This window comes from Ruegeria sp. HKCCD7559 (genome assembly GCF_013110575.1).
In the GTDB taxonomy this organism is placed as follows: domain Bacteria; phylum Pseudomonadota; class Alphaproteobacteria; order Rhodobacterales; family Rhodobacteraceae; genus Ruegeria.
Window position 1 is genome coordinate 339,486 of the sequence record NZ_WVQU01000001.1, and the last position, 113,009, is coordinate 452,494.

Genomic DNA, 113,009 nt, shown 5'->3' on the forward strand with positions numbered 1-113,009 from the left:
ATCCTGTCGCCTGTTTTTGCGCGCCCCAGGGCGTGGCAGGTGCTGGACGCAGGGATTGGCGTGGTCATGTTGGGTATCGCGTTGAAACTTGTTACCATGTGAAGGGTTGTTCCCGGCCGGGTTTCGGTGTTCAACCTTGAACATGACTTCATCCACCGTATCGTCCCGTCCGCTTGCCGGCATGTTCTGGATGTTCGCCGCCGGCTTGTCCTTTGTTGTGATGACCGCGCTGGTGAAGTCGCTGGGCACATCGATGAATTCCATCCAGGCCGCCTTTCTGCGATATGTGCTGGGGTTGGTGTTTCTGTTGCCGGCCATGCGGTCGATCATGGCGACGCATCTGACCCCCCGCCTGCTGACGCTGTTCGGTCTGCGAGGCGTCGTGCATGCGGTTGCGGTCATGCTCTGGTTCTTTGCGATGACACAGATCCCACTGGCCGAAGTTACAGCCATGAATTACATGACTCCGGTTTACGTCACACTGGGGGCGGCCCTGTTTTTGGGCGAAAAGCTGGCCTTTCGCCGGATTGCTGCGATTTTGGTCGCTCTGGTTGGCGTCCTGATCATCCTGCGGCCCGGGTTTCGCGAAGTGTCATCAGGCCATCTGGCCATGCTGGGAACGGCCCTGACCCTTGGGGGGTCGTATTTATTGGCCAAGATTCTGGTGCGAGACGTACCGCCTGCCGTCGTTGTGGCACATCTGTCGATCTGGGTGACCATTGCCTTGATACCCTTTGCGATCGCCGTTTGGACGCAGCCAAGCCTGCGGGATATCGGGGTTCTTTTTCTGGTGGCCAGCTTTGCGACCGCCGGGCACTATTTCATGACCCTGGCGCTTCAGGCGGCGCCAGTGGCCGTCACGCAGCCGGTGACGTTTCTTCAGCTGATATGGGCCACGATCCTGGGCGCCGCGGTTTTCCATGAAAGCGTTGACGTGTGGGTTGTCGCGGGCGGCACGCTGATCCTTGCCGCCGTGAGCTTTATATCGTGGCGCGAATTCGTGTTGAACCGCAAGGACTTGACGCCTCCGAGTATTGCGCCGAAGCTGTAACGACATCGCTCTCTGATTTTTCATTAATTGACGAGTCAATAAAAACCCCCTAGCGTGGTCCCGTGACGCCTGCTCAAGGGGAGAACGATGCCAAAAGTCGGAATGGAGCCAATCCGCCGGGATGCGATTGTTCGCGCGACAATCGCTGAGCTGGGCGTGAAGAAATCCCTTGATGTAACCGTCAGTCAGATTGCCAAACGTGCGGGCATGTCCAGCGCGCTTGCGCATCACTATTTCGGCGGCAAGGATCAGATCTTTCTGGCCGCCATGCGCCGGATCCTGTCGGACTTCGGCGAAGAAGCAAGGGGCGAGCTGAAAGCGGCTACGCCGGACCAAAGGGCGCAGGCGATCGTCAGGGCGTGTTTTGCGCCTTCTTGTTTCACACCCGATGTGATCGCGGCATGGATGACCTTCTATGTGCTGGCTCAGACAAATGATGATGCCCTGCGCCTGTGGCAGATCTATCAGGCCCGCATCAAATCCAATCTGACCCACGCCCTGCGGCACAAGTTGGCTGACCCGCAGGAGGCGGCCGAGAACATGGTTGCCCTGATTGACGGTCTGTACATCCGCGCCGCACTCAGCGCCCCTGAAGAACCGCAACTGGCCGTGAACCACGCGATGCGTGTGCTCAACACTCTGCTCGAGGCTGAAAAATGACAAAACCGAACATTCTGATCCTGATGGTGGATCAGCTCAACGGGACTCTCTTTCCAGACGGTCCCGCTGATTGGCTTCACGCTCCGAACCTGAAGAAACTGGCAGAACGGTCAACCCGGTTTGCCAACGCTTACACGGCGTCGCCCTTGTGCGCGCCCGGGCGGGCCAGCTTCATGTCCGGTCAATTGCCGTCGCGCACCGGCGTCTATGACAACGCGGCCGAGTTTCGCAGCGATATCCCCACATACGCACATCACCTGCGCCGCGCGGGCTATTACACCTGCCTGTCGGGCAAGATGCATTTCGTCGGCCCCGATCAGCTGCACGGGTTCGAAGACCGCTTGACCACCGACATCTACCCGGCCGATTTCGGCTGGACCCCGGATTACCGCAAGCCGGGTGAACGCATCGACTGGTGGTATCACAACATGGGGTCCGTCACCGGCGCGGGTATTGCCGAGATTTCCAACCAGATGGAATATGATGACGAGGTCGCCTACAACGCCAAGGCCAAGCTTTATGATCTGGCACGCGGCAAGGATGATCGCCCGTGGTGCGTAACCGTCAGCTTCACCCATCCGCATGATCCCTATGTCGCCCGGCGCAAATACTGGGACCTTTACGAGGATTGCGCGCATCTGCTGCCCGAAATCGCTGATATCGGCTATGACAACCAGGATCCTCACGCCAAGCGGATCTTCGATGCCAACGACTGGCGTAGCTTCGACATCACCGAGGAAGACATTCGCAAGTCGCGCCGCGCCTATTTCGCCAATATTTCCTATCTGGACGACAAGATAGGCGAAATCCTCGAAGTGCTGGAAACCACCCGGCAAGAGGCGATCATCCTTTTCGTTTCGGATCACGGGGACATGTTGGGTGAACGCGGGCTGTGGTTCAAGATGAACTTCTACGAAGGTTCGGCGCGAGTGCCGCTTATGATCGCGTCGCCTGATCTGCCCGCCGGCCGGATTGATGCTCCGGTGTCAACAATTGACGTAACGCCGACCCTAGGGGCGCTGGCCGGCGTAGACATGGCCGAGATTGCCCCCTGGACCGATGGCGAAAACCTCGTGCCGTTGGCACTGGGCGAGGAACGAACCACACCGGTAGCCATGGAATACGCGGCCGAGGCATCCTACGCGCCGCTGGTCTCGTTGCGATATGGCAAGTGGAAATACAACCGCTGTGCGCTGGACCCTGATCAGTTGTTTGATCTTGAGGCCGACCCGCACGAACTGAACAATCTGGCAGACAGCCCCGAACACGCAGGTACGCTGCAAACACTGCGTGCCAAATCCGAGGCCCGTTGGGATCTGGATCGCTTCGACGCCGAAGTCCGTGCCAGCCAGGCGCGGCGTTGGGTTGTGTACGAAGCGCTGCGGCAGGGCGGATACTACCCGTGGGACTATCAGCCGCTGCAAAAAGCGTCGGAACGCTACATGCGCAATCACATGGATCTGAACATCGTCGAGGAAAACGCCCGGTTCCCACGCGGCGAATAACCTCTTCATCTTTTCGAAAATACTCCCGCCGGAGGCATCCAACCTTCTCGGCGGGGCAGGAGTTGTGGAAATGGAAGCAGATTTTGTCATCGTCGGCGCAGGGTCCGCAGGCTGCGCAATGGCATATCGTCTGAGCGAGGCCGGGGCCTCGGTTCTGGTGATCGAACACGGCGGCACCGATATGGGGCCGTTCATTCAGATGCCGGCGGCGCTGAGCTATCCGATGAACATGTCGCGCTATGACTGGGGCTATCAGTCCGAGCCCGAGCCGCACCTGAACAACCGCCGCCTGGCCTGTCCGCGCGGCAAGGTGATCGGCGGGTCGTCCTCGATCAATGGCATGGTCTATGTTCGCGGCCACGCGCGCGATTTCGATACCTGGGCCGAGATGGGGGCTGACGGTTGGTCTTACGCGGATGTTTTGCCTTATTACAAACGGATGGAAACCTGGCACGACGGCGGCCACGGGGGCGATCCGGCATGGCGCGGCACTGACGGTCCGCTGCACGTGTCGCGCGGCCCGCGCGAGAACCCGTTGTTTCAGGCCTTTGTGGATGCCGGTCAGCAGGCCGGTTACGAAGTCACGGGCGACTACAACGGTGAAAAGCAGGAAGGCTTTGGCCCGATGGAGCAGACCGTCTGGAAAGGGCGGCGCTGGTCTGCGGCGAATGCCTATCTGAAACCTGCGCTCAAGCGCGACAATTGCGATATCGTGCGCGGTCTTGCGTCTCGGGTTGTCATGGAAAACGGCCGCGCCACTGGGGTCGAACTGATCCGTGGCGGCAGGAAAGAGGTCATCAAGGCCCGGCGCGAAGTTGTTCTGGCGGCATCGTCGATCAATTCGCCCAAGCTGCTGATGTTGTCCGGTATCGGCCCAGCGGCGCATCTGGCCGAGCATGGGATCGACGTCGTGGCGGATCGCCCGGGGGTTGGTGCTAACCTACAGGACCATCTAGAGCTGTATATCCAACAGGCGTCGCTGCAACCGATCACGCTCTACAAGCACTGGAACCTGTTCAGCAAGGGCCTGATCGGGGCGCAATGGCTGTTTACCAAAACGGGACTGGGCGCATCGAACCAGTTCGAAAGCGCTGCGTTCATCCGGTCGAAGCCGGGCGTGGAATACCCCGACATTCAATACCACTTCCTGCCGATAGCGGTGCGCTATGATGGGCAGGCCGCTGCCGAGGGGCACGGGTTCCAGGCGCATGTCGGCCCGATGCGGTCCCCGTCACGCGGGGCGGTCACATTGCGCTCTGCCCAAGCCGCAGATGCGCCGGTGATCAAGTTCAACTACATGAGCCATGAAAAGGATTGGGAGGATTTCCGCACCTGTATCCGGCTGACCCGCGAAATCTTTGGGCAAGCCGCCTTCAAGCCCTTTGCGGGCAAGGAAATTCAGCCCGGTTCCGCTGTCAAAACGGATGAAGAGCTGAACGCCTTTATCGCGGAGCATGCGGAAAGCGCCTATCACCCCTGCGGTACGTGTCGGATGGGGCGCGCGGATGACAAGAATGCGGTAGTCGACCCCCAAGGCCGTGTCATCGGCGTGGACGGGTTGCGCGTTGCGGACAGTTCAATCTTTCCGCAGATCACCAACGGCAACCTCAATGCGCCGTCTATCATGGTGGGTGAAAAAGTGTCGGATTCGCTATTGGGCAAAGATCCGTTGCCGAAGGCCAATGATCGTCCGTGGATTCACCCCAACTGGGCAACCGCTCAACGTTAACCTTTCCAAACGGCCCCCGGTTGAATGCGCGTGAAATACCGCGCATATCGGGGGCATGTTAAGGATTTGTTTAACCTTTGTTCTTCTGCTGCCAGGTCTGACCCATGCCGCAGAGCACCTTGCGGGTCGGGTTCACGTAATCGATGCGGACACCTGGAATGTCGGTGGTGTTCGGGTGCGGCTGCACGGTATCGATGCGCCCGAACTGGATCAGACCTGTCAGGATTCCGACGGATCAAGCTGGCCGTGCGGGGCGTGGGCCACTCATATGGTTCAGAAGCAGTTTCAGGGACGGATGACCACATGTGTCCCGGTGGATCGGGATCGCTACGGTCGCATCGTTGCTCGGTGCAGCGTGGAGCGCGAAGACGTCGCCACCCAGATTGTAGAGCAGGGCTTGGCCTTTGCGTACCGCAAGTATTCGGACACGTATGCAGGCGCCGAGCGGGTTGCGAAGACTGGAAGCAGGGGATTGCACAAAACTCAGATTCAGGTGCCTTGGGTGCACAGGGCGCGCAAGAAACCGAAATCCTCTGATGTATGCATTATTAAAGGAAATGTTTCGTCAAAGGGCGAAAGGATCTTTCACGAACCGGGCCAGAGGTACTATTCCAAGACCCGGATCAGCGCAGCCAAGGGCGAGCGATGGTTTTGCTCTGCTGCCGAAGCACGTGCAGCGGGTTGGCGTGCTGCGCGACGCTGAATTCTGAATTTTTACTGTATGAAATTGATCCGCGTCAAAGTGGGCGGCGCGTCACGCTTCTACCACTGATATGCAACGACATATTAAGGAGCGAACAGACATGTCCCACACCCCGCATGAACTGGCCGAAGAGTTTCCGGACAAGGTTGAACTGATGAGCCAGCTCAAGCAAACGGACGCGCATTTTGCCCGTCTGGCTGATGAGTATCACGAGGTCAATCGCGTTGTGCATCGGGCTGAAACCAACGTCGAACCCATGGAAGACCTGGCCGAAGTTGATTTGCGCAAGAAGCGGGCAGCGCTGAAAGACGAAATCTGGGCGATTTTGTCCAAGGCCTGAACATTATGGCCGGGGGATACTGTCCCTGTCCTTTCCCGGCCCCGGTCGGGGCTCCCCCGGTTAATTTCTGGCCATACGAACTCAGGTGACTTCGTATGGCAGGGTGCCGCGCGTATGGGTGTCGATGCTGAGCCGACGTTCCAGCGGCGGGACCGAGCGCTGATGGCAGTTTTGCCGCTCGCAGATGCGGCAGGAAATGCCGATGGGCTCGTAAGCGCTGGCGTTGTTTATGTCGAGGTTGTCGGCATACACGAGCGCCGGGGCGTGGCGTACCTCGCACCCCAGCGCAATTGCGTACCGCCTGACCGGTGCGCCGAATGAACCACCTGATTTCGACACATCCCGAGCCAGCGAGATATAACGCACACCATCCGGCGTTTCTGCCAGTTGCCGAAGGAAATGGCCCGGCGTTTCAAAGGCCCGATGCACGTTCCAAAGGGGGCAAGCGCCACCAAACCGTGCAAATTGCAGACGCGTGGCCGAGTGCCGTTTCGTGATTGTTCCGGCCTGATCCACGCGGACAAAAAAGAACGGGATACCTTTTGCACCGGGGCGTTGCAGCGTCGACAGTCTATGCGCAACCTGCTCAATCGATGCGCCGAACCGGTTGCTGAGCAGCTCCAGATCGTGGCGCTCTTCCTGAGCGGCGGTCAGGAATGCGGAATAGGGCATCAAGGAAGCGCCGGCGAAATAATTGGCGAGGCCGATCTTGGCGATGGACCGTGCCTCTTCGCTTTGGAACTTGGCAAAATCCAGTGTCGCTTCCAGCAGCTTGTCCTGACTGATCAATGCGACCTGCAACAGCAGTTGAAACACTTGCGTTTGCGGAGTCGAGCGGGAGGAAAGGCGCAGGATTTTGCTTTCAGCGTCATAGGTGCGCAAAGGGGCGATGTCAGAGAACATCACTTGAATGCCGCGCTCAGTCAGGCTGTTCAAAGCCGCCTGCCGGATACTGCCCGGGTTTTCCGCGCGATTGGCGAACAGCTCTGCCGCCCGGTCCACGGCGTCGATATAGTTGTCGCAATAGTGGAAGAAGTCCCGCACCTCTTCCCAAGGGCTGGCCTGCATTCGGGCGTCTTCCCGCCCCAAAGCTTCGTCCAGTGACGCGAGGCGTTCATGCGTTTGCCGGTAGGTTTTGTGCAGCTCGATAAATGCGCGGGCCAATGCCGGGGCGTTTGATGCCGTCAGGCGTAAATCGGCAAGTGGCGGCAGAATATCCGCAAAAACCGGGTCGGCCAAAGCTTCGCGCATGTCCGACACCAGTCGCTCGCTGTCGCCGGTGCTGAGCTCGGTGACATCCATGCCGAATTCTTGTGCCAGAGCCAACACAACCGTGGTAGAGATCGGCCGGTTGTTGTTCTCCATCTGGTTCAGATATGGGAGTGAAACACCCAGTTTCGCCGCGAATTCGCGTTGTGTCAGGGCCAGTCGCGTGCGCATTTCACGCAGTTTCGCGCCGGCATAGAGCTTTTGGGTGGCCATGAGGTACCTTTGCAAGTTTTCTATTTTGGAAGACTAACTTTGCAAAGTTTTCGGGGCAAGTGGTCACAGCCCCAATTGACGCTCTCGCCGAATGACGGATCCAATTGCGAAAATCGCCAGAACTGCGGAGGTGAGCATCAGCCAGAGCAACGGCATGGCTCCGGTTTCCCGGGTCAGCAGGGTGCCTGCCAGCGCGCTCAGGCCCGCGCCGCCCCCCAGCATGATTGCGCCGCTCAGCCCCGAGGCGGTTGCGGCCAGATGCGGACGAACAGACAATGCGCCGGAAGTGGCATTGGGAATGGCCATGCCGTTTCCGACGCCCACAAAGGTCATCAAGCTGAAAAAGCTGAGTGCGGTGCCCAGACCTGTGAGGAACAAGGATGCTGAAAGCGCGACACCCAAAGCGTTCAGCAGGCTGCCCCACAGCACCATCCGGTTGATGCCAATCTGCATGGAAAAACGACCGCTCAGAAAGTTGCCAACAAAATAACCGACTGCCGGTGCACCGAAATATATGCCGACCTGTGCCGCGCTTAGTCCGAACAGTTCGGTTCCAATAAAGGGCGCGCCACCGAGATAGGCAAAGAAGGTGCCCGAAGACAACGCGCAGGACAGTGAATAGCCCCAGAACCGTGGCGAGGTCAGAAGTTCAGGGTATTCCTTGAACTGCTGAACAAGGGTCTTGCCGCTTTTCGCTGACGTTTCGCCAAAATCCGCAAAGGTCAAGGCAAGCGTCAATCCACCCAGGGCGAAAGGCAGCCAGAAATTCGCTTTCCAGCCAAAGCTTTCCTCCAGCAGCCCGCCGATCGCCGGGCCGATCATCGGGACCACGGCCATACCCATTGTCACATATCCGATCATCGATGCCGCCTGATCCTGATCGTACATATCCCTTACCGCGGCCCGGCTGAGAACCATGCCGACAACCACGACCGCCTGGCACATTCTGAACGCCAGAAAGATTTCAACGTTGGGGGCATAGATGCATCCAAGCGTGGCCAGCAGGAACAAGCCGATCCCCCACAGCAGAACTGGCCTGCGACCTGCCTTGTCGGCGAGCGGCCCAATCAGGATTTGCAGAACGGCATTGACCAGAAGATACAGCGCGATCGACAGCTGCATGACCTTGTAATCGGCGCCAAAATACGCGGCCATGTTCGGCAGGCTCGGCAGAAACAGGTTCATGCTCAGCGCAGACAAGCCCGCGAGCAATACCAGTGTCGCCAATGTGGGTGGTGTGCGGCGAACCGCGCGAGAGCTGAACTGCATGGTTCACATGTATAGTCATGGAATTTGGGATTGCCAGCAATCCAGCGATCTCAATAAGAGACTTTGCAAGTTTACAGTTATCCAGATTGTTGTTGCTGAATATTTGCAAATTTGCCGAAAAGGGCTTTGGATGAGAGGCGCAAAGGGGTAGGGTCCCGGCAAATTTTACAGGGGATAATCGTCATGAAAGACATCCTTTCCGAGTTGGAAAACCGCCGCAACGACGCACGACTGGGCGGCGGGCAGAGGCGGATTGATGCCCAGCATGCGCGCGGAAAACTGACGGCGCGAGAGCGGATCGAGTTGTTGCTGGATGAGGGCAGCTTTGAAGAATTCGACATGTTCGTCAGTCATCGATGCACCGAATTCGGAATGGAAAAACAAAAACCTGCAGGTGATGGCGTTGTCACCGGCTGGGGTACCATCAACGGCCGCATGGTCTATGTGTTCAGCCAGGACTTTACGGTCTTTGGTGGGTCGCTGTCCGAGACGCATGCCCAGAAGATCTGCAAGATCATGGATATGGCGGTGCAAAACGGAGCACCAATTGTCGGAATCAACGATTCGGGCGGTGCGCGAATCCAGGAAGGCGTGGCTTCGCTGGCCGGGTATGCCGAAGTGTTTCAGCGCAACATCACGGCCTCGGGTGTGGTTCCGCAGATCAGCGTAATCATGGGCCCATGTGCCGGCGGTGCGGTTTACAGCCCCGCGATGACTGACTTCATTTTTATGGTCAAGGACTCGTCTTACATGTTCGTGACGGGCCCCGACGTGGTCAAAACTGTTACCAACGAGGTTGTAACGGCTGAAGAACTGGGTGGCGCCTCGACCCACACCAAGAAGTCCTCGGTCGCCGACGCCGCGTTCGAAAACGATGTGGAAGCATTGGCAGAAGTGCGCCGTCTGGTGGATTTCCTGCCGCTCAACAACCGCGAAAAACCTCCGGTGCGCCCGTTCTTTGATGACCCTCACCGGATCGAGGATTCGCTGGACACTCTGGTTCCGGACAATCCGAACACGCCCTACGACATGAAGGAACTCATCACCAAAATAGCCGATGAAGGCGATTTCTACGAAATTCAGGAAGATTTCGCCAAGAACATCATCACCGGCTTTATCCGGCTGGAAGGTCAGACCGTAGGTGTGGTGGCGAACCAGCCGATGGTTTTGGCGGGATGTCTGGATATCGACAGTTCGCGCAAGGCGGCGCGGTTCGTGCGGTTCTGCGACTGTTTCGAAATTCCGATCCTGACGCTTGTCGATGTTCCGGGCTTTCTGCCGGGCACACAGCAGGAATATAGCGGCGTGATCAAGCACGGCGCAAAGCTGCTTTATGCATATGGCGAGGCGACCGTGCCCAAGGTCACGGTGATCACGCGCAAGGCGTATGGCGGTGCCTATGTGGTTATGGCGTCCAAACACCTGCGCGGCGATTTCAACTATGCTTGGCCGACTGCCGAAATCGCGGTGATGGGTGCCAAGGGTGCAACCGAGATCATTCACCGGGCAGATCTGCATGATGCGGAAAAGACCGCACAGCATGTCGCCGATTATGAAGATCGGTTTGCAAACCCCTTTGTCGCCGCCGAACGCGGGTTCGTCGACGAAGTCATCATGCCGCATTCGACCCGCCGGCGCGTGTCCAGAGCCTTTGCCAGTTTGCGCGGCAAACAGCTTAAGAACCCATGGAAAAAGCACGACAATATTCCGCTTTGACCCATTCGGGGCGGCGTTGTCCGCCCCGGTTGTTGGCACCGGTAGTCCGATTCTGAGCAGGAAATGCTCAAAATTGCGGCGGAATTGACAAAAAGCGACAAATAGTTGAATGATCCGACCCGTCAGACATAGAACCGCGCAGGCCAAAAGCACTGCGCGCGCGATCCCGGAAGGAGGAGCCTGCCTTCGGTGGGTCCGGGATCGTGCCATATGTCTGGTATTGTGCGCGCTAGGCGCTCCTATTTTTGCCCAGACAGACAGTTCGTTGCCGGTACCGTCCGGTCAGCCCGTGCATCTGAGCGATGTCCTGCTGGACAACAACCCCGGTGAGCTTTGGGTGCGCTTTCGATTTGTCGCCCCGAAGATCGGAGCATCAGTGGGACGGATCGGCTATGATGTGGCGTCCAGGGATATGGAGCATCTGTGCCAGGTTCTTGCCGTTCCTTATGTGGCTCTGCACGAATTGCAGCCATCCAGAGTTGTCATTTCCCTGTCTGATCGCCCGGTGGAATTCGGCGACACCGCTCCGGACGCGACACAGTATTTTGAAGCCTACCGGCTGGAGCAGTCCCGGTGTATCTGGGAAGGGCTTTGACCATGAACTCACGCTGTCATGACGTCAAAGCTTCTCAGACCAACGGTGCGGCTTTGGAGGTGCGCAACATGATCCCATCCAAGTTCGGGTTCGAACTATTTTTGACTGCAAAACAAAGCTGTGGAGTGTCGCCATGCTGAAACATCGCGGGTTTCCAGGGCGTCTTTCAGGCACCGATTTTCAGTTCACTATTCGCCGCGCCAATCCCAAGGGTGTGACGCCGCTGACGCGGCGGGAACGGTTCCGGGATCGCAAACCGGCGGACAAACGTGCCGATGCCGCCTTCATGGAGGCCCTTTGGGCGCATTTCGGCGATCAGCCGTTCGAGAGGGGCAACCTGGATGCCGGACGTCTCAGCTGGCTTTTTGGGCGCGAAGTCATCCCGGCGGAAGATCCTTTTGATCCGGCCAGCTATGACGCGATGCTGGTGATCGATGTGGACGCCGCCCGTGCGTCCTTTCCCGACGTAATCGACGGGACAGGCTGATCGTGATCCAGGCCGCCGCATATCAGCCCTTCAAGACCGGTTTCGGGATGACCCTGCCCGAAACCGGGCAGGATCCGTGTGCGGCGTCAGAAGTTCAACTGAGCGGCCAGCTGAACGCGGCTTCCGTCAAAGGTTCTGCCGGTCGGCGCGTCGTTCCGTTCGCCATAGATGTACTCGGCGCTGAGTGTCAGATCCTCGGTTGCCTTGTAAAATGCGTTGACGTGGATCGTTTCCAGTTCGGTAAACGACAGGGTTCCGGTCGAGGTCGGCAGGTCATAGTCTTCTTTGCCGTATGCAATGCCAACATTCCATTTCGGGCTCAGATCCTGCCGGAATTCGATGGTGTATCCATCCACGTCATTGGCCTGGCCGTTCACGATGGGATCACCAAGGCCGATCAGGTACGGGCCGAGTGCCTCGCCGTTCACATAGTTGACCTGGAACAGACCGCCCTGCCATGGGCGAACCGAGCCGGATATCGTGAACCCGGTCTGATCAACTTCGACATTGCCGGATTCCGCCTTGCCATAAAGGCCGGACACACGTGCGACATAAGTCCCGTCATTGTATTCGGCGGATGCGGTCAAAACCGGATCGTCCGAGTTCGAACCGCCGACATTCTCTTCGATCGAAACGGCGAAGGACGTGTTCGTTCCGAAAGAGTTGGTATAGCGAACCTGCGGTACCCGTGCGAAAGGGATACCAACGGGGCCGTTGAATTCCACCGAGGTCGGGTAGGTGTCCAGCGGCATGAAGTTGGTCCAGGTCTGTCCGATCAGCCAGTTGTCACCGATGGTGATATTGGCGTGCCGTATACGCAATTCGGCCGTTCCGCCGGAACCGAACAGATCCAGTTCCAATTGTCCGCCGATATCGCCGATACCGCTTGGGGTGGTGGTGCGCAGACCGATCCGCGATTGGCGGACGGTGGCACCAAATGTACCATCGGTCGCGGCCGACGGTTCCCCGATGACATTCACGAACGCCGTGTCGCCCTGATCGAACTCGAAATCGTAGAAGAAGTCGGCCTTTACATAGCCATAAACGTCCAGAACGGTGTTACCGATGCGGAAGTCACCGTTGGCAGGGCTGGCACTGGCGGATTCCAGCGCCTCGACCCGGGCGCGCAAGGCGTCAAGTTCGGCTTGGGTTTGGGCATCCTGAGCAAAGGCAAGCGTGCTGGTCACACAAAGCGCAGAGGCAGCAAGCAGGAGTGCCTTTTTTCTAGTCTTCGTCATGTGGGTGTTCCTTTGAGTGCGAGTGTGCACAAGGACCGTTTCACGAGGTGCAAACCTTGGGAAATCACGAGAATGGGAAGTGAAGGCTTTGATTTTTCAAGTAAATGTGTGTTTTTTACTGCGCTGAAACACGACGTCTTGAGCCGCTTGGATAACGCATTGGCGCAAGGCGGTTCTGTATGTCCAACGCTGACCGAGAGTCGTGATGCTGCAACCGCGAAACGCGCGGGAAGCGGCTTGATCTGTCACGAAACTGTGACGGTAAAGCGGCCTCAAACGCCCGAGCAGTATCGAACCGGAATAGGCGCGAAGTTGCGCGGCATTTCCGGGTGTGGGCAGATTCCAGCCGAAATCCCGATTGGAAACAATACTGTGTTTGCCGGCAATATTGTGCTGTGCAAACTGGATGAGCCGTGCGGCTCTATTTTGCCTGCGCCGCACATGCACCTACTATTCCGTACCCCTTCCTTGCGCGGGCAGGCTTGTGTTCCCCACATAGTCCTGTCCGCGTTTTTCTTTTTGCCTGTCACGGACAAAAAGAGGCAAAATCCCGCACAAAAATCGCCGGCGCGTCCGTTGATATTGAATAACAGGGTGTGTTTCGCGCATCTGACCCGAAAAGGACCAAGAAACCAAAAAGGGCAGATACTATGCGATTCTCACGCTTCATCCTTGTTGCGACGACCTGCGCGGGTCTGGCCGCCTGCGGAGACACCACGGGCGAACAGGCAATCCTCGGCGGAGGTGCCGGGGCAGTGGGGGCGGCCGTCCTCAACGCGGACCCGTTGTTTGGCGCAGCAGTCGGCGCGGCGGGCAACGTGCTGTACTGCAAGACACAGAACACCTGTAACTAACGCATATTTTGCGGGGCGCATGTCGTCCCGCCCGTCATCGCGCATCACGCCGTCGTGGGGATTGTTCCCTGCGGCGGCGTTTTGCGTTTCCAGAACACCAAGCCAAAGGACGTTCCATGTTCAATAAGATCCTGATCGCCAACCGGGGCGAGATCGCCTGCCGGGTTATCAAGACCGCCCGCAAGATGGGTATCGGCACCGTCGCCATTTTCTCAGACGCGGACAAGAACGCGCTGCATGTGTCGATGGCGGACGAAGCCATCCATATCGGCCCGCCACCTGCAAACCAGTCCTATATCGTTATCGACAAGGTGATGGACGCCATCCGCCAGAGCGGCGCGCAGGCGGTCCATCCCGGTTATGGTTTCCTGTCCGAAAACGCCAAGTTTGCCGAGGCGCTGGAAGCCGAAGGTGTGGGTTTCGTCGGTCCTCCGAAAGGCGCGATCGAGGCGATGGGCGACAAGATCACCTCGAAGAAAATCGCGCAGGACGCGAATGTGTCGACGGTTCCCGGATATATGGGGCTGATCGAAGACGCGGAAGAGGCGGTCAAAATCTCGAACGAGATCGGCTATCCTGTCATGATCAAGGCCAGCGCCGGCGGCGGCGGCAAGGGCATGCGGATCGCGTGGAATGACGACGAGGCGCGCGAGGGCTTTCAGTCGTCAAAGAACGAAGCCGCAAGCTCGTTCGGGGATGATCGGATCTTCATCGAGAAATTCGTGACCCAACCGCGCCACATCGAAATTCAGGTTCTGTGCGACAGTCATGGAAACGGCATCTACCTTGGCGAGCGCGAATGCTCGATCCAGCGCCGGAACCAGAAAGTCGTGGAAGAGGCGCCGTCGCCGTTTCTGGACGAAGCGACGCGCAAAGCCATGGGGGAACAGGCGGTGGCCCTGGCCAAGGCCGTGGGCTATTCCAGCGCGGGAACGGTAGAGTTCATCGTTGACGGTGAAAAGAACTTCTATTTCCTGGAAATGAACACGCGTTTGCAGGTTGAACACCCTGTCACCGAACTGATCACCGGCGTTGATCTGGTCGAACAGATGATCCGCGTAGCAGCGGGTGAAAAGCTGTCGATCACGCAGGACGACGTGACACTGACCGGATGGGCGATCGAAAACCGCCTGTACGCCGAGGATCCGTATCGCGGCTTCCTGCCCTCGATTGGCCGTCTGACCCGGTATCGCCCGCCGCAGGAGACGGCAGCCGGACCGATGCTGGCCAACGGCAAATGGCAGGGGGATGCGCCCGAAGGCGATGTTGCTGTTCGAAATGACACCGGCGTCTATGAGGGCGGTGAGATCAGCATGTATTACGACCCGATGATTGCCAAACTGTGTACCTGGGCTCCGACCCGTGATCAGGCGATCGAGGCGATGCGCGTGGCGCTGGACAGTTTCGAGGTTGAAGGCATTGGCCACAACCTGCCGTTCCTGTCCGCCGTGATGGATCATCCGAAATTCATCAGCGGCGATATGACCACGGCCTTCATCGCCGAGGAATACCCCGACGGGTTCGAGGGCGTCGAACTGGCCGAGGCAGACCTGCGCCGGATTGCAGCGTCCTGTGCAGCCATGCATCGCGTCGCAGAAATTCGCCGGACCCGCGTGTCGGGCCGGATGGATAATCACGAACGCAAGGTCGGCACCGATTGGGTTGTTTCCTTCGGGCGCGAGATCCAGTGGCCCGTCAAGGTTAACGCGGATCAGGACGGGGCCACGATTAGGTTTGACGACGGTCAGGAAATGCGGGTGACGGGTGATTGGACACCGGGTGATCAACTTGCCGTCATGACGGTCGATGAAGCGCCGCTGGTCATGAAGGTGGGCAAGATCTCGGGCGGGTTCCGCATCCGTAACCGCGGCGCGGATCTCAAGGTGCAGATACGAACCCCGCGTCAGGCCGAACTGGCGCGGCTGATGCCTGAAAAACTGCCGCCGGACACTTCGAAAATGCTGCTGTGCCCGATGCCCGGCCTGGTCGTGAAGATCGACGTCGAAGTGGGGCAGGAGGTGCAGGAAGGTCAAGCGCTGTGCACCATCGAGGCGATGAAGATGGAAAACATCCTGCGCGCCGAGAAGAAGGGCATCGTTGCCAAGATCAATGCAGGCCCCGGCGACAGTCTCGCCGTGGACGAAGTGATCATCGAGTTCGAGTGATCATGACCGCGCTTTTGCCATACCCGTCAAAGCCTCCGGCATTCTGTGCCGGGGCCTTTCGGGGTGGCGAAAGCGGTCAGCCGCCTTCGCGCCGATCGCGGATTTCGCGTTCGCGCAGGGGGGTCTTGTCGATGGATCGGCCAATCTCGCGCACGCTCCACGGAGAAGGTTTGCGCAGTTTGACCACGCCGTCCTTGTCGACGAATACCATCTGGAACCCGCGCGGGCGCAGCTGTGACCGGATCGGAGACCGCGCCGATGGGTCGGTGTCGGTCAGAACCACCACGTCACGCTCACGCATTGCGGCTTCGCCCTCGACCAGCATGTCGATCTGTTGCTGGAACCGCGGGTCCGCCGGCGTGTCGGCAAAGACTACGATAGGTCGGTTGACCCAAAGAAACTCGCTGAGTTCGCTGTCACCCACCGGGCGGACAAAACTGTCATCCGTCGTCGCCGTGCCATCCGCCGCCCAGACAGACATCGGGATTAGTGCCAAGAAAACAAAGGCAAGCGTGCGTGTCATGTGGCCTCCTGTTCCTTCGAATATAGCCTCTGTGACACCGATTGCGACCGACGATTTGTACCAAACACTCAAAATGTCGCGCTTGCGGCTGAATGAAACGGCCAAGCGCAAGACCTCAATGCGGAAGCTTTCGACTGCCGCCATCCGAATTGACAAGAGGAAACCGAAATGACCGACACCAAGGATTGGAAAGCGCTGGCCGAGAAAGAGCTGCGCGGGCGTCCGCTGGACGATCTGACCAAAGAGACGCTGGAAGGCATTGCGGTCAAACCGCTCTATACGCAGGAAGACACCGCTGGTTTGCCGCATATGGGTTCGCTGCCGGGCTTTGGTCCGTTTACACGCGGTGTGAAAGCCACGATGTATGCCGGCCGTCCGTGGACGATCCGTCAATATGCGGGCTTTTCGACCGCCGAAGAATCCAACGCCTTCTATCGCCGCAATCTGGCGGCGGGCCAGCAGGGTGTTTCGGTTGCCTTCGATCTGGCCACCCACCGCGGCTATGACAGCGACCACCCGCGTGTCGTCGGTGACGTGGGCAAGGCCGGTGTGGCCATCGACAGTGTCGAGGACATGAAAATCCTGTTCGACGGCATTCCGTTGGATCAGGTCTCGGTCTCGATGACCATGAACGGCGCGGTGATCCCGATTCTGGCGAACTTCATCGTGGCAGGAGAGGAACAGGGGCACGACAAATCGGTTCTGTCCGGCACCATTCAGAACGACATTCTGAAGGAATTCATGGTGCGCAACACCTATATCTATCCGCCCGAGCCCTCGATGCGGATCATCTCGGACATCATCGAGTATACCTCGAACGAGATGCCCAAGTTCAACTCGATCTCGATCTCGGGCTATCACATGCAAGAGGCCGGCGCGAATCTGGTGCAGGAGCTGGCCTATACCCTGGCCGACGGGCGCGAATATGTCCGTGCAGCAACACAGGCCGGGATGGACGTGGACAAGTTCGCAGGCCGGCTGTCGTTCTTCTTTGCCATCGGCATGAACTTTTTCATGGAGATCGCCAAACTGCGCGCCGCGCGCACGCTGTGGCACCGGGTCATGACCGAGTTCGGCGCGAAATCTGAACGGTCAAAAATGCTGCGCACCCACTGCCAGACGTCAGGTGTTTCGTTGCAGGAACAGGATCCTTACAACAACGTGATCCGCACCGCCTATGAGGCGATGAGCGCGGTTCTGGGCGGGACTCAATCGTTGCACACCAACGCATTGGACGAGGCGATTGCGCTGCCCACCGACTTTTCGGCGCGTATCGCCCGGAACACGCAGCTGGTGTTGCAGGAAGAGACCGGCGTGACCGATGTGGTCGACCCGCTGGCGGGGTCTTATTACGTCGAAAGCCTGACCAATGAGCTGATCGAGAAAGCCTGGGCCCTGATGGAAGAGGTCGAGGAAATGGGCGGCATGACCAAGGCCGTGGCCAGTGGTATGCCCAAGCTGCGCATCGAGGAAAGCGCCGCGCGCCGCCAGGCGATGATCGACCGTGGCGAAGAGGTGATCGTCGGGGTCAACAAATATCGCAAGGAACAGGAAGATCCGATCGACATTCTGGACGTCGACAACGTGGCGGTTCGCGAAGCGCAGGTCGCGCGTTTGGAACGTATCCGTGCGACCCGTGACGAAGCCGCTTGCCAACAGGCGCTGGACGCTTTGACCAAGGCTGCCCAAGAGGGCGGAAACCTGCTGGCCGCCGCCGTCGAGGCCGCCCGTGCCCGCGCATCCGTAGGAGAGATCAGCATGGCAATGGAAAAGGAATTCGGCCGCCACCGCGCCGAAGTGAAAACCCTGGCCGGCGTTTATGGCGCGGCCTATGAGGGCGACGAAGGCTTTGCCGCGATCCAGAAATCCATCGAGGAGTTTGCCGAGGCCGAAGGCCGCCGCCCGCGTCTGCTGGTGGTCAAGATGGGGCAGGACGGCCATGACCGTGGGGCCAAGGTGATTGCAACTGCCTTTGCCGATATCGGGTTTGACGTGGACGTTGGCCCCTTGTTCCAGACCCCGGCCGAGGCCGCGCAGGACGCGGTGGACAATGACGTGCATGTGGTCGGCATTTCCTCGCAGGCGGCAGGGCACAAGACACTGGCTCCGCAACTGGTGGAAGAGCTGAAAAAGGCCGGGGCCGAGGACATCATCGTGATCTGCGGAGGGGTGATCCCACAACAGGATTACCAGTTCCTTTATGATCATGGGGTCAAGGCCATCTTTGGCCCGGGCACCAACATTCCCGAGGCCGCTCAGGACATCCTGCGCCTGATCAGCGAAGCGCGCGGCTGAAGAAGGTCGGGTTTTTCGTCAGATCATCTTGTGATCGTGCCTCTTTGGCGAAAACATACGGCCAGATCCGCAAGGGTCTGGCCATTAACTTGCAGGAGGTGGCACATGTTACTGGATCATCTGGCCGTCGCGGGCGAAACGCTTGAAGAAGCGTCTGCGCATATCGAACAGGCGCTTGGCGTTGCGCTGCAACCCGGTGGGAAACACGAAAAATTCGGGACACATAACAGGCTGCTGGGTCTTAGGGATGGGCTCTATCTGGAAGCGATTTCCATCGATCCGCAGGCGCACCCTCCGGGCAGGCCGCGATGGTTCGATCTGGACAGTTTTCAGGGCGGCCCGCGTTTGACGAACTGGATATGCCGGGTCGAGGATATCGAGGCCACACTGTCGATCTTCCCCGATGGCACCGGAGAGCCGATCGACCTGACCCGGGGCGCGCTGCGGTGGCGCATGGCGGTTCCATCAACCGGGCGCTTGCCGTTCGACAACCAGTTTCCCGCCCTTATCGAATGGCAGGGCGATCTTCACCCGGCCGACATGCTGCAAAACAGCGGCTGTCGGCTGCGGCGTTTGGTTGTGTACCACCCGGATGCGTTGACGCTGGCCAGACATCTTGGTGTATTGGATCAGGTGGTGTTCGACACCGGCCCGGCCGCGCTCAGGGCGGAGTTCGAGACGCCTCATGGGGTCCGGGTGCTGGAATGATCATTCGCCCGGCCATGGCGGCGGATGCGCCCGAAATCGCCAGGATTACCAATGCGATCATTCGTGAGTCCTTGATCACCTTCACGACCGATGAGCGCAGCACAACGCAAATCACCGAGGATATTACGAAGCGGGGCACTGGATTCCTAGTCGCCGAACATGATGAGCAAGTTGTTGGTTTTGCCACCTATGCCCCGTTTCGCGCGGGCCCCGGATACGCGCAAACGCGCGAACATTCGATCCAGTTGTCACCGGACGCGCGCGGAAAAGGCGTTGGGCGTGCTTTGATGCAGGCGCTTGAGGCGGCCGCAAGAACCGACGGGGTGCATGTGCTGGTCGCAGGCATTTCCTCGGCCAATCCGGGCGCCGTGGCGTTTCACGCGGCGCTGGGCTTTTCACAGGTTGGTCGCATGCCCGAAGTTGGGTTCAAATGGGGTCAATGGCTGGATCTTGTGCTGATGCAGAAAATTCTTTCACCTGAATGATCTGTCGCACCTGACAGTCCCGAATTGTGACGCTAGTGTACGCCCATGTCGATCTGGACCCGCATATCCGATGCGCTCAGCGCGCTGGCCCAAGGCGAAAGCCTAGCCGCAGTTTTTGAAAAGCTGCGAACACCTCCGGAACGATCGGTGGCGTTCACGATTGCGGTGATTGCCCTGGGCGCAAAAATGGCCAAGGCAGACGGCCAGGTGACACGAGATGAAGTCACTGCCTTCCGCGATGTGTTCCAGATCGCGCGCGAAGACGAAGAAGATGCTGCGCGGGTCTTCAACATGGCGCGCACGGATGTGGCGGGGTATCAGGACTATGCCCGCAAGATCGCCCGGATGTTCGCCGAAGACAGCACCACGCTTTGCGATCTGATGGAGGGGCTGTTTCACATCGCCATGGCCGATGGGTTCTACCACCCCAATGAGAACGCGTTCTTGGAGGAAGTGAGCAAGATATTCGGGCAGTCCGACGCTCAATTCAAAGCATTGCGGGCACGGTTCGTGCCGGATGCGCCAAAGGATCCTTACACGGTTCTGGGTGTGCCGCAGGACATGCCTTTGCCCGATATCCGCAAAGTCTGGCGAAGGCTGGTCCGCGAAACGCACCCGGACGCCATGATGGCGCGCGGTGTCCCGGAAGAGGCGATCAGACTAGCCGAGAAAAAGATGATCGACATCAACCGCGCCTGGGATGAGATCAACGGCGCGCGGGCCTGACAGGATGCGGCTGGCGACCTACAATATCGAATGGTTTGCCAATCTTTTTGATCAAAACGACCATCTGATTGTCGATGACACCTGGTCCGGTCGGCATAATGTCACCAAGGCGCAACAGGTCGAGGCGATCGCAAAAGTGCTGACCGCGATTGACGCGGATGCGGTATTGATTGTCGAGGCTCCGAACACCGGCAAACGCCAGAATACGGTGCGGGCCCTGCAAACCTTTGCCGAGGCGTTCGATCTGCGCATCTCTGACGCTGTGATGGGGTTTGCCAACGACACCCATCAAGAGCTGGCGCTGCTCTACGACAGGACCATTCTTACCGTGCGTCATGATCCCAAGGGTGACATCGACGACCCCTTGGCCCCCCGGTTCGATGGTGCGTTCAGAATCGATCTGGATATTGATGCGACCGAGGATGTGGTGCGGTTTTCCAAACCACCGATGGAACTGGCGGTGACGACGCAATCGGGCCACGACGTCCGGCTGATCGGAGCTCATTTGAAATCCAAGGCTCCGCATGGGGCCGGGTCGCGGGACGAGGCGATCCGGATCTCGATTGCCAACCGCCGCAAGCAACTGGCGCAGGCGGTCTGGCTTGCCAGGCGGGTCGAGATGCACGTTGCCAGCCAGGAACCCGCCATTCTGCTGGGAGACCTGAACGACGGTCCCGGGCTGGATGAGTTCGAGCATCTGTTCGGCCGCTCTTCGGTCGAGATTTTGCTGGAGGCAGGGTTGTTCGACCCGCACGCGGTGACGGCTCATGGTTTTCGGCCGGGATCGATACCCTCCACGGCGCGCTTTGCCCGCCCGGAAGAAGGCAGGTTTCTCGAGGCTCTTCTGGATTACATAATGATTACACAGGATCTGCGTGCATACCGCCCGGCCTGGCGCATTTGGCATCCGTTTCGCGACGCGGCCTGTTGGTCCGCACCGGACCTGCGACAGGCGCTGCTGACGGCGTCGGATCACTTCCCAGTCACACTGGACATCGACCTGTGACCTTTCACGCCTGCGGCTGGGGCGCTATATACTAGGTATGAAACACGTTTTGCTGATCAGCATAATCACTGCCGGCATCGCCGCGCCCGCCCTTTCGCAGGAAGACAACAGCAAATCCCTGATGGAGCAGGGGGCCGAGCTGTTTTTCGAAGGTCTGCGCAAGGAGATGGAACCGGCGCTGGATGATCTGCTGGGCCTTGCGGATGAGTTTGGCCCGGCAATGCAGTCGTTCTTGCGGGAAATGGGCCCCGCACTGGCCGAGCTGGGGGCCGAGATCAAAGATTGGAGCGCTTATGAAGCGCCCAAGATCTTGCCCAATGGCGATATCATCATCCGAAGGAAACAGGCCGAGGATCCGCCAGAGCCTGAAAATGAAAGTGAAGAATTGCCCGAAGGGGCAACTGATATCTGATCGGATCGATGGTCAGCCCTTGATGATCACGCGCGTATCGGATTTCAGGGCGTTCGCCAGTGAATTCAGGCGCGCTTCGGCAACTTCGCTGAACAGGGGGGCTGCTGCTTCGGGCAGGTATAGCTCCAACTCCCGCTTTTTAGGATAGAATTTCAGGCGCCCCATATTGGCGTCCTTGTGCATCCACAGCATCGCGCCAAAGCGCATGGCCTTGCCCAGAATTTCGGCCTGTTTCTGGCTTTTCTCATCCAGCAATTCGTAAAGCCGAGAGAACCGGTTGCCTTCCCGTTTGTTGCGATAGCGGTGTTGCAGTGCCAATCCGATGAAAACACGCTCGGAGTGCTTCAGGCCCCCCAGATTGGCGCGCGTGACGTTGTCGAAACACACCTCGGCCCGATAATCGGGATGTGCGCGCCAGCTTACATCGTGCAGCAGGCAGGCCGCCTTGATCAGGCGCACCCTGCTGGGCGGTGCGGATCTGAACAGCGGGATGACAAAATCATAGAGATTGCTGCCAAATCCTGGCAGGCGCGCGTCCTTGGCTTCCGAGAACCGGCTGGCTTCGATCAGCGGGTCGCGGTCGCGCACTTCCTGCGGCATCTGCTCATACAGCAACCCCTCGCGGATACCATAGCTCGAGATGGCGATATCTTTGGGTTTGAACGTGCGGATCAGCCGCGCCAGAACATCCATCGCATAAGGGATAAGCGCCATGCGCGAACTGGACACGCCGGCCTGAGTACGCAGCTTTTCATGATCGTGTTTCTCGATGTATTTGATCGTCTCGCGCACCTGCTTGGTGGTCATGCGGTATTCATGCAGAACGTTCAGCGGATAGCCTCGCCGCAGCATGTCCAGCCGCGCAAAGGCACGCCAGCTGCCGCCGACCAAAAACAAACGATCCCGCTGCTGGCCCATCTGATTGCGCAGATCCTCCATCGTTTCCTTGATATGCGCTTTTCGCGCGCGCCGCCCGCCTTTGATGTCACGCAGTTTCAGCGGCCCAAGCGGCGAGGTCACGCGGCGGCCGACCTGACCACCGCCGATTTCGGCCAATTCCATCGACGATCCGCCAATATCGCAGATCAGCCCATAAGCTCCGGGCCATCCCAACAGGACACCCTGTGCCGACAGGCGGGCTTCTTCGTCACCGTCAATGATGGCCACTTGCAAACCTGTTTCAGCCTGCACCTGATCGCAGAACTCGGGCCCATCCGAGGCTTCGCGCACAGCAGCGGTGGCGACAACATGCAAACCGGGCAAATCCAGATCCATTGCCAGGTGCTGGAAGCGCCGCAATGCCGCCAGGGCACGTTTGCGGCCTCGCGGGTTCAGCCGTCCGGTTTCGGATAGGCCCGCCCCCAGTTCGCACATGACCTTTTCATTGTAGAAATAAGCCGGTGATCGGGCCGCCCCGTCGAAAATGACCATCCGGACCGAGTTCGACCCGACATCGACAACCCCGACGCGCGACAGCGCCCGTGCGTCCGGTTTGTCAAACAGAGGCTTTCCGATTGTTCCCCAATCCGGGATATCGGTTTCGACGGTCTGATCCATGTGCCTTCCAGATTGTTCTGTTTGAGGATGCGAAATTGACGTCAGCGGGTCAATCATTGGTCTCGATCTCGTCCGGGCTCATGTTCAGAACCCGCACGGCCAGGGAACGGGTGATGTCGCGCTTTTCCATAAGGGCCAATTGATCCAGCTGCGCCACTACGTCGGCCGCAGTTTCAAATCGACGATCCATGTGTTTGACCAGATAGGCGATTACCTCGGGGCCGGGGTTCAGCTGCCGATCTACGAACAGTTTGGCCAGAACCGCACCCAGCAACGCGTCGTCGGGCGGATCCAGCGCCACGTGATGGGCGCCTTCGACCCGGCTTTGCAGGTCGGCCAGTGGCAATTCCCAGAACTTCGGGGCCAGCCGACCCGTCATCAGCAGGGCGTTCCCCTCGGCCAGAACCAGATTGTGCAGGTGAAACAGCGTTTTCTGCTGGTCGGCATCGTCGGCGATCATGGGCACGTCTTCGACGGCAATCGGCCTGCGTGCCAGATCCGGCACGTCGTCATACCGCAAATCGGCGGCCTGAATGATGCGCCCGCCGGTTTCCGCGGCCCAGACATGTGCCAGATGGGTTTTACCCGCGCCAGCCGGACCGGTCAGAACAAGCTTGTTTCCCGGCCAGGATGTGGCCGAGATCATCGCCACGGCCAAGGCATTGGCAGGCGACACAAAAAAGTCCTCTCGCCCGAGCGCAGTTTTGGCGGGCAGATCAAAGCTGAGTTGTCGGGCCATTTACTCGGTTTCCTGATCCTGACGTTCAAGACCGGTATAAAGTCGGCTGTCCAGGTACAGCGATGTGGCAAATCGGGCCAGCACGCCCAATGCTGCGGCCACGGGCACGGCGATCAGCATGCCGACAAAGCCAAACAAGGCCCCAAAGACCGACAGCGCCAGCAGCAGCCAGACCGGGTGCAGCCCGACAGAGCTGCCTACCAGTTTGGGTGTCAGGAAATTCCCCTCGGTGACCTGTCCGATGGCAAAGATCCCCGCGATCAGTCCGACATGTGCCCAATCTCCCCAAAACTGAAACAGCGCCAGCCCGATGGCCAATGAGCCTCCGATCAGGGCGCCCAGATAGGGGATGAACGTGACCAGCCCCGCGATGAACCCCACGATCAGGCCGAATTGCAGACCGGCAAGCATCAGCGCGACGGCATAGTAGGTACCTAGGATCAGGCAGACCGTTCCCATCCCGCGCACGAAAGAGGCCAGCACGGCGTCAATCTCACCGGCCAGCCGCCTGATGGTGGGGGCATGATCACGCGGCAGGAGCTCTCCGATGCGAGCGACCATGCGATCCCAGTCCAGCAGCAGGTAAACGGCCACAACGGGCACGATCACCAGAAGGACAACAATGTTTATCGCAGACCCAAGTGAGGCAAGAACCGTTTGCAGAACATCACCGGTCTTGGATTTCAGCATGTCGCCGAAGGACACCAGCATCTGATGAGTGTTTGATTCCCGATCCAGCAGCGACGGGAATTGTTTTTCAATGAACCCGCGCAATTGCTTGAACAGGTCTGGCAGAACGTCGATCAGATCCAGCAACTGGGTAATCAGGGCGGGCACGACCATCAGGATCGCCAATATAAACCCCAAAATCCCGATGACGGTGATGACGGCTGTGGCTGCGATGCGCGACAGGCCCAACCGCTCCAGCCGATCCGCAACGGGATCAAGGAAATACGCAATTGCTCCGCCTATGACGAAGGGCAGCAGGACATCCCCCAAAGCCCAGAGGATCAAAACAAAAACCGCCGCGGCGACGCCCCAGTATCTCAGCTGATCCTTTACCGGCAAAGCCATCGTGATCCCCTTGTTCAGGCACTTGCAGGCGTTCTTGGCGCATCAAAGCCCATGATGCAAGCGCTTCATGGGCAGGGGCTTTGCCCGCTTCAATCGTGCAACGTCCCCAGTTCAGGGGTGTCTTCTTCTGCGGCTTCATCGGGCCAGTTGGTGCGCCAGATTTCTGCCGACCAGTGGCCGCAATGAACCGCCGGACGGTCGAAACCGGGCAGGGCGGGCAACAATGGTTCAACAATGACGTCATGGCGGGGTACGGCGAAATAAGGGAAAGAATACCGTTCCTTGCCCGACCGGTTGACCACCCGATGTGGCGTGGATTTCAATCGCCCGCCTGACCAAAGTTCCAGCATGTCGCCGATATTCACCACGAAACCACCGAGTGGGCAGTCTGGTGAAATCCACTTGCCGCTGCGGGTCTGCACCTCGAGCCCGCCCACCGGATCGGGCGCGATGATGGTCAGTGCGTCCGTATCCTTGTGCGGATGGATGCCATAGCCCGCTTCTTCCGCGGCCTGCGGGGGATAGTGCAGCAATGTCATATTGGTCATCGGATTGCGGAACGCGTCGCGCAAAATGCCAGAGGTCAAGTTCAGGCCGGATTCCAACGCGCCCAACAACACATCAGTGACCTGATCCAATTGACGCCAATAATCCAGGATGACCTCTTTGGCGCTGGGAACTTCGGCGGGCCACAGGTTTGGGCCGTACAGGGCACATTCAGAGCGCACAGGGTCGGTGGCGGCAACCTCGTGGTGCAGCTTGTAACCCTCGTATTTGTCGGCCTTGCCGGATCCGTCATTCGGTGTGAATAAACCCATCGGGATATAACCGCGATAATTCTTGCGCGTGATGGCCTGATCCCATTTGCGGGATTCATTGATGGCAAAGATCTCTCTTGTGGTTTGACGGACGTGATTCACTGTCTGCTGGGACACACCTGTCCCGGTGATGGACAGAAACCCGATTCCTGTGCAGGCCTCAATTATGCCTTGTACCGTTGCGGCAAAGGCTGCGCTGCCGGGATCGGACAGCGGGGAGATGTCTATGGTCGGAATTCTGTCCATCAGTGAATCCTGACCCCCTGACGTTGCAGTTCCGCGTGAACAGGTGCCAGATTCAGCTGGTCCAGCTCCTGATTGCTTTTCAATGATACCGCTGCGGCGATTCCCGCGCCCTGGCCCATGACGGCGCAGCAGGCCATGTTGCGCGTGGCGGCATGGGCCACCCGGTCCGCGCCATGCGACCGCCCGGCGACCAGCAGGCCCTTGACGCCCCTGGGCAGCATCGAGCGGTAGGGGACCTGCATGTACCGCCCCGTGGTCGGCAGGATCAGAATGCCATAGCCGTCGATGAATTCGGGATAGATGCCGATCGTGTCCTCGAACCGGCCCTGATGGCGGGCGTCGTTTTCGGTCATGTTGTAGACCGCATCGATCTTGCGGGTGTCGCGGATACCGATGGTCATCCCGAAATTCCGAAGCCGCGCGTTTTCGCATCCCGGCATGAACCGGCGCAGCGCCTCGATGGCCAGCATGGTCTGACGGCGGCCTTCGATCTCGCCACGTGTCAGGCTGTCGGGGTCGGTCCCATCAATCTCGGCCAGATGGATGAGGTTCATGTAGGTCAGCTCGCCCGTGTCATGCATCGCGCCCCAGGTGCCGGCAATGGTATTCAGATGCGGCGGGATCAGCCCCTGATCGATGGCCTGCTGGAAGGGCTTGTGCACGAAGGGCGAGAACATGTCGTCCTCTTTGCCGCTGGTTTCGATGTTCCACTCACCACCGCCGCCCCAGTCCTTGTAGGTCTGCGGGTCGGCCTTGACGCCCTCGATAAAGGCGCGCTTGTCCACCCCGGCCAGATGGAACATGACAGACGCCGCCATCATGTCCTCCCGAGCGGTTTTGTGCGTCGGGGCCCCCGCCCGATGGGCCACATCGGCGTCACCGGTGGCATCGATTACCACCTTGGCCAGTATCGCCTCGCGCCCGGCCTTGGATTCGGTGATGATGCCAGTGATCCGGTCCCCTTCCATGATGGGGGCGACGAATTGCCGGTGCAGCATCGGGTGAACACCCGCCTCTTCGACCAACTTGTCCGCCACCAGCTTGAACCCTTCGCTGTCCAGTTCATAACTGAGCGACTGGCTTTCGGGCACCGCCGCGCCCATTTCTTTGGCGCGGGTTTCGAACTCCATCCCGATGCCGCCGGCCTCGACGGTTTGCTCGTGCCGGTACCAGGCGAATCCTTCGACGCCGACGGCAGTGATGTTGCCGCCCATACAGCCGAACCGGTCAACCAGCGACACGTCTGCGCCTGCACGGGCCGCTGCCAGCGCTGCTGCCAACCCGGCCGGGCCAGAGCCCACGACCAGAATATCGGTCTGGTGGATGACAGGTATCTGCCGGGCGGGTTCCTGAATTGTCTGCAACAGTGCCTCCTGGGGTTGGTGTTCCCGTCACAATTGAAATTCCCAATTGGCGGGTCAATCAAAAACCCGACTGACCTCGGGTCGCAAACGCGCCATTGCCGGGCGTCGCATTCACAGCCCGCCAGCGCAGAGAGCCGACGTACCGGGCCGAAACGTGCTATACTGACGCCCTGCCTTGGGGGACGAAGCAGTGCCCGACATCTATCAGAGCCTGGATCAACAGGGGGAAGACACGGTTCGCGTCGTTGCGGACCGTCTGGAATTTCGCGGCGAAATGCCGGATTTCATAAAAATGCGCGAACGCTATTTCGACCGGCTCGACTGGGCCTCGTGCCGCCGCATCGTCGATCTGGGCTGTGGCACGGGCGTCGTGACGCGGGCGCTGGCCGACCGGGTCGGCCCGGAGTGCGAGATTGTCGGGTCGGATCTGGCGGCGGAACTGATCAAGGTCGCAATGGAAAAGACGGACGCTGCGGGGTTGGCGGGGCGCATACGGTACGAGGTTGCGGATTCCCGGAACACCGGTGACGGCGAAGGTAGCTTTGATATCGTCATCGCGCATACGGTGATCAGCCATGTGGTGGACCCGGCGGCGATGCTGGAGGAAGCCGCGCGACTGACGCGGCCCGGCGGCACGATCGCCATTTTCGATGGCGACTATGCGTCGTTGACGATCGGCGCTGGCGACCCTGACGCCAACGCGATGGCGGTGAACGCGATCTTGCAGACGGTGGTCGGCAATCCGTTCGTTCTGCGGCATCTTCCGTTCCTGGCCCGGCAGACGGGGCTGGAAGTTTCCGGTTTCATCCCGGAATTGCTGGCCGAGGCTGGCCAGACCTCGTTTTTCGGAAACATGATCGACGCCTATGTCGGCCCCTGCATTCAGGCAGGCGCAATCGACGCCGAGACCGCCTTGAAATGGGCCGAAGGTCAGAAAACAGCCGCGTGGGAAGGCACGTTCTTTGGTTCGTGCAACTATTACACTTATTTGCTGCGCAAGCCTGAATGATGCGGCGCCTTGCCTAGCCTTTGTGGATCGCGTAGAGCATTCGGGCTTTCGCTAGACAAATAGGATCGTTCATGCGCCTCAGCCGTTACTTTCTGCCCGTTCTCAAGGAAAACCCGTCCGAGGCCCAGATCGTTAGCCACCGGCTGATGCTGCGTGCCGGGATGATCAAGCAGGCTTCTGCGGGGATTTATTCCTGGCTGCCGCTGGGCTTCAAAGTGCTGCGCAAGCTGGAAAACATCGTCCACGAGGAACAGGCCCGGGCTGGTCACATCGCGATCCAGATGCCCATCATCCAATCGGCGGATCTGTGGCGCGAATCCGGCCGCTATGACGATTACGGGCAGGAAATGCTGCGCATGAAGGACCGGCATGACCGGGACATGCTTTTCACGCCCACGGCCGAAGAACTGGTGACCGATATTTTCCGCGGTCACGTGAACAGCTACAAAGACCTTCCGCTGACCCTCTATCAGATCCAGTGGAAGTTCCGCGACGAAATCCGCCCGCGTTTCGGTGTGATGCGAGGGCGCGAGTTCTATATGAAGGACGGCTACAACTTCGACCTCACCAAGGAAGATGCGCTGCACGCCTATAACCGCCATCTTGTCAGCTATCTGCGCACCTACGAGCGTATGGGCCTTCAGGCGATCCCGATGCGCGCGGATTCGGGGCCCATCGGCGGCGATGACACCCATGAGTTCCTGGTGTTGGCTGACACTGGTGAATCCGAGGTCTTCTATGACAGCGCCGTCACCGATCTGACCTTTGGTGATCGTGAGATTGACTATGACAGCCGCGAACAGTGTCAGGCGATCCTGGAAGAGTTCACCTCGAAATACGCGCGCACGGATGAAACGCATGACGAGGCGCTGTTCAATCAGATCCCCGAAGAACGCCGCCGCGTGGCGCGTGGTATCGAAGTTGGGCAGATCTTCTATTTCGGCACGAAGTATTCCGAGCCGCTGGGCGCCACCGTGCAGGGCCCGGATGGAAAACCGGTTCCGGTGCATATGGGCAGCCACGGGATCGGCGTCAGCCGTCTGGTCGGCGCAATCATCGAGGCCAGCCATGACGACAAAGGCATTATCTGGCCCGAGGGCGTGACCCCGTTCCATTGCGGCATCGTGAACCTGAAGCAGGGCGATGAAGAAGCGGATGCGGCCTGTGACAAAATCTACAATGCTCTGACTGCCTTGGGGCTGGAGCCGCTTTATGATGACCGCAATGAACGGGCAGGGGGCAAGTTTGCGACCATGGATCTGATTGGTCTGCCCTGGCGGATCACGGTCGGGCCGCGTGGCCTGAAGAATGGTGTCGTTGAACTGACTTGCCGCCGGACCGGTGAAAGCGAGGAACTGAGCCCCGAGGCGGCCGTTACCAAAGTTGCTGAAATCTACCAGCAGATTGCCTGAGCACCGTCACCGGTGACGGGTCTTGCTGTCACGCAACACAGATCCATTTCGCGAAGGTGGCCATGCGATTGGCTTGGCCACCAAATGTGAACTGACCAATTTGATTGGTTCAGACGTCAGTCTTGGTCTGCCGTCGGGCGCGTTGCAAGGATGTCGCCGTTGGCGCCATCGCCGCGTGCGACCACGATCGGACGGCCCAGCCGGTTGACCAGGTCGCGAAACTCAAGACCCAGAAATCGCAACCCGCAAACCCGCGCGTCCGTAGTGCGATCCGTGATACACAGACGTCCTTGCCGGAAAACCAGACGGTACCCTTTGTCTTTCAGGATATCAGTCAAGTTGCCCCAGCTTGCCGCGCTGGCAAAGATCGGCCGAATGGCCGCACGCAGCAGCGCCGCTGTTTCACAATCCAGTTCTTTTGATGCTTGGCGAGACGGAATAACCCCCGCACCGTTGGTTGAAATTTGAAAATTCATTGAGCGACCCCCGCTCCTTAAATGTGTTCCCCCACATACAGGGTGACAAAGTTTCTGAAAATAATCAAAAAGAGTAATAAAATTTCGCGCCCATTGTTGCCTTTTCGATTCAGGAGCTCACAAAGCGCGACGATTAACTTCATATATGAAACAATACCAGTTTGTCTGTGATGCGCTTCACAACTCATGGTGTAGCGCCAGAATTCCAAGTCATCCGTTTGGCCCAGCCACAGTGCTGGGCAACCGGATTGATTCGGCTCGTTCAGGCTGAGGAACGGGTTCGGAATGACAACCGGCTTGACCATCGGGTGAAATGTCGAAACTGTCCCCGCGAACATGAACACCCCGGAGCAGGCATGGCCAAGACACCCCCGCCCTTTGCCCCTTTTGAATGGAAAATCGCATGGCGTTATCTGCGGGCCCGCAGGGCCGAGGGCGGCGTCAGTGTGATGACCTGGATTTCTCTGATCGGGATCACATTGGCAGTGTTTGCCCTGATCGCGACATTGGCGGTCCGGTCCGGCTTCCGTTCGGAATTTGTTGGCACCATTCTGGGCGCCAACGCGCATGTGACGGTCTATTCGTCAGGCGAGATTGATGCGCAGGGGCGGGTGGATCGCACAATCGCCGACTTTGAGGAACGCGCGGCCCGGGTCGCGCAAGTGCCCGGTGTTCAACGCGCGGCTCCCTTGGTAAAGGGGCAGGTACTGATCACCAACCGCGACCGCAGCAGCGGGGTCGAGGTGTTTGGAATCCGACCCGACGATCTGCGTGATCTGCCCGGAATTGCCCAGGCAGAGCAGGCTGTGGGGGACTTGTCTGAATTCCAGGCGGGTGAGGATGTGATCGCAATTGGTTCAGGCGTGGCGCGCAGCATCGGGGCAACGGTCGGGGATGTCGTCAAGTTGACGTCGCCCAACGGCGTCAAAACCGCCTTTGGTACGTCGCCCCGCGTGAATGCCTATCGCGTTGTCTATGTGTTCTCGGCCGGGCGCTATGACATCGACCGCACCCGCGTCTACATGCCGTTTTCGCAGGCGCAGGGCTTTTTCAATCGCGAAGGTGTGGCCGATGAAATCGAAGTGATGGTGGACAACCCCGAAGACCTGGGCCCGATCCTGATTTCGATTCTCGAAGCATCGGGCGAGCGCAGCCAGATCTGGACCTGGCAGGATGCATCCGGTGGGTTCCTGCGGGCATTGGAAGTTGAAGACAACGTGATGTTCATCATCCTTTCAATCCTCGTTCTGATCGCCGCGATGAATATCGTTTCGGGCCTTATCATGCTGGTCAAAAATAAGGGGCGCGACATCGGCATCCTGCGTACCATTGGCCTGAGCGAAGGGTCGGTTCTGCGTGTTTTTTTCATCTGCGGCGCTTTTACCGGCCTGATCGGAACGGCAATGGGGGTCATCCTGGGATGCCTTTTTGCGATCTATATCGATCCGATCTTTTCCTTCGTGAATTACGTGATGGGCGGCGGCGTCTGGGATCCGTCGATCCGGGGCATCTATGCCTTGCCCGCCGAGCTGCATCTGAGCGACGTGCTCAAGGCGATCGGCCTGTCGCTTGGCCTGTCCTTTGTCGTCACCTATTTCCCTGCCCGTCGAGCGGCGCGGCTGAACCCGGTCGAGGCGTTGCGCTATGAATGATGTCACATTGCGTCTGAAAGGTCTGACCAAGACCTATCTGAAAGGCAAACCGGGCGAGGTGCGGGTTCTGCGCGGAGTTGATCTGGATCTGCGCGCGGGTGAGGCCGTAGCGATGGTTGCGCCCTCTGGGGCAGGTAAATCAACGCTTCTGCATATTGCTGGTCTGCTGGACATGCCCGACGAAGGAACCGTTGAAATCGGCGGGCAGAACGTATCGGGCAAGGGCGACCGGACCAGAACCGCACTGCGTCGGCAGGATATCGGGTTCGTGTATCAATTCCACCACTTGCTGCCGGAATTCACGGCCTTAGAAAACATCACCCTGCCGCAACTGGCCAATGGTGTACCGGACAAGGCCGCACAGGCCCGAGCGCTGGATCTGCTGGACCGTGTCGGCGTGGCCGCACGCGCCAGCCATCGCCCCGCCGCACTCTCTGGTGGGGAACAGCAGCGGGTGGCGTTTTGCCGGGCCTTGGCGAATGCGCCGCGTGTTTTGTTGGCGGATGAACCGACGGGTAATCTGGACCCCGAAACCTCGGATCAGGTCTTTGAAACACTGATGAAGCTGGTGCGGGACGAAGGGTTGTCGGCGTTGATAGCAACGCACAATCTTGACCTGGCAGCGCGCATGGACCGGATGGTCCGGCTTGAGGGCGGGGTGCTCAGGCCAGTTGAGTGATCGCAACGCCAATGGCCATGACGGCGATCCCGCCCATCCGCATAAGCGTAAGCGGTTCGACCTGTGCGCCGAACAGGCCGAAATGGTCGATGGCCGCAGCGCTGATCAATTGCCCGAGCAGCACAAAGAACACTGCATTGCCCACCCCGAAATGTGGTGCGACATGGGTGATCGACAGGACATAGAAAGCAATCAGGACACCTGCAAGCAACAGGTGTTTCGGCGCATTGGCAACCTTGGACAGGGCCGCAAATCCGGGAAACAGCGCCATGACCAAGGCGGAGGCGGCGAAGGCAATGGCAAACAGCACAACAGCTGCCGCAGTTGGCGACCCGATGACTTTTCCCAGCGCCGCGTTGAGCGCGGCCAGGATCGGAATTCCAAATCCGGCGGCCAGCATGATGGCGGCGTATTGTGTCATTGCCCGAAACCTCTGTACCTTTTTCGTTGATCTGGATCATTGCGCCAAGACGGTCATCGGGCAACCCTGCAAATGCCAATCCAGGCAGGAGGATACGATGTTCAAGGCAACAATCAGTGTAATGGTTCTTGGGGTTTCGGCTGCTGCCTCGCAGGCCGCCTGGGCTCAGGACGCGAAGACCGGAGAGGAACTCTATATGCACCATTGCGCGACCTGCCACGGAATCGATGCGATGGGTCAGGGTCCGATGGCAGCCGTGCTGGTGGTTCAACCAAGTGATCTGACCGCTTTGTCCAACGAAGAGGGCGTGTTCCCGACTGCCCGCGTTGTCGCCCGCATTGATGGTCGGGATCCGCTGGTCAGCCATGGTAGCCCTATGCCGGTTTATGGTCCTTATTTTGACGGGCAGGACACATCCATGAAAACGCCGCAGGGTCAGCCAATTCTGACGAGCCAGCCCATCGTGGATCTGGTGGCCTATCTGGAAACACTTCAGAAGATATAGGTTCCGCTGCAAATCCCGTCGATCTCGGCCTCGCTCCAGGGAAGCAAGATCGCGCGCTCACGCCCTTTTTGCGGAAGCGGGGACAGATCAAAATGCGCACTCAGCATCCTGTGCAGCCGTTTGGTTCGGGTGGCCTGAGGGTCCAGCGCACGGCAGCAAACGTATTCCTCAACGATGGCGCCCTGCTGTTCAAACCCGTAGGACAGGAAGTCCGGCGAGGTTTCGAGGTCAAAAAGATACGGGTCGCTGCGCCCACCATGTTCCGCCGCTGCTCGCAACGGGTGGTAACCGGTGGTCCGGCGATTCTGCCACTGCCAGACATGCGTCAGTTCATGGGCCAGCAGCATCGCGGCCACCAGGTTCATCTGATCCGGAAAATCGGACATGTAGTCTTCCAGATACCAGTCGCGCGCAAAATAGACCTTGTTGAACAGGGCCACGGCGGCTGGCCTGCCGGTCACCGGCCCGGGTTCTACCGGAGGAAGGATGCGCTCGCGGCAGGCCAGACGTGGCCGCTCTTCGCGGAAATACGTCACATTGGTAACCGGCGCGCCTTGGACCAATCGCACGCTGTCCAGATTCAGGGTCTCGCCCTGAATGGCATCCGCAAAGTCGCGCTCTTGCTTTGTCAACGGACGGCCGCAAGAGGACAGCAATAAAAGAGCACACAGGAATACGCGCAGAACCATGAGGTGAATCCTAGTCCTCTGCTTGCGATCCGCAAACGGTTTTCACAGGCTCATGGCCAGAACCCGGCTGATTTCCGTCAAAGACCGCCCGGATTGATCCATCCAGGAATTGAAGGCCCGTTGTACCGCCGCCATGGCTTTTTTCGACGTAGCGGGCTTGTCGATCACGCCCTCGGCGATCAGACGGGCGGTGACGTCTCGCGACAGGATGAAACTGTCGCGGCCCGCAAAACGCATCGCATATTGCGCCGAAGCCCCGCCAAGACGAGACCCGCGTTTGGACAGCATGGCAAGAAGGTTGACATAGTCATCAGAGGGCCAGCCCCCCAGAACCTGGCCCGCGCCGCCTTCGTTGCGCAGTTCCAAAAGGAACGCCGCGTTGTCCCGCACTGCTGCGATCTTGGTTCCATTGCGGACAATGCGTGTGTCTTGCAGCAGGGAATCGAACTTTTCATCATCCATGAACGCACACCGGCCCACATCGAAGCCGTCAAAGGCGGCCTCGAATCCATCCCATTTGTTTTCGATGACCTTCCAGTTGAAACCGGCCTGAAAGACGCATTTCGTGATGATCGATAGCCACCGGTCGTCGGGCATCGCCGCCAGTTCTTCGTGGCTTTTGGGCTTGTTCAGCTGTGCTTCAAAGGCTTCGATCCCACCGTGGCGAGAGGCGGCAATATCAAAGATCTCGTCAAATGAACGCATGAACCCAACCTCAAAGCTGTCTTAGGAAGAGTGTTTTGTTTTGCCTTCCTTTTGCAATGGGAATTTTCGGTGTTCGAAAGCCACTTGACCGGAAATGAAACTCGGCCCGAACAAGAAAAACACTGAACTGTCAAAGAAATGCTCGACAAACGGGTTTAAAACGGTTTGTGATTGACTCGTCAGTCAACATTCCGTGCCCCGGGGCGGGGGATAATGGCGGGTTGGGCTGGGGTCCTTGCGGCGCCTGCGGGAAAAAATCAACGCTTCAGCGGCAAGAAAGCCGCGCTGTTACAAACTGATCACTTTCCTTTTCCGACCAAATTTGTGCATGTTGCGGCATGGTATTGTCATCAGACAAAGACACCGGCGGGAAACCCCTGCCGGGGTGGGCAAAACAAATAAGACAGGGAGAAAATCCATGAAAAAACTGAGTGTAAGCCTTATGGCCCTGACCGTTGCCGGTGCGGCGCATGCGGCGGATATGGGGGCCGTGGACGAGCCGATCAAACTGGCGATCAACGAATGGACCGGTCAGCACGTAACCACGCATGTGGCGGGTGAGATGCTCAAGGCCGCCGGTTATAACGTGGAATATGTGACCGCAGGCATGATGAACCAGTTCCAGGCGCTGGCCGATGGAGACATCGACGCGACGCTTGAAATCTGGTCGTCCAATGTTTCGGATGAATATGCAAAGAAGATCGAGGAAGGCACGGTTGTCGAAATCGGCGATCTTGGCCTGGATGCCAAGGAAGGTATCGCATACCCGGCGCATGTCGCTGATCTGTGCCCCGGCTTGCCTGCGTGGGAAGCGCTGAAAGACTGCGCGCAGGTGTTCGCCACGGCGGAAACTCTGCCCGGTGGCCGTCTGGTCGACTATCCGGCCGACTGGGGCACGCCTGGTGCGGATCGCATGACTGGCCTTGAGCTGCCGTTCAAGGCTGTCCCCGCCGGTTCCGAAGGTGCCCTGATCGCTGAACTTCGCGCATCGACCGAGCGTAAATCGCCGCTGCTGATCACATTCTGGCAGCCGCACTGGGCGATGTCTGCCTATGACGTGCAGTTCGTTGAATTGCCCGCAGGTGAAGAGGCATGTTTTAACGATCCGGCGTGGGGTCCGAACCCGAACGCGGTAAACGATTGCGACTTTTCGCCATCGCGCATCTTCAAAGCCGGCTGGAGCGGCCTGGAAGAAAAGTGGCCGGCCGCCTATGAGATCCTGTCCAACTATCAACTGGCGGTCGAAGACCAGCAGCCGATGATGGGCGCGATCGATGTCGACGGCGGTCAGGTCGAAGAAGTTGTCGCCGCATGGATGGCCGAGAACGAAGACAAATGGCGTCCTGTTGTCGACGCGGCGACCAAGTGAGCCACTTAGGTGACTGACACGACTGTGCCAGCCATTGCCTGCCGGAATCTCTGGCAGGTGTTTGGCCCGGGCGCTGACAAAGCCCTGACCGACGCGCTGTCTCGGTCAGGGAATGACGCCGACAAGGCTGCCGTCGCCCTTCGCGAACAGGGGCTGATCCCCGCCGTTCAGGATGCCAATTTCGAAGTTCAGGAAGGTGAACTTTTCGTCATCATGGGCCTGTCGGGCTCGGGCAAATCCACGCTGATCCGCTGCATTTCGCAGCTGCTGCCCGGCACAGGCGGTGAGATTCGGGTGGACGGCGAAAATGTCATCGGCGCCTCAAAAAAGGCCCTGACCGAGCTGCGCCGGAAAAAACTGGGCATGGTGTTCCAGCATTTCGGCCTGTTCCCCCACATGACCGTTGCTGAAAACGTCGCATATCCTCTGCGCGTTCAGGGCGTGGGCAAAAAGGAACGGCTGGACCGCGCGCAGGAAGTGATTTCGCTGGTCGGTCTGGAAGGGCGCGAAGACAGCTTCCCGCGACAACTTTCCGGCGGGCAGCGGCAGCGGGTGGGTATCGCCCGCAGTCTTGCCGTAAACCCTGACATCTGGTTTCTGGACGAACCGTTCTCGGCGCTTGATCCACTGATCCGTCGCCAGTTGCAGGATGAATTCCTGCGCATTCAAGCGACGTTGAAGAAGTCGATCGTCTTCATCACCCACGATATTCAGGAAGCGCTTAAGCTGGCTGACCGTATTGCCATCATGCGGGACGGCAAGATCGTGCAGATCGGCACGCCCACGGATATCGTCCTGCGACCCGTCGATGACTATGTGCGCGAATTCTCGAAGGACGTCGCCAAGGGGCAGCATGCCAAGGTCGCCTCGGTCATGCGAAACGAGGCAGAGTGCGGCCCGGACGATCCCGGCCTGACCACATCGATGACACTGGACGCGGCCCTGGCCCATTGCATGGAACTTTATGAACCCGTGCCGGTGCGGGATGCCGATGGCAATGTCGTTGGCACGGTGCACCCTTCCGATCTGGCTGCCGCGCTTCAGGTGGACGAAACATGACTGCCGTAACTGAGGTTCCGACGCAGCACGGCGCGCGGCTGACGGCAGGCGCCAAGGCCGCCCTGATCACGGTTGTCGTCGGTGCGGTTTGCCTTGCACTCGAGGGCATCGCCCCATGGCTGGTCAAATGGCCCGCCGCGTGGGAACTGCCTGCAACCCAATGGGTGGGCACGTTTCTGGACTGGTTTCTGAACCTGATCAAACCGGCGATGCGGTTGTTCTCGGATTTGATGACCTATCCGATGAACTGGGCGAATTTCGTTCTTGGTAACACACCATGGCCCATTCTGATCGGGATCGTGACCGCGCTGGGCTGGTATCTGGGCGGTTTGCCCATGGCCGCGCTGGGCTTTCTGGGCCTCAGCTTTGTTCTGGCGTCGGGTTACTGGGCTGAAAGCATGAACACTCTGGCCTTGGTCGCAGTATCCGTTCCGGTGGCGTTGATGCTGGGTGGTGGCATCGGCATCCTCGCCAACGAGGTGCCGCGGGTGAAATCCTTCGTTCAGGCGGTTCTGGATGTCATGCAGACGGTGCCGACCTTCGCATATCTGACACCACTGTTGCTGCTCTTTGGCTTTGGCCCGGTTGTCGGTCTGATCGCCTCGGCCATCTATGCTGCGCCGCCCATGGCGCGCAACGTGATGCTGGGGCTGGAACGGGTGGAGCCCGAGATCAAAGAGGCCGCCATCATGTCCGGTGGCACGCGTTTTCAGCAACTGTTTCAGGTCGAAATTCCCGCCGCCACGACGCAGATCATGGTCGGTGTGAACCAGTGTCTGATGGCGGCCTTGTCCATGGTCATCATTGCCGCCGTCATCGGTGGGTTCAACGATATCGGCTGGGAGGTTCTGCTGACCATGCGCAAGGCGCAGTTCGGGGAATCTCTGATGGCGGGTCTGGTCATCGTGGTCTTTGCCGTCGTCATAGATCGCATGAGCGGCACCTTGGCGACCGAGCGCAAACGTTATGACAGCCGGGTTGTCTGGGCGATGTTGGGTTTCGCCGTGGTCTTCACCGCCGCCTTCTGGGCGTGGTTGCCGAACCCATCCGAACTGACCTTGCTGGATCCGATGGCCGAGGCCGTGGACAGCGGCCTGACCGCGTTCACTCAGGCCAATGGCCCATGGTTGGATGCGCTCAAGAACAACTCACTTTTCTATGTGCTGCTGCCTTTGCGGATCGGTCTGGATCAGGCGGTGCTGCCCTTCACCTGGGGCTTCCAGTGGACGGCGGGCATGAGCTTTGGCCTGTTTGCCGCAGGTGCCGGGATCGCGCTGTTGATGGCATGGCGTGGGCGGCTGACGGGTGGTCTGATCGTCACGATCCTGATTGGAATGCTGGAAACCGGCATTGCCAACCTGCCGTGGCCCTTTGTCCTGACCGGCGCCGCTGCTCTGGGCTGGGTCGCGGGGGGCTGGCGTCTGGCGGCGCTGTGCGTGGGGCTGCTTTGCACCATCCTCGTTTCGGGCCTGTGGGAGAGAGCGCTCTTGTCGCTTTACCTCAGCGGTGCGGCGGTGTTTTCCTGTGCCGTGGTCGGCGGCCTGATCGGCCTTGCCAGCGCGGTCTGGGAACCGGTGTGGAAAGTGGTCCGTCCGATCTGCGACATGTTGCAGACAATCCCTCTGTTCGTGTTCCTGATCCCGGTTCTCATGGTGTTCCAGATCGGCGAGTTCTCGGCCTTTCTGGCAATCTGCGCCTATGCGATCGTGCCCATGATCCGCTACACGCGGCACGGGTTGGTCAACACGCCGGACGAGATGATGGAGGCCGCGATCTCAAGCGGTGCGACCGAGTGGCAGATCATGCGCGACGTGCGCGCGCCCTATGCCGCGCCCACGATCCTGCTGGGGTTGAACCAGACCATCCTCTATGCCTTTGCGATGCTGGTGATCGCCGCCCTCATTGGCACCACGGGTCTGGGGCAGTCGATCTATCTGGCGCTGGGTCAGGCAGATGTGGGGCTTGGCATTTCGGCCGGGGCCGCGATGGCGATTCTGGCGCTGATTGCCGACCGCATCGTGCAGGGGTTTGCCGAAGAACGCCGCGCGGCGCTTGGATTGTAAACAGGGCAGGGGCGATGCACCGCCCCTGCGCCGAACTTGATTTTGGACAAGGATACCAGTGCCGTCCTGATCTAGACCGATCCCAATAACGCGGAGATCACCATGACCGGTTGGGTCCTATTCCTTGCAGCGCTCGTCACATTCCTTCTCAGCCACGCGATTCCGGTGCGACCCGCCATACGCGGACGGCTGATCGATACACTCGGACGCCGGGGGTATTTTACGGCCTATTCGGTTCTGTCGCTGGCCGTCCTGGCGTGGTTGATCATCGCCGCTGCCAACGCTCCTTATGTCGAGGTCATTCCGCCATTTGCGGTTTTGCGCTGGGCGCCGGTTCTGATCATGCCGGTGGTCTGCTGGCTGGCTGTTGCGGGGCTGATCATTCAGAACCCGTTCTCATTCGGAGGGCTGGGCAATCGGCCCTTTGACCCAGAACAGCCCGGTATCCTGCGCACCACCCGACACCCGATCCTTGCCGCGCTGATGCTGTGGGCGGTGGCACATCTTCTTGCCAATGGCAGCCTGTCACATGTGATTCTGTTCGGCCTGTTTGCCGGTTTTGCAGCCATGGGCATGGCCCTTGTCGACCGGCGCAAGTCGCGGGAAATGGGCTTTGAATGGGTCCGCTTGTCCCGCAACACGGCGCGGTTCTCACTGCGCGCACCGCGTCCCTGGCCGCGTCCCGGGGTGTGGCTGGCCGCGCTGGCCGCCTATGCGGTTCTGCTTCACCTGCACGCTCCCGTGATTGGCCTGTCCCCGCTTCCGTGAACGAGGGAGTGGCCGGGCGGTGTCATGCGTGCTATTTGAAACGTCACAAACGAATTACAAGAGGTCCAAGATGCATCTGGCCTATGTCACCACCACCGATCGCGGCGCGACGGACCGCCTGCTGAGCGCCGTTGCGGACCGCCTGCTGGCCTCCGGAGCAAAACTGGCCGGTGTCGTGCAAACAAACACGGAATGCGCCGACAGCAGCAAATGCGATATGGACTTGCGCGTGCTTCCCGACGGTGAAACCATCCGCATTTCGCAGTCGCTGGGCACCCAGTCGCGCGGCTGCCGTCTGGACCCGGCAGCGCTGGAACAGGCGGTGGGATATGTGACTGCCTCGCTGGAGGGCGCGCCCCAATTGCTGATCATCAACAAATTCGGCAAGCATGAATCCGATGGGCGTGGATTCCGCCCTGTGATCGGCGAAGCCCTGGCGATGGATATCCCGGTGCTGGTCGGCGTGAACGGTTTGAACGAAGAGAAATTCCAGACTTTCGCGGATGGCGCAGCGGAAGCCCTTCCGGCGGATCTGGATGCAATCGAGGCGTGGTTCAACAAGGTCTCGGAACTGCGCCCGGCGGCAGAATAGAACCTTCCAAACCCTTGGTTAAGAAACAAAAAACGGCGCTGACCAACAATCAGCGCCGTTTTTTTGATGTTGGGTGCAACTAGGTTGTCTTAAGCCTGCGGTACCCGAACAGGCCCAGAACGGCCCCGATCAAAAGCAGCCCGCTTGCGGGCAGGGGGACCGGTGCAACCTGCAGGTTATCCACGTTGAATTCGCCACACCATTGGTCGCACCAAACGGTGTTTGACCCAAGGCCAAAGGGGAATTTGACTGCGTTGGGGACGTTCAGCGTGATCAAAAGTTGATCAATGGCCGTGAACCCACTTGAAAAACTAAAAGTGTTCAAAGCCGAAGGTCCGAACGTCTGCGTCGCAACTGTGGCACCGTTCAGAAGCCCCGAAAATGTCAGGGTTGGAACTGTTGCAGTACCCGCCTTGAGCCACTGGTTGTAGGCCTGCGTTCCAAGTGCGGGTGCAGGGCCGGATCCAGTCTTGAACACACGTGACAACCCCCAAAGATCGACGGACTGCACAGTGAATTTCGTCCCGTTTACGGCCTGCACGACGGTTGACAGCACACCGTTGTCATCATGGAAATTAATCTGATTTCCAAAATTGTAGACCGCACCATAGTCAAAGGTGAAACCTTGGCTGGTTCCCTGATATGTTGTCAGGCCGCTTTGGGGATCATTTGGAAAATTATTATCAAACGTAATCGTCAGCGCATTCGCCGCGCCTGCGACACACACGGCAATAGCCGCCAGTATCAATCTCATAACAAATCCCTCGCAAATACGTGAACAGACTAGCGGGCCGTGCCCTGTTTCGCAACTTTTACGAGTCTTTGCAGCCATCATTGCGCATAAGCATGCACATAAGCTCGCGCGGGCAATGCGTTCTAGCCATCTTTGAATTCTACGGGAAAGATGGTGGGCGACCCTGGAATCGAACCAGGCGTGCGTCTCCGCGAGGGAGTTACAGTCCCCTGCCACACCTTGCGGCCTGTCGCCCACTGTCAGGCGTTGCACCTGACGTGGAGGCGTGATTACTAGCGCACCAAAGGAGCGTCAACAGGAAAATTTCGCTTTGGCGCAGGAAACCGAATTCCCGGCCCGGAGGCCTGAAAAATGAAGAAACCCAAATGGGTCGTTGAAAAGGAGCAGGCGCGCAAGGCCGCGGCTGCTGAAACCGTTTGGCTGTTCGGTCTGCATGCAGTTCGCGACGCTTTGATGAACCCCAATCGGCAGAAATTGCGCCTTATCGTAACGCGCAATGCGCGGGACAAACTGGCGGAAGCGATTGAATTCGCTGGTATCGAGCCCGAGATGGCCGATCCGCGCAAGTTTACGGCGCCCATCGATGCAGGCTCGGTACACCAGGGTGCCGCGCTGGAGGTAAAGCCGTTGGATTGGGGCGGACTGGCCGAAAATTGCATCGGTCGGGAAAATCCACGCGTTATCCTTCTGGACCGCGTTACGGACCCGCACAATGTCGGGGCGATTCTGCGCTCGGCCGAAGTTCTGGGTGCCAGTGCCGTCATAGGCACCCGCCACCATTCCGCGCCCGAGACCGGGGCCCTGGCAAAAACCGCCAGCGGCGCGCTGGAGCGTCAACCCTATCTGCGGATGCGCAACTTGGCCGACACAATTGTTGAACTACAGAATATGGGATTTCTGGTCCTTGGGTTGGATGGTGAAGCAGAGGTAACGATCGAAGGCGCGCTGAGCGACGGTCGGGACCGCCCCGTCGCACTTGTTCTGGGGGCGGAAGGCCCGGGATTGCGCCAAAAGACGAAGGAAACCGTGGATCAATTGGTGAAAATTGACGCAGCCGGGGGATTCGGATCGCTGAATGTCTCAAATGCGGCGGCAATCGCCTTATATGCATCCCGGCCCTGACAAAAAAAGGAGAGCGCTATTTCCGGTCCATCCAAAATTGCGACCTGCTGCTATTGCGGGACCCGGGCTGCGCTGGTCCTGAGGGGCAAAGAACGGCACGAGCTGAGCTGTTCCAGTTGTGGCGCACCTTTGCACGATCTGAAGATGCTGCCCAAGCGGAAGGCCGCGCCTGCCAAAACAGTGCGATCTGCGGTTTCTCATGCCCCTCCGCGGAAGGCCAAGCGAAAAAAGAAGAAAAAGAGCATGTTCTCGCGCGTGTTCGATGAAGCCTGGGATGTGATCGAAGACATTTTCGATTGAACGTTTTTGGGTGAAGATCGTTCACATCCACGTCAACAGGGGTTCCGCATGCAGCAAAAAATTGCATCTTGATACCCCAGTGATTTCAGATTCTGACATGGCAATGCTGACCCGACGTTCCACACTTGGCGCGCTGTGCGCTTTTTTTCTGGCGCCTGCCACGTATGCGCAGGAAAGGCCCGTTTACTACGCCACCGAAGGGGTGGCGTTGGCCGGGTATGACGCCGTGTCCTATTTCGACGGTTCTACGCCGATCATGGGCATGCCCGAGAATTCCGTGATGTGGAAAGGGGCGCGGTGGCATTTCACCTCGCAGGAGAACCGCGAGCTGTTCGAAAGCAATCCCCGTGCTTTCGCGCCGCAGTTCGGCGGGTATTGTTCATATGCTATGGCGATGGGCGTTCTGAAGAGCTCGGACCCCAAGGCCTGGAAAGTCGTGGATGGTCGTCTGTACCTGACACACTCGATCGAGATCGAAGAAATCTGGAAGCAGGATCAGGCAGAATACATTGAGTTGGCTGAAGAAAACTGGCCGGCAATCCTCTATCACGAATGAGCGGGAATCAGCTAATTGTGAAGAGTCATCACAAAAATGCGCCGCCCCTCTTTTTTTTAACAAATATATGCCTAAATGTCACAGTGACCGCGGAATGGAACTGCCGCGGGTCATTTCACTGTCCCTCGTTCCAACAACTGGCGCCCAAGGTTTCTTGGGCGCTTTTTTCTTTTTGGAACCCTGCTAAGGATAGGGTATGCCAGACTATTCCGATCAGCACCTGAGAACCATTCTGCAACGCACCAAGTCCGTTGCCGTTGTCGGCGTGTCCATGAACCCGGTGCGGCCCAGCTACTACGTCGCCCGCTACCTGTCGTTGAAAGGGTTCAACGTGATCCCGGTCAATCCGGGCCATGCCGGGAACGACCTGTTTGGCCAGACGGTACGCGGCAGCCTTTCGGAGATATCCGAACCCGTGGACATGGTAGACATCTTCCGACGGTCCGAATCCGTGCCGCCCATTGTGGACGAAGCGTTGGAGGGGTTCCCGTCCCTCGGAACGATCTGGATGCAGATCGGGGTTGAACACCCTGAAGCGGCAGCCAAGGCCGAGGCCCGCGGTGTGGACGTCGTGATGAACCGCTGTCCGAAGATCGAGTATCAGCGCCTGTTTGGCGAGCTGCGCATGGGTGGGTTTTCCACCGGGATCATCTCGTCCAAGCTTTAGGGCGTTGCTGGCTGATAGGGTTTCAGGCGGGCAACCTGTTCCTGTCGTCGTTTTTCCAGCACCACGTCCCGAGGGACCCAATCATATCGGGCATCCTCGACCAGAGGTGACCAGAACAAAACCCCGCCATAGCGCCACGGATCCAGCACGACGCCCTCATACAGCGATTCACCCTTGCGACTGATAATCGCGGTGCTGTGGTCGATCCTCAACGGATTGTCGGCGTTGGCGATGGCGCGGTGCAATTCCAGCGTCTGGAAGTTTTCCTGTTTCAGACGACGCTCGATATCCTCGGCCCAATGCCAGCACAGACCACGCGGGCGCAATCCCTTGTTGACCTTCGCATTGTGGATCAGCGGCGGGTCGGTGATCTGGTATTCGTCCACCAGCTGCGCGGTATAGGAATAGGCGACTTGCGCCGCCCGGCGGGCTTCTTCCGGATCGATATCCGGGCCAAGACGCTGAATCTCGGCTGTCAGGCGTTGCACCTCATCCCCGGTCGAAGGGGGAGGCGCCGCACATGCCGCAACGATGGCAAGCGTTGCCACAAGCATCAAAATTCGGATCATGTCGCGCCCTCTGCCTGTCATTCTGACGCCCGAGTATAGCGGGCGTTGCGGCGGCGCGGAACCCGGCCGTTACCCTTTGGGGCGGGCGGCTTTTTCGGCAATGCCGCTGATGCCCTGACGGCGCGCAAGTTCGGCCAGAACATCCTCCAGCGCCACATCCCGGGCGGCCAGCATGACCAGCAGGTGATACAGCACGTCTGCGGCTTCGGCGGTCAGCTTGGCCTGATCGCCCTTTGTGGCTTCGATGATGGCTTCGATGGCTTCTTCACCAAATTTCTCGGCGCATTTCTCGGGACCCTTTGCAAGCAGCTTGGCTGTCCAGCTTGAATCGGGATCAGCCCCTTTACGCGCCTTAATCGTGGCAGCAAGGTCGTGCAGAATGCTCATGTCAGCCTCATCGGAATGCCTGCGGCGGCCATATGCTCTTTGGCTTCGCGGATCGTGTATTCTCCGAAATGGAAGATCGAGGCTGCAAGCACCGCACTTGCGCCACCTTGGGTGACGCCTTCGACCAGATGGTCCAGTTTACCGACACCGCCGCTTGCGATCACGGGCACATCCACGGAATCGGAAATCGCGCGGGTCAGGGGCAGGTTGAAGCCAGCCTTGGTGCCGTCGCGGTCCATCGAGGTCAGCAGAATTTCCCCGGCGCCTTTGGCGACAACAGTTTTTGCGAACTCGACCGCATCAATGCCCGTTGGCTTGCGGCCGCCATGCGTGAAAATCTCCCACTTTCCGGGGCTGACCGTCTTGGCGTCGATGGCGCAGACGATGCACTGGCTGCCGAATTGATCTGCTGATTCCGCGATCACGTCGGGATTGGCGACGGCTGCCGAGTTGAAGCTGACCTTGTCTGCCCCCGCCAGCAACAGGGCGCGGACATCATCCTTGGTGCGAACTCCGCCGCCGACTGTCAGAGGTACAAAGCACTGCTCGGCGGTGCGCTGTACCACATCGAACATGGTGCCGCGGTTTTCGTGGGTTGCGTGGATATCAAGAAAACAGATTTCGTCCGCGCCTGCGGCGTCATACGCCTTGGCCGATTCCACGGGATCGCCCGCATCGCGCAGACCGACGAAATTCACGCCTTTGACCACGCGGCCATCGGCAACATCAAGGCAGGGAATGATCCGGGTCTTCAGCATCTGATCGTCCTTCGTTGCCGGACCTTTAGCGACAAAGCGCCGCCGATGCCACAGACGTTTTGCCGCCCATGGCCCTGGTAGCACGGGCCATGGGCGGAGCGGGGGGCTTAGTGATCCCGGTTCTTCAGCAGTTTCAGTGCCGAAAGCAGGTTTGCCTTACCATCGGTCCATGGCAGCGCTCCGTCGGTTTCGACGATTTGCCAGTTTCCATCCTGCGCAAAACTCTCAATTCGGGATTTGTCGGGGCTCAGGATCACAACGCTGCTGGTGGCGGCTCCGGTTTCAACCTGCTCTTTAACTACGGCCAGCTGCTGATGCGCAGCGGTCAGGTTCAGGCTGTCGGCAATTCGGGCCAAAGGCTGGACCAGATCGTAGAACCGGTTTGTGATGTGGAACACCAAAACCCCATCATCGGCCAGGCGGCTGGTGTACATCTCTACCGCCTCGCGTGTGATCAGGTGAAGCGGAATCGCGTCCGAGCTGTACGCATCCAAAACCAGGATATCGAAGGCAAAAGGCTTTTGCTTCAGAACGATCCGGGCGTCACTCAGGTGGGTCTCGGAATCGGGCGTGCATTCCGACAGATAGGTGAACAGCGAAGGGTCGCGTGCGATCTGGTCAACGGTCGCGTCGATCTCGAAGAAGTCCCAGTTTTGAGCAGGCTGCCGATAGCAGGCCAGTGCACCTGTTCCAAGACCGACAATTCCGATGCTGTTGGATTGCTTGCCGAAGTCCGACGTGATGACCTGCGCCATCGGTCCTTCGGGGTGATAATAGGACAGCGGTGTGGGTCGAGTGCCATATTCGGATTCGCGTTGCCAGCCATGCACCGTGGTGCCGTTCTTGTAAAGACGGTAGCCCTTGCTTGAATACACGGAATGCACGCCGAAAAAGCTGCGATCTTCGAACACCGGATTGTTCTTTACCGCAAATGCGGGAAGCAGAACGACGGTAAGAACCACAGGGATACGCATGGCCTGCGCCCGGAACAGGTACAGCACTGCGAATATCAGCACGAACAGCGCGCCTGCTCGCGGGATATCCGCGCTCAGCGCCGCGACGCCGCGTGTCGCACCTGCGATGACGAGGATGAAAACACTTGCCGCGATGCCCATGATGACATGGCGAAGGGCAAATCCCGGGGCGCGGACAAGAAACAAGCCTCCGGCCAGAATCATGGTGATTGGCGCCTCCAACTCACGTGTGAAGGCAATCGGCGCAACGATCGAGTTGAACAGCCCGCCAATTGCTCCGCCCATGGAAAGGGCGATGTAGAACACGGTCAATTGCTCGGCGGATGGGCGCATGTCGTACAGCAGGCGGTGCGCAAAAAGGGCGATGATGAACAACACCGGGACATAGAGCAGAATAACCACCGGCGCGTCATGCTCGCTGACCACCTTGGACACCAGTAAGACACCCGCCGCCAGCGCCGCCAGCATGGGCAGGTTCAAGGCGTCAAGCGTCAGGTGTTTCCATTTGGCAAACGCGATGATGAAGGACAGGATATAGACCGCCAGCGGAACAACCCAGATCAACGGGAGAGCACCCAGATCCGTGCTAACCCGCGTTGTGAAGGACAGCATCAAGGAAGAGGGGATGAAGGCGACGAACACCCAGACAGCGATCTGCCGCAGGGTCGGGAAACTGGCCTTGAGCGCCGTTTGAACCGACGGCTTCGTGTGCCGTGATCCCCGCAAGGCGATCATGCCACTGCCAAGCAAAAGCGCGCCGAGCAGCACGAAGCCGACCAGCCAGGCACGGCTGATCTCGGCTGCGCCAAAAAAAGGATCCGCAACCAGGGGGAAGGCCAACAACGCCAGCAAGGATCCGACATTGCTGGCGCTGTAGAGGAAATACGGATCATCCGCCGAAGGCCCGCCCGACCTGGCGTACCAGGCCTGCAACAGGGGCGCATTTGCCGACAATACCGCAAAAGGTACACCCACACCTACGGCGAACAGGCCAAGCGTTTGCAGCGCGGTCGAGGTCGAGGCGTCATAGCTCCAGCTTTCGCTGGTGGACAGCGGTAGGAAAGTCAGCGCCGCCACCCAAAAGGCAAAATGGGCGATGATCTGCCAGCGCAAGGGCAGAAACTTGGTCAACAGGTGCGCGTAAACATACCCGAGTATCAGCACCACTTGGAAAAACAGCATTGCGGTCGTCCAGACCGCCGGGGCACCGCCGATCTTGGGAAGAACCAGTTTGGCAAAAAGCGGCTGGACAAAGAACAGAAGACTGGCGCTCGTGAAAATCGCCGCACAGAAGATCGCAATGGTTGCCGATCCGAATCTGGACGTTTTGGGAACGTCTAGGTTGGAAACACTCACGTTTGCCACCCGGGTTGTTGTGTTTGACGAAGGAGTGAAGCGGGGATTCCGCCCGAATTATGGCTCAACCCAGTGAAATGTTTGGCTTCTGGTCGGATTGTTCTCCAAAGCCAGGATAAAATGGGCGTCATCAATTCTGGCAAAGCTTTGCTGATGCCAGACTTGTGATTGTCAGATTTCCAAAACCTGTGAGAATTGGAGTGAATATTACAGAAGGAATACCGACATGCGTAGCTTGATACTTGCTTCAATTTTTTCGCTCGGAGGGGCTTTGGCCGCCATGGCTGACGACATCATCAAAGTTCAAACGAACAAATCCGTAGCCGAGGCGCTGGATGCGCTGGAAGCAGCGGTTGGCAACGCAGGGGCCACTGTCTTCGCCCGTATCGACCACGCGGCCGGGGCGGAAAAGGTCGGTACGCCCATTCCGGCCAATCAAGTGCTGATTTTCGGCAATCCTGCGCTGGGCACGCCGGCCATGCAGATCGATCCGCGTGCAGGATTGTTCCTGCCGCTCAAGGTGCAGGCGTATGAGGATGGGAACGGTCAGGTCTGGTTGGCCTATGAAGACCCCAAGGAAACGATGGACGAGCTGGATGACGTCGAAAAGTCACCTGTAGTCGAGAAGATGCGCGGTGCGCTCGCCAAGTTGACCGCTGCGGCCGCGGGTTAGACCTTTTGGGTCATGTGCTTGCGCTTTTCAAACGCGCAAGCGCGTTTCGCGCGATCAGGATGTGAAATGGCAGGATCGCAGCCAGGTACAGGCGCCCGCCAAGGTTATGGCGTCGGACCCATGTGGCCAGCGAGATGCGGCCGTTTTCCGACAGGACGGACACCCGGAAATCTAGGTGGCGATCGTTGAATCCTGCGATCACCTCGGTCCTGCCATCATGTTCGACCGGGAAGATCCCCAGCTTGTCGTCAGCATCCGGGCCTGTCGTGCTGAGGCCAAAGGGTGTCACCAACAGGCCGCGCAGCCGAACCAATGCCAGCACCCATCCGGGGAACGCGGTGATGATTTCCGCGGCCCGGCGCGGCGGAAGATTGGATTCAACACTGAAGCAGTCCAGAAAGTCGCCGGTTTTGAACCGTTCGTTCAGCAGGCTGTGCGCGGACAGTTCGGAACGCTTTACCGGCGAATGAAACATAAAGCTATCCTCTGAGCGTGGTCAGAGCCTCTTTCAGATCAATCGCTCCATCATAAAGCGCGCGGCCGGAAATGGCACCGTTCAAAGCTGCGCCACAATCGCGCAGGGCGATCAGATCGGCGATCGAGGACACGCCGCCAGATGCGATGACCGGAATATCGACCGAATTGGCAAGCTCTGCGGTGGCCTCGACATTGGGGCCCTGCATCGCGCCGTCCCGGTTGATGTCGGTGTATATGATCGCAGCGACGCCCGCGTCTTCGAAGCTGCGGGCCAGATCGGTTACCTGAACGTCGGTTTCTTCGGCCCAACCCTTGGTGGCAACCAGACCGTTGCGCGCGTCGATGCCCACGGCGACCTTGCCGGGAAAGGCTTTGGCCGCTTCGCGCACCAGATCGGGGTTCTCGACCGCGACCGTGCCCAGAATCACGCGGGCCAGGCCTTTGTCGATCCAGGTCTCGATGGTGGCCATGTCGCGGATGCCGCCTCCCAATTGCGCGGGCACGTCGCAGGCTTTCAGAATCGCTTCGACCGGGGCGGCGTTGACCGGCTCACCTGCAAAAGCGCCGTTCAGATCGACCAGGTGCAGCCACTCGCACCCGGCCTCGACAAAGGCGCGGGCCTGCGCGGCGGGGTCTTCGTTGAACACGGTGGCCTTGTCCATTTCACCACGCAGCAGGCGCACGGCATTGCCGTCTTTGAGGTCGATGGCGGGGTAGAGGATCATGTCGGGCGGCCCTATATCTGTGTTGCACGCGCGGGATATCGCACAGGCGGGGCAGGGGATGCAACGCGACGCTGGGTCATTCTTGCCCGCAGCTGGTTGCCGGGTCAGACTGCCATCAAAACAGGGAGACAATCATGAAGAAATTTACGTTTGCAGCGGGTTTGATGTTTCTTGCGACCAGCGCGATGGCTGCGGATCCCGTCGACGGTCTGTGGAAGACTGCACCCGGTGATACCGGCGGCTATCTGCATGTGACGATTTCCGGATGCGGCAGTGCGATCTGCGGAACCATCGACAGCGCCTTTGATGCGGATGGCAACGAGCAGCTGGAATATGAAAACCTGGGCAAACAGATCATCTGGGACATGGTGCCCGATGGCGGCGGAAGCTATGATAGCGGCAAGATCTGGGCACCGGACCGGAACAAAACCTACAATTCAAAAATGTCACTGGACGGCCAGAACAAACTGACCGTCAAGGGATGTGTGGCGGGCGGTCTGATCTGCCGCGGTCAAACCTGGACGCGTGTTCAGTAAGCCTCAGGGTTTCCAGGTCAGGAAGTTGCCCAGCATGCGCAGGCCAACGTCCTGGCTTTTCTCGGGGTGAAACTGCATTCCAACCATCGTGTCGCGGCCAATGACGGCCGTGACCTCCTGCCCGTAATTCACATAGGCCAATCGCTGTGCCGGGTCGGATACCCGGAAGTGGTACGAGTGGACGAAATATGTGTGATCGCCGGATTTCACCCCGTTGAACACCGGGTGATCGCTGTCCAGAACAAGATCGTTCCAGCCCATATGCGGCACTTTCAGCGATGTGTCTGACGGCTCGATCCTGACGACATCGCCGGCAATCCAGTCCAGACCATCCGTTTCGCTGTATTCATGGCCTTTGGTTGCCATCAACTGCATCCCCACACAGATGCCCAGAAACGGGCGGCCTTTCTGTTCGACCGCCTCGACCATCGCGTCATAGATGCCCTTGTGCCCACGCAATTCGGCAGCGCATGCCGGAAACGCCCCGTCGCCAGGTAGAACCAAGCGATCCGCGCGTGCCACAACATCCGCGTCCGAGGTGACGACAACCTCACCGGCGCCGACCTCTTGCGCCATGCGCTGAAACGCTTTTTCCGCCGAGTGCAGGTTGCCGCTTTCGTAGTCGATAATGGCGGTCAGCATTTACAACGCGCCTTTGGTCGACGGAATCGCATCTGCCTTGCGCGGATCGGTTTCAACGGCGTCGCGCAGCGCGCGCGCGACGGCCTTGAACGCGGCCTCGGCGATGTGGTGGCTGTTGAAGCCGTGCAACTGGTCGATATGCAGCGTGATGCCGCCATGGGTGCTGAGCGCCTGAAAGAACTCGCGCACAAGTTCTGTGTCGAATGCACCGATTTTCTGCGTCGGCAGATCCACATTCCAGATCAAATAGGGGCGGCCGGACAGGTCCAGCGCACAGCGCACCTGAGCATCATCCATCGGTAGGTGGCATTCTCCGTACCGCCGGATACCCTTTTTGTCGCCCAGGGCCTGCGTCAAAGCCTGCCCCAGCGCGATGCCGGTATCTTCGACCGTGTGGTGATCATCAATGTGGTAATCGCCCTTGGCGCGGATCGTCATGTCGATCAGCGAATGGCGCGCCAGTTGATCCAGCATGTGATCAAAAAATCCAACTCCGGTCTGATTTTCATACATGCCGGTGCCATCCAGATTGATCTCGACCGAAACTTCGGTTTCGGCAGTCTGGCGGCTGATCTTTGCGCTGCGCATGGGCGAATTCCTTTTGCTACAGGCGCGCTTATAGACGGGGAAGGTCGGGGTTTTCCAGACCGCGCGTTGCGAACGCTGCAAACTGTTGCAGGGGATTGCGCCCGGCTTGGCCCCGTGTCAGCTTGTCAACAATACGAACCGATAGGGTCAAACCATGTCCACCTGCGTTTTCATCCAGATCCGTTGCAAGCCCGGAACCACCTACAAGGTCGCCGAGGAAATCGCCCTGCGCGAAATCCATTCTGAACTGTATTCCACCAGCGGTGAATATGATCTGCTGCTCAAGCTATATATCCCCGAGACCGAGGATGTGGGCCATTTCATCAACGAACACCTGCTGGTGATTCCCAATATCGAACGCTCGCTGACCACAATGACGTTCAAGGCTTTTTAACCCAGTTCGAATGAGGTGACGCCAAAGACACGGCTCAGATCGATATCCGGCTCGTGGCCGGAATACATCCGGGCCGTTTCAAACACCTTTTCAAGACCCAGCGCATCCGCCAGCGCAAAGGCGGCGGCGTTGGGCCGCGGCATGTCGATGAACACGTCATGCGTGGCGTGATCGTCGGGGATGGCTTCCAATACCGAGGCCAACAGGGCTTGGGCAATCTCGGCGTCGTCCGCGAACAACGGCCCGATCTTGTATCCGCTTTGACAGGGCCGCAGGGTCGCATAGCCCCGGATCACCCCGTTCTCGGCAATCACGCGCGAGGCGTGGCTGGGCGCGCTCAGCCAATCGCGAAGGAAGATGTCGCGCGGGGCAGGGAACATCTGCCGGTCATAGGCGGCTAGATCGTCCGAGAGGCTGTTCAGCTCCTCAGCCCGCGCAGCTGGTTGCGCCCCGAGCGCGGCCAGAATCCCGCGTTTTGTCCCGCCAAAGCGGTAGTTGTTATAGGCAAAGGAAAAACCGGACTTGCGGTAGTTATCCTGCTGCTCGACGACCCCATCCAGGCCGATATTGCCCGCATTGCAGTTTTCCAAGGCGTGCTGCCAGATTTTCAGCCCGTGGCCCGATCCGCGAAACTCGGGCCGGACGATGTAGAACCCAAGGAACGCAAAGGCGTCATCATACTGAACGACCGAGATGGAAGCGATCATCTCGCCATCCAGGAACCCGCCGAGAAACCCGCGGGTATCCGTGCCGTGGAAGCAACGAGCATCGTGATACCCCGGGTTCCACCCTTCGCGCCGGGCCCAATCGACGGCCTTTTGCACCTCGTCAACGGTAAGAGGGCGGATGACGTAATCAGACATGGGTGAATCCTGCGTTGGGCAATGCAACCAGAATGACGCAATGTCTTGTGAAGAGCCAGCATGTATGGAGAGTTTTGTATCTGGAGCGGGCGAGGCGATTCGAACGCCCGACCCTAACCTTGGCAAGGTTATGCTCTACCCCTGAGCTACGCCCGCATCAGATACATATGTGGTCCGAAGACCTCTCAATGGAGCGGGCGAGGCGATTCGAACGCCCGACCCTAACCTTGGCAAGGTTATGCTCTACCCCTGAGCTACGCCCGCGCCGTTGAGTGAGGAGGGATTTATAAATTCCCACGCGGGGCTGCAAGCGGAAAAACACAAAAAAGAGGAAAAATATTTCGACGGAACCTGGCATCCGGCCCGTTCAATCTCGAACACGGATCAAAAAAGGACACAGGCAGAGGGGCTTTCATGATTTCTGTTGCAGACATGAAGATAATGGCGCTGGCCGCAATGATCTTGCTGGTCACCGCGATGCCGAAATCGGACGATCACGAACACAACCGGATCACGCCCGTTTTGTTGAAAGCGCCCCTTGTGATGACGACGGATCTGACCGGATAACACCCGCCAGCCGACCTACAGCGCCAGAATCAGGTTGGCGATGGCCGCAACCAGAATGGCCAGGAACGTCAGGCTCATGCCAGCCTGCCGCAGGATGACGATCTGGGGCGTGCGCCCGAATCCGTACGCGTGCAGCAGACGCCCGGCCAGCAACATCAAGCCCAGTATATGCAAAAGCAATCCGCCCGCTCCCTGCAATTCCACCATGGCGATCAGCAAAAGGGCGATAGGGGCGTATTCGGCGCAATTGGAATGTGTCCGTATCGCCTTGATCATCAATTTGCTGCCCCCATCCCCGACTGAGATTTTGTCGCTGCGGCGCTGAAGGATCACTTTGAGGCTGAGTGCCACGTAAAGAATAGCGATCAGGGCCGCATAGATCGGGGTGATGGCAAGCATGGTGGGTCTCCGTTCCAGCATGAAAAAAGGGCCGCGCGGTTTCTCGCGCGGCCCTTTGAACTGTAACCGGTTCGGCAGGTTATTCCAGCTCGACCAGAAGGTCCTTTGCGTCAATCTGGCCACCGGGCTGCACATGAACGGCCTTGACGGTCGCATCGCGCTCGGCGTGGATGCCGGTTTCCATCTTCATCGCCTCGATGGTCAGCAACATGTCGCCTTCCTTGACCTGCTGGCCCGCTGTTACGGCGACGGTGGCAACAACACCGGGCATCGGCGCACCGACATGATCCGGGTTGCCGACCTCGGCCTTGGGCCGCGCCTGCGTGGTCGAGGTGACCAACCGGTTCGGAACCCGGATCACGCGCGGTTGGCCGTTGAGTTCAAAAAACACTTTGACCTCTCCGTTTTCATCCGTTTCGCCAATGGCCTGACACCGGATTTCCAGCGTCTTACCGGGGTCGATTTCCGCGGTGATCTCCTCGCCCGGCTCCATGCCGTAGAAGAAGGTGCGCGTTGGCAGGGTACGAACCGGGCCGTAGATCCGGTGGCGACCCATGTAGTCCAGGAACACCTTGGGATACATCAGATATCCGTTCAGATCCTCGTCATCGACCTCTTTGCCTTCCAGCTGCTTGGACAGCTCGGCGCGGGTGGCTTCAAGATCGACCGGGGGCACGTCCTTGCCGGGTCGCTGCGTGTTGGGAACCTCGTCTTTCAGCACCTTCTTGATGATGGTCTCGGGGAACCCGCCCGGAGGCTGACCCAGATTGCCGCGCATCATGTCCACGACCGAGTCGGGGAAGGCCACGTCGGTATTCGGGTCCTCGACCTGTTCACGTGTCATGTTCTGGCTGACCATCATCAGCGCCATGTCACCAACGACCTTGGAAGACGGCGTGACCTTCACGATGTCACCGAACATCTGGTTCACGTCAGCATACATCTGGGCGACTTCGTGCCAGCGTTCTTCCAGACCCAGGCTGCGTGCCTGCGCCTTGAGGTTGGTGAACTGACCGCCCGGCATCTCGTGCAGATAGACCTCGGACGCGGGGGCCTGAAGGCTGGATTCAAAGGCCGCATACTGGCCACGCACAGCCTCGAAGTAATCGCTGATTTCACGAATGGCCTTGATGTCCAGCCCGGTGTCGCGGTCGGTATGGCGCAGGGCCTCTACCACCGTACCCAGCGTCGCCTGGCTGGTGTTGCCCGAGAAGCTGTCCATCGCGCAGTCAACTGCATCGACGCCCGCCTCGGACGCGGCCAGAATGGTCGCGCTGGCAATGCCGGCGGTGTCATGGGTGTGGAAGTGTATCGGCAGCCCGACCTCTTCCTTCAGCGCCCGGATCAGGATTTTGGCAGAGGCCGGTTTCAGCAGGCCCGCCATGTCCTTGAGGCCCAGAATATGCGCGCCGGCGTCGCGCAGTTCTTTCGCCATGCCGACATAATATTTCAGATCGTACTTGGCGCGATCCGGGTCAAGAATATCGCCAGTGTAACAGACGGTACCTTCGCAAATCTTGCCGCTATCGACGACCGCATCCATCGCCACGCGCATGTTTTCGACCCAGTTCAGCGAGTCGAAGACACGGAACACGTCAATTCCTGTCGCCGCCTGACGCACGAACTCCTGCACTACGTTGTCAGGATAGTTCGTATAGCCCACGCCGTTTGCGCCGCGCAGCAGCATCTGGGTCATCAGGTTCGGCATCGCCTCACGCAGGTCCCGCAGGCGCTGCCACGGGCATTCCTGCAAGAACCGATACGCCACATCGAAAGTCGCGCCGCCCCAGCATTCGACCGAGAACAGCTGTGGCAGGTTCGCCGCATAGGAGGGAGCCACCTTGATCATGTCGATCGAGCGCATCCGGGTCGCCAGCAGAGACTGGTGCCCGTCGCGCATGGTGGTGTCGGTGATCAGCAGTTGGCGCTGCGCCTTCATCCAGTCGGCCACCGCCTGCGGGCCCTTCTGCTCCAGCAGGTTGCGCGTACCCATCTGCGGTTCGGCCTTCAGCGCCGGAGGCCTGGCCTCCTTCAGGTCGGCGCGCGGGCGCGGGCGGTCCTTGGTTTCGGGATGCCCGTTCACGGTGATGTCCGCGATATAGGTCAGAACCTTGGTGCCGCGGTCGCGCCGCTTCTTGAAGGTGAACAGTTCGGGCGTCGTGTCGATGAACTTGGTGGTGTATTCGTTCGACAAGAAGGTCGGATGCTTGAGCAGGTTGATGACGAAGTCGATATTCGTCGAAACCCCGCGGATGCGGAACTCGCGCAGGGCGCGGTCCATCCGAGAGATCGCCTTTTCGGGCGTGGGGGCCCAGGCCGTAACCTTGGTCAGCAGCGAGTCGTAATAGCGCGTAATCACCCCGCCCGCATAGGCCGTGCCGCCATCCAGACGGATGCCCATACCGGTGGCCGAGCGATAGGCGGTGATCCGGCCATAGTCGGGGATGAAGTTGTTCTGTGGGTCCTCGGTGGTGATCCGTGTCTGCAACGCGTGCCCGTTGAGCTGGATATCCTTTTGGCTGGCCATGCCGGTCGCCTCGGCCAGCGTCTTGCCCTCGGCGATCAGGATCTGCGCCTGCACGATGTCGATACCGGTGACTTCTTCGGTCACGGTGTGTTCGACCTGAACGCGCGGATTGACTTCGATGAAATAGAACTTGCCGGTGTCCATATCCATCAGGAACTCGACCGTGCCGGCACATTCGTAATTCACATGCGCACAGATCCTGCGGCCAAGCTCGCAGATCTCTGCGCGCTGTTCGTCGCTCAGATACGGGGCTGGGGCGCGTTCCACGACCTTCTGGTTCCGGCGCTGGACCGAGCAGTCGCGTTCATACAGGTGATAGATGTCACCGTGCTTGTCGCCCAGGATCTGCACCTCGACGTGGCGCGCACGAATGATCATCTTTTCCAGATAACCCTCGCCATTGCCAAATGCGGCTTCGGCCTCGCGACGGCCTTCCAGCACTTTCTCTTCCAACTCTTCTTCCGACTGGATCGGGCGCATGCCGCGCCCGCCGCCGCCCCAGGACGCCTTGAGCATCAGCGGATAGCCGATTTCGGCGGCCTCCTTGCGGATCGCGTCCATGTCATCGCCCAGAACTTCGGTGGCAGGAATGACCGGAACGCCTGCTTCGATGGCTACGCGTCGCGCGCTTGCCTTGTCGCCAAGCGCGCGCATGGTTTCCGCCTTGGGGCCGATGAAGGTGATGCCGTTCTTGACGCAGGCATCGACGAAATCCGGGTTCTCGGACAGCAGACCATAGCCCGGATGAATCGCGTCGGCGCCACATTGCTTGGCAACACGGATGATCTCGTCGATCGAAAGATAGGCGGCAACCGGCCCCATGCCTTCACCGATCTGATACGCCTCGTCAGCCTTGAACCGGTGCAGGCCCAGTTTGTCTTCTTCAGCGTAGACGGCGACGGTTCGTTTTCCCATCTCGTTTGCTGCGCGCATGACGCGGATGGCAATCTCGCCGCGGTTGGCGATCAGGATCTTGTTGAAGTCTGTCATGATAGGTCCCGGTCTTTTGTGTATGGGCGTCTTATTGGGCGGAGAATACGCGCAGGTATATCCGTTCTTCTGGGTAGAACCGGCATGTTATCGCTCGCAAACGCCCTATGATCGCAGCGCCCTTATACTTTTGCTGCGCCGCAGCATCAAATGTTTAACGTTAACTCTCAATCTGACACAGGCTTTCCAGGCCCATCTGGCCCATATTTGCATGCAGGTCTTGCCTGAGAATCTCGATGACATGTGCAGGCCCCCGCGCGCCAAGTGCCGCAAGACCATATAAAAAAGCCCGCCCGAGCATCACGAAGTCTGCGCCCAGCGACATGGCACGCAAAATATCCAGACCGCCTTCGACACCACTGTCGAAGATCAGGGGCAGGCGGGTTGCATCCCGGACAGAGGGCAGAACCTCGATGCTGGCCGGGGCCGCGTCAAATTGCCGACCGCCATGATTCGACACCCACAAAGCATCGACACCGACCTGTTCCAGCCTGCTCGTATCCTCTGGTCGCAGGACACCCTTCAGGACAAGCGGACCGTCCCAATGGTCGCGCAGCCATTTGACATAGTCCAGATCCGGCGAGGTTCGAAGCAGGTAACCGATATGAGCCGTGGGCGGAAGATTCCCGGGGTTTTCGATATATTTGTCCAGCGTTCGCATATGCGGCACACCGTTGCGCAGCATGCCCATCGCCCAGGCGGGTCTTTGGGAGATCTGCGCCAGAATGCGCGGGGTCAGCTTTGGCGGTTGCCGCAGGCCCGATCGTGTCTGCCTTTCCCTGCGCGATGCAACGGGAACATCCGCGGTGAGGACCAGGGTTTTGAACCCGGCCTTGCGGACCCGGTTCAGCAGGTCTTTTCGAATATCCGGATCCCGGGGCGGGTAAAGCTGGAACCAGGCATTGTCCCCAAGATGCGGTGCCATGTCTTCAGGGCTTTGGCTGGCTACGGTCGACAGGGTATAGGGAATACCCGCCTCTGCGGCCGCGCTGGCAAGCAGTTGCTCGGCGCGGGGCCAGACCAGCCCGGACATTCCGATCGGCGCGATTCCGAACGGCAGCGGATACGAAGCGTCGAGAAACGACTTTGACGTATCAAAGTCCAGCTCGCCATGCAGGATCGAGGGGCAGAGGCGCACGTCATCCAGCGCCTTGCGGTTCCGGTGCAGCGTCGTTTCAATCCCGGTTCCACTGTCGATATACTCCCACACGAAATGCGGCAGACGACGGCGCGCACGGTGTTTCAGATCCGGTATACCGGGATAGGTGCTGTGCAAGTCCATGCAGATTGATCCGACCTGCCATGCGATTCGGCAAGTTTTTTAAGCTGCATCCTTGGGTGGTTGCCGGTTTTCAGGCGACGCATTTTCGGTCTTGTTCCTGGTGCCGCTTGCAACATGCACCTGGTTGCGCCCCTTGTCCTTGGCGACATAAAGCGCATCGTCAGCCGCGCGCATCAGGTCCTGCGGCATGGTGCCGTGGGCCGGGTAATGTGCAACCCCGACCGATATCGTAATGCGCGGCAATACCTTCTCGCCATATCGGACGGTTACGGCTTCAACCGCCTGGCGCAGTTGTTCGGCGCGGGTCATGGCATCTTCGGGGCTGTTGTCAGGCAGGATCAGCATGAACTCTTCCCCCCCGATTCGGCAGGCGACTTCGTCCCGGTCGCACCCCTGTTCCAGGGCGGCGCCGACGGCGCGCAATACCATGTCGCCCGCATCATGCCCATGAGTATCGTTGAACTTCTTGAAGTGATCCACGTCCACGGCGATCAGGCTTAGCGCGGCGCCCGTCTGCTGGCTGCGGCTGATGGACTTGCGCAGCGTCTCGGTCATATGGCGGCGATTGAACAGCCCGGTCAGGGGGTCTCGTACCGATTGGTCGTGAAGCTGATCCCGCATGCGGACGTTGGCGATCGCCATACTGATCTGTTCGGCGCATAATTGGGCCAGCTTGCGGCTCTTGTTGAAGCAGTCTTCGCGCCCCTCAAGTGCCCGCAAATGCAAAAGACCAACGGTTTCGCCATGGGCCAGAATGGGAAAGCAGAAATAGGGCCGCCCGTCATGCGGTTCGGCGTGCTCGCAGACAAAGTCAATCTCGGATGCGCCGAACTCGTAAGTCCGGCCGCGCCGCAAACCCCAGCAACCTTCGGGGTGAATGTGGGATTTATGAGTTCCACCGTTCCAGCTGGCGCAGCCATCCAGCACATCGCGTGAGTTTGAGTAGACATACACGCTGCCTTCGGCCTCTGGCAGGATGTGGGTCATGAAGCGAGACACCATGTCGAACAGTTCATCCAGCGACCGGCTTGATTGCAGCCATTCGTTCAACTCACCCAACAGACGGACCTCTCGGGCCAGGCGCAGCTGCTCGTCCATCAGCTCCCTCTCTTTCTGGGCCCGTTTGCGCAGGTCGCGAACCTGACGACGGTTGGTGCGATGGACAATCAGGATGACAGTCGTCAGCGCCAGCAGGGCGACCCCGCTCAGCAGCGCCAGAGACAGGCGAACGCGCGTGATGAACAGGTTCCGCAGGTCGGTTATGTCGGAATAGAACTCGATCGCGCCCATGAACGTCGCATCCTTGATGATCGGCGTATAGACCTCGGCCACATGGCGGCTGCTCAGTTCCGTATCCCGGGAATTGTCGAAAACAAAGGAATCAACTTCGGTAACCGGCTTCTCTTCGTGTTTGTAAAAAAGGCCCCCAGCGGCGACGATCGACTGGAAATAGGGTTTCGTATTCACGAACCCGACGTCGCTGGCTCGGGTCGACCAGAACACCTGCCCCGAAGCATCAAACAGCTTGAAGCGGTAAATGTCCGTGGTTTCGGGCAGTAGCTCCAGAAACTCCTGGTCATGATCGGTCAATGCGTGAAAACGGAATGTCTGTTCAAGATCGTTTAGATGGCTTTCGACCTGGCGGCTCATCCGCATCGCGTTCTTTCGCAGGTCTGCTTCCAGCATGCGATCAACCACTGGCGCAGGGGCGGCATAGATCCCCCAGCCCGCCGCTGCCGTCAGCGCGAGCAGCATCAGGGCCACGCCTATCATTTTAAGCCTCGAGGACTGACCCGTCAGTTCCGCCTGTTTCATTTGTCCGCTCCAACTACACTCTGCCAAACATCCCAGTCAGGATTTGACAGAGAGTTAACCGGGTGCAGGACGGTGGCGTGTTTGTTTAGAATTGAATGTAAAAAGAAGTGCGAAAAGTCTGTGAACAAGCCGTGAACAAACCCTTTCCCTTCGCGCTTATCCGGCGTAGTTTGGGGCCATGAGCAGTTTTGACGAAATGGACGCCTTCGAGGGCGCATCGCTGTCGGCGCGGGCCATGGCCGTGCGCCCTTCGCCCTATCTGGATGAGCTTAACCCGGCACAACGGGACGCGGTCGAGCGTCTGGATGGCCCGGTTCTGATGCTGGCAGGTGCCGGAACGGGCAAGACCAAGGCTCTGACCGCCCGGATCGCACATCTTCTCAACACCGCGCGCGCACGTCCGAATGAGATTCTGTCGGTAACCTTCACCAACAAGGCCGCGCGCGAGATGAAGGAACGGGTGGGCCGCCTGTTGGGGCAGCCTGCTGAGGGGATGCCATGGCTGGGTACCTTTCATTCGATCTGCGTCAAACTGCTGCGCCGCCATGCGGAACTGGTCGATTTGAAATCGAACTTCACCATTCTGGATACCGACGACCAGTTGCGCCTGCTCAAGCAGTTGGTGCAGGCCGCAAATATCGACGACAAACGCTGGCCTGCGCGGATGTTGCTGGGAATCATCGACGATTGGAAGAACCGAGCGCTGACACCCGACAAGGTGCCAGCCGCCGATGCCGGGGCTTATGACAACAAGGGCATTGAGCTATATGCCCAATATCAGACCCGCCTGCGCGAATTGAATGCGGTGGATTTCGGCGATCTGCTTCTGCACATGGTTACGATCTTCCAGACCCATCAGGATGTTCTGGAGCAATACCAGCGCTGGTTCCGCTATATCCTGGTGGACGAGTATCAGGACACCAACATCGCCCAATATCTGTGGCTGCGGCTGCTTGCGGCCGGGCACAAGAACATCTGCTGCGTCGGCGATGACGATCAGTCGATCTATGGCTGGCGCGGGGCCGAGGTGGGCAACATCCTACGGTTCGAAAAGGACTTTCCCGGCGCGTATGTGGTGCGGCTGGAACAGAACTACCGCTCGACCCCGCATATTCTGGCGGCTGCGTCGAACGTCATTCGCGGCAATGAAAACCGTCTGGGCAAAGAGCTGTGGACCGAAGCCGAGGAAGGCCACAAGGTCAATCTGATCGGCCATTGGGACGGCGAGGAAGAGGCCCGCTGGATCGGCGAGGAAATCGACGCGATGCAGGGCGGTACGCGCGGTATTCGCCCGATGAACCTTGATGAGATCGCTATCCTCGTCCGCGCCAGCCACCAGATGCGCGCCTTCGAAGACAGGTTTCTGACCATCGGTCTGCCCTACAAGGTGATCGGCGGCCCGCGATTCTACGAGCGGATGGAGATTCGCGATGCCATGGCCTATTTCCGGCTGGTGGTCAGCCCCGAGGATGATCTTGCGTTTGAGAGAATCGTAAACACGCCGAAACGCGGCCTTGGCGACAAGGCGCAGCAAACCATCCAGATGACCGCGCGCGGAAATGGGGTGTCACTGGTCGAAGGTGCTCGGATTGCGGTCGATAACGGGTTGATCAAGGGCAAGGGAGGCAAGGCGCTGCGCGAACTGATCGACGGTCTGGCGCGTTGGAATGCGATGACACGTGGGCCGCGGATCGAGGTGGACGACGATTCGGTGATCGATGACGGTTCGCCCATGCGGTTCGGCGCACCCGAGCATACGCATATCGAACTTGCGCAGATCATTCTCGACGAATCCGGCTATACCGCCCACTGGCAGAACGACAAGACGCCCGAAGCGCCGGGGCGCCTTGAAAACCTCAAGGAACTGGTGAACCAGCTGGACAATTTCGAGAACCTGCAAGGGTTTCTGGAACATGTCAGTCTGGTCATGGACAACGAACAGGACAGCGACGGGGCCAAGGTTTCGATCATGACCCTTCACGCGGCCAAGGGGCTGGAGTTTCCCGCCGTCTTCCTGCCGGGCTGGGAAGACGGGCTGTTCCCCTCGCAGCGGTCAATGGACGAATCCGGGCTCAAGGGGCTCGAGGAAGAACGGCGCCTGGCCTATGTCGGCATCACCCGCGCCGAAGAAGTGTGTACCATTTCTTTTGCCGCCAACCGGCGGGTGTTCGGGCAGTGGCAGAACTCCATGCCGTCCCGGTTCATCGACGAATTGCCGGAAGATCACGTTGAGGTCCTTACGCCTCCGGGTCTCTATGGTGGCGGCCAGCCCGCTGCGGGCATTGAAACCCGCGCGGCCGAAGCGAATGTCTACAACTCGCCGGGCTGGAGGCGGATGCAGGCGCGGCAGGGGCAATACGGCATGTCGCAGCCGCGCGAATCCCGCAACACGGTGATCGACGCGACCGCCGTGGCCAGTTTCACGCTGGGGGAACGGGTGTTCCACCAGAAATTCGGCTATGGCGCGGTTGTCGGGATCGAGGGCGACAAGGTCGAAGTCGAATTCGACAAGGCAGGCACAAAGAAAGTGGTCTCGCGTTTTCTGACCAACAAGGATGACGTCCCGTTCTGAGGCGTCATATCCCTTCGACCAGAACCAGATTGGTCGAGGCGGTAGCTTGCCGGATCTTCGCCAGCTCGATGTAATCAGGGTCGTCTTTCCAGGCTTTCGCCGCGGCAAGGTCCGGAAACTCCATCAGCACAATGCCACCTTCGGGCCAATCGCCTTCGATCCGTTCAACCGGTTTCGATGAGACCGTGAGCAGGCGGCCTTTGTGGCGGTCGAAGATCGGCATGAAACCCGCCAGATAATCCTGATACCCATCCGGGTCGTGGATGTCGATCTGCGCGATGAAATAGGCGGCCATTGTTTCCTCCGGATCAGAAATCAGAGGGCCTTCTTACACCTATGTCAGAAAAACAAAAAAACGGCGGTTCCCAGGGAGGAGGAAGGGGAACCGCCGTCTTGTCAACATCAGAGCAGGGAGGAGGAGAGCCCCGATGTATTCGAACCCGGGTTTGAGCCCGGTATGGAGAAGACGCGGCGACGTCAGGGAGGAGGAAGGCGTCGCCGCGCGCTTTCAACATCAAGGCAGGGAGGAGGAGAGCCTCGATGTATCAGGATCCGGCGGGTTGAGGCCGGTATATGGTGCGGCAACGTCAGGGAGGAGGAGAGACGTTGCCGCTGATAACAGACCCTAAGGGAGGAGGAAGGGCCTGATCTCGATATTCGTGGCGCGCTTATTGCGCGATGTGATCGTTGGCGGCCTGCATGGCCACCCGACGGATCATGGAACGATGCAGGCCCAGATCGGCCAGTTCACGGTCCGACAGTCCTGCCAGCTCATTGACGGTCTGGCGATACATACGATAGCGGGCAAAACGCGCCTTTGCGTTTTCGATCAAAGTTGCGATTCCGAACGCCGGTGTGCTCTTCGATGCTGTATGTGTGCTTGCGACTGCCATGCTCATCATCCGTATTTATTTGCTTTGCCGATTACGCTCGGCCCTTGCTTGAGGTTGAAAATAGGCAAATGCTGCGATTGCACAATAGGTCGCGTCGTCAATGCTGCTATGCAGCAAGCGCATAGATTGGTTCAGTTTTTTCCTTCAACTCGAAATGCACCTTGAAACATTGGGCCTTCCCTTGGGTCACGGGTGACAGCGGAAACATGGCCTTCTTATGGCTTGCCTTTTAATTGAGCGGTGTTGGCTGGAATATGTGCGCAATAAAACCATTCAAGACGTGCGTGTGACCGAAGCGCCAGGCAAGGCGTGGCGGTTCAGCTATTCCCTGATGCACGATTTGCCAGTTTAGCACGTCGCAGAGCAAACTGCCCGAATGCCACGGGATTTCATGGGCCAATGTGGTTGTCGAGGGGAAGTCCCGCCGAAATTGCGCTCAAAGTGCAAATGATTCTGCGAGATCGCTGCCCAAAGATGCCGGGTTTTTCCACCCTGAATGGCAATTCTTTAGATATTACGGGAAATCGTGGGAAAAAAATTCCAACTTCGAATTGTCTATATCTGGGGTGCTGTGCGGAAAAACCTCCTACAATTGGTGTCATTGTGCTCAGATTTCATGATGGTATTGTTGTTGGAGCGTGATTCATGGAACACGGTTCGCAAAATTCCTATTGATTTCCATGAATTCCCATGGCATCCCTAATACATCCGATGAGGACGAGGCAGCAGGGGCACCAAACGACCCCGACCAAAAATAATCAGGTTTCATACAGGCATCTCGCTTTCATCAATCAAGAGATCCGGCGCGCGGGCGAGCAGACATCCCCCCAGGTGGCGCGTGCAGCTGGACATCCCGCACAGCGGGTCAATGCGGCGGGTTGATCAGTGGCAGCAGATCAACCCGCCGTTTTTCATCCGGGGGGAACGCGAATTTCAAGTGGGGCGCAAGCGAAAGGGACAGTCGTCTTGGCGCGCAGGTTCAGAGGTGAAAGCCACCATAAGGTGGATGCGAAAGGCAGGGTGTCGATCCCGGCCTCGTTTCGCCGCGTGCTTGAAGCCTCCGATCCCAACTGGCAGCCCGGCGACAATCCAGAGCTTGTGATTGTCTACGGGGATCATCGCCGCAAATACCTGGAATGCTACACGATGGAGGCGATCGACGAGGTCGATGCCAAGATCGATGCGCTGCCACGTGGCGCGATGAAGCGCAAGATGTTGCAGCGCCTGTTCCATGGGCAGTCCTTCCCGACCAATGTCGATGAAACCGGGCGGCTGGTTCTGCCGGCAAAGCTGCGCAAGAAAATCGGTCTTGAGGGCGAGGCGTTTTTTATCGCCGCCGGGGATACTTTTCAGATCTGGAAGCCCGAGACCTACGAATCCGAGGAACTGGCGGCGACCGAGGAATGGCTGGACGGCCTTGGCGACGATGTTGATCCGCTGGAATTCCTCGATGAAGTCGAGGGCGGGTGACGGCATGGCGGCCGCGGATCATCCACAACCGGACGCGCCTCACATCCCTGTCTTGCTGCGCCCGCTCTTGGCGGCGGTGGCGCCGGTCACGGGCGTCTGGCTGGACGGAACCTTCGGCGCAGGCGGGTACACCCGCGGATTGCTGGAGGCCGGGGCCGACAAGGTGATCGGCGTGGATCGCGATCCCTTCGCTTTTGAGATGGCGTCAGACTGGGTGGGCGCCTATGGTGATCGGCTGGTGATGCAACCCGGCGTGTTCTCTCGTATGGATGAATATGCGCAGAACCTGGACGGCGTTGTTCTGGACCTTGGCGTTTCCTCGATGCAGCTGGACCAGGCCGACCGCGGGTTTTCCTTCATGAAGGATGGTCCTTTGGACATGCGCATGAGCCAGGATGGCGAAAGCGCCGCCGATCTGGTCAATACCGCGACCGAGGCGCAACTGGCCGACATCCTGTTCCACTATGGTGAAGAACGCGCCAGCCGCCGGATCGCCAAGGCGATCGTCAAAGCGCGCACGGAAGAGCCGATCACCACAACCCTGCGTCTGGCCGCGATCATCGAATCCTGCCTGCCACGTCCGAAACCGGGGCAATCCCACCCGGCCACGCGCAGCTTTCAAGGGCTGCGTATCGCCGTGAATGCAGAATATGAAGAGCTGTTTCAGGGGCTGATGGCCGCTGAACGTGCTTTGAAGCCCGGCGGGCAACTGGCCGTTGTCACTTTCCATTCCATTGAAGACCGAATGGTGAAACGGTTTTTCCAGTCCCGCGCGGGCAAGACGGGGCGCGCGAACCGCTATGCGCCCGAGATTGAACAGGAACAGCCGCAATTCACACTGAAGACCCGCAAGGCGGTGGGGCCTGACGAACAGGAATTGCAGGAAAACCCGCGCGCGCGCTCGGCAAAACTGCGTGTGGCGATCCGAACCGAAGCTCCGGCGGGGGAAATTGAAGCGCGGGCCATCGGAATGCCGCAACTGGGGGGAAGGGCAAGATGAAGAGTGTTTTGTATGTGTTGACTGCTCTGTCCGTGTTCGGGTTGGCGTTGTGGGCCTATCAGGAAAACTACCGAACCCAGCAAGTGGTAAAGGAAACCCAGTCTTTGCAGCGCGAGATCGGAATGGCACAGGTGCGACTGGCTGTTCTGAACGCGGAATGGGCCTATCTGAACCGCCCGGACAGGCTGCGCGAACTGGCCGACCTGAACTTTGAACGCCTTGGTCTGCTGCCGTTGCGGGCCGAGCAGTTCGGGCGCGCGGATCAGATCGCCTATGCCGAAGACCCGGACCTGCCCGTCGTTGATCCGATTGAATTGCAGGCCATCACTGACATTCAGGCTTTGGGCGAGGTGCAGATTCCATGACACGCACCCCTCTGCGCCCCCTGGCCCGAATCCTGGATGCCCGCGCGCGGGGCGAAAACCCCAAGGCAATCGAGCGTGAGAACATCCGCAAGCGCCACGAAGAGATGAAGGATCGCGCCCGCGCCCGTGCCGAAGGGCGTCTGCTGGTGCTGGGCCTGTTCTTCTTCTGCGCTTTTTCAGTCGTCGGTGTCCGCATGGGCATGCTGGCGACATCGGAAGCACAAGAGCCTCTGGCCAGCGCACCAGGCGCGGCGATTGCCATGCAGCGCGCCAACATCGTCGATCGCGAAGGGCGCATACTGGCCACCAATCTGGACACCTATTCCGTTTACGCGCAGCCCCCGTTGATGATCGATCCCGTCGCCGCTGCAGAGCAGTTGGTTGCGATTTTTCCTGATCTGGACAAAGAGCGGCTGATCAAGGACTTCACCGGCAACCGCAAATTCCTGTGGATCAAGAAACGCATTTCGCCCGAGCAGAAGCAGGCTGTGCACGACATCGGTGATCCCGGCATCCTGTTCGGTCCGCGTGAAATGCGGCTTTACCCCAACGGGCGGCTGGCCGCTCATATCCTGGGCGGGTCCGGTTTTGGTCGTGAAGGCGTCAGCGCCGCCGAAGTGATCGGCGTGGCCGGTGTGGAAAAGCAGTTCGACGATTATCTGCGCGATCCGGCCAACGGCAACAAGCCGCTGCAACTGTCGCTGGACCTGACGATTCAAGCCGCAGTAGAACAGGTTCTTTACGGCGGTATGAAGATCATGAATGCCAAGGGGGCCTCGGCCGTTCTGATGAACGCGCATACGGGCGAGGTTATTTCCGCTGCTTCGCTGCCTTCTTTTGATCCGAATGACCGCCCGCGCCCACCGACCTCGGGCTTTGACCCCTCGGACAGCCCGCTTTTCAACCGTTATGTACAAGGCGTGTATGAACTGGGATCTGTTTTCAAGATTTTCACCGCGGCCCAGGCCGTTGAACTTGGATTGGTGAATTCGAACACCATCATCGATACGTCCGGGCCGATGAAGATCGGCCGCTTTCCCATCGGCGAATTCAACGGCAAAAATTACGGCAAGATCAGCGTGGCGGATGTGATCGTCCACAGCTCGAACCGAGGCACGGGGCGTCTGGCCTTGCAAATCGGTGCCAAACGGCAGCAGGAGTTTCTGGACGCGCTTGGCATGTTCGATCCGACCCCATTCGAGATTGTCGAGGCCAAGGGCGGTGTGCCGCTGAAGCCGAAGAAATGGGGCGAGCTCAGTACCGTGACAATTTCTTATGGCCACGGCCTGTCGACCAGCCCGATGCATCTGGCCGCGGGATACGCGGCGATTGCCAATGGCGGGCATTACGTCAGCCCGACCATTCTGCGCCGGAACGGCCCGCAATACGGGCCTCGTGTCATGTCGCAGAACACTGCACGGCAGGCGCAAAAGATGCTGCGCAAAGTGGTAACGGACGGCACCGCCAGTTTCGCCGAGGTCAAGGGCTATGACGTGGCCGGCAAGACCGGTACGGCCGACAAGCCCAAACCGCGCGGCGGGTACTATGAAGACAAGGTCATTGCCACCTTCGCGACGATCTTCCCGGCCTACGATCCGCAATACGTTTTGATCGTGACGTTGGACGAACCTTCGATCGTGGCCTACGGTGAAAAACGCCGCACGGCCGGGTGGACCGCCGTGCCTGTTGCCGCCGAACTGATCGGACGCGTCGCACCGTTGTTGGGGTTGCGTCCCCGGCTTGAGCCTGAGGCGGGCGCTGCTATAACGCTGACCTCAAACTAGGCTGTCCGGCAAGAGGTGGGTCATGGGCACAAGGACGAAGAAACTCAGCCAGCTGGCCCTGACCGCAAGAGAGGGCGCAAACCCGGATATCACCGGTCTGGCCGTTGACAGCCGCGAGGTGAAAGAGGGCTTCCTGTTTGCCGCGCTGCCCGGGTCCCGCGTTCATGGCGCAGAATTCATCCAGTTTGCCCTGCGCATGGGGGCCGCTGCGATCCTGACCGATGCCGAAGGGGCAGAGATCGCCGAGGCCGAACTGGCAGCCTCGGACGCAGCGCTGGCCGTGGTGGAAGACCCGCGACAGGCGCTGGCCGGTGCCGCGGCGTTGTGGTTCGGCGCGCAGCCGCAAACCATCGTGGCCGTCACGGGAACGAACGGCAAAACATCTGTTTCCACCTTCGTTCGGCAGATCTGGTCCGCGCTTGGCCACGCCGCCGTCAACCTCGGCACCACCGGGGTTGAAGGTGCGTGGACAGCGCCGCTGGCCCACACCACGCCCGAGCCGATCACCTTGCACCGCTGTCTGGCCGAGGCGGCCGAGAACGGCGTGACCCATGCCGCAATGGAGGCTTCGTCCCACGGCCTTGAACAGCGCCGCCTTGACGGCGTTCACCTGACCGCCGCCGGTTTCTCGAACTTCACGCAGGACCACCTGGATTACCACGAAACCTTCGAGGCCTATTTCAACGCAAAGGCCGGTCTGTTCGACCGGGTTTTGCCGCAGGATGGAACGGCCGTTGTCAACCTGAGCGACCCGAAAGGGGCCCAGGTCCGGCGGATCGCCGAGATGCGCGGCCAGTCGGTGCTGACGGTGGGGCTGGGCGATGCCGACCTGTGTCTGATCAACCAGCGGTTCGACGCCACGGGGCAGGACCTGCGCTTTGCGTGGCAGGGCCGAACGTTCCAGACCCGCCTGAACCTGATCGGCGGGTTTCAGGCCGAAAATATCCTGCTGGCCTGTGGCCTGGTGATCGCTGCCGGGGACAGCCCCGAACGGGTGTTCGAAACTCTGCCCCATCTGACGACGGTTCGCGGGCGGATGCAACTGGCCGCCACGCGTGACAATGGCGCGGCGGTGTTTGTGGATTATGCCCACACGCCTGATGCTGTTGCCACAGCACTCAGGGCGCTGCGCCCGCATGTGATGGGCCGTCTGATTGCCGTTATCGGTGCGGGCGGGGATCGCGACGCCAGCAAACGACCCTTGATGGGCAGGGCGGCAGCCAACCATGCAGACGTGGTCTTTGTCACCGATGACAACCCGCGCAGCGAAGATCCGGCAGTCATCCGCGCGGCCGTGATGGCAGGCGCGTCAGAGGCAGCAGGCGACGCCAGCGTGACCGAAGTCGGCGACCGCGCCGAGGCCATCCTGCGCGGCATCGATGCGCTGCAACCCGGTGATGCGCTGCTGATCGCCGGAAAGGGGCATGAAACCGGTCAGATCGTGGGAGATCAGGTTCTGCCCTTCGACGATGTCGAACAGGCCAGCATTTCCGTTGCAGCGCTGGACGGGAGGGTCGCATGACGCTCTGGACTGCATCCGAGGCTGCTCAGGCAACGGGTGGACGGGTCACGACCGACTGGGCCGCTGATGGTGTCTCCATCGACACCCGCACCCTTCAACCCGGTGATCTGTTCGTGGCGCTGAAAGCGGCACGGGACGGGCATGAGTTCGTAGCCCAAGCGCTTGAGAAAGGCGCGGGCGCGGCTTTGGTCTCGCATATTCCCGACAACGTATCGCCAGACGCACCACTGCTGATCGTCGAAGATGTGCAGGCGGCGCTCGAGGCTTTGGGGCAGGCGGCTCGCGCCAGAACGGATGCGCGTGTGGTGGGGGTGACCGGCAGTGTCGGCAAGACGTCGACCAAGGAAATGCTGGCCGTGATCCTCGAAACACAGGGCAGAACCCATGCCAGCGTGGCCAGCTACAACAACCACTGGGGCGTTCCGCTGACCCTTGCCCGGATGCCGCGCGACACTGAATTCGCAGTGATCGAGATTGGCATGAACCATCCGGGCGAGATTGCCCCGCTGGCCCGGCAAGCCCGCCCGCATGTGGCGCTGGTCACGACCGTGGCGGCGGTGCATCTGGAAGCCTTCGAGAATGTGGCTGGCATCGCCCATGAAAAAGCTGCGATCTTTGAAGGGCTCGAATCCGGTGGCGCGGCAATCGTCAATGCGGATATCGAGCACGCGGACATCCTGCGCCAAACGGCACTTGGGCAGGGGGCCGGGATCGTGGATTTCGGCCAAGGCGCAACGGATTACCGGCTGACCGACGTTCAGCAGGGGACGAGCGCCGTGAATGCCGAAGCTGCCGTTGGTGATCAGGTAATCCGCTTTGCGGTGAACTCTGCCGGTACGCATTTCGCCATGAACGCACTGGGGGCTTTGGCAGCCTGCGTTGAACTGGGTGTCGATCTGGATGACGCTATCGCGGGTCTGCGCGCATGGTCTCCGGTCAAGGGGCGCGGCGTACGGGAAAGCCTGCCTTTGCCCGGCGGCGGGCAGATCGAACTGCTGGATGACAGCTATAACGCCAACCCGACCTCGATGGAGGCCGCGCTGGATGTCTTGGCCGCCTCCAAAGGCACCCGCCGCGTTGCGTTTCTGGGTGACATGAAGGAACTGGGCGCCCAGGAAGAGGCCATGCATGCCGCCATGGCGGATATCGAGGCGATGGCGCGCGTGGATCAGGTTCATTGCATCGGGCCATTGATGCAGGCAATGCACCGCGCGCTGCCCGAGAAGAAACGTGGGCTCTGGTTCGCAACCAGTGCGGAAATGGCGGAACATCTGCCTGCTTTGATCCGGGATGGAGACACGGTGCTCGCCAAGGGCTCACTCAGCATGGCGTTGGCCGCGATTGTTGACGGTCTGCGCAAAATGGGGCAAGGGGGCGCGCTTGATGGGTGAACTTGCCCGCGCGCCTCGTGTGAGAAAGGTATTGTCATGCTGTACTGGTTGACCGCTCTGTCGGACGGAGGGGATTTCTGGAACCTCTTCCGGTATATCACCTTCCGCGCAGGCGGTGCCTTCATGACCGCGCTGATCTTTGGGTTCATCTTCGGAAAACCCCTGATCAACGTGCTGCGCAAGAAACAGGGCAAAGGCCAGCCGATCCGTGACGACGGCCCCGAAGGGCATTTTTCCAAGGCAGGCACGCCGACGATGGGTGGATTGCTGATTGTCGGAGCTCTGGTCACGTCAACCCTTGTCTGGGCGCGGCTGGACAACCCGTATGTCTGGATGGTTCTTTTTGTGACCTTGTCTTATGCGGCCATCGGATTCGCGGATGACTACGCGAAGGTCTCAAAACAGAATACGCAGGGGGTTTCAGGCAGGATGCGCCTGGCTTTGGGCGTGATTATCGCCGTGCTGGCTTCGCTTTGGGCGACATTGCACCATCCCGAAGCGTTGCAGAACCAGCTGGCTGTACCCGTCTTCAAGGACACGCTGGTCAATCTGGGCATCTTCTATATTCCGTTCTCGATTGTCGTGATCGTCGGGGCCGCCAATGCGGTGAACCTGACCGACGGTCTGGACGGGCTGGCCATCATGCCGGCGATGATCGCAGCCTCGACCCTGGGCGTGATCGCCTATGCGGTGGGTCGGGTCGACTTTACCGAATATCTCGATGTGCATTACGTACCCGGCACCGGTGAGATCTTCATCTTCACCTCCGCGTTGTTCGGGGCCGGCCTCGGGTTTCTCTGGTACAATGCCCCCCCGGCGGCGGTGTTCATGGGCGATACCGGATCGCTGGCCCTCGGCGGCGCGCTGGGAGCCATCGCCGTGGCCACCAAGCACGAGCTGGTTCTGGCCGTGGTCGGCGGCTTGTTCGTGGTCGAGGCGCTGAGTGTGATCATTCAGGTCCTCTATTTCAAACGCACGGGCAAACGGGTCTTCCTGATGGCCCCGATCCATCACCACTATGAGAAAAAAGGCTGGGCTGAACCGACCATCGTGATCCGCTTCTGGATCATCTCGCTGATCCTGGCGATGATCGGTCTGGCGACGCTGAAGGTGCGGTAGTTAAAGACAACGCGGAATGACTTGCGATCAAATGGAATTGTGTGGGCGCGAACGGCTTTACGCCATCGCGGCTGGGTTACAGTCGGCAGGGTTGGCTGTAATTTTTATCAAATTTTGGGAAAGCGTTTCTCTTGGGAAAGGCACCATTAGCTTGTTCTTAAACAACACTCTTGGTCTTTTTGATCTGTGCAGTTCGTACTGGGGAGTGATCATAGCAGCGTTGGTTTTGTCCGCTGTGGCTATCGTCGTGCCAATCCCCATAGTAATGCTTCACAATAGCGTAAATACAAGGTGGCCCAAAAGTAAGTCTTCTCGTCGTTCTTTTGATCAAGCTTTGTGGCTCGCGATTGCGATTTTTTTCATACTGGTTTTATTGGCCTTTGTCGGCTTTGATTTCCGTGTGTATTTGATCACCGCGTTTGTAGTATTGGTCGCGTTCCTTCACGTTGCAAACTCCGCAGCATTAGTAGTTGGCTACAGGCTTACTCAATTGAGTGGTCGCTACGACCGCGAGGCAGTAAGCGTACAAATATTATCGTTTTTCATTTCGTTGCTGTTTATTATTGGCGGGGTCGTAGCTGTTGGTGATTTCACGATCTTCGGTAATCTAAAAAAGGTGACCCCCTAATGATCCCGGTCAAAGGCTTTGCAGGGCAGAAAGTGGCCGTTCTGGGGCTGGGCCGGTCCGGTCTGGCCACTGCACGTGCGCTGCGTGCGGGCGGGGCGGAACCGGTGTGCTGGGATGACAACCCGGCCGCCCGTGATACCGCCGAAGGCGAGGGATTCACCTGCGCCGACCTGCGCAAGCACGGGGCGTTTGACGACATCGCGTCGCTGATCGTTTCACCAGGCATTCCGCATCTCTATCCTGAACCGAACCCCGTGGTGGCGGCAGCCCTGGATGCAGGCGTGCCGGTGGACAATGACATCGGCCTGTTCTTCCGCTCCTTTGCCGGACCGGAATGGAACAACTACGACACGCCTCCGCGCGTGATTGCGGTGACAGGCTCGAACGGGAAATCGACGACTGCCGCTTTGATCCATCATATCCTGACCGAGGCCGGTCGCGAGGCGCAGTTGGCGGGGAATATCGGGCGCGGTGTTCTGGATATCGATCCGGGCGGTGATGGTTCGGTCGTGGTGCTGGAGCTTTCCAGCTATCAGACCGAGCTGGCCCGCGCTCTGACCCCCGATGTGGCGGTGTTCACCAATCTGTCGCCCGATCATCTGGACCGCCACGGCGGCATGGGGGGATATTTCGCGGCCAAGCGGCGCCTTTTTTCCGAAGGCGGCCCGGATCGCGCGATCATTGGCGTCGACGAAACCGAAGGTGCGTTTTTGGCAGGGCAACTGGCTGAAGGACCATCGGATGACCGGGTGATCCGTATCTCGGTGGCGCGGAAGCTGACTGGGCCGGGCTGGCAGGTCTTTGCGCGCAAAGGGTTCCTGTCGGAATACCGCAAGGGGCGGCAGGCGGGGTCTATCGACCTGCGCGCCATCAAGGGCCTGCCCGGTGCACATAACCACCAGAATGCCTGCGCGGCCTACGCCGCCTGCCGGTCGCTGGGCCTTGCCCCGCGCGTGATCGAGGATGCGCTGCATTCCTATCCGGGTCTGCCGCATCGCAGCCAGATCATCGCCGAGGCCGATGGGGTTACCTACGTCAACGACTCCAAGGCGACCAATGTCGACAGCGCCCTGAAAGCGCTTATGGCATTCAAAAAGATCCGATGGATTTGCGGCGGTCTTGAGAAAGAGGGTGGCATATCAGCCCTGAACATGGCGGCGGGCGAAGTCATCAAGGCCTATGTGATCGGTCGCGAAGCGGCCGGTTTTGCGATGCAGCTCGAGGCTGATGCGCAGGTCTGTACGACGATGTCAGAGGCCGTGGCGCAGGCCATGGCGGATGCCCGACCCGGCGAGACGGTCCTACTGGCGCCCGCGGCGGCAAGTTTCGACCAATATGACAACTTTGAACAGCGCGGCGAGGATTTTGCAACGCAGGTCAAGCGCCGGCTGACAGAATAGCCATTTGCAATAGACCGCCGGCTGGGCCAAACTTGGATGCTATCAGCTTGACGCGGCACCATTATTGGTTTTGCCTGCCAGCAGATTCAACACGAGGTTATGACTATGCCATTTCGTAGACTTTCTCTGATCCTACCTGCCATTCTTGTTGCGGGGGCCTGTACGAACACGGGTGCCAACTATCAGCCCATCGTCGACGGTCCGGTCGGCCCGAATTACAACGTGGACCTGCAGCAATGCCAACAACTGGCGGCATCGCAGAGCAGCGTTGATGGCTCTACCGCGGGGAATGCAGCAATTGGCGCAGCGGGTGCTGCGGCCGTTACCGGGATCGTTCAGGACAGCAGCGACAATCTTGGTCGCGCGGCTGTGGCAGGTGCCCTGGTAGGCGCTGGCGCAGACGTCATCAATAAAAACCAGAACAAGGAAGTGATCGTGCGCAACTGCATGCGCGGGCGTGGCTACAACGTCGTAGGCTAGCGTCCGGCGGCAATTGCAACACCTGCAGCATGGCCTGACGACCATGCCCACTGGAAGTTGTAGCCGCCCAACCAACCGGTGACATCAACTGCTTCGCCAATTGCATAGAGGCCGGGGACATCCCTGGCCTCCATCGTTTTCGAAGACAAGTCATCCGTGTTGATCCCGCCCAAGGTGACTTCGGCGGTGCGATACCCCTCGGTCCCCGACGGCACCAGTTGCCACGCAGACAAGGCCGAGGTCAGTTCGGCCAGCTTCGCGTCCGACTGATCCGCCAGCTTCCCGGACATCGGAATGATGCGACACAGGTAATCGACCAGCCGGGCCGGCAGATGCCGCGCCAGTTCAGTGGTCAGCGCCTTGCGGCCAGCGCTTTGCCGCTGTGCGCGCAACAGATCCAACAGGGGCAGGTCGGGGATCAGGTTCACCTGGATTGCCTCACCTTCGCGCCAGTATGACGACAGTTGCAACACCGACGGCCCGCTGAGACCGCGATGGGTGAACAGCAGCGCCTCGTCGAAGCTGGCGCTATCATTCGACAGTCGCACGGGAAGTGAAACGCCGGACAGGTCCTTGAACCGCCCGTCCGAGAAGGTGAAAGGCACCAGCGCCGCCCGAGTCTCGGTCATCCGCAACCCGAACTGGCGCGCGATGTCATAGGCCAGCCCGGTAGCGCCCATCTTGGGAATCGACTTCCCGCCCGTCGCCAGCACCAGATTGGCGCAGGTCAGGTGCTGCCGTTGCCCGTCACGCTCCACCTCCAGCGCAAAGCCGCCTTCGGTCTTGCGCAGATCGCGCAGCAAGGTTTGAACCCACAGCTCTGCTCCTGCACCGCTCATTTCATCCAGCAACATCCGGATGATCTGTTTCGAAGAGCCATCGCAGAACAACTGGCCCAGGGTTTTCTCATGCCAGGCGATGTTGTGACGCTCGACCAGATCGATGAAATCCCATTGCGTGTACCGTGAAAGGGCGGATTTGCAGAAATGCGGGTTTCGCGACAGGAAGTTGCCCGGCCCGGCATACATGTTGGTGAAATTGCAGCGCCCCCCGCCCGAGATGCGGATTTTCTCGCCGGGTGCCTTGGCATGGTCAATCACCAGCACGCGCCCACCGCAATGGGCCGCACACATCATGCCGGCAGCCCCGGCCCCAAGGATGATCGTGTCGTAGGTCATGCGCGGGGGATGGCGTGGATTAAACAAGATGGCAAGAGCCCATGCCGAAGTCGCGCGGCGCGCGCTCGCCGCGTTCTCGCAAATTCGAAGTCGGCTGACAGGGCGATTGCCAGAGTTCCGGCGCACTGACATGCTGCGGCCATACCGCAAAGAGGTTTTGACAAGACAAACTGGCAAAAGGAACTCTGAATGCAATTCCCCGAATTTATTTCGTCATTTCCAAAACTGGATGTGCCTTTTCCTGAAGACGTGGTGCAGACGGCCGTCATTCGATCAGATGCAGGGCTGGTCGCTTTCTTCACTTTTCTCAAGGACATGGAGCTTCCCCTGCATTCGCATGGTGCCCAATGGGGGACGGTGGTTGAGGGTGAAATTGAACTCACGATCGGTGGCAAGACCCGCATCTACGGCCCCGGCGACAGCTACTCGATCCCAAGCGGAGTCGCGCACGGAGGCACCATCAAGGCGGGGTCTCGCGTCATTGACGTGTTTGAGGAACCCGACCGATATCCGATCAAGGAATAATGCATAGCAACCCGCCTTGTGGATCAACGCGCGCCGCTCCGCCAAGCGGCGTGTCCAAAGCTGCAATAACCACGGGCCGCCACGTGCAGCCGGGGGTGCTTTGGGCCTGGAAGGTCGATTTATGCCTTGTGGCTTCATCCTACTAGCCCAAACACAAAAATCCCTGTAGAGTCTCAATCAGACCCCGAAAACGGGGCGTTGACGAGGCAGAGAGTGGCGGTATCTCATGACTGAGATGGTGTATGGCGCGGTCCAGGACCAGCGCGGAGAACCGATTCTACCGAAATGGTGGCGCACAATCGATCGCTGGACGATGTCCTGCGTTCTGATCCTGTTTGCCATCGGTCTGTTGCTGGGGCTGGCGTCTTCGCCACCGCTGGCCGGGCGAAACGGGTTCGATCCGTTCCATTATGTCGAACGTCAGGCCATCTTCGGCGGATTGGCGCTGATTGCGATGCTTCTGACCTCGATGATGTCACCGACGCTGGTGCGTCGTTTGGCGGTGCTGGGTTTCCTGGGGGCCTTCGTGGCACTGGTTTTCCTGCCCGTCTTCGGGACCGACTTTGGCAAGGGCGCGGTGCGCTGGTATTCGCTGGGGTTCGCCTCGCTTCAGCCGTCCGAGTTTCTGAAGCCCGGCTTCATCGTCGTTGCTGCATGGCTGCTGGCGGCTTCACAAGAGATCAACGGCCCGCCGGGGCGGATCTGGTCGTTTGCCCTGTGCATGGCGATTGTCGGTATGCTGGTGATGCAACCTGATTTCGGTCAGGCCTGCCTGATCCTGTTCGGCTGGGGGGTGATGTATTTTGTCGCCGGGGCGCCGATGCTGCTGCTGGTTGGAATGGCCGGGTTTGTTGTTCTGGGCGGTATGTTCGCCTATTCCAATTCTGAACACTTTGCCCGCCGTATCGATGGCTTTCTGAATCAAGAGGTCGATCCGACCACCCAGTTAGGCTATGCCACCAACGCCATCCGCGAAGGGGGGCTGTTCGGTGTCGGCGTGGGTGAGGGGCAGGTCAAGTGGTCGCTGCCGGACGCGCATACCGATTTCATCATCGCGGTCGCGGCCGAGGAATACGGCCTGATCCTGGTGCTGATCATCATCGCGCTTTATTCGTTGGTCGTGGTACGTTCGTTGCTGCGCCTGATGCGGGAACGCGACATGTTCATCCGTCTGGCGGGCACCGGTCTGGCATGCATGTTCGGCGTGCAGGCGATGATCAACATGGGTGTTGCGGTACGTCTGCTGCCCGCGAAGGGAATGACGCTGCCTTTTGTCAGCTATGGCGGCTCATCCCTGATTGCAGGCGGTATTGCGGTCGGAATGCTGCTGGCCTTCACCCGAACCCGCCCACAGGGCGAGCTTGGCGAAATTCTGCGCGGACGAGGATAATGGGGAACCCTTACCTGTTGATTGCGGCTGGCGGGACCGGGGGGCACATGTTCCCGGCTCAGGCGCTGGCCGAGGCGATGCTGAACAAGGGCTGGCGCGTGCGCCTGTCCACCGACCCGCGCGGCGCCCGCTATACCGGTGGTTTCCCGCATTCGACCGAGATCGTCGAGGCATCATCGGCCACTTTCGCGCGTGGCGGTCTGGCGGCCAAGGCCATGGCCGGCCCCAAGATCGCCGGTGGCGTGGCTGGCATGGTGTTCCAGATGGTGCGGGACAAGCCCGACGTCGTTGTGGGTTTCGGCGGGTATCCCTCGATCCCGGCGCTGAGCGCTGCGACCATGCTCAAAATCCCCCGCATGATCCACGAACAGAACGGGGTGCTGGGGCGTGTGAACCAGTTGTTCGCCACCCGTGTCGCGCAGGTGGCCTGTGGTGTGTGGCCCACGGACCTGCCCGAGGGCGCGCATGGCATCCACACCGGAAACCCGGTCCGGTCCGCCGTTCTGGACCGCGCCGCGGCCGGTTATATTCCGCCCGGCGATTATCCGATGTCGGTCCTTGTCATGGGCGGTTCGCAAGGCGCACGCATCCTCAGCGATGTGGTGCCTGGTGCCATCGCCGCACTGCCCGAAGAAATCCGCACTCACATCCGCGTGGCGCATCAGGCCCGGGACGAGGATGGCGAGCGCGTCACAGCCTTCTACAACGAACACGGCATCCGCGCCGACGTGCAGCCCTTCTTTGATGATGTCCCCCGTCGCATGTCGGATGCCCAACTGGTGATCTCGCGGTCTGGCGCGTCCAGCGTTGCCGATATCTCGGTCATCGGGCGCCCGTCGATCCTGATCCCCTTTGCCGCCGCCGCCGGAGATCACCAGACAGCCAACGCACGGGGCTTGGTGCAGGCGGGCGGGGCCATCATGATCCCGGAAAAGGCTCTTGACGTTCCTGCGCTGACACAGCAAATCACCACGGTTCTCACGAACCCCGAAGCCGCACAGAAAATGGCCCATGCCGCCTTGTCCGTCGGGGCACCTGACGCCACCGAGCGTCTGACAGCCCTTGTTGAACAATTGGCGCAGAAGGAGACCACATGAACCCAGCAACCAAACTGCCGCAGGACGTAGGGCCGATTCACTTTGTGGGGATCGGCGGGATCGGAATGTCGGGTATCGCCGAGGTGCTGCTCAATCTGGGGTACCGGGTTCAGGGCTCGGACCTGAAGGCATCGAAGATCACCGACCGGCTGGCAAGTCTGGGGGCCGAGATCTTTGTCGGTCAGCGCGCGGAAAACCTTGAAAACGCGGCCGTTGTGGTGGTCTCGACCGCGATCAAACCGGGCAACCCCGAGCTTGACGGCGCCCGTGCCCGCGGCCTTCCGGTGGTGCGCCGGGCTGACATGCTGGCCGAACTGATGCGGCTGAAATCCAACATCGCCATCGCCGGGACTCACGGCAAGACCACCACGACCACGATGATGGCCGAACTGATGGTGGCAGGGGATTTTGACCCGACCGTGATCAATGGCGGCATCATCCATGCCTACGGCTCGAACGCCCGGATGGGACAGGGCGAATGGATGGTGGTCGAAGCGGACGAGAGCGACGGCTCGTTCAACCGCCTGCCCGCGACCATCGCCATCGTCACCAATATCGACCCCGAGCATATGGAGCATTGGGGCGATTTCGACAAGTTGCGCGCGGGTTTCCATGAATTCGTATCGAATATCCCCTTTTACGGGCTGGCTGTGTGTTGCACCGACCATGCCGAGGTGCAGGCGCTTGTCGGCCGCATCACCGACCGCCGCGTGCGCACCTATGGCTTCAACGCGCAGTCCGATGTGCGGGCCGAGAACCTGACCTACAAGGGCGGCGTCGCGCATTTCGACATTCACCTGCAATACGAAGACAAGGTGATTGAAGGCTGCACTCTGCCGATGCCCGGCGACCACAACGTCTCGAACGCTTTGTCCGCCGTGGCTGTTGCCCGCCATCTGGGCATGAAAGCCTCGGAAATTCGCGAGGCACTGGCCAATTTCGGCGGCGTCAATCGCCGCTTTACCAAGGTCGGAGAGGTCGACGGTGTCACCATCATCGACGACTATGGCCACCACCCCGTTGAAATCACCGCAGTCCTGAAGGCCGCGCGACAGGCGACCGAAGGCCGCGTAATCGCCGTGCACCAGCCGCACCGTTATTCGCGCCTGTCCAATCTGTTCGATGATTTCTGCACCTGCTTCAATGACGCCGATGTCGTGGCTATCGCCGATATCTTCGCGGCTGGTGAAGACCCGATCGAAGGCGCATCGCGCGACGATCTGGTGCAGGGTCTGATCCGTCACGGCCACCGCCACGCCCGCGCGCTGTTTGACGAAAACGATCTTGAGCGGCTTGTGCGCGAGCAGGCCCGCCCGGGCGATATCGTCGTCTGCCTCGGGGCCGGTACGATCAGCGCCTGGGCCAATGGTCTGCCCGAGAGATTGCAGCGAAAACAAGCTGTTTGACTTCTCTTCTGTTTGGTGCACAACCTGAAGGTGTAGCAAATGCCCGCAGCCGCCGCATGTCCTCGGAGGGGACAGATGGACTATTCGATGATCATTGCCGCCCTTTGGGTGATCTGCGCCACGATCGTGGCGTTCTTGCCGATGCGAATGCAGTTTCCGCCGGGCGTTACCCTGCTGATCTGCGCTCCGGTACTGATCGTCTGGCTGGGTTATGATCACGGTTGGTTCTGGTCGGTTTTCGCCTTCGGCGGATTCGTTTCGATGTTCCGCAACCCCATCCGGTATTACTGGCGAAAATGGGTGCGCGGGGAGGTCATGGAATGAACTGGTCCATCGCCCTTGCCGGTCTGTGGGGCGTTTCCGCGAATCTGCTGGCAATGATCCCGAGCAAAGACAACCACTGGACACGCGCCTATATCCTGATCGCCGTGGGCATTCCGATTCTGGGGTATGTCACCTATCAGAACGGCCCGTGGATCGGCTTGCTGGTGCTGGCCATGGGTATGTCCGTGCTGCGCTGGCCCGTGATTTATCTGACCCGTTGGACAAAGATGAAAATGCAGGGCATGAAGGCGGCTGACGAATAACCGGCCAGTTTCAGGAGGTCCGCCATGGCGTCCGTCGCCACATTTGCCTATCTGCCAATTCTTTCTTTCCTGCTAGGTGCCGCCGCCGGTTTTACGGCGGGCCGTTGGCTGGGCCTGCGCGGCTTGTTGTGGCTGATCGGTCTGGCCTCGGCCGTCGGGCTGGCGTTGATCGTGGTACTGGCCGGTATTGGCACCGGCGAAGAAGAACAGGCGTTCGGCCCGCTGGTCTGGCTGACCGCCGGCGTTCTTCCCTTTCTGTTCGCTGCAATCATGGGCGGTGTGGGCGGACGCAGCCTGGCGGTGCGTGCAGACGCATGACAACGTTTCCCGTTCCGAAAGGTCGCCTGTCTCGGGCGCGACCTCTCTCTGAGCTCACATGGCTTCGCGTCGGCGGCCCGGCCGATTACCTGTTCCAGCCTGCCGATACCGAAGACCTGCAAGCCTTCCTGCGGGAACTGCCCGCACAAACCCCGATCTTTCCGATGGGTGTCGGTTCGAACCTGATCGTTCGGGATGGGGGGCTGCGGGCCGTGGTGATCCGGCTGGGGCGCGGGTTCAACGCGATCTTGGTTGACGGCAACACGGTTACGGCAGGGGCTGCGGCGCTGGACGCGCATGTTGCGCGAAAGGCGGCGGATGCCGGTGTTGACCTGACCTTTCTGCGCACCATTCCGGGCTCGATCGGCGGCGCGGTGCGGATGAACGCGGGCTGTTACGGCAGCTACACGGCGGATGTTCTGCGCAAGGCCACGATTGTCACCCGGCAAGGCGAACTTGTGGACCTGACGCCCGAAGACTTGAACTTTCGCTATCGCCAGACGGACCTGCCGGAAGGCGCCGTGCTGATTTCGGCTGTGTTCGAGGGCCCTTCAGGCAGTCCCCAAGAACTCCATGCCCGTATGGAGGCACAGTTGAAAAAACGCGACGAAACCCAGCCCACCAAAGATCGCAGCGCGGGGTCGACCTTTCGTAACCCGGCGGGGTTTTCTTCGACCGGGCAGGCGGATGACGTGCATGACCTCAAGGCGTGGAAAGTGATCGACGACGCCGGAATGCGCGGCGCGACGCTTGGCGGTGCGCAGATGAGCCCGAAGCACTCGAATTTCCTGATCAATACCGGCGCGGCCACCGCTGCAGACCTCGAAGGTCTTGGCGAAGAGGTGCGAAAAAAGGTTTACGAAACAAGCGGCATCACGCTAGAGTGGGAAATCATGCGGGTCGGTGATCCGCTGACAGAATAAAGCCCCGACCGTCAGACCATAACAGGCAAATTCAGGCGACGGATCAAAGGCATAAACGCAGTACGGACCACCACATAAGGTCCGGGGACATTGAGGCGCGCATTGGGTATGTCGAGCAGGACAAACCCCAAAGTGGCGGTATTGATGGGTGGACCCTCGGCGGAACGCGAGGTGTCTCTCAGCTCTGGGCGCGAATGCGCGGCCGCCCTTGTGGGAGAAGGCTTTGAAGTGGTCGAACTGGACGCAGGTCCCGACCTCTGCGCGCGCCTTGTGGACATCAAACCGGATGTGGTTTTCAACGCCCTGCATGGCCGCTGGGGCGAAGATGGGTGTGTGCAGGGCCTGCTGGAGTGGATGCGTATCCCTTACACCCATTCCGGTGTGCTGGCCTCGGCGCTGGCAATGGACAAGCAGCGCAGCAAAGAGATTTACCAGACCGAAGGGCTGCCCGTCGTACCAAGCGTGATCGTGCCCAAGGTCGAGGTGGTCGAAGCTCACGTGATGGAGCCACCCTATGTGGCCAAGCCGAACAACGAAGGCTCCAGCGTTGGGATTTACATCGTCCATGAAAACGCAAACGGCCCGCCGCAGCTGTCCGAAGACATGCCCGATCAGATCATGGTCGAGAAATATGTTGCGGGGCGTGAACTGACCGTAACGGTGATGGGCGACCGCGCCCTGACCGTGACCGAGATCATGACCGATGGTGGTTGGTATGATTACGATGCCAAGTACAAACCGGGCGGATCATGGCATGTTCTGCCTGCCGATGTGCCACCGGACATCTTTGACCGTTGCATGGATTACGCCGTGCGTGCGCATGTTGCCTTGGGATGCAGGGGCGTCAGCCGCACCGATTTTCGCTGGGATGACAGCAAGGGTGCCGATGGGTTGTTCCTGCTGGAAACCAATACCCAGCCCGGCATGACGCCAACCTCTCTGGTCCCGGAACAGGCCGCTCATCTTGGAATGACATTCGGACAGCTCTGCGCCTGGATGGTGGAGGACGCCTCATGCGACCGCTGATCGCCAGTCGTTCATTGGAAATCCACCGCAGCAAACCACTTGCGGGGCCGGATGCCGATTTCGCCTCGGCCGACACGGACTCGCACGAGGCCGAACCGCTTTTGCGCCTGCGCGGTGCGCGTGTGTTTTCCCGCTCTGCGAGGCGCAGTGACCCTGCGCCGTCTCGTCTCAGCTATCGGCTGCAACGTTGGATGCTGACGCCGGGCATTCGCCTTGGTGTCAAGGTCGGCCTGCCGATCTGCGCCATCGCTGCCGCGGTTGGCATCTTCTTTGCCTCGCAGGACCGTCGCGACGCACTTGCCGCTTATATCGCCGATGTGCGCACTTCGATTCAGGAGCGCCCCGAATTCATGGTCAACCTGATGGCCATCGATGGGGCGGGAACCGACCTGTCCGAAGATATCCGTGAAATCGTTCCGCTGGATTTCCCGATCAGTTCCTGGGATCTGGATGTGGAACAGATCCGCGACACGATCACCGGGCTGGACCCGGTGAAATCCGCAACCGTCAGAATCCGCCCCGGAGGCATCCTGCAAGTCGATGTCGTCGAGCGTCAGCCCGTAATCGTCTGGCGAACGCGTGAGGGGCTTGAGCTGCTGGATGAGACAGGCGCGCATGTCAAGGAAGCCACCTCTCGCAAGGATCACGCCGATCTGCCGCTGATCGCAGGGATGGGCGCCGACGATCACGTCGGCGAAGCGCTGGAGCTTCTGCGGACTTCGCGCAGCCTGGGCAATCGCGTGCGCGGCTTGGTGCGCGTGGGAGAGCGGCGCTGGGATCTGGTGCTGGACCGTGGTCAGCGCATCATGCTGCCGACCGAACGCCCGGTGCGTGCGCTGGAACGCGTGCTTGCCGTGAACGAGGTACAGGACCTTCTGGAACGTGACGTGGCCGTGGTCGACATGCGCCTCGGGCAGCGTCCGACCATCCGAATGACCAAAGCCGCCAGCGAAGACTGGTGGAACACAAAAGTGACAGTGAGTAACGGGCAGTAACGACCATGATGACCGATCTTTATCAGTCCCAACGTGCCATGCGTCAGATGCGGCGGCAGGCATTGCAACGCGGTGTGATTGCGATTCTGGATGTGGGCAGTTCGAAAATCGCCTGTCTTGTGCTGCGCTTTGACGGAACCGGTCGGCTGAGCGAGGACAACACCATCGGTTCCATGGCAGGGCAGACAGGTTTTCGCGTCATCGGTGCCGCGACCACCCGGTCGCGGGGCGTGCAGTTCGGCGAAGTCACCGCCATGCAGGAAACCGAACGTGCCATCCGCACCGCGCTTCAGGCCGCACAGAAGATGGCCGACATCCGCGTCGACCATGTGATCGCCTGTTTCTCGGGCGCGAACCCGCGGTCTTACGGGCTGGATGCACAAGTCGATCTGGACGGTCAGATCGTGACCGAGGCCGAAGTAGGCCGGGTTCTGAACGCCTGCGACGTGCCGGATTATGGTGACGGGCGCGAAGTACTGCATGCTCAACCGGTGAATTTCGCGCTCGACAACCGATCGGGCCTGATCGACCCGCGCGGGCAGATGGGCCAGAGCCTTGCGGTCGACATGCATATGCTGACCGTGGATTCGTCAGCGATCCAGAACATCGTGCGCTGTATCAAGCGCTGCGATCTGGAACTGGCCGGGATTGCGAATTCGGCCTATGTCTCGGGCATCTCGGCGCTGGTCGAGGATGAGCAGGAACTGGGTGCGGCCTGTATCGACATGGGCGGCGGCACCACGAGCGTTTCGATCTTCATGAAAAAGCACATGATCTATGCCGATTGCGTGCGCATGGGCGGCGATCACGTGACTGCCGATATCTCGATGGGCTTGGGTGTACCTGCCGCCGTGGCGGAACGGATCAAGACATTCAATGGTGGCGTTCATGCCACCGGGGCCGACGACAGGGATATGATTGATATCGGTGGTGATACCGGCGATTGGGAACACGACCGCCGCACCGTCAGCCGTGCCGAGTTGATCGGCATCATGCGCCCGCGTGTCGAGGAAATTCTTGAAGAGGTCCGCGTCCGGCTGGACGCCGCCGGATTTGAACACATGCCAAGCCAGCAGATCGTGCTGACCGGCGGCGGCAGCCAGATCATGGGGCTGGACGGGCTGGCCACGCGCATCCTCGGTCAGCGCGTTCGCCTGGGCCGCCCCTTGCGCGTGCATGGCCTGCCCCAATCAGCCACCGGGCCCGGGTTCTCGTCCGCTGTCGGCCTCAGCCTGTTTGCAGCCCATCCTCAGGATGAATGGTGGGATTTTGAAATCCCGGTCGATACCTATGCCGCGCGCCCGTTCAAGCGCGCCGTGCGGTGGTTCCGTGACAACTGGTAGAGTCCTGCGCGGGTGTGCACTGGGCCCGGCGCTGCTGCCTTGCTTGGCCTCGGCCCAGACCATGATCACGCCCGAGGCGTTTCTGGACGCGGCGGTCGGCAAAACTCTGACATTCTACGAAATCCGCAGCGGTGGCCTGGTGGGAACCGAACAATTTCTGAACCGCCGCATGTCGGTCTGGCGCGAAGAGGGGCAGGGCTGTGTCTACGGGCAGATCACGACGCCAAACGGTCAGTTGTGTTTTCTGTACGACAATGACCCGGACGGCATTCCGGTCTGTTGGTGGCCGTTTTTGCATGAAGATCGTTTGATGGTGCGGCTTGCCTCATTCGTCGATGGCGAAATACAGGAAGTGCGATCCATGACGGATCGCGGCCTGGACTGTCCAAATGCACCGCTCAGCTGAAGAAACCGGTTGCAGCGTTTCGATTTATCCCGCAAGATATCCACAAGGCCCGAAAGAGGCCTCGCGGCAGGACCTGAGCAGTTTTCCGCAATGTAGATGACAGTCGATCAGAGCGCGATGAACGAATGTGTTCTCGCGTTCATGCTGGTTGTCTAGTAATGGTCGCCGTTGTTTCCGCTATATCTGGCGTGACCTGCGAAATGCCGCCGGTTTCTGCCTTATTTCCTCCATATTTTGTGGGAAAACGCGATTTTTGACGTGACCTTTTGGCATCAGGCCGCTAGAATCGAACAAGGATAGGTAAGAAAAACACCGCTTTGGCGGGACATAAATACAGGCGGACAGAGCATGACATTGAATCTTTCGATGCCCGGGCACGACGAACTGAAGCCTCGGATTACAGTATTTGGCGTTGGCGGTGCTGGCGGGAACGCCGTCAATAACATGATTGAAAAACAGTTGGACGGCGTTGATTTCGTGGTCGCCAACACCGACGCACAGGCGTTGCAACAAAGCCAGTCTTCGGCGCGGGTGCAGCTGGGCGTGAAAGTCACCGAAGGTCTGGGGGCAGGGGCCCGCCCGACCGTAGGCGCGGCCGCCGCCGAGGAAAGCATCGAACAGATCGTGGACCACCTTGCCGGCGCGCATATGTGCTTCATCACCGCCGGTATGGGCGGCGGTACCGGCACGGGGGCTGCTCCGATCATTGCGCAGGCCGCCCGCGAATTGGGTGTTCTGACCGTCGGTGTCGTCACCAAGCCCTTCCAGTTCGAAGGTGCCAAGCGGATGCGCCAGGCTGAAGATGGTGTCGAGGCGCTGCAACAGGTTGTCGATACGCTGATCATCATCCCGAACCAGAACCTGTTCCGTCTGGCCAATGAAAAGACCACCTTTACCGAGGCGTTCTCGATGGCTGACGACGTTCTGTATCAGGGCGTCAAAGGCGTGACCGACCTGATGGTGCGGCCCGGCCTGATCAACCTCGACTTTGCCGACGTTCGCGCCGTAATGGACGAGATGGGCAAGGCAATGATGGGCACCGGCGAGGCAACAGGCGAAGATCGCGCCATTCAGGCGGCGGAAAAGGCCATTGCAAACCCGCTGCTGGACGAAATCAGCCTCAAGGGTGCCAAGGGCGTGCTGATCAACATCACCGGGTCGCACGACTTGACCCTGTTCGAGCTGGACGAAGCTGCCAACCGCATCCGCGAGGAAGTGGATCCCGAGGCCAATATCATCGTCGGCTCGACGCTGGATACCGCCATGGAAGGCGGAATGCGCGTGTCGGTTGTTGCGACCGGCATCGACGCCAGCGAAAAATCGACCGAAGTCCCGGTGGCACGCCGTTCGATGTCCGAACCGCTGACCCGCACGGTTTCGGCTGAAGAGCATATTCAGGAAGAAGCGCACGTAGCTGCCGACACAGCAGAGCCTGCCCCGCAGCCGGAAGAAAACCGCGAACCTTCGCTGTTCGAAGCCGCGGAAGAGCCGGCGCAGCCACAATTCCAGCCGCGCGTCGAGCGTGACGATGACGGCTTGCCGCCACCCGCTTATCAGCCGCGTGTGGCCGAATTCGAACCGCAGCCCGAGCATGTTGAACCCGCGCCGGAGGCATTCGTGGCACCGCGCGGGCATGCTGCCGGCACCCCGTCGCCCGAAGCGTTGCAGCGTTTGCAGGCCGCTGTGCAGAAGGTTCCGTCGGCGCCACAGCGTCCGGCGGCGCCCCGTCAACCCGAAGCAGTTTCGCAGCCGGAACACGAAGAACGCTCGCGGTTTGGCTTCAATCGCCTGATCGACCGGATGACCGGGCACGCCTCTGACACACCGGCTCAACTGCCGCGTCAGCAGCCCGTTTTGCGACAGTCCGAGGCAACCGCGCCGCTTCAGGAAGAGGCCGATCCGGATCAGGACCGTATCGAAATTCCGGCCTTCCTGCGCCGTCAAGCCAACTGATCGCGGTAACAAAATCCACTCAAAGGGCTGCCATTTGGCGGCCCTTAATTGTTTATTAATAGTCACTTGCAACTATGTGAGCAGGGTTTCGCCGATCTGTTACATACATGTTTCAATCGGTTGCAAAGAGTGAGTTGAGCCTTGACGCGGGCTTCCTTAACTCAGTGTCCAACACGGCCCAAGCAGGCTGGACACTACTCACCGAGGCCTATTTTGCAACATACGCTCAAATCTCCGGTCACGTTTACAGGCGTCGGGCTGCACAGCGGCAAGCCGGCGACCATGGTCCTGAAACCGGCGGCAGCCGGTCATGGCATCTGGTTCAAGCGGACGGATATTCAACTGGGCGACGCGATGATCCCGGCGATCTACTATGCGGTTGAACGGACCCCGCTTTGCACGCGTCTGGTGAATGATGCCGGCGTTTCGGTTTCCACCGTCGAACATATCATGGCTGCATTGGCCGGGTGTGGCGTGCACAACGCGCTTGTCGAGATCGACGGTCCCGAAGTTCCGATCATGGACGGCTCCTCGATTGATTTCGTGCGTGGCATCATGGCCCGGGGTGTGCGCCGTCAGGCCAGCCCGGTATTGGCCTATGAGGTCCTGAAAACCGTCACCGCATCCCGCGAAGGCGCGAGCGCCAGTATTGCGCCCGCTGACGGGCTGATCATCGACTTCCATATCGATTTCGAAGACGGTGCCATCGGCAGCCAGAGCAAAACGCTTGATATGCGCAACGGTTCCTTCGCGCGCGAACTCAGCGATTGTCGCACGTTCTGCCGACGCACGGATGTCGAGGCGATGCGCGAAAACGGGTTGGCTTTGGGCGGCACGCTTGAAAACGCCGTGGTCGTTCAGGGCGTCGAAGTTCTGACACCGGGCGGTTTCCGCCGGGTCGACGAGGCCGTGCGCCACAAAATGCTGGATGCTCTGGGTGATCTCTATCTGGCTGGTGGGCCGATTTTGGGTCACTTCACCGGAAACAAGTCGGGTCATTCGCTGACCAACACATTGCTGCGCAACCTGTTCGAAACGCCGGGCGCCGTGCGTCCGGTACTGTGCACACCGGAACAGGCCGCGCGCCTGCCGGGGCAGGGGCTTGTGGTCAACGAAATTCCCGAAGTGGCCTGATCAGATCAACTCTGACGACATTTGCGCCGGAAGTCGCATAAGGCGTTTTGCACCGGAATTTTCTGTGCTAGACCATGGCTCAAATCGGGGCAAACCCCATTAAGCAAGACGACAAGGATGGGCGGTATGGTTGGCAGCAAAGCGGCAGTCAGATTCGCGGGTGCGATTCTTCTGGCAGCAGTTTTGACGGCATGCGGCAACGCCGGCGGCCTTTTTGGTCGCAAGGGCGCGGACCGTGAACAGAATCTGGAAGGGTTCACGCCGGAACAGATCTATACCCGAGGTGAATACGAACTGTCGCAGAATCGCTCGGACGACGCGGCGTGGTATTTCTCGGAAGTCGAACGTTTGTATCCGTATTCGGACTGGGCCAAGCGCGCACTGATCATGCAGGCGTTTTCGTTCCATTCGGACCAGAATTACGAAGAAAGCCGCGCGGCGGCGCAGCGGTATATCGACTTCTATCCGACGGATGAAGATGCTGCCTATGCGCAGTATCTGCTGGCGCTCAGCTATTATGACCAGATCGACGAAGTCGGGCGTGACCAGGGCCTGACCTTCCAGGCGCTGCAATCTCTGCGGACCGTGATCGAGGTCTATCCCGACAGCGAATACGCCACATCGGCGGTACTGAAGTTCGATCTGGCCTTCGACCATCTGGCGGGCAAGGAAATGGAGATCGGGCGCTACTACCTGCGTCAGGATCACTATGTCGCGGCGATCAACCGGTTCCGAGTTGTGGTCGAAGACTTTCAGACCACATCCCACACCGCCGAAGCACTGTATCGTCTGGTCGAGGCCTATCTGTCGCTTGGCCTGCTGGACGAGGCGCAGACCGCAGGTGCCATTCTTGGCTACAACTACCAGTCCTCGGAATGGTATGACGATGCGTACAAACTGTTGACCTCTCGCGGGCTTGATCTCAAGAGCCGCGGTAACAACTGGCTCAGCACGATTTATCGTCAGACCATCAAAGGTGAATGGTTGTAATCGCGATGGCCTTTGGTCCGGGACGCTGAAGACCACATGCTGCGCGCCCTTGATATCCGCGATATGCTGATCATTGACCGGCTGGAACTCAGCTTTCAGCCGGGCTTGAACGCCCTGACCGGCGAGACCGGTGCAGGCAAATCGATTCTGCTGGATTCGCTTGGCTTCGTGTTAGGCTGGCGCGGGCGCGCGGAACTTGTGCGGCAGGGTGCCGCGCAGGGTGAGGTCGTCGCCGAATTCGAACTCTCTGCCGATCATCCCGCACATGCGATTCTGGTCGAAGCCGGTCTGCCGGGTGGCCAGGAACTGATCCTGCGCCGCGTCAACACGGCCGAGGGGCGCAAGACCGCCTGGGTCAATGACCGCCGCTGCTCGGGCGAAGTTCTGCGGGCGCTGTCCGAGACCCTGATCGAACTGCACGGACAGCACGATGACCGCGGTTTGCTGAACCCACGTGGTCATCGGGCGATGCTGGACGAATTCGCACAGGTCACGGAGCAGCTGTCAAACGTGCGAACCGCCTGGGCCGCGATGTCCCGAACCCGCAAGGCGCTGGCCGAGACCGAGGCCGCTCTGGCTGCGGTCCGCAGCGAGGAAGAATTCCTGCGCCACGCGGTTGCCGAGCTTGACCAGCTTGACCCGCAACCCGGTGAGGATGCCGAACTGGATGCCCGCCGCCGCATGATGCAAGGGGCCGAGCGGATTCGCGACGATGTTGCGCGTGCCTTTGCCCTGTTGGCCGGGGACGGGGCGGAAGGGGCCATGTCCGACGCCATGCGCTGGTTGGAAGGCGTCTCGGACAACGCGGGCGGCCAGCTGGAAGAACCGATAGCAGCGCTCGGGCGCGCAATGATCGAGTTGGGCGAGGCGCAGGATGGCGTGAATGCCTGCCTTCAGGCGCTGGACGTCAACCCGGCAGAATTGGAACAGGCCGAGGAACGCCTGTTTGCCATCCGTGCGCAGGCCCGCAAACATGACGTGGCCCCGGATGATCTGGGTTCGTTTGCCGACACTCTGCGTGACCGGTTGAACCAGTTGGAGGCAGGGGATGCCGACCTGGCAAACAGGCGAGCTGCCGTAGACGCGGCGCAACAGGCCTATGACGCCGCCGCAGCCGACCTCAGCGCCGCGCGCAAGGCCGCCGCTGGGCAGCTTGACGCGGCCGTCATGGCGGAACTGGCCCCGCTCAAGATGGAACGTGCCGTGTTCCAGACCGAGATCACCCTGGTTGAACCCGGCCCCGAAGGTGCCGACGCTGTGGCCTTCACCGTGGCCACCAACCCCGGTGCGCCGGCGGGGCCGCTGAACAAGATCGCCTCGGGGGGTGAGCTCAGCCGCTTTCTGCTGGCCCTCAAGGTCTGCCTGTCTGGCGACGACAGTGCCCGGACGATGATCTTTGACGAAATCGATCGCGGTGTCGGTGGGGCAACCGCCGATGCGGTCGGACGCAGGCTGGCGTCGCTCGCGCAGGGCGGGCAGGTTCTGGTTGTCACCCATTCCCCGCAAGTTGCTGCGCGGGCAGCTCATCACTGGCGGGTGCAGAAACAGGTTACTGACGGACAAACCCTGTCCACCGTCATTCCTCTGGCCGAACCGGATCGGGTGGATGAGATCGCGCGCATGGTGGCCGGCGACACCATCACCGAAGAAGCCCGCGCCGCCGCCCGGGCTCTGTTGCAGGCCTGACGCGGCGATGGCGCGAATTGGTGCTCACACTGTCGCTATCTCACTTTTATATGGGCGCTCCGTGGCTTACTAAGGGTTAAGTGATGATCCTCGAGGGCCAATGACCCAATCGACCCGCACCGTTCTGCGCAACCAGTTCAATCAGGCTGTGGCCGCGATCAAGGATGCGTGGCGGGTCATGCTGCGCCGGGGGCCAAGCCAGATCCAGTTCTGGTTCATTGCGCTGGCCATCGGGATAGGGGCGGGTTTCATGGCGCTTGGCTTCCGCAAGGCCATCAGCGCATTGCAGGCCTATCTGTACGACACCAATGATATCCTGCTGCTGCACAGCCACGCCGAGAAACTGCCATGGTTCATGGTTCTGATCATTCCCATCTTCGGTGGCCTGGTCGTCGGCATCATCCTGAACCGGTTCACCAATGACGGGCGCGTCCGGTCGGTTGCCGACGTGATCGAAGGTTCGGCCATCACCGACGGGCGGGTCGAGGCCAAGGCGGGCATCGCGTCGTTCTTCGCCTCGCTGATCACGCTCAGTTCGGGCGGGTCAACAGGCCGCGAGGGGCCGGTGGTGCATATGGCCGGAGTGATTTCCACATGGGTCAGCAACCGCATACATGCGGACGGGATCACGGGGCGTGACCTGTTGGGATGTGCCGTCGCTGCGGCCGTGTCGGCCAGCTTCAACGCCCCCATTGCGGGGGCGTTGTTCGCGCTTGAGGTCGTACTGCGCCATTTCGCCGTTCACGCCTTTGCCCCGATCGTCATCGCCTCGGTCGCGGGAACGGTGATCAACCGGCTGGAATATGGCGACGTTACCGAGTTCACGCTGGAGACGCCGGGATCGCTGCAATTCTATGTCGAGCTTCCGGCATTCCTGATCCTGGGCCTGATCTGCGGACTTGTCGCGCTGCTGCTGATGCGGTCGATTTTCTTTGCCGAGGATATCGGCAGCCATATCCAGAACCGTCTGTCGATTCCGGCCTGGTTGCGCCCTGCGGTGTCCGGGGCAATGCTGGGGCTGATGGCGATCTGGTTCCCGCATATCATCGGCGTGGGGTACGAGACGACAATTCGCGCCCTGACCGGTGATCTGGTGCTGACCACGGCCATCCTGTTTGCGGTGACCAAAACGGTTGCGGTGGCGATTACCATGGGTGGGCGCATGGGCGGTGGGGTGTTCTCACCGTCTCTGATGGTCGGCGCATTGACCGGGCTGGCCTTCGGTCTGATCGCCACCGGGTTGTTGCCGGATGTGTCGGGCACGCATACGCTCTATGCCTTTGCCGGAATGGGCGCCGTAGCTGCGGCGGTGCTGGGCGCGCCCATCTCGACCACTTTGATCGTTTTTGAACTGACCGGCGATTGGCAGATCGGTCTTGCCGTGATGGTAAGCGTGTCCATGTCCACGGCACTGGCCTCGAGACTTGTGGACCGGTCTTTCTTCCTGACCCAGCTGGAACGGCGTGATGTCCACCTGGCCGCGGGGCCGCAGGCTTATCTGCTGGCAATGCTTCGCGCCGGTGCCGTGATGCGCCCGCTTGGGGATCCGCGGTCGATCACGAAAGAAGAGGCGCAGGGGCTGATCGACCAGGGCCTGTGCATTCAGGCCAGCGCCACGCTGGAAGCCGCCATGCCCTATTTTGATCGTGACGACATCCCCTGCATTCCGGTTGTCATTCTGGAAAACGACGGCTCTGAAACACCGGTTGGGGCGCTCTATCACGTCGATGCGCTCAAGGCATATAACAGGGCGCTTGCGGCCACGGCTGCCGAAGAGCATTCCTGAGTTTCACTCACCATACACGCTGGCTGCGTCGCCCAGATAATTGTCCCACGCAAACCAATAGGAAACATGACCGGCGACTCGTGGCAAACGCGTTCCATCCGGCCCGATCAAAGCCTCTTCCGTGACGGTCCAACCGTTCCCCGCGCTATCCTGCAACCCGCCTTGCGTCGCCCGGAACGCATGCGTTTTTCGCTCATAGGCCCGCACGCTGCGCTCTTTGGGATCGCCAATCAGAACCAGAGGTGTCCGACCGATTGCATCGTTGATCACCGGTTTGCCCTTGAACGCAACCAGAGGCCAGGCGCGGGCTGCACCAAACTGGCGCACGGCAAAGATGTAATCCTTCTGCCTAAGCCGGGACTGATCCACAACCGCCGGGAACATCAGCTCGCTCGAGGCGAAATAGTCGCGATAAACCACCCCTGATCCGTAATTGCGCCGATGCCCGGTGTTCAGCGACAGAACACGGGTTTTGGGATGCGAGGTCCTCCAGCTGTCCCATGTCGTGATCACCACAGGGCGTTGTTTCAACGTGATGCCGCTGTTCGCCAAGGGCCCCACAACAGGTTTGCCGGTATACTGGTTCCACAGCGAATGCGTCTCACGGTCAAACATCAGCTTGTTCGAGCGATAGAGGAAACCTGACGACCCGAAAATGAACGGCTTTCGCCGCCCCGCCACCTGGGTTTCAAACAGGATGCCAGACCCGCAAAGCGTGCAATAGGCCAGCGCCACGGGCACGCCACCGATCACCTCGTTGAACATCTCGTGCCAGCCCATGATCCGCAGGGGATAGGCGCGCTCATCCCCGTTGATGGCGACGCCAAACACCAGATCATCGCCCTTCAGATACCCCGCATTCGAAGCAGAGATCAGGGTGGGATCGTCCAGGGACGGAATGCCATCCTTGTACACACCGCCCCAGGCGATCTCTTCCAGGCGGATCTTCATCTTGTCGCGTTGCAGATATTCGGGCCGCAGGAACAGATCGAAATTCGGGTCGATCCCCAGAAGAACCTCGCGCTTGAACGGGATCAGCGACGGATGAGGGACAATCTGCGGGTTACGTTCCTGCCACAGCATCCAATCGAACCAGTCATTGCCATGGCGTTGCCCGGTCAGGGCCTCCATCACCTCGACAATCTCATCCCGTCGCCTGTCGGCATAACGCATCGCAGTCAGCAACCCGGCCACAACATCCGGCTGGCCACGGCCCTTCAGATACGCCATCTGCGCCTCAAACGCGGTCCGACGCCCGCTCAGCGTGCTGCGCAACGCGTCCAGAACCGGATCCTGCTGCGCCCACAGCACGCCGGGCGCCATTGCACCAGCCCCGATCATCCCAGCAAAACCGCGACGTGACATCGACATGGAAGCCTCCGGTGTTACCCCGGAGCAAGTGTGCCGCAAATGCCGTTCACGTGCATGCCACAGCTGCGTGAGGTGGGCGCGGGGGCTGGCGTTAGATCTGCTCCACCTTCACCGATTCAGCCGGGTAGAATGCCAGATGGTCCTTGATCTCGGCCACTGCCTGAATCGGATCCTCATAGCTCCAGACCGCGTTGTCGGTCACGGATGACTTGTTGACGATGGAAAAATGCGTCGCGTCGCCCTTGCCGGGGCAGTGGGTCACCTTGTCGGTCCGATCCAGAAACGCCATCGCAATATCGTTGCGCGGGAAATAGATCACCGGATCCTTTTCGCCTTCAAGCAGTTCCAGCGCGTTGTTCGTTTCGCCCAGGATAGCACCGCCCGAGCGGACAGTCCATTTGCCCGGCGCTTTCCGGATCGTGATCTCAGCCATTCCTCTTCCTTCCGTCGTCGTATCAGGGTCACCCCTCTGCCTGTTTTATGTAACAGGCCAGTGTCAGATTGGGGCAGTTGCGGCATCCAACCACAGTTGTGCGTCATGTCCCAGCCTTGGGCGGATTTTTTCCGCAACGTCGCGGTGATAGGCATTCAGCCAGTCGCGTTCGTCAGGCGTCAACATATCGACCAAGATCAGTCTGCGGTCAATCGGCACAAAGGTCAGCGTGCGCCAGTACAGCATCGCGCGTTCGGCATCGCCACCGGGCAGCAGAGGAGCGTCTTCCACCACCACAAGGTTTTCGATGCGGATGCCAAAGGCGCCTTCCCGGTAATACCCGGGTTCGTTTGACAGGATCATGCCGGGTTGCAGCGGTACATGGCTGACTTTGGACAGCCGTTGCGGCCCTTCATGCACGCTCAGATAGGCGCCGACCCCATGTCCGACCCCATGGTTGAAATCCTGTCCCGCAGACCACAGCGGCACGCGGGCCACACATTCGATATCCCGCCCGGAAAGGCCCGCAGGCCAGCGCAGCATCGACATGGCAATCATGCCCTTCAGCACCCGGGTGAAGCAGGTTTTTTCCTCGGTTCCGACGTCACCGATGGCGATGGTTCGGGTGATGTCGGTGGTGCCGTCCAGATACTGCCCGCCACTGTCCAGCACCAGAATATGGCTGTTTTCCAGGCGGCTGTCGGTCTCTTCGGTCACGCGGTAATGCATGATCGCGCCATTCGGACCCGTGCCTGCAATGGTATCGAACGAGATGTCCTGAAGCGCATTGTCCTTACGCCGGTTTTCTTCCAGCCGGGTGACAACCTGTGTTTCGGTCACGCTGCCCGGGGCCTGCTGGTCCAGCCAGCACAACGTCTCGATGACCGCCACCGCATCGCGCAAATGCGCCTCGGCGCTGCCCGCGATTTCAGCCGCATTCTTGCAGGCTTTGGGCAGGGCGCAGGGATCGCCGCCATCCGTCATCGCGTCACCCAGCGCATCGGCCACGATCTGAGGCACCGAAGCGGCATCCACCTGCACCGGACCGGCCAGAGCCGCAACCGAATCCAGAAAATCGCCCACAGCGCGCAAGGTCACCTGAGAACACAGATGATCCCGTACCCCGGCCAGTTTTTCTGCCGCCATGAACAGATCGACCTGACCACCTGCATGAAGAATGGCAAAGCCGTGGGCCACCGGGTTATAGGCGATATCCGACCCACGGATATTCAACAGCCACATGATGGAATCCGGCAGGGTGATCACCGCTGCCTTGTGCCCGGCCCGCCGAAGGTCTTCGGCCAGACGGGCGATCTTGCTGTCCGCACCTTCCCCGGCAAATTCGATCGGATGCGCCTTGACCGGGTTCATCGGCGGTGCGGGTTGATCGGCCCAGATCCGGTCCACAAGGTTTTCGCACCTTACCAGTTCGATGCCCGATCCATCCAGATCACTCAATGTGCTGGAAATCTGCCCCGCCGCATGCAGCCACGGGTCAAAACCGATCTTGCCGCCGTTGGGCAATTGCTGTTTCAGCCAGGCGCTCAGGCTTACCTCGGGCCAGGGGACCGGGGTGAAATCTGCGGCAACTTGTGCCTTGACCTGGGTGCGATACCGCCCGTCGATGAAAACTCCGGCCACGTCGCGCAGGGGGGCGCAAAACCCGGCCGAGCCCGTGAACCCGGTCAGCCAGGCCAGACGTTCATCGCGCGCCGCGACATACTCTCCCTGATGCGCATCCGCCCGTGGGATCAGAAACCCGTCCAGCCCTTCTTGCACCATCTGTTCGCGCAAGGCGGCCAGCCGCGGTGGCCCCTGTTCCGGGCGGGCGGTCACTTCGAAGGATTGGAACATGGGCGGCCTCATTCACATCATTTGAGCGTGACCCTGAGGCGCATTTCAAAAAATGTCCAGACGGGAACACCCCGTCTGAACAGGCCGATGATCAGCAAGGAAAAACACGTCGCCCTCGGGGAAATACGCCCGCCGCGCAGAAGATCAGCCTCAGCCGGCCTTTCTCATCCCCATGACACGCGCCCGCGCCCGCGGGTCACTGTCAAACAGAGCCGCCAGTTGTTCGGTCATCGCGCCGGCCAGTTGCTCTACATCGGTAATCGTCACCGCCCGGTCGTAATACCGGGTCACGTCATGGCCGATGCCGATGGCCAAAAGTTCGACCATCTTGCGTTTTTCAACCATCGCGATCACGTCGCGCAGGTGTTTTTCCAGATAGTTGGCGGGGTTCACGCTCAGTGTCGAATCATCGACTGGCGCACCGTCCGAGATCACCATCAGGATCTTGCGTTGTTCGCGCCGTGCCAGCATCCGGCGATGGGCCCATTCCAGGGCTTCCCCATCGATGTTTTCTTTCAGCAGGCCCTCTTTCATCATCAGACCCAGATTGGGCCGCGCACGACGCCAAGGGGCGTCCGCGCCCTTGTAGATGATGTGTCGCAAATCGTTCAGACGGCCGGGCTGTTGCGGGCGGCCATCGTTTAGCCACGCCTCGCGCGCCTGACCGCCTTTCCACGCCCGCGTGGTAAAGCCCAGAATTTCGACCTTTACATTGCACCGCTCCAGCGTCCGGGCCAGAACATCGGCACAGATGGCGGCGATCGAAATCGGACGACCCCGCATCGACCCCGAATTGTCCAGCAGCAGCGTCACCACCGTGTCGCGGAACTCGGTGTCTTTCTCGACCTTGAAACTCAGCGGAGTGGTGGGGTTCGCGACCACACGTGCCAATCGACCCGCGTCCAGAATGCCTTCCTCGCGGTCGAACTCCCAGCTGCGGTTCTGCTGCGCCTGCAAGCGGCGTTGCAGCTTGTTGGCCAGACGCGACACCGCGCCTTTCAGCGGTTCAAGCTGCTGATCCAGATAGGCCCGCAGACGTTCCAGCTCGGCCGGTTCCGCTAAATCCTCAGCGGCGATCTCTTCGTCATGAGTGTCCAGATAGACCTTGTAATCCGGGTCCGCTTCGGATGCCGGCGGTGGGGCAGGCGGCTCCAGAGGCGCCTCGCCATCCGGCATCTCAGCCTCGTCACCCATCTCGTCTTCGGCCATTTCGTCCATCGAGACCTGGGCCTGAGACTGATCCTGCTGCTCTTCCTGCGTCTGCTCAGGTGTCGCGTCGGCGTCCTGTTCGTCCTGATCATCCTGACCGGTGCTGTCCGGATCGGGCTGCTCCTCGGCGTCTTCCTCGGCCTGGTCTTCCTGCTCGTCGTCCAGCTCATCGGGGTCATCCCCAAGCTGGTCGCCATATCCCAGATCCTTGATCACCTGACGGGCGAATTTGGCAAACTCCGCCTGATCCGAGAGAATCTCGTCCAGATTCTCCAACGTCCCACCCGCTTGCTCTTCAATGAACCCACGCCACAGGTTCATGATGTTTTCTGCGGCGGGGGGCAGATCGCGCCCGGTGGCCAGATGCCGGATCAAGTACCCTGCCGCAACCGACAAAGGTGCATCGGCAGGTTGCTTGCACTGATCATACCCACGCCGGATTGCTTCATGCCCGATCTTGACGTCAATATTGCTGGCGGTGCCCGGCATGTCCCGCGCGCCCATTGCCTCGCAGCGGGCGGTCTCCATCGCTTCGTACAGATCCCGCGCCATATCGCCCGGAGGCGCATAGCGCGCATGGGTCGCGTCGTCATGATACTTGCGATGCAACGCCAAGGCGTCTGCCGTGCCACGCGCCAACAGCACCTCTTCACGCGTCATCCGACGCGAGACCTGAGGCAACCGCATCGACTCGCCCGTCATGCCCGAAGGGTCCACCGTATAGGTCACCGACAGTTCGGGATCATCGGCCATGACCTTGGTGGCCTCGGCCAAGGCCTTCTTGAACGGATCGGCGGGGTTGTCGTTCTTCTGTGCCATGTCCTTAAGCCCTCATAGTACTGGCCTGCCCGGCGTCGAAAACAGCAACGGATCTGTCTTCATCTGGCCAAAAATATCCCCGCCGGAGGCATTGCGCCCGCTCCGGGCGCAATTCGGGTGCTTACCCCAAGCTTGCACTCGCCGCGCTTTCAGGCAACTCCTCATCGAAGCAGCGCTGATAGAACTCGGCCACGGTCTGGCGTTCCAGCTCATCGCACTTGTTCAGGAAGGACAGGCGGAACGCATAGCCCACATTGCGGAAAATCTCGGCGTTCTGGGCCCAGTTGATCACGGTCCGCGGGCTCATGACGGTGGACAGATCGCCATTCATGAAGGCGGTCCGGGTCAGATCGGCCACGGTGACCATCTGGCTGACGGTCTTGCGGCCCTCGGCGGTGTTGTAATGCGGCGCCTTCGACAGAACGATCATCGTCTCGGCGTCGTGGCTCAGATAGTTCAGTGTCGACACCAGCGACCAGCGGTCCATCTGCGCCTGGTTGATCTGCTGCGTGCCGTGATACAGACCCGTGGTGTCGCCCAGACCGACCGTGTTGGCGGTGGCAAACAGGCGGAAATTGGGGTTCGGGGTGATGATCTCGTTCTGATCCAGCAGGGTCAGCTTGCCGTCATGCTCCAACACACGTTGGATCACGAACATCACGTCGGCGCGGCCCGCATCGTATTCGTCGAACACGATGGCAACCGGGTTGCGCAACGCCCAGGGCAGAATGCCTTCGTGAAATTCGGTCACCTGCTTGCCGTCGCGCAGTTTGATCGCGTCTTTACCGATCAGGTCGATCCGGCTGATATGGCTATCGAGGTTCACACGCACGGCGGGCCAGTTCAGACGGGCAGCGACCTGTTCAATGTGGGTGGATTTGCCGGTGCCGTGATAGCCTTGGATCATCACACGACGGTTATGGGAAAAGCCCGCCAGAATCGCCAGCGTGGTTTCCGGATCGAACTTGTAGGTATGATCGATCACCGGCACTCGGTCGCTGCGCTCGGCGAAACCCTTGACCGCCATGTCGCTGTCAATGCCGAACACGTCACGGACCGAGATATCCTCGGTAGGTTTTGCGTTGATATCGATCGATCCGTCAGCCATGCGCCTAGTCCTTATCCTTTGGCCCGTTCACCGGGTATGAACCCGTGTGTGGTGCAACATATTGCGGGCAAGGGCAAGGGAAAGCGAAAGGCGCCCAAAGGTGCGCATGTTTTTCTTGCAAACTGGCCCTATCGTTGCACATGGGGTGTCATTCCAGAATGATAAACCACGCTACGATTTGGCACCTCGCGTTAACAAGCTTTGAGGCCGATTGCGCATAACCCAGAAGTCCTCGGTGAAAGGCTGGCAACGGCCTTTGCGCCTCGCTCAAATGCAAACATTAACATACTATCATTGAAATGCTTCTTCGGCGCGTTAACATGACTTCTAAATGTGGTTTTTTGGGCGGTCTTTGTGAGTTTGTGAGGGCCGTGGTGTTCTGTTCAGTCAACACACGGAAGGAACTTGTTCGTTGCGAGTTCCCTTTTGGTCCAACCCGCTTAGCGGATACAACGTATGTCGTTTGATGTCTTACTTCATTCGGTCAACACAAGCGGGCAAGGCGACTTGATCGTCAAAAACTTGACCGATCCAGCCACTGTCTCGGGTCAAACGATTTCGATCAACGGTGGTCCGTTCGTACCCTACACGTATCTTGGACAAGGTAACTACAGAGGTACCGGCGAATCTGGTGAGTTTATTCAGGTTGGAACCGAAATCTATGCCTGGGACACCAACAACCCCACCGGGCCAATGACAACCGGAAACTGGCAAATCACAACCGGAGATCTTGATCCAAACAATCCGCCCTGTTTTGTTGCTGGAACCCTGATAGAGACCGAGGCCGGTCCACGCCCGGTCGAGAACCTGATGATCGGTGACAGAGTTTGCGTGTCAGGTGGAAAAACGCTGCCGATTTTGTGGATCGGGAAAAAAGTGCTGAGTGCACAAACATTGGCTTTGCAACCGAAATTTAGACCCGTTCGCATTCGGCGCGACGCGATTTGCAAGGGTCAACCCAACCAGGATGTTTTTGTGTCCCCGCAACATCGGATCATGCTGGAAGGCTGGCGCGCCGAGTTGTTGTTCGGACAAGATCGGGTCTTTGTTGCGGCAATCCACTTGGTGAATGACGGAACAATTCAGCAGGTGCATACAGGTGAAGACATCACATATTACCACATTGCCTGCTCTCGACACGCGATACTGCACTCGCAGGGGCTACGTAGCGAAAGTCTTTTTCTGGGCGACACAGCGCTGAAGTCTTTCTGTCGTGAAGACGTCGAAGAACTGCTCGCACTGTTCCCCGAATTGCGTGACGGCACTGCAGAGTCGCAACAAACTCGCTTAAGTTGTTTGAAGCGCCGGGAAGCAATTGCATTGCGAAGCTCATACCCGGACTAAAGCGCGGATAGTTGTAATCCGAACCGCTCCTGATTTGATCCCTGGCCTCAACAAACCCCTTCAAATGTGTTCTCTGGGACCATTTACCATAGGCAATTTCTCAGTGCAGCACCGTTGAGATGGCCTTACACATCTGTGCCTTGGGTCAACCGTTGCTTGACTATAGCGAAAACCAAAGCTCGTCTTTGCGAAAGCCACCTTTTACCAGACGATCCGCGTTCAACACATCCGGAAACTCGTCCACCCAATCCCGAAACCGGTCATTTGTGACGATGCGTGCCTTGCTATCCCGCGCCGCCTGCAAGATCAGCGGGTCCGCAGGTGTCCCTTCGGGGGCCACCATGACCTGCTTGGATCGCAAGCCCAGGGCGCGGCTCAGCTTCCGGTCGTCCATATAGTGGCCTTCGACTTTGTACCCGACATTCGCATCGAACATGACGCCCGGTTTGAACCCTGCGCGCTTCAAAGTCTCAAGGACCTTCTTCAACGTACCCAGATCCGGGGTGCCATCTTTCCAGTGCATGACGTTCGAACCGTCCACGATGATCCATGTATTGGCCCGGCGCCATCTGAACCAGGCCCGTACGAACAGAATTGCGCTGGCCATCACGCAAATCAGCGCCAATAGGAACAGCCAATCCGCGTCAGTCGTAATGAAACTGGCAGCGATGAGCCCGCTTAGCGAGACGAGCAACAGGCAAATGGATGTGCGCACGAAACTGATCCCTGGAAACTCCTGTCCCAAATCCTCCACCACTTTCGTGTGGAATGAAACAGGGTTCCATACGGAACTTGCGCAGTTTTTTCAGGTTGTGTCGTCCGCGGCACCCCACCATTCAGGCAGGGCGCGCCGCGAACGCAAAGCAGGCAAAGCCGTGACCCTTACTTGAAGTTCCGGCTGTCCTTGATCTGATCCCAGGCCCAGACAACTTCCTGCAACTGCTCTTCCTGCGAACGGTCGCCGCCGTTCATGTCCGGATGCAGCACTTTGATCAGCTTCTTGTACGCTTTGCGAACCTCGGCCTTGGTCCAGCTGTCATTGGCCTCGAGAATCTCGATCGCACGGCGTTCGGTCGGCGGCAGGCGTCGTCCGCCGCCACCCGTCGTGCGGCCTTTGTTCTGCGTGCTGTTGGCACCAAGAACCTGATGCGGATCCTCGATCCCCAAACGGGCCCAGGCACGTGCTTCGGGGTCGCCCATCGGCTTGGTCTCGCGCTCCCAAACCTTGTCTTTCGATCGCTGCGCGTTCAGCTCGGCCTCGGTGGTGCCGTCAAAGAAATTCCACTTCTGGTTATATTCCCGCACGTGTTGCTGGCAGAACCAGAAAAAATCATCCAGGACATCCGGTGCTTTTGGCGCGCGGAACTTTCCCGGTTCTTCACATCCCTCGTGGTCACAGATCCGGACCGAGGTTTCAGAGGCACCCGACATGCCCCGGCGTCCCCGCGGATTCTTCTTTTTGGCGCTGGAAACGGACATATCGAATCCGAAGGGGTCTGATTTCGCCATGCTCTAATCCTCAAGAACGCGTCTTTTCGACTCGGAGGCAGCAGTTTAATCTAAGCAGCCGAAAGTAGAAGAGGGGTGCGGCAATATTTTTGCCGCTGAGCAAAAAAATGAGTGTGACCGACGAGATCCGAACCCGCCTGCAAGCCGCCTTTGATCCGCGCGAGCTGGACGTGATCGACGACAGCGAAAGCCATCGCGGCCATGCGGGATATCAGGACGGTGGTGAAAGCCACTTCAACGTCCGTATCCGCGCCAGCGCATTCGAAGGCAAATCCCGCGTCGCCCGCCACCGTGCCGTGCACAAGGCGCTGGGCGACATCGTGCCCCGCATCCACGCGCTGGCCCTTGATATCGGCGTCTGAAGACCTTTACGTGTCAACCCGCCTCCATCTGTGCGGACGGCGTCGATGCCGAGATGGCGTATTCCTCTTCCGTCATGCCCTCTTCGATTCCCTCGAACAGGGGGGTCGACAAGTATCGCTCGCCGGTGTCCGGCAACATGACCAGCATGACAGAGCCTGCCGGCGCGGATTCGGCCAGCTTCATGGCCACCGCAATGGTCGATCCGCCCGAAATCCCGGTGAATATCCCTTCTTCGGCGGCAAGCCGGCGCGACCATGCGATTCCTTCGGGTCCGGGAATGGGGATCAACTCGTCATAGTATGAATTGTCGATGGCTTCCTGAAGAACCCAGGGGATGAAATCCGGTGTCCAGCCCTGAATCGGGTGGGGCTCGAAATCGGGGTGGCTTTCGGTCGGCTGATGGTCAGCGTTGCGCGTATTGACGTAACCTGATGATACTATTGCGGCATTTGCCGGTTCGGTCAGGATGATCCTGGTGTCGGGCCGCTCTTTCCGCAGTATACGCGAAACGCCCGAAACGGTGCCGCCGGTCCCATAGCCCGTCACCCAATAATCCAGCCGTTGCCCTTCGAAATCCGCAAGAATTTCCCGGGCAGTCGTGTTCTCGTGAATATCGGCATTGGCTGCGGTCTCGAACTGGCTGGCAAGGAACCATCCGTTTTCCTCGGCCAGTTCCTTGGCCTTGGTATACATGCCGAACCCTTTTTGCGCCTTCGGGGTCAGAACAACCTTGGCGCCCAGAAACCGCATCAGCTTTCGCCGTTCGACCGAGAAGCTCTCGGCCATCGTCACGACCAGAGGGTATCCCTTGGCCGCGCACACCATGGCCAGCCCGATCCCGGTGTTGCCGGATGTCGCTTCGACAACGGTTTGTCCGGGCTTCAGCCGCCCGTCACGTTCCGCCGCCTCGATGATGTTCAGCGCCAGCCTGTCCTTGACCGAGCCTGCCGGGTTGAAGGCCTCGAATTTCACATAGACGGTCACATGCTCGGGCGCGATCCGATTGACCCGAATGCAGGGCGTGTCACCGACCGTGTCGAGAATGCTGTCATACAGGCGTGTCCGCCCTTGTGTCTGTCGAATAGCCATTTCGATGTCCCTCCAGAATATCCGGCTAACATGCCACAGATTTCCCGAGGGTGTAGCCCTTATTGCTTTCCAATGTGGTTGGGCCGTCCCGGCTCGACTTGACGTATGTCAGAGCGAACACGGATGTCCTGCACAAGGCCACAGGGCATTTGCAATCGCTCTGGCGGTCGTACCAGCCCCCAAGCCTATGTTTTTGAAGGGTCGCTTTCATCAGCGGCGTCATCAGACCGCTTCAACGACAAAGGCGGCTCGTCCGCCTCTGCGGCAATAGGTTTTGGGGCCTGTACCTCGTCGGGGCCCGGAATCGGCTGGGCCAGCGGGGTGTCATCCATCTCAGGTACTGCGCCGACCCACGAGGCATCGACTTCCTCTTCCACCACGCGGCGGAACACCAGCACATTGCGCCAGTTCGTGGTCGATCCGGTCAGACCCGAGCGTTCTTCGCTGGGCAGCAACTCGGCCCGCTGGTATTCCCAGCCATCCTGCCCCAACTGATTCAGCAGTTGCTCGACCGAGACGGCAAAGCGGCCCTCGGCCGTTTTCACGCCTTTGGCTTTGACACCTTTTTGCGGGGCGGGGATGACCTTGTATTCGTAGCGCTTCATCTACTGTTCCTAAATGCGTTTCCGCGCCAACTTAACACGCTGCCCCCCGGGTGAAAGGGCCCTTGCTCATCCGGCGGAATTCACCTCTGACCATTCGCTTCGGCCTGTGCCGCCTTGGCCACAACCGACAGGCACAGTTCCGTCGCCAACGCCATGTCCTGCACTGAAATCCATTCCAACGGGCCGTGAACGCACTGCATCCCGGTGAAAATGTTGGGGCAGGGGGTGCCGAATTCGGTCAGGCGCGATCCGTCCGTGCCGCCCCTAATCGGTACCGACAGCGGTTCAACCCCCAACTCGCGACACGCATCGCGCGCCAGTTCGACCGGAGTCATGTCGTTTTCCAGCCAATACCGCATGTTGCGGTACTGGTGGCTGATGTCGCAGGTGATGGTCGCGCGCGGTTCCGTGGCCTGCACGGCGGCGCAGACCTGCCGCACGATGTTTCGTTGCGCTTCCAGCCCGTCCATCTCGAAATCACGCAGGATCAGCTTGATCTCCATCTCGGATGATCCGCCGTTCATGTCAGTGACATGGATGAAGCCTTCGCGCCCGTCCGTGGTTTCCGGCGTCATGGTGGCCTGAGGCAATGTCTGTACGATCTTTGCCGCCAGATGCGTGGCGTTCACCATCTTTTCCTTGGCCAGGCCGGGATGGATCGAAACACCCTCGATCCGGATCACGGCGCGGTCGGCCGAGAAACTTTCATACTCGATCTCACCCACTTGCTGCCCATCCAGCGTATAAGCAAAATCCACGCCCAGATCCTGGGGAAGTTGTTCCGTGACACCCCGGCCGATCTCTTCATCCGGAGTGAACGCGATACGAATCGGACCATGTGGAACATCCTGATTTTCGATCAGGTGCCGCGCCATCGTCATCAGAATCGATACACCGGCCTTGTCGTCCGCGCCCAGCAGGGTTGTGCCCGACGCAGTGATCAGGTCGTGGCCGATCTTTTCGGCCAGATAGGGGTGGTCTTCCGGAGAAAGAACCAGATCCGGGTTGTCCGGAAAGGTGATGTCGCCACCGTTGTAGCCCTTGATCACCCGCGGCTTGACGCCGGTTGCGTTGAACTGAGGGGCTGTATCGACATGGGCCAGAAAGCCCACGGTCGGCCCCGGCGCCGTTCCGGGAATGGTCGCGACGACAACACTGTCGCCCGTCATCTCAACATCCTGCGCGCCGATCTGGATCAGCTCATCGCGCAACAGGTTCAGCATGTCGAACTGAATCTGAGTGCTCGGGGTCGTCGGGGATGTCTCGTCACTTTGACTGTCGATGGCGGCATAGCGCACCAGCCGGTCTTCGAGTTCCTGATCAAATCTGCTTTGCATAATACCTCACCTCTCTGTTGCGGAGGAAAGGGCCCAAACAGCAGGAAGTCAAGCCGATGGCTTGACCCCAAGTCTTGAGATTTTGTGAGAAATCGGATTGTACAAACCCGCCAAAGATTGCCGGCCGGCTTGTACAAAACGAAAGGTTTACGAGCCCAGCTTCTTGCTGACCAGTTCGTTGACGGCTTTCGGGTTCGCCTTGCCGCCGGTGGCTTTCATGACCTGACCCACGAACCAGCCCGCCAGTTTCGGGTTCACCTTGGCCTTCTCGACCTGCGCCGGGTTGGCGGCGATGATCTCGTCCAGCGCGGCCTCGATCGCGCCGGTGTCGGTCACCTGCTTCATGCCGCGCTCTTCGACGATCTGCGCCGGGTCGCCGCCTTCGGTATAGACGATCTCGAACAGCTCTTTGGCGATCTTGCCCGAAATCGCGTCCGAGGCGATCAGGTCGATGATCCCGCCCAGCTGCGCGGGCGAAACCGGCGAGTCGGTGATGTCGCGGTCGTCTTTCTTCAGGCGGCCGAACAGCTCGTTGATGACCCAGTTCGCCGCCAGTTTTCCGTTACGGCCCTTGGCCACTTCCTCGAAATAGGCGGCGGATTCGACCTCGGCGGTCAGCACTGATGCGTCATAGTCGGTCAGGCCGAACTCATTGATGAAACGCGCCTTTTTCTCGTCCGGCAGCTCGGGCAGCCTGGCGGCGATATCATCGACCCATGCTTGTTCGATCTCCAGCGGCAGCAGGTCGGGGTCGGGGAAATAGCGGTAATCATGCGCTTCTTCCTTGGACCGCATCGAACGGGTTTCACCCTTGTCCGGGTCATACAGACGGGTTTCCTGCTCGACCTTGCCACCACCTTCGACGATGGCGATCTGACGGCGGGCTTCGACCTCGATCGCTTGCTGGATGAAGCGCATCGAGTTCATGTTCTTGATCTCGCAGCGCGTGCCCAGATGCGAAAAATCCTGTGTTTCCTGATACTTCTCATAGGCGCCGGGCAAACAGATCGAGACGTTCACATCGGCCCGCAGGTTGCCGTTCTGCATGTTGCCGTCGCAGGTGCCCAGGTAACGCATGATCTGACGCAGCTTGGCGATATAGGCCGCGGCCTCTTCCGGCCCGCGGATGTCGGGGCGGCTGACGATCTCCATCAGGCAGACACCGGTGCGGTTCAGGTCGACGAAGGACATATGCGGATCCATGTCGTGGATCGACTTGCCCGCGTCTTGTTCCATGTGGATACGCTCGATCCGCACCTTGCGCGCGGTACCGTCGCCCAGTTCGACCAGCACTTCGCCTTCGCCCACGATCGGGTGATACAACTGGGAAATCTGATACCCTTGCGGCAGGTCGGGGTAGAAATAATTCTTGCGGTCAAAGGCCGATTTCAGATTGATATCCGCTTTCAGGCCCAGCCCGGTGCGCACCGCCTGTTCCACGCAGTATTCATTGATCACCGGCAGCATCCCCGGCATCGCCGCGTCCACGAAGGCCACGTTTGAATTCGGCTCGGCCCCGAATTGGGTGGATGCACCCGAAAACAGCTTGGCATTGGATGAGACCTGAGCATGCACCTCCATCCCGATCACCAGTTCCCAATCGTGCTTGGCCCCGGCAATGGTTTTGGGTTTGGGCATTTCGTATGTCAGATCGAGCATGGCGCGCCTCATTTCCGCAGAAGTCTAAGCCTGCGTATTAGGCCCGGCAGGGCTTAGGGGCAAGGGGGAATCCTGTCGTGTTCAGTTCTGGGAAAACCGCAGGCCCGACGGTGTGAATGTCACATCCATACCGCTGCGCAGTTCTTCCCGGAACAGATCCGAGATGGCGCGCAAGGCATCGCGCTGACCGCGCGCTGCAAATCGTTCGGGCGAGTTTATGCGGACGGAATTGTTGAAACCGTTGGCCGCATGCGCCCAGATCAACGGGTGCAATTCCGTCAGGTGATCGCGGATAAGCCGGTTTGCCGTGTCGCGCATCTGCGAACGGACAAGGTCGGCCTGATCGTTCAGGCCAAATCCGTTCTGGACGGTGATCGCGCAGTAGGATGACAGCATGTTGATCATCTGCTGATCGGGCCGCAGGCGCAGGATATCACGCAGACCCTCAAGGAAATACTCGATATCGACGCGGGCACAGGCCTCTTCGTCCAATGCGATGGCGTCGAACTGAACCCATGTGTATCCGCCCGCGCCCCAGATATCCTGTGTCCTGGCGGCTGTACGCAAGGCTTGCAACTCCAGCTCTTCGTAGCTGCCGAACCACCGGGGCAGAAGGTGGCTGCCCATCGCGCGCATGTGGCGCTGATTGCATGGATCCAGCGTGATCAGCCGTTCATATTCTTCGGCCACCCGCGCGTTGGATTTGCGCTGACCAGCCAGCAGCGCACATCCGGTCGCTGCAATCAGGGGGCTGTCGGGAGCATCCTTTCTGCATTTGGGCAGGATTGCTGCGGCCCGGTCGAAATGCGCGGCGCAGCGTGACCGGTGCAAAGGTGGCAGCGTCGCGTCCGAGGCCGTTCCGCGCCATGCCCACGCCAGATCGATATGGGCAAGGGCAACGACGGTGGCGATCATCGGGTCATAGGGGTTGTCTGCCATCTCGCCTTCAAGTTCCGAGATGCCACCCAACAGGTCGTAATCCGAGATGGCCGCGCCATCCGAGAGCGCATGTTCAGCGGCCAGAACAACGTCAGACCTGGCACCGAACGCCAGCAGATCGGCCACCGGCATACCATCCGCAACGGCGGCGCGATCCTGATCAGCCACGCGCATTTCCTGCGACAGCTCTGCCCAGCGGTCCTGCCGGGCGAGATAGCGGCCATGTTCGATCGTGGAATGTCCGATCAGATCATCGCGGTCGGATTTTGCGACGGGAATATTCAGCTGACCCTGCTCGGGCAAGGCGGCCGCAAGCGCGGATTTTGTCGCGCACAGATCTGCTGAAACATTTGTAGGAGTAGCTGTGGATGGGGCGAACAGTGCCCTTAGCGACCGAAACATGGCGATACTCAAAACTGTAAAAACGTATAACTGACACCGAAGTCTGGCGGGATATCGGGTTCAAATCAAGTAAATTGCCGATTAATTTCTTCTTTTCGTGTCCAATTCACCATTCATGGGTTCAGTGTTTCAGAAAACAGTGAAATGATGCCGTTCTACGCGAAATCCGGCTTGTTTCAGAAGGGTTTCCAAATCCAGATGCGCCGGCAGCGACTCATCCGGCAGACGGATTCGTTTGCCGGAATGCAAAACGATCGACACTCGAACCGAGAAATCCCAACGGGTGTCAAAGCGGAAATGGTCGATGTCGCGCAGCGCGACCTCTGCCTGCCGGTTCCCCGTGAACCAGCTTAGCGCATCCTGATCCAATTGCATGCCTGCGCTGGTGTTCTGAACCACGTCCCAAAGTGCGGGCAGGGTGGCCAAAGACAGCAGCCCCGTGATCCACCAGGCCGCGTCAAACAGGACAACCAGCGTCAGCAACGCCGCATAAACGCCGGCCAGGATGGCCAGCGTTCGCAAATTCCGGTTGCTGCGGGCAAAGCTGTAAGGCGTCATGCGCCGAGGATGCGGGACACCATTTCGGTCGTGTCCCGCGACAGGTTCGGTGTTTCCGCGATGCGGGAAAGCTGCGCACGCATCAGGGCCTGACGATCCGGATCATACCGTTTCCAGGTCTGGAACGCCGAGCACATTCGGGCCGTGGTCTGTGGGTTTACCGGGTCCAGACGGATCAGCCAGTCGGCCAGCAGGGCGTATCCGGCGCCATCCGGCTGGTGGAACCCTGCGTGGTTCATCGCCAAGGCCCCCATGACGGCGCGGAACCTGTTCGGGTTTTTCCAGTTGAAATCGGAATGCTCGGTCAGGGTCGCGGCAATTGCGGGTGTCGCCTCGGGTGCTGCCATCGCGACTTGCAGGCCAAACCACTTGTCCATGACCAACCGGTCATGCTGCCACTGGTCGTAGAAGGCATCCAGCTGCGCCTCACCCTTGCGGGCGCGTAAAAGGCAAGACAATGCCGTCAGTTGCAATGTCATGTTGTCTGCCGTGTCGTACATCTCGGCCGCCATCGCCCCGCCGTCCAGACGAGAGGTCAGTGCCAGCGCGGCGTTGCCAAGTGCCCGTTTACCGGATTGCTCGGCGTCCGGGCTGTAGGGGACGTCCACCAAAGCCTCACTGTGCAGGCGGGGCAGCAAATCCTGTACGGTCTGGGCTGTTGCCTGCCGCAACGTTTCCACTGCGGTCCAGATCGCCATAGGGTCGGGCGTGTGGCCACGGTCGTGCAGGGCCGCTGCCAATTCCGATTGTGTCGGCAATCCCAGCATCAACGCACGATAGGCCGGGTCCAGTTCGTCATTGCGCAGCACAGTCAACACGCCGTCAAGGTAATCGGTATCCGGTGCCGCATCCTTAAGGATCATCCGCATCAGGGTGTCCTGCGCCAGATCCCGTCCTGCCTGCCAACGGTTAAACGGGTCCGTGTCATGCGCCAGAAGAAACGCGCGTTCCGCGTTCGACTGGTCATGTTCCAGAATGACAGGTGCCGAGAAATCGCGCAGGATCGATGCTGTGGGTTTCGCCGCCAGGCCAGTGAACGCAAAGCTCTGTTCGGCCTGCGTCAGTTCCAGCACTTCGGTCGCGCGAACCTCATCGCCGTTTGGCCCAATCAGGCCGACTGCAACCGGGATGACCTGAGGCAGTTTCTCATCCTGTCCCGGCGTGGGATCGGTTCGCTGTTTCAGCGTAAGTGTATAGGTGCCGTCGGCCCAGTCTTCCTGAACCCTGAGGCGCGGAGTGCCCGACTGGCTGTACCAACGTTTGAATTGTGTCAGATCGCGCCCGGTGGTGTCTTCGAAAACCTTCAGCCAGTCCTCGATCGTGCAGGCCTGACCGTCATGGCGTTCAAAATACAGATCAAGCGCCTTGGCATAGGCCGCATCCCCGACCAACCGTTTCAGCATGCCGATCACCTCGGCGCCCTTCTCATAGACGGTGGCGGTGTAGAAGTTGTTGATCTCCTGAAAGCTTTCTGGGCGCACTGGATGCGACAACGGCCCGTTGTCCTCGGGGAACTGCCGGGCACGCAGGTCTATGGCATCGTGGATGCGCTTTACCGGGGCCGAGCGCATGTCCGAGGTGAATTGCGCATCCCGGAAAACTGTTAGACCTTCCTTGAGGCACAGCTGGAACCAGTCGCGGCAGGTGATGCGGTTGCCGGTCCAGTTGTGGAAATACTCATGCGCGATGATCGCCTCGATCCGTTCGAAATTGGCGTCGGTCGAAGTTTCGGGACTGGCGAGAACGGCCGACGAGTTGAAGATGTTCAGCCCCTTGTTTTCCATCGCGCCCATGTTGAAGTCATCGACGGCCACGATGTTGAAGACGTCCAGATCGTATTCACGGCCATAGACATCCTCGTCCCATTTCATCGACTTCTTCAACGCCTCCATGCCGAAAGCGCATTTGCCCTCGTCTCCGGGACGGACCCAGAGGTTCAGTTCGACGGTGCGACCTGATCTGGTGGTGAACTGACC

111 protein-coding genes and 3 tRNA genes (2 of these 114 cut by a window edge) are annotated in these 113,009 nt (G+C 59.6%); 66 read left to right on the top strand and 48 right to left on the bottom strand.

Translation table 11 applies throughout. The features are described from left to right. The 7 genes from GS605_RS01685 to GS605_RS01715 all read left to right on the top strand — a co-directional run. Positions 1 to 102: the 3' portion of a LysE/ArgO family amino acid transporter gene (locus GS605_RS01685; protein ID WP_171114801.1), read on the top strand. It extends 498 nt beyond the left edge of the window; 102 of the gene's 600 nt are visible here — the last part of the coding sequence; its start codon lies beyond the left edge, outside the window; the stop codon is at positions 100 to 102. A 40-nt stretch (positions 103 to 142) separates the two neighbouring features. Further along, positions 143 to 1,051 (top strand): DMT family transporter, encoded by a 909-nt coding sequence (locus tag GS605_RS01690; RefSeq protein ID WP_171227849.1) that lies wholly within the window; start codon positions 143 to 145, stop codon positions 1,049 to 1,051. Positions 1,052 to 1,138: 87 nt separating this feature from the next. Continuing rightward, positions 1,139 to 1,711: a transcriptional regulator BetI gene (gene betI / locus GS605_RS01695; protein WP_171630867.1), complete on the top strand. Its 573-nt coding sequence runs from the start codon at positions 1,139 to 1,141 to the stop codon at positions 1,709 to 1,711. Beyond that, positions 1,708 to 3,216: a choline-sulfatase gene (gene betC / locus GS605_RS01700; protein WP_171722876.1), complete on the top strand. Its 1,509-nt coding sequence runs from the start codon at positions 1,708 to 1,710 to the stop codon at positions 3,214 to 3,216. Before betI ends, betC begins: the two co-directional genes overlap by 4 nt. Positions 3,217 to 3,286: 70 nt before the next feature. Then, positions 3,287 to 4,945, top strand: coding sequence for a choline dehydrogenase (gene betA, locus GS605_RS01705; protein ID WP_171722877.1), 1,659 nt, complete (start codon positions 3,287 to 3,289; stop codon positions 4,943 to 4,945). Positions 4,946 to 5,000: 55 nt separating this feature from the next. Continuing rightward, positions 5,001 to 5,648 carry a thermonuclease family protein gene (locus GS605_RS01710; protein WP_171722878.1) on the top strand — a complete coding sequence of 216 codons (648 nt, stop codon included), beginning with the start codon at positions 5,001 to 5,003 and terminating at the stop codon, positions 5,646 to 5,648. 100 nt (positions 5,649 to 5,748) lie between these two features. Continuing rightward, positions 5,749 to 5,988: a YdcH family protein gene (locus GS605_RS01715; RefSeq protein WP_152458727.1), complete on the top strand. Its 240-nt coding sequence runs from the start codon at positions 5,749 to 5,751 to the stop codon at positions 5,986 to 5,988. A gap of 81 nt (positions 5,989 to 6,069) precedes the next feature. Here the strand turns inward: GS605_RS01715 and GS605_RS01720 are convergent, their stop codons facing one another. Next, positions 6,070 to 7,470: a short-chain fatty acyl-CoA regulator family protein gene (locus GS605_RS01720; RefSeq protein WP_152458726.1), complete on the bottom strand. Its 1,401-nt coding sequence runs from the start codon at positions 7,468 to 7,470 to the stop codon at positions 6,070 to 6,072. Positions 7,471 to 7,533: 63 nt separating this feature from the next. Next, a complete protein-coding gene (locus GS605_RS01725; protein ID WP_171722879.1) occupies positions 7,534 to 8,739 on the bottom strand; it encodes a multidrug effflux MFS transporter in 1,206 nt (401 codons plus the stop codon). Between the two features lie 183 nt (positions 8,740 to 8,922). Here GS605_RS01725 and GS605_RS01730 point away from each other — a divergent pair, with 183 nt between their 5' ends. From GS605_RS01730 to GS605_RS01740, 3 genes are all read left to right on the top strand, one after another. Further along, positions 8,923 to 10,455, top strand: coding sequence for an acyl-CoA carboxylase subunit beta (locus GS605_RS01730; protein ID WP_171630880.1), 1,533 nt, complete (start codon positions 8,923 to 8,925; stop codon positions 10,453 to 10,455). A 109-nt stretch (positions 10,456 to 10,564) separates the two neighbouring features. Beyond that, positions 10,565 to 11,050, top strand: coding sequence for a DUF6497 family protein (locus tag GS605_RS01735; RefSeq protein ID WP_171722880.1), 486 nt, complete (start codon positions 10,565 to 10,567; stop codon positions 11,048 to 11,050). Positions 11,051 to 11,183: 133 nt separating this feature from the next. After that, positions 11,184 to 11,537: a hypothetical protein gene (locus GS605_RS01740; RefSeq protein WP_152458722.1), complete on the top strand. Its 354-nt coding sequence runs from the start codon at positions 11,184 to 11,186 to the stop codon at positions 11,535 to 11,537. 86 nt (positions 11,538 to 11,623) lie between these two features. Here the strand turns inward: GS605_RS01740 and GS605_RS01745 are convergent, their stop codons facing one another. Continuing rightward, the gene (locus GS605_RS01745; protein ID WP_171630886.1) at positions 11,624 to 12,775 is read right to left on the bottom strand and encodes a DcaP family trimeric outer membrane transporter; all 1,152 of its coding nucleotides are present in this window, start codon (positions 12,773 to 12,775) and stop codon (positions 11,624 to 11,626) included. Positions 12,776 to 13,425: 650 nt separating this feature from the next. On the opposite strand from GS605_RS01745, the gene GS605_RS01750 reads away from it, so the two are divergent. Next, positions 13,426 to 13,629 carry a hypothetical protein gene (locus GS605_RS01750; RefSeq protein WP_152458720.1) on the top strand — a complete coding sequence of 68 codons (204 nt, stop codon included), beginning with the start codon at positions 13,426 to 13,428 and terminating at the stop codon, positions 13,627 to 13,629. A gap of 116 nt (positions 13,630 to 13,745) precedes the next feature. Further along, entirely contained in the window at positions 13,746 to 15,794 is a 2,049-nt protein-coding gene (locus tag GS605_RS01755) for an acetyl/propionyl/methylcrotonyl-CoA carboxylase subunit alpha (RefSeq protein WP_171722881.1), read from the top strand. Between the two features lie 76 nt (positions 15,795 to 15,870). Here GS605_RS01755 and GS605_RS01760 read toward each other — a convergent pair whose 3' ends face one another. Beyond that, positions 15,871 to 16,317, bottom strand: a complete 447-nt coding sequence (locus GS605_RS01760) for a DUF4174 domain-containing protein (protein ID WP_171362466.1) — start codon at positions 16,315 to 16,317, stop codon at positions 15,871 to 15,873. 168 nt (positions 16,318 to 16,485) lie between these two features. On the opposite strand from GS605_RS01760, the gene scpA reads away from it, so the two are divergent. From scpA to GS605_RS01790, 6 genes are all read left to right on the top strand, one after another. Continuing rightward, positions 16,486 to 18,612 carry a methylmalonyl-CoA mutase gene (gene scpA / locus GS605_RS01765; RefSeq protein ID WP_171630890.1) on the top strand — a complete coding sequence of 709 codons (2,127 nt, stop codon included), beginning with the start codon at positions 16,486 to 16,488 and terminating at the stop codon, positions 18,610 to 18,612. Between the two features lie 105 nt (positions 18,613 to 18,717). After that, complete coding sequence (locus GS605_RS01770; protein ID WP_171722882.1) at positions 18,718 to 19,320, top strand: VOC family protein; 603 nt, start codon at positions 18,718 to 18,720, stop codon at positions 19,318 to 19,320. Then, on the top strand, positions 19,317 to 19,805 hold the full coding sequence (locus GS605_RS01775) for a GNAT family N-acetyltransferase (protein ID WP_171722883.1): 489 nt from the start codon (positions 19,317 to 19,319) through the stop codon (positions 19,803 to 19,805). Before GS605_RS01770 ends, GS605_RS01775 begins: the two co-directional genes overlap by 4 nt. Positions 19,806 to 19,850: 45 nt before the next feature. Beyond that, positions 19,851 to 20,531: a molecular chaperone DjiA gene (locus GS605_RS01780; protein ID WP_171114829.1), complete on the top strand. Its 681-nt coding sequence runs from the start codon at positions 19,851 to 19,853 to the stop codon at positions 20,529 to 20,531. Positions 20,532 to 20,535: 4 nt separating this feature from the next. Next, complete coding sequence (locus GS605_RS01785) at positions 20,536 to 21,537, top strand: endonuclease/exonuclease/phosphatase family protein (RefSeq protein WP_171722884.1); 1,002 nt, start codon at positions 20,536 to 20,538, stop codon at positions 21,535 to 21,537. Positions 21,538 to 21,586: 49 nt separating this feature from the next. Next, positions 21,587 to 21,949, top strand: coding sequence for a hypothetical protein (locus GS605_RS01790; protein ID WP_371807719.1), 363 nt, complete (start codon positions 21,587 to 21,589; stop codon positions 21,947 to 21,949). Between the two features lie 12 nt (positions 21,950 to 21,961). Here the strand turns inward: GS605_RS01790 and GS605_RS01795 are convergent, their stop codons facing one another. From GS605_RS01795 to GS605_RS01815, 5 genes are all read right to left on the bottom strand, one after another. Next, on the bottom strand, positions 21,962 to 23,506 hold the full coding sequence (locus GS605_RS01795; protein ID WP_171630901.1) for a Ppx/GppA family phosphatase: 1,545 nt from the start codon (positions 23,504 to 23,506) through the stop codon (positions 21,962 to 21,964). 49 nt (positions 23,507 to 23,555) lie between these two features. Then, on the bottom strand, positions 23,556 to 24,245 hold the full coding sequence (locus tag GS605_RS01800) for a DnaA ATPase domain-containing protein (RefSeq protein WP_171722886.1): 690 nt from the start codon (positions 24,243 to 24,245) through the stop codon (positions 23,556 to 23,558). After that, entirely contained in the window at positions 24,246 to 25,319 is a 1,074-nt protein-coding gene (locus GS605_RS01805) for an AI-2E family transporter (protein ID WP_171722887.1), read from the bottom strand. It lies immediately after the preceding gene. An 89-nt stretch (positions 25,320 to 25,408) separates the two neighbouring features. Then, positions 25,409 to 26,383, bottom strand: coding sequence for an isopenicillin N synthase family oxygenase (locus tag GS605_RS01810; protein WP_171722888.1), 975 nt, complete (start codon positions 26,381 to 26,383; stop codon positions 25,409 to 25,411). Further along, the gene (locus GS605_RS01815) at positions 26,383 to 27,747 is read right to left on the bottom strand and encodes an FAD-dependent oxidoreductase (RefSeq protein ID WP_371807720.1); all 1,365 of its coding nucleotides are present in this window, start codon (positions 27,745 to 27,747) and stop codon (positions 26,383 to 26,385) included. Before GS605_RS01815 ends, GS605_RS01810 begins: the two co-directional genes overlap by 1 nt. A gap of 190 nt (positions 27,748 to 27,937) precedes the next feature. On the opposite strand from GS605_RS01815, the gene GS605_RS01820 reads away from it, so the two are divergent. Together GS605_RS01820 and proS are read left to right on the top strand one after the other, a co-directional pair. Beyond that, on the top strand, positions 27,938 to 28,756 hold the full coding sequence (locus tag GS605_RS01820) for a methyltransferase domain-containing protein (RefSeq protein WP_171722889.1): 819 nt from the start codon (positions 27,938 to 27,940) through the stop codon (positions 28,754 to 28,756). Positions 28,757 to 28,827: 71 nt separating this feature from the next. Further along, on the top strand, positions 28,828 to 30,168 hold the full coding sequence (gene proS / locus GS605_RS01825) for a proline--tRNA ligase (protein ID WP_152458706.1): 1,341 nt from the start codon (positions 28,828 to 28,830) through the stop codon (positions 30,166 to 30,168). A 116-nt stretch (positions 30,169 to 30,284) separates the two neighbouring features. Here proS and GS605_RS01830 read toward each other — a convergent pair whose 3' ends face one another. Both GS605_RS01830 and GS605_RS01835 read right to left on the bottom strand, forming a co-directional pair. Next, a complete protein-coding gene (locus tag GS605_RS01830) occupies positions 30,285 to 30,644 on the bottom strand; it encodes a hypothetical protein (RefSeq protein ID WP_152458705.1) in 360 nt (119 codons plus the stop codon). A gap of 17 nt (positions 30,645 to 30,661) precedes the next feature. Continuing rightward, positions 30,662 to 30,982 carry a hypothetical protein gene (locus tag GS605_RS01835; RefSeq protein ID WP_171722890.1) on the bottom strand — a complete coding sequence of 107 codons (321 nt, stop codon included), beginning with the start codon at positions 30,980 to 30,982 and terminating at the stop codon, positions 30,662 to 30,664. 18 nt (positions 30,983 to 31,000) lie between these two features. Here GS605_RS01835 and GS605_RS01840 point away from each other — a divergent pair, with 18 nt between their 5' ends. Continuing rightward, the gene (locus tag GS605_RS01840; RefSeq protein WP_171722891.1) at positions 31,001 to 32,296 is read left to right on the top strand and encodes a lipoprotein-releasing ABC transporter permease subunit; all 1,296 of its coding nucleotides are present in this window, start codon (positions 31,001 to 31,003) and stop codon (positions 32,294 to 32,296) included. Then, positions 32,289 to 32,975, top strand: coding sequence for an ABC transporter ATP-binding protein (locus GS605_RS01845; RefSeq protein WP_171722892.1), 687 nt, complete (start codon positions 32,289 to 32,291; stop codon positions 32,973 to 32,975). The genes GS605_RS01840 and GS605_RS01845 overlap by 8 nt, the downstream gene beginning before the upstream one ends. Here the strand turns inward: GS605_RS01845 and GS605_RS01850 are convergent. Continuing rightward, on the bottom strand, positions 32,959 to 33,396 hold the full coding sequence (locus tag GS605_RS01850) for a DMT family transporter (protein WP_171630917.1): 438 nt from the start codon (positions 33,394 to 33,396) through the stop codon (positions 32,959 to 32,961). The two genes, GS605_RS01845 and GS605_RS01850, sit on opposite strands and share 17 nt — an antisense overlap. A gap of 97 nt (positions 33,397 to 33,493) precedes the next feature. Between GS605_RS01850 and GS605_RS01855 the strand changes: the two genes are divergently transcribed. Then, entirely contained in the window at positions 33,494 to 33,901 is a 408-nt protein-coding gene (locus tag GS605_RS01855) for a cytochrome c (RefSeq protein WP_171722893.1), read from the top strand. Here GS605_RS01855 and GS605_RS01860 read toward each other — a convergent pair. Further along, positions 33,889 to 34,590 (bottom strand): hypothetical protein, encoded by a 702-nt coding sequence (locus tag GS605_RS01860; RefSeq protein ID WP_171722894.1) that lies wholly within the window; start codon positions 34,588 to 34,590, stop codon positions 33,889 to 33,891. The genes GS605_RS01855 and GS605_RS01860 overlap by 13 nt on opposite strands. A gap of 42 nt (positions 34,591 to 34,632) precedes the next feature. Next, positions 34,633 to 35,295 (bottom strand): DNA-3-methyladenine glycosylase I, encoded by a 663-nt coding sequence (locus GS605_RS01865; RefSeq protein ID WP_171722895.1) that lies wholly within the window; start codon positions 35,293 to 35,295, stop codon positions 34,633 to 34,635. 418 nt (positions 35,296 to 35,713) lie between these two features. On the opposite strand from GS605_RS01865, the gene GS605_RS01870 reads away from it, so the two are divergent. The 5 genes from GS605_RS01870 (at position 35,714) to GS605_RS01890 (ending at position 41,146) form a co-directional block, all read left to right on the top strand. Next, complete coding sequence (locus GS605_RS01870) at positions 35,714 to 36,664, top strand: ABC transporter substrate-binding protein (RefSeq protein WP_171630927.1); 951 nt, start codon at positions 35,714 to 35,716, stop codon at positions 36,662 to 36,664. Between the two features lie 9 nt (positions 36,665 to 36,673). Then, a complete protein-coding gene (locus GS605_RS01875) occupies positions 36,674 to 37,723 on the top strand; it encodes a glycine betaine/L-proline ABC transporter ATP-binding protein (RefSeq protein ID WP_171630931.1) in 1,050 nt (349 codons plus the stop codon). Next, entirely contained in the window at positions 37,720 to 39,786 is a 2,067-nt protein-coding gene (locus tag GS605_RS01880) for a proline/glycine betaine ABC transporter permease (protein ID WP_171722896.1), read from the top strand. The genes GS605_RS01875 and GS605_RS01880 overlap by 4 nt, the downstream gene beginning before the upstream one ends. Before the next feature lie 102 nt (positions 39,787 to 39,888). Beyond that, positions 39,889 to 40,554, top strand: a complete 666-nt coding sequence (locus tag GS605_RS01885; RefSeq protein WP_171722897.1) for an NnrU family protein — start codon at positions 39,889 to 39,891, stop codon at positions 40,552 to 40,554. Between the two features lie 70 nt (positions 40,555 to 40,624). Continuing rightward, positions 40,625 to 41,146 (top strand): DUF2478 domain-containing protein, encoded by a 522-nt coding sequence (locus tag GS605_RS01890; RefSeq protein WP_171114871.1) that lies wholly within the window; start codon positions 40,625 to 40,627, stop codon positions 41,144 to 41,146. 79 nt (positions 41,147 to 41,225) lie between these two features. On the opposite strand, the gene GS605_RS01895 is transcribed toward GS605_RS01890, so the two are convergent. Together GS605_RS01895 and GS605_RS01900 are read right to left on the bottom strand one after the other, a co-directional pair. Continuing rightward, positions 41,226 to 41,900, bottom strand: a complete 675-nt coding sequence (locus GS605_RS01895) for a VPLPA-CTERM sorting domain-containing protein (RefSeq protein WP_171722898.1) — start codon at positions 41,898 to 41,900, stop codon at positions 41,226 to 41,228. Between the two features lie 151 nt (positions 41,901 to 42,051). After that, positions 42,052 to 42,135 (bottom strand) — tRNA-Tyr (locus GS605_RS01900). 116 nt (positions 42,136 to 42,251) lie between these two features. On the opposite strand from GS605_RS01900, the gene rlmB reads away from it, so the two are divergent. From rlmB to GS605_RS01915, 4 genes are all read left to right on the top strand, one after another. After that, entirely contained in the window at positions 42,252 to 43,022 is a 771-nt protein-coding gene (gene rlmB / locus GS605_RS01905) for a 23S rRNA (guanosine(2251)-2'-O)-methyltransferase RlmB (RefSeq protein WP_171722899.1), read from the top strand. An 18-nt stretch (positions 43,023 to 43,040) separates the two neighbouring features. Next, entirely contained in the window at positions 43,041 to 43,322 is a 282-nt protein-coding gene (locus tag GS605_RS20985; protein WP_371732231.1) for a hypothetical protein, read from the top strand. Positions 43,323 to 43,419: 97 nt separating this feature from the next. Further along, on the top strand, positions 43,420 to 43,878 hold the full coding sequence (locus GS605_RS01910; protein WP_171630946.1) for a YHS domain-containing (seleno)protein: 459 nt from the start codon (positions 43,420 to 43,422) through the stop codon (positions 43,876 to 43,878). A gap of 196 nt (positions 43,879 to 44,074) precedes the next feature. After that, entirely contained in the window at positions 44,075 to 44,545 is a 471-nt protein-coding gene (locus GS605_RS01915) for a CoA-binding protein (RefSeq protein ID WP_171630948.1), read from the top strand. Here GS605_RS01915 and GS605_RS01920 read toward each other — a convergent pair. The 4 genes from GS605_RS01920 to GS605_RS21210 all read right to left on the bottom strand — a co-directional run bounded on the left by GS605_RS01920 (position 44,542) and on the right by GS605_RS21210 (position 48,589). After that, positions 44,542 to 45,114 carry a hypothetical protein gene (locus GS605_RS01920; protein ID WP_171722900.1) on the bottom strand — a complete coding sequence of 191 codons (573 nt, stop codon included), beginning with the start codon at positions 45,112 to 45,114 and terminating at the stop codon, positions 44,542 to 44,544. The genes GS605_RS01915 and GS605_RS01920 overlap by 4 nt on opposite strands. Before the next feature lie 69 nt (positions 45,115 to 45,183). After that, a complete protein-coding gene (locus GS605_RS01925) occupies positions 45,184 to 45,501 on the bottom strand; it encodes a phosphoribosyl-ATP diphosphatase (protein WP_171630951.1) in 318 nt (105 codons plus the stop codon). After that, entirely contained in the window at positions 45,498 to 46,259 is a 762-nt protein-coding gene (gene hisF / locus GS605_RS01930; protein ID WP_171630953.1) for an imidazole glycerol phosphate synthase subunit HisF, read from the bottom strand. Before hisF ends, GS605_RS01925 begins: the two co-directional genes overlap by 4 nt. A gap of 107 nt (positions 46,260 to 46,366) precedes the next feature. After that, a complete protein-coding gene (locus GS605_RS21210; RefSeq protein WP_171722901.1) occupies positions 46,367 to 48,589 on the bottom strand; it encodes a fused MFS/spermidine synthase in 2,223 nt (740 codons plus the stop codon). Positions 48,590 to 48,815: 226 nt separating this feature from the next. Between GS605_RS21210 and GS605_RS01940 the strand changes: the two genes are divergently transcribed. Next, complete coding sequence (locus GS605_RS01940; RefSeq protein WP_245223420.1) at positions 48,816 to 49,262, top strand: DUF302 domain-containing protein; 447 nt, start codon at positions 48,816 to 48,818, stop codon at positions 49,260 to 49,262. 10 nt (positions 49,263 to 49,272) lie between these two features. Here the strand turns inward: GS605_RS01940 and GS605_RS01945 are convergent, their stop codons facing one another. After that, the gene (locus GS605_RS01945) at positions 49,273 to 49,737 is read right to left on the bottom strand and encodes a DUF2867 domain-containing protein (protein ID WP_171722902.1); all 465 of its coding nucleotides are present in this window, start codon (positions 49,735 to 49,737) and stop codon (positions 49,273 to 49,275) included. Positions 49,738 to 49,741: 4 nt separating this feature from the next. Then, the gene (hisA, locus tag GS605_RS01950; protein ID WP_171722903.1) at positions 49,742 to 50,464 is read right to left on the bottom strand and encodes a 1-(5-phosphoribosyl)-5-[(5-phosphoribosylamino)methylideneamino]imidazole-4-carboxamide isomerase; all 723 of its coding nucleotides are present in this window, start codon (positions 50,462 to 50,464) and stop codon (positions 49,742 to 49,744) included. 134 nt (positions 50,465 to 50,598) lie between these two features. On the opposite strand from hisA, the gene GS605_RS01955 reads away from it, so the two are divergent. Then, positions 50,599 to 51,000 (top strand): DUF2147 domain-containing protein, encoded by a 402-nt coding sequence (locus GS605_RS01955; protein WP_171722904.1) that lies wholly within the window; start codon positions 50,599 to 50,601, stop codon positions 50,998 to 51,000. A gap of 3 nt (positions 51,001 to 51,003) precedes the next feature. On the opposite strand, the gene hisH is transcribed toward GS605_RS01955, so the two are convergent. Both hisH and hisB read right to left on the bottom strand, forming a co-directional pair. Then, entirely contained in the window at positions 51,004 to 51,642 is a 639-nt protein-coding gene (gene hisH, locus GS605_RS01960; RefSeq protein ID WP_171630963.1) for an imidazole glycerol phosphate synthase subunit HisH, read from the bottom strand. Further along, positions 51,643 to 52,230: an imidazoleglycerol-phosphate dehydratase HisB gene (gene hisB / locus GS605_RS01965; RefSeq protein WP_171722905.1), complete on the bottom strand. Its 588-nt coding sequence runs from the start codon at positions 52,228 to 52,230 to the stop codon at positions 51,643 to 51,645. A 154-nt stretch (positions 52,231 to 52,384) separates the two neighbouring features. Between hisB and GS605_RS01970 the strand changes: the two genes are divergently transcribed. Next, on the top strand, positions 52,385 to 52,624 hold the full coding sequence (locus tag GS605_RS01970) for an Lrp/AsnC family transcriptional regulator (protein WP_050602861.1): 240 nt from the start codon (positions 52,385 to 52,387) through the stop codon (positions 52,622 to 52,624). On the opposite strand, the gene GS605_RS01975 is transcribed toward GS605_RS01970, so the two are convergent. From GS605_RS01975 to GS605_RS01985, 3 genes are all read right to left on the bottom strand, one after another. Beyond that, the gene (locus GS605_RS01975; RefSeq protein ID WP_171722906.1) at positions 52,621 to 53,487 is read right to left on the bottom strand and encodes a GNAT family N-acetyltransferase; all 867 of its coding nucleotides are present in this window, start codon (positions 53,485 to 53,487) and stop codon (positions 52,621 to 52,623) included. The two genes, GS605_RS01970 and GS605_RS01975, sit on opposite strands and share 4 nt — an antisense overlap. Before the next feature lie 81 nt (positions 53,488 to 53,568). Next, positions 53,569 to 53,643: transfer RNA gene (locus GS605_RS01980), tRNA-Gly, on the bottom strand. Positions 53,644 to 53,676: 33 nt separating this feature from the next. After that, positions 53,677 to 53,751: transfer RNA gene (locus tag GS605_RS01985), tRNA-Gly, on the bottom strand. Positions 53,752 to 53,901: 150 nt separating this feature from the next. Here GS605_RS01985 and GS605_RS01990 point away from each other — a divergent pair. Beyond that, a complete protein-coding gene (locus GS605_RS01990) occupies positions 53,902 to 54,054 on the top strand; it encodes a hypothetical protein (RefSeq protein ID WP_171167198.1) in 153 nt (50 codons plus the stop codon). Between the two features lie 15 nt (positions 54,055 to 54,069). Here the strand turns inward: GS605_RS01990 and GS605_RS01995 are convergent, their stop codons facing one another. The 4 genes from GS605_RS01995 to GS605_RS02010 form a co-directional block, all read right to left on the bottom strand. Next, positions 54,070 to 54,453: an MAPEG family protein gene (locus tag GS605_RS01995; RefSeq protein ID WP_171722907.1), complete on the bottom strand. Its 384-nt coding sequence runs from the start codon at positions 54,451 to 54,453 to the stop codon at positions 54,070 to 54,072. A gap of 79 nt (positions 54,454 to 54,532) precedes the next feature. After that, positions 54,533 to 57,970, bottom strand: coding sequence for a pyruvate carboxylase (locus GS605_RS02000; RefSeq protein WP_171722908.1), 3,438 nt, complete (start codon positions 57,968 to 57,970; stop codon positions 54,533 to 54,535). A gap of 160 nt (positions 57,971 to 58,130) precedes the next feature. Then, a complete protein-coding gene (locus GS605_RS02005; RefSeq protein WP_171722909.1) occupies positions 58,131 to 59,252 on the bottom strand; it encodes an alpha-hydroxy acid oxidase in 1,122 nt (373 codons plus the stop codon). Positions 59,253 to 59,291: 39 nt separating this feature from the next. Next, positions 59,292 to 61,067 (bottom strand): diguanylate cyclase, encoded by a 1,776-nt coding sequence (locus tag GS605_RS02010; protein ID WP_171722910.1) that lies wholly within the window; start codon positions 61,065 to 61,067, stop codon positions 59,292 to 59,294. A 178-nt stretch (positions 61,068 to 61,245) separates the two neighbouring features. Between GS605_RS02010 and GS605_RS02015 the strand changes: the two genes are divergently transcribed. Beyond that, positions 61,246 to 63,639: an ATP-dependent helicase gene (locus GS605_RS02015; protein ID WP_171722911.1), complete on the top strand. Its 2,394-nt coding sequence runs from the start codon at positions 61,246 to 61,248 to the stop codon at positions 63,637 to 63,639. A gap of 4 nt (positions 63,640 to 63,643) precedes the next feature. Here GS605_RS02015 and GS605_RS02020 read toward each other — a convergent pair whose 3' ends face one another. Beyond that, positions 63,644 to 63,934: a DUF1330 domain-containing protein gene (locus tag GS605_RS02020; RefSeq protein ID WP_171205412.1), complete on the bottom strand. Its 291-nt coding sequence runs from the start codon at positions 63,932 to 63,934 to the stop codon at positions 63,644 to 63,646. Between the two features lie 373 nt (positions 63,935 to 64,307). Beyond that, a complete protein-coding gene (locus GS605_RS02025; protein ID WP_171630987.1) occupies positions 64,308 to 64,532 on the bottom strand; it encodes a DUF1127 domain-containing protein in 225 nt (74 codons plus the stop codon). Between the two features lie 966 nt (positions 64,533 to 65,498). Here GS605_RS02025 and mraZ point away from each other — a divergent pair. From mraZ to GS605_RS02075, 10 genes are all read left to right on the top strand, one after another. Then, the gene (mraZ, locus tag GS605_RS02030; protein WP_171630988.1) at positions 65,499 to 66,002 is read left to right on the top strand and encodes a division/cell wall cluster transcriptional repressor MraZ; all 504 of its coding nucleotides are present in this window, start codon (positions 65,499 to 65,501) and stop codon (positions 66,000 to 66,002) included. A gap of 4 nt (positions 66,003 to 66,006) precedes the next feature. Beyond that, on the top strand, positions 66,007 to 67,002 hold the full coding sequence (gene rsmH, locus GS605_RS02035) for a 16S rRNA (cytosine(1402)-N(4))-methyltransferase RsmH (protein ID WP_171723627.1): 996 nt from the start codon (positions 66,007 to 66,009) through the stop codon (positions 67,000 to 67,002). Next, positions 66,999 to 67,367: a cell division protein FtsL gene (locus GS605_RS02040; protein WP_152458671.1), complete on the top strand. Its 369-nt coding sequence runs from the start codon at positions 66,999 to 67,001 to the stop codon at positions 67,365 to 67,367. The genes rsmH and GS605_RS02040 overlap by 4 nt, the downstream gene beginning before the upstream one ends. Further along, positions 67,364 to 69,151, top strand: coding sequence for a penicillin-binding protein 2 (locus GS605_RS02045; RefSeq protein ID WP_171722912.1), 1,788 nt, complete (start codon positions 67,364 to 67,366; stop codon positions 69,149 to 69,151). Before GS605_RS02040 ends, GS605_RS02045 begins: the two co-directional genes overlap by 4 nt. A gap of 22 nt (positions 69,152 to 69,173) precedes the next feature. Beyond that, a complete protein-coding gene (locus GS605_RS02050) occupies positions 69,174 to 70,673 on the top strand; it encodes a UDP-N-acetylmuramoyl-L-alanyl-D-glutamate--2,6-diaminopimelate ligase (protein ID WP_171722913.1) in 1,500 nt (499 codons plus the stop codon). Then, on the top strand, positions 70,670 to 72,064 hold the full coding sequence (murF, locus tag GS605_RS02055; RefSeq protein ID WP_171722914.1) for a UDP-N-acetylmuramoyl-tripeptide--D-alanyl-D-alanine ligase: 1,395 nt from the start codon (positions 70,670 to 70,672) through the stop codon (positions 72,062 to 72,064). The genes GS605_RS02050 and murF overlap by 4 nt, the downstream gene beginning before the upstream one ends. A 36-nt stretch (positions 72,065 to 72,100) precedes the next feature. After that, positions 72,101 to 73,183 carry a phospho-N-acetylmuramoyl-pentapeptide-transferase gene (gene mraY, locus GS605_RS02060; protein WP_171630992.1) on the top strand — a complete coding sequence of 361 codons (1,083 nt, stop codon included), beginning with the start codon at positions 72,101 to 72,103 and terminating at the stop codon, positions 73,181 to 73,183. A 16-nt stretch (positions 73,184 to 73,199) separates the two neighbouring features. Continuing rightward, complete coding sequence (locus tag GS605_RS02065; RefSeq protein ID WP_171722915.1) at positions 73,200 to 73,811, top strand: hypothetical protein; 612 nt, start codon at positions 73,200 to 73,202, stop codon at positions 73,809 to 73,811. Next, the gene (gene murD / locus GS605_RS02070; protein WP_171722916.1) at positions 73,811 to 75,211 is read left to right on the top strand and encodes a UDP-N-acetylmuramoyl-L-alanine--D-glutamate ligase; all 1,401 of its coding nucleotides are present in this window, start codon (positions 73,811 to 73,813) and stop codon (positions 75,209 to 75,211) included. The genes GS605_RS02065 and murD overlap by 1 nt, the downstream gene beginning before the upstream one ends. Before the next feature lie 105 nt (positions 75,212 to 75,316). Then, positions 75,317 to 75,691 carry a glycine zipper family protein gene (locus GS605_RS02075; protein WP_245217959.1) on the top strand — a complete coding sequence of 125 codons (375 nt, stop codon included), beginning with the start codon at positions 75,317 to 75,319 and terminating at the stop codon, positions 75,689 to 75,691. Here GS605_RS02075 and GS605_RS02080 read toward each other — a convergent pair. Beyond that, positions 75,688 to 76,869 (bottom strand): NAD(P)/FAD-dependent oxidoreductase, encoded by a 1,182-nt coding sequence (locus tag GS605_RS02080; protein WP_171722917.1) that lies wholly within the window; start codon positions 76,867 to 76,869, stop codon positions 75,688 to 75,690. The two genes, GS605_RS02075 and GS605_RS02080, sit on opposite strands and share 4 nt — an antisense overlap. A gap of 189 nt (positions 76,870 to 77,058) precedes the next feature. Here GS605_RS02080 and GS605_RS02085 point away from each other — a divergent pair, with 189 nt between their 5' ends. From GS605_RS02085 to GS605_RS02165, 17 genes are all read left to right on the top strand, one after another. Beyond that, a complete protein-coding gene (locus GS605_RS02085; RefSeq protein WP_171630995.1) occupies positions 77,059 to 77,394 on the top strand; it encodes a cupin domain-containing protein in 336 nt (111 codons plus the stop codon). Positions 77,395 to 77,620: 226 nt separating this feature from the next. Next, positions 77,621 to 78,784: a putative lipid II flippase FtsW gene (gene ftsW, locus GS605_RS02090; RefSeq protein ID WP_171362489.1), complete on the top strand. Its 1,164-nt coding sequence runs from the start codon at positions 77,621 to 77,623 to the stop codon at positions 78,782 to 78,784. Beyond that, positions 78,784 to 79,881 carry a UDP-N-acetylglucosamine--N-acetylmuramyl-(pentapeptide) pyrophosphoryl-undecaprenol N-acetylglucosamine transferase gene (locus GS605_RS02095; RefSeq protein WP_171722918.1) on the top strand — a complete coding sequence of 366 codons (1,098 nt, stop codon included), beginning with the start codon at positions 78,784 to 78,786 and terminating at the stop codon, positions 79,879 to 79,881. The genes ftsW and GS605_RS02095 overlap by 1 nt, the downstream gene beginning before the upstream one ends. Then, entirely contained in the window at positions 79,878 to 81,287 is a 1,410-nt protein-coding gene (gene murC / locus GS605_RS02100) for a UDP-N-acetylmuramate--L-alanine ligase (protein ID WP_171630998.1), read from the top strand. Before GS605_RS02095 ends, murC begins: the two co-directional genes overlap by 4 nt. A 75-nt stretch (positions 81,288 to 81,362) precedes the next feature. Beyond that, positions 81,363 to 81,611 (top strand): DUF2484 family protein, encoded by a 249-nt coding sequence (locus tag GS605_RS02105; RefSeq protein WP_171631000.1) that lies wholly within the window; start codon positions 81,363 to 81,365, stop codon positions 81,609 to 81,611. After that, a complete protein-coding gene (locus tag GS605_RS02110) occupies positions 81,608 to 81,874 on the top strand; it encodes a DUF2484 family protein (protein WP_171114920.1) in 267 nt (88 codons plus the stop codon). Before GS605_RS02105 ends, GS605_RS02110 begins: the two co-directional genes overlap by 4 nt. 24 nt (positions 81,875 to 81,898) lie before the next feature. After that, complete coding sequence (locus GS605_RS02115) at positions 81,899 to 82,192, top strand: hypothetical protein (RefSeq protein WP_152458656.1); 294 nt, start codon at positions 81,899 to 81,901, stop codon at positions 82,190 to 82,192. After that, the gene (murB, locus tag GS605_RS02120; RefSeq protein ID WP_171722919.1) at positions 82,189 to 83,115 is read left to right on the top strand and encodes a UDP-N-acetylmuramate dehydrogenase; all 927 of its coding nucleotides are present in this window, start codon (positions 82,189 to 82,191) and stop codon (positions 83,113 to 83,115) included. The genes GS605_RS02115 and murB overlap by 4 nt, the downstream gene beginning before the upstream one ends. A gap of 102 nt (positions 83,116 to 83,217) precedes the next feature. Then, a complete protein-coding gene (locus GS605_RS02125; protein WP_171631005.1) occupies positions 83,218 to 84,141 on the top strand; it encodes a D-alanine--D-alanine ligase in 924 nt (307 codons plus the stop codon). Continuing rightward, complete coding sequence (locus tag GS605_RS02130; protein WP_171631006.1) at positions 84,129 to 85,136, top strand: cell division protein FtsQ/DivIB; 1,008 nt, start codon at positions 84,129 to 84,131, stop codon at positions 85,134 to 85,136. The genes GS605_RS02125 and GS605_RS02130 overlap by 13 nt, the downstream gene beginning before the upstream one ends. An 8-nt stretch (positions 85,137 to 85,144) precedes the next feature. Continuing rightward, positions 85,145 to 86,479 carry a cell division protein FtsA gene (ftsA, locus tag GS605_RS02135; protein WP_170344711.1) on the top strand — a complete coding sequence of 445 codons (1,335 nt, stop codon included), beginning with the start codon at positions 85,145 to 85,147 and terminating at the stop codon, positions 86,477 to 86,479. Then, positions 86,466 to 86,885, top strand: coding sequence for a hypothetical protein (locus tag GS605_RS02140; protein WP_171631009.1), 420 nt, complete (start codon positions 86,466 to 86,468; stop codon positions 86,883 to 86,885). Before ftsA ends, GS605_RS02140 begins: the two co-directional genes overlap by 14 nt. Before the next feature lie 348 nt (positions 86,886 to 87,233). Beyond that, positions 87,234 to 88,838: a cell division protein FtsZ gene (ftsZ, locus tag GS605_RS02145; RefSeq protein ID WP_171722920.1), complete on the top strand. Its 1,605-nt coding sequence runs from the start codon at positions 87,234 to 87,236 to the stop codon at positions 88,836 to 88,838. 213 nt (positions 88,839 to 89,051) lie between these two features. Continuing rightward, entirely contained in the window at positions 89,052 to 89,972 is a 921-nt protein-coding gene (gene lpxC / locus GS605_RS02150) for a UDP-3-O-acyl-N-acetylglucosamine deacetylase (RefSeq protein ID WP_171722921.1), read from the top strand. A 126-nt stretch (positions 89,973 to 90,098) separates the two neighbouring features. Beyond that, on the top strand, positions 90,099 to 90,962 hold the full coding sequence (locus GS605_RS02155; protein ID WP_171722922.1) for an outer membrane protein assembly factor BamD: 864 nt from the start codon (positions 90,099 to 90,101) through the stop codon (positions 90,960 to 90,962). A 36-nt stretch (positions 90,963 to 90,998) separates the two neighbouring features. Continuing rightward, on the top strand, positions 90,999 to 92,648 hold the full coding sequence (recN, locus tag GS605_RS02160) for a DNA repair protein RecN (protein ID WP_171722923.1): 1,650 nt from the start codon (positions 90,999 to 91,001) through the stop codon (positions 92,646 to 92,648). Between the two features lie 100 nt (positions 92,649 to 92,748). Continuing rightward, positions 92,749 to 94,434 carry a chloride channel protein gene (locus GS605_RS02165; protein WP_171722924.1) on the top strand — a complete coding sequence of 562 codons (1,686 nt, stop codon included), beginning with the start codon at positions 92,749 to 92,751 and terminating at the stop codon, positions 94,432 to 94,434. 3 nt (positions 94,435 to 94,437) lie between these two features. Here the strand turns inward: GS605_RS02165 and GS605_RS02170 are convergent, their stop codons facing one another. The 5 genes from GS605_RS02170 to cobS all read right to left on the bottom strand — a co-directional run bounded on the left by GS605_RS02170 (position 94,438) and on the right by cobS (position 101,228). Continuing rightward, on the bottom strand, positions 94,438 to 95,805 hold the full coding sequence (locus GS605_RS02170) for a DUF3179 domain-containing protein (protein WP_171722925.1): 1,368 nt from the start codon (positions 95,803 to 95,805) through the stop codon (positions 94,438 to 94,440). 91 nt (positions 95,806 to 95,896) lie between these two features. Beyond that, the gene (locus tag GS605_RS02175; RefSeq protein ID WP_171722926.1) at positions 95,897 to 96,238 is read right to left on the bottom strand and encodes a DUF427 domain-containing protein; all 342 of its coding nucleotides are present in this window, start codon (positions 96,236 to 96,238) and stop codon (positions 95,897 to 95,899) included. Positions 96,239 to 96,301: 63 nt separating this feature from the next. Continuing rightward, complete coding sequence (locus GS605_RS02180; RefSeq protein ID WP_171722927.1) at positions 96,302 to 98,092, bottom strand: aminopeptidase P family protein; 1,791 nt, start codon at positions 98,090 to 98,092, stop codon at positions 96,302 to 96,304. 150 nt (positions 98,093 to 98,242) lie between these two features. Beyond that, positions 98,243 to 100,120, bottom strand: a complete 1,878-nt coding sequence (gene cobT, locus GS605_RS02185; RefSeq protein WP_171167240.1) for a cobaltochelatase subunit CobT — start codon at positions 100,118 to 100,120, stop codon at positions 98,243 to 98,245. A 121-nt stretch (positions 100,121 to 100,241) separates the two neighbouring features. Continuing rightward, on the bottom strand, positions 100,242 to 101,228 hold the full coding sequence (cobS, locus tag GS605_RS02190; protein WP_152458642.1) for a cobaltochelatase subunit CobS: 987 nt from the start codon (positions 101,226 to 101,228) through the stop codon (positions 100,242 to 100,244). Positions 101,229 to 101,684: 456 nt separating this feature from the next. On the opposite strand from cobS, the gene GS605_RS02195 reads away from it, so the two are divergent. Beyond that, entirely contained in the window at positions 101,685 to 102,572 is an 888-nt protein-coding gene (locus tag GS605_RS02195) for a Hint domain-containing protein (RefSeq protein ID WP_171722928.1), read from the top strand. A 160-nt stretch (positions 102,573 to 102,732) separates the two neighbouring features. Here the strand turns inward: GS605_RS02195 and GS605_RS02200 are convergent, their stop codons facing one another. Continuing rightward, a complete protein-coding gene (locus GS605_RS02200) occupies positions 102,733 to 103,287 on the bottom strand; it encodes a hypothetical protein (RefSeq protein ID WP_371807721.1) in 555 nt (184 codons plus the stop codon). 167 nt (positions 103,288 to 103,454) lie between these two features. Beyond that, the gene (locus tag GS605_RS02205; protein WP_171631037.1) at positions 103,455 to 104,081 is read right to left on the bottom strand and encodes a J domain-containing protein; all 627 of its coding nucleotides are present in this window, start codon (positions 104,079 to 104,081) and stop codon (positions 103,455 to 103,457) included. Between the two features lie 107 nt (positions 104,082 to 104,188). Here GS605_RS02205 and GS605_RS02210 point away from each other — a divergent pair, with 107 nt between their 5' ends. After that, entirely contained in the window at positions 104,189 to 104,443 is a 255-nt protein-coding gene (locus GS605_RS02210) for a BolA family transcriptional regulator (RefSeq protein WP_171631039.1), read from the top strand. 13 nt (positions 104,444 to 104,456) lie between these two features. Here the strand turns inward: GS605_RS02210 and GS605_RS02215 are convergent, their stop codons facing one another. The 7 genes from GS605_RS02215 to pepN form a co-directional block, all read right to left on the bottom strand. Next, entirely contained in the window at positions 104,457 to 105,533 is a 1,077-nt protein-coding gene (locus tag GS605_RS02215) for a PLP-dependent cysteine synthase family protein (RefSeq protein ID WP_171722929.1), read from the bottom strand. 185 nt (positions 105,534 to 105,718) lie between these two features. After that, positions 105,719 to 106,138: a DUF4177 domain-containing protein gene (locus GS605_RS02220; protein ID WP_171631043.1), complete on the bottom strand. Its 420-nt coding sequence runs from the start codon at positions 106,136 to 106,138 to the stop codon at positions 105,719 to 105,721. 80 nt (positions 106,139 to 106,218) lie between these two features. Beyond that, entirely contained in the window at positions 106,219 to 107,475 is a 1,257-nt protein-coding gene (gene pepT, locus GS605_RS02225) for a peptidase T (RefSeq protein ID WP_171631047.1), read from the bottom strand. 147 nt (positions 107,476 to 107,622) lie between these two features. Continuing rightward, positions 107,623 to 109,134, bottom strand: coding sequence for an Asp-tRNA(Asn)/Glu-tRNA(Gln) amidotransferase subunit GatB (gene gatB, locus GS605_RS02230; RefSeq protein ID WP_171722930.1), 1,512 nt, complete (start codon positions 109,132 to 109,134; stop codon positions 107,623 to 107,625). An 81-nt stretch (positions 109,135 to 109,215) separates the two neighbouring features. Then, positions 109,216 to 110,475 carry a hypothetical protein gene (locus GS605_RS02235; RefSeq protein WP_245217960.1) on the bottom strand — a complete coding sequence of 420 codons (1,260 nt, stop codon included), beginning with the start codon at positions 110,473 to 110,475 and terminating at the stop codon, positions 109,216 to 109,218. A gap of 129 nt (positions 110,476 to 110,604) precedes the next feature. Then, positions 110,605 to 111,033 (bottom strand): hypothetical protein, encoded by a 429-nt coding sequence (locus GS605_RS02240; protein WP_171722931.1) that lies wholly within the window; start codon positions 111,031 to 111,033, stop codon positions 110,605 to 110,607. Continuing rightward, positions 111,030 to 113,009 carry the 3' portion of an aminopeptidase N gene (gene pepN / locus GS605_RS02245; RefSeq protein ID WP_171722932.1) on the bottom strand. Its footprint extends 573 nt past the window's final position, so the window shows 1,980 of its 2,553 coding nt (coding positions 574-2,553); its start codon lies off the right edge, out of view; its stop codon occupies positions 111,030 to 111,032. The genes GS605_RS02240 and pepN overlap by 4 nt, the downstream gene beginning before the upstream one ends.

What these genes read in the sequence shown, in the direction of transcription:
- GS605_RS02130 (WP_171631006.1), top strand. Translation starts at nt 84,129, where the DNA reads ATGCGACCGCTGATCGCCAGTCGTTCATTGGAAATCCACCGCAGCAAA.
- GS605_RS01755 (WP_171722881.1), top strand. Translation starts at nt 13,746, where the DNA reads ATGTTCAATAAGATCCTGATCGCCAACCGGGGCGAGATCGCCTGCCGG.
- GS605_RS01740 (WP_152458722.1), top strand. Translation starts at nt 11,184, where the DNA reads ATGCTGAAACATCGCGGGTTTCCAGGGCGTCTTTCAGGCACCGATTTT.
- GS605_RS02015 (WP_171722911.1), top strand. Translation starts at nt 61,246, where the DNA reads ATGAGCAGTTTTGACGAAATGGACGCCTTCGAGGGCGCATCGCTGTCG.
- GS605_RS02180 (WP_171722927.1), bottom strand. Translation starts at nt 98,092, where the DNA reads ATGTTCCAATCCTTCGAAGTGACCGCCCGCCCGGAACAGGGGCCACCG.
- GS605_RS02175 (WP_171722926.1), bottom strand. Translation starts at nt 96,238, where the DNA reads ATGGCTGAGATCACGATCCGGAAAGCGCCGGGCAAATGGACTGTCCGC.
- GS605_RS01940 (WP_245223420.1), top strand. Translation starts at nt 48,816, where the DNA reads ATGCGTAGCTTGATACTTGCTTCAATTTTTTCGCTCGGAGGGGCTTTG.
- GS605_RS01870 (WP_171630927.1), top strand. Translation starts at nt 35,714, where the DNA reads ATGAAAAAACTGAGTGTAAGCCTTATGGCCCTGACCGTTGCCGGTGCG.
- GS605_RS02215 (WP_171722929.1), bottom strand. Translation starts at nt 105,533, where the DNA reads ATGGCTATTCGACAGACACAAGGGCGGACACGCCTGTATGACAGCATT.
- GS605_RS01760 (WP_171362466.1), bottom strand. Translation starts at nt 16,317, where the DNA reads ATGACACGCACGCTTGCCTTTGTTTTCTTGGCACTAATCCCGATGTCT.
- GS605_RS02110 (WP_171114920.1), top strand. Translation starts at nt 81,608, where the DNA reads ATGAACTGGTCCATCGCCCTTGCCGGTCTGTGGGGCGTTTCCGCGAAT.
- proS (WP_152458706.1), top strand. Translation starts at nt 28,828, where the DNA reads ATGCGCCTCAGCCGTTACTTTCTGCCCGTTCTCAAGGAAAACCCGTCC.
- GS605_RS02155 (WP_171722922.1), top strand. Translation starts at nt 90,099, where the DNA reads ATGGTTGGCAGCAAAGCGGCAGTCAGATTCGCGGGTGCGATTCTTCTG.
- betC (WP_171722876.1), top strand. Translation starts at nt 1,708, where the DNA reads ATGACAAAACCGAACATTCTGATCCTGATGGTGGATCAGCTCAACGGG.
- GS605_RS01725 (WP_171722879.1), bottom strand. Translation starts at nt 8,739, where the DNA reads ATGCAGTTCAGCTCTCGCGCGGTTCGCCGCACACCACCCACATTGGCG.
- GS605_RS01745 (WP_171630886.1), bottom strand. Translation starts at nt 12,775, where the DNA reads ATGACGAAGACTAGAAAAAAGGCACTCCTGCTTGCTGCCTCTGCGCTT.
- scpA (WP_171630890.1), top strand. Translation starts at nt 16,486, where the DNA reads ATGACCGACACCAAGGATTGGAAAGCGCTGGCCGAGAAAGAGCTGCGC.
- GS605_RS01830 (WP_152458705.1), bottom strand. Translation starts at nt 30,644, where the DNA reads ATGAATTTTCAAATTTCAACCAACGGTGCGGGGGTTATTCCGTCTCGC.
- cobS (WP_152458642.1), bottom strand. Translation starts at nt 101,228, where the DNA reads ATGGCTGACGGATCGATCGATATCAACGCAAAACCTACCGAGGATATC.
- GS605_RS01865 (WP_171722895.1), bottom strand. Translation starts at nt 35,295, where the DNA reads ATGCGTTCATTTGACGAGATCTTTGATATTGCCGCCTCTCGCCACGGT.
- GS605_RS02115 (WP_152458656.1), top strand. Translation starts at nt 81,899, where the DNA reads ATGGCGTCCGTCGCCACATTTGCCTATCTGCCAATTCTTTCTTTCCTG.
- betI (WP_171630867.1), top strand. Translation starts at nt 1,139, where the DNA reads ATGCCAAAAGTCGGAATGGAGCCAATCCGCCGGGATGCGATTGTTCGC.
- GS605_RS01990 (WP_171167198.1), top strand. Translation starts at nt 53,902, where the DNA reads ATGATTTCTGTTGCAGACATGAAGATAATGGCGCTGGCCGCAATGATC.
- GS605_RS02075 (WP_245217959.1), top strand. Translation starts at nt 75,317, where the DNA reads ATGCCATTTCGTAGACTTTCTCTGATCCTACCTGCCATTCTTGTTGCG.
- GS605_RS02080 (WP_171722917.1), bottom strand. Translation starts at nt 76,869, where the DNA reads ATGACCTACGACACGATCATCCTTGGGGCCGGGGCTGCCGGCATGATG.
- ftsA (WP_170344711.1), top strand. Translation starts at nt 85,145, where the DNA reads ATGACCGATCTTTATCAGTCCCAACGTGCCATGCGTCAGATGCGGCGG.
- GS605_RS02105 (WP_171631000.1), top strand. Translation starts at nt 81,363, where the DNA reads ATGGACTATTCGATGATCATTGCCGCCCTTTGGGTGATCTGCGCCACG.
- GS605_RS02025 (WP_171630987.1), bottom strand. Translation starts at nt 64,532, where the DNA reads ATGGCAGTCGCAAGCACACATACAGCATCGAAGAGCACACCGGCGTTC.
- GS605_RS01855 (WP_171722893.1), top strand. Translation starts at nt 33,494, where the DNA reads ATGTTCAAGGCAACAATCAGTGTAATGGTTCTTGGGGTTTCGGCTGCT.
- GS605_RS02165 (WP_171722924.1), top strand. Translation starts at nt 92,749, where the DNA reads ATGACCCAATCGACCCGCACCGTTCTGCGCAACCAGTTCAATCAGGCT.
- cobT (WP_171167240.1), bottom strand. Translation starts at nt 100,120, where the DNA reads ATGGCACAGAAGAACGACAACCCCGCCGATCCGTTCAAGAAGGCCTTG.
- GS605_RS01955 (WP_171722904.1), top strand. Translation starts at nt 50,599, where the DNA reads ATGAAGAAATTTACGTTTGCAGCGGGTTTGATGTTTCTTGCGACCAGC.
- GS605_RS01880 (WP_171722896.1), top strand. Translation starts at nt 37,720, where the DNA reads ATGACTGCCGTAACTGAGGTTCCGACGCAGCACGGCGCGCGGCTGACG.
- GS605_RS01805 (WP_171722887.1), bottom strand. Translation starts at nt 25,319, where the DNA reads ATGGCTTTGCCGGTAAAGGATCAGCTGAGATACTGGGGCGTCGCCGCG.
- murC (WP_171630998.1), top strand. Translation starts at nt 79,878, where the DNA reads ATGAACCCAGCAACCAAACTGCCGCAGGACGTAGGGCCGATTCACTTT.
- GS605_RS02170 (WP_171722925.1), bottom strand. Translation starts at nt 95,805, where the DNA reads ATGTCGATGTCACGTCGCGGTTTTGCTGGGATGATCGGGGCTGGTGCA.
- GS605_RS02065 (WP_171722915.1), top strand. Translation starts at nt 73,200, where the DNA reads ATGACTTGCGATCAAATGGAATTGTGTGGGCGCGAACGGCTTTACGCC.
- GS605_RS02040 (WP_152458671.1), top strand. Translation starts at nt 66,999, where the DNA reads ATGAAGAGTGTTTTGTATGTGTTGACTGCTCTGTCCGTGTTCGGGTTG.
- GS605_RS01850 (WP_171630917.1), bottom strand. Translation starts at nt 33,396, where the DNA reads ATGACACAATACGCCGCCATCATGCTGGCCGCCGGATTTGGAATTCCG.
- GS605_RS01915 (WP_171630948.1), top strand. Translation starts at nt 44,075, where the DNA reads ATGCCAGACTATTCCGATCAGCACCTGAGAACCATTCTGCAACGCACC.
- GS605_RS02050 (WP_171722913.1), top strand. Translation starts at nt 69,174, where the DNA reads ATGGGCACAAGGACGAAGAAACTCAGCCAGCTGGCCCTGACCGCAAGA.
- GS605_RS01720 (WP_152458726.1), bottom strand. Translation starts at nt 7,470, where the DNA reads ATGGCCACCCAAAAGCTCTATGCCGGCGCGAAACTGCGTGAAATGCGC.
- GS605_RS01690 (WP_171227849.1), top strand. Translation starts at nt 143, where the DNA reads ATGACTTCATCCACCGTATCGTCCCGTCCGCTTGCCGGCATGTTCTGG.
- GS605_RS02240 (WP_171722931.1), bottom strand. Translation starts at nt 111,033, where the DNA reads ATGACGCCTTACAGCTTTGCCCGCAGCAACCGGAATTTGCGAACGCTG.
- GS605_RS02010 (WP_171722910.1), bottom strand. Translation starts at nt 61,067, where the DNA reads ATGAAACAGGCGGAACTGACGGGTCAGTCCTCGAGGCTTAAAATGATA.
- betA (WP_171722877.1), top strand. Translation starts at nt 3,287, where the DNA reads ATGGAAGCAGATTTTGTCATCGTCGGCGCAGGGTCCGCAGGCTGCGCA.
- GS605_RS01920 (WP_171722900.1), bottom strand. Translation starts at nt 45,114, where the DNA reads ATGATCCGAATTTTGATGCTTGTGGCAACGCTTGCCATCGTTGCGGCA.
- gatB (WP_171722930.1), bottom strand. Translation starts at nt 109,134, where the DNA reads ATGCTCGATCTGACATACGAAATGCCCAAACCCAAAACCATTGCCGGG.
- GS605_RS02085 (WP_171630995.1), top strand. Translation starts at nt 77,059, where the DNA reads ATGCAATTCCCCGAATTTATTTCGTCATTTCCAAAACTGGATGTGCCT.
- GS605_RS01715 (WP_152458727.1), top strand. Translation starts at nt 5,749, where the DNA reads ATGTCCCACACCCCGCATGAACTGGCCGAAGAGTTTCCGGACAAGGTT.
- GS605_RS01750 (WP_152458720.1), top strand. Translation starts at nt 13,426, where the DNA reads ATGCGATTCTCACGCTTCATCCTTGTTGCGACGACCTGCGCGGGTCTG.
- hisB (WP_171722905.1), bottom strand. Translation starts at nt 52,230, where the DNA reads ATGCGCAGCGCAAAGATCAGCCGCCAGACTGCCGAAACCGAAGTTTCG.
- GS605_RS01710 (WP_171722878.1), top strand. Translation starts at nt 5,001, where the DNA reads ATGTTAAGGATTTGTTTAACCTTTGTTCTTCTGCTGCCAGGTCTGACC.
- GS605_RS01970 (WP_050602861.1), top strand. Translation starts at nt 52,385, where the DNA reads ATGTCCACCTGCGTTTTCATCCAGATCCGTTGCAAGCCCGGAACCACC.
- recN (WP_171722923.1), top strand. Translation starts at nt 90,999, where the DNA reads ATGCTGCGCGCCCTTGATATCCGCGATATGCTGATCATTGACCGGCTG.
- GS605_RS01845 (WP_171722892.1), top strand. Translation starts at nt 32,289, where the DNA reads ATGAATGATGTCACATTGCGTCTGAAAGGTCTGACCAAGACCTATCTG.
- rlmB (WP_171722899.1), top strand. Translation starts at nt 42,252, where the DNA reads ATGAAGAAACCCAAATGGGTCGTTGAAAAGGAGCAGGCGCGCAAGGCC.
- GS605_RS02095 (WP_171722918.1), top strand. Translation starts at nt 78,784, where the DNA reads ATGGGGAACCCTTACCTGTTGATTGCGGCTGGCGGGACCGGGGGGCAC.
- GS605_RS01785 (WP_171722884.1), top strand. Translation starts at nt 20,536, where the DNA reads ATGCGGCTGGCGACCTACAATATCGAATGGTTTGCCAATCTTTTTGAT.
- GS605_RS02005 (WP_171722909.1), bottom strand. Translation starts at nt 59,252, where the DNA reads ATGGACTTGCACAGCACCTATCCCGGTATACCGGATCTGAAACACCGT.
- GS605_RS01840 (WP_171722891.1), top strand. Translation starts at nt 31,001, where the DNA reads ATGGCCAAGACACCCCCGCCCTTTGCCCCTTTTGAATGGAAAATCGCA.
- GS605_RS01775 (WP_171722883.1), top strand. Translation starts at nt 19,317, where the DNA reads ATGATCATTCGCCCGGCCATGGCGGCGGATGCGCCCGAAATCGCCAGG.
- GS605_RS01945 (WP_171722902.1), bottom strand. Translation starts at nt 49,737, where the DNA reads ATGTTTCATTCGCCGGTAAAGCGTTCCGAACTGTCCGCGCACAGCCTG.
- GS605_RS01910 (WP_171630946.1), top strand. Translation starts at nt 43,420, where the DNA reads ATGGCAATGCTGACCCGACGTTCCACACTTGGCGCGCTGTGCGCTTTT.
- GS605_RS01925 (WP_171630951.1), bottom strand. Translation starts at nt 45,501, where the DNA reads ATGAGCATTCTGCACGACCTTGCTGCCACGATTAAGGCGCGTAAAGGG.
- GS605_RS01810 (WP_171722888.1), bottom strand. Translation starts at nt 26,383, where the DNA reads ATGGACAGAATTCCGACCATAGACATCTCCCCGCTGTCCGATCCCGGC.
- GS605_RS01780 (WP_171114829.1), top strand. Translation starts at nt 19,851, where the DNA reads ATGTCGATCTGGACCCGCATATCCGATGCGCTCAGCGCGCTGGCCCAA.
- GS605_RS01835 (WP_171722890.1), bottom strand. Translation starts at nt 30,982, where the DNA reads ATGTTCGCGGGGACAGTTTCGACATTTCACCCGATGGTCAAGCCGGTT.
- GS605_RS02000 (WP_171722908.1), bottom strand. Translation starts at nt 57,970, where the DNA reads ATGACAGACTTCAACAAGATCCTGATCGCCAACCGCGGCGAGATTGCC.
- GS605_RS01885 (WP_171722897.1), top strand. Translation starts at nt 39,889, where the DNA reads ATGACCGGTTGGGTCCTATTCCTTGCAGCGCTCGTCACATTCCTTCTC.
- hisF (WP_171630953.1), bottom strand. Translation starts at nt 46,259, where the DNA reads ATGCTGAAGACCCGGATCATTCCCTGCCTTGATGTTGCCGATGGCCGC.
- hisA (WP_171722903.1), bottom strand. Translation starts at nt 50,464, where the DNA reads ATGATCCTCTACCCCGCCATCGACCTCAAAGACGGCAATGCCGTGCGC.
- GS605_RS02210 (WP_171631039.1), top strand. Translation starts at nt 104,189, where the DNA reads ATGAGTGTGACCGACGAGATCCGAACCCGCCTGCAAGCCGCCTTTGAT.
- GS605_RS01730 (WP_171630880.1), top strand. Translation starts at nt 8,923, where the DNA reads ATGAAAGACATCCTTTCCGAGTTGGAAAACCGCCGCAACGACGCACGA.
- GS605_RS01895 (WP_171722898.1), bottom strand. Translation starts at nt 41,900, where the DNA reads ATGAGATTGATACTGGCGGCTATTGCCGTGTGTGTCGCAGGCGCGGCG.
- GS605_RS02220 (WP_171631043.1), bottom strand. Translation starts at nt 106,138, where the DNA reads ATGAAGCGCTACGAATACAAGGTCATCCCCGCCCCGCAAAAAGGTGTC.
- GS605_RS01795 (WP_171630901.1), bottom strand. Translation starts at nt 23,506, where the DNA reads ATGGATCAGACCGTCGAAACCGATATCCCGGATTGGGGAACAATCGGA.
- GS605_RS01995 (WP_171722907.1), bottom strand. Translation starts at nt 54,453, where the DNA reads ATGCTTGCCATCACCCCGATCTATGCGGCCCTGATCGCTATTCTTTAC.
- mraY (WP_171630992.1), top strand. Translation starts at nt 72,101, where the DNA reads ATGCTGTACTGGTTGACCGCTCTGTCGGACGGAGGGGATTTCTGGAAC.
- GS605_RS02045 (WP_171722912.1), top strand. Translation starts at nt 67,364, where the DNA reads ATGACACGCACCCCTCTGCGCCCCCTGGCCCGAATCCTGGATGCCCGC.
- GS605_RS01735 (WP_171722880.1), top strand. Translation starts at nt 10,565, where the DNA reads ATGATCCGACCCGTCAGACATAGAACCGCGCAGGCCAAAAGCACTGCG.
- rsmH (WP_171723627.1), top strand. Translation starts at nt 66,007, where the DNA reads ATGGCGGCCGCGGATCATCCACAACCGGACGCGCCTCACATCCCTGTC.
- GS605_RS02235 (WP_245217960.1), bottom strand. Translation starts at nt 110,475, where the DNA reads ATGTTTCGGTCGCTAAGGGCACTGTTCGCCCCATCCACAGCTACTCCT.
- GS605_RS01770 (WP_171722882.1), top strand. Translation starts at nt 18,718, where the DNA reads ATGTTACTGGATCATCTGGCCGTCGCGGGCGAAACGCTTGAAGAAGCG.
- GS605_RS02205 (WP_171631037.1), bottom strand. Translation starts at nt 104,081, where the DNA reads ATGGCGAAATCAGACCCCTTCGGATTCGATATGTCCGTTTCCAGCGCC.
- GS605_RS02195 (WP_171722928.1), top strand. Translation starts at nt 101,685, where the DNA reads ATGTCGTTTGATGTCTTACTTCATTCGGTCAACACAAGCGGGCAAGGC.
- GS605_RS01975 (WP_171722906.1), bottom strand. Translation starts at nt 53,487, where the DNA reads ATGTCTGATTACGTCATCCGCCCTCTTACCGTTGACGAGGTGCAAAAG.
- murF (WP_171722914.1), top strand. Translation starts at nt 70,670, where the DNA reads ATGACGCTCTGGACTGCATCCGAGGCTGCTCAGGCAACGGGTGGACGG.
- GS605_RS02020 (WP_171205412.1), bottom strand. Translation starts at nt 63,934, where the DNA reads ATGGCCGCCTATTTCATCGCGCAGATCGACATCCACGACCCGGATGGG.
- murB (WP_171722919.1), top strand. Translation starts at nt 82,189, where the DNA reads ATGACAACGTTTCCCGTTCCGAAAGGTCGCCTGTCTCGGGCGCGACCT.
- GS605_RS01890 (WP_171114871.1), top strand. Translation starts at nt 40,625, where the DNA reads ATGCATCTGGCCTATGTCACCACCACCGATCGCGGCGCGACGGACCGC.
- murD (WP_171722916.1), top strand. Translation starts at nt 73,811, where the DNA reads ATGATCCCGGTCAAAGGCTTTGCAGGGCAGAAAGTGGCCGTTCTGGGG.
- pepT (WP_171631047.1), bottom strand. Translation starts at nt 107,475, where the DNA reads ATGCAAAGCAGATTTGATCAGGAACTCGAAGACCGGCTGGTGCGCTAT.
- ftsZ (WP_171722920.1), top strand. Translation starts at nt 87,234, where the DNA reads ATGACATTGAATCTTTCGATGCCCGGGCACGACGAACTGAAGCCTCGG.
- hisH (WP_171630963.1), bottom strand. Translation starts at nt 51,642, where the DNA reads ATGCTGACCGCCATTATCGACTACGAAAGCGGCAACCTGCACTCGGCG.
- GS605_RS01860 (WP_171722894.1), bottom strand. Translation starts at nt 34,590, where the DNA reads ATGGTTCTGCGCGTATTCCTGTGTGCTCTTTTATTGCTGTCCTCTTGC.
- GS605_RS01800 (WP_171722886.1), bottom strand. Translation starts at nt 24,245, where the DNA reads ATGGCCCGACAACTCAGCTTTGATCTGCCCGCCAAAACTGCGCTCGGG.
- ftsW (WP_171362489.1), top strand. Translation starts at nt 77,621, where the DNA reads ATGACTGAGATGGTGTATGGCGCGGTCCAGGACCAGCGCGGAGAACCG.